Origin of the sequence: Sporichthya brevicatena, assembly GCF_039525035.1 — a bacterium.
Taxonomy (GTDB): domain Bacteria; phylum Actinomycetota; class Actinomycetes; order Sporichthyales; family Sporichthyaceae; genus Sporichthya; species Sporichthya brevicatena.
On record NZ_BAAAHE010000044.1, the window covers coordinates 1 to 110,817 of the forward strand.

107 protein-coding genes, 2 tRNA genes, 1 pseudogene and 1 riboswitch are annotated in these 110,817 nt (G+C 71.9%); of the genes and pseudogenes, 20 read left to right on the forward strand and 90 right to left on the reverse strand.

The genetic code is table 11. From position 1 onward, the window contains the following. From ABD401_RS19945 to rimP, 5 genes are all read right to left on the reverse strand, one after another. Positions 1-227 (reverse strand): translation initiation factor IF-2 N-terminal domain-containing protein (locus tag ABD401_RS19945; protein ID WP_344608010.1); only part of this gene is annotated, 227 nt, incomplete at its 3' end. 170 nt (positions 228-397) lie between these two features. Continuing rightward, the gene (locus tag ABD401_RS19950; RefSeq protein WP_344608012.1) at positions 398-682 is read right to left on the reverse strand and encodes a YlxR family protein; all 285 of its coding nucleotides are present in this window, start codon (positions 680-682) and stop codon (positions 398-400) included. Between the two features lie 106 nt (positions 683-788). Beyond that, positions 789-2,501, reverse strand: coding sequence for a hypothetical protein (locus ABD401_RS19955; protein WP_344608014.1), 1,713 nt, complete (start codon positions 2,499-2,501; stop codon positions 789-791). Positions 2,502-2,632: 131 nt separating this feature from the next. After that, positions 2,633-3,643 carry a transcription termination factor NusA gene (gene nusA / locus ABD401_RS19960; RefSeq protein ID WP_344608016.1) on the reverse strand — a complete coding sequence of 337 codons (1,011 nt, stop codon included), beginning with the start codon at positions 3,641-3,643 and terminating at the stop codon, positions 2,633-2,635. Then, entirely contained in the window at positions 3,643-4,164 is a 522-nt protein-coding gene (gene rimP / locus ABD401_RS19965; RefSeq protein ID WP_344608018.1) for a ribosome maturation factor RimP, read from the reverse strand. The genes nusA and rimP overlap by 1 nt, the downstream gene beginning before the upstream one ends. Positions 4,165-4,307: 143 nt before the next feature. On the opposite strand from rimP, the gene ABD401_RS19970 reads away from it, so the two are divergent. Together ABD401_RS19970 and ABD401_RS19975 are read left to right on the forward strand one after the other, a co-directional pair. After that, positions 4,308-4,820, forward strand: a complete 513-nt coding sequence (locus ABD401_RS19970) for a ferritin-like domain-containing protein (RefSeq protein WP_344608020.1) — start codon at positions 4,308-4,310, stop codon at positions 4,818-4,820. Then, positions 4,817-5,278, forward strand: a complete 462-nt coding sequence (locus ABD401_RS19975; RefSeq protein ID WP_344608022.1) for a ferritin-like domain-containing protein — start codon at positions 4,817-4,819, stop codon at positions 5,276-5,278. The genes ABD401_RS19970 and ABD401_RS19975 overlap by 4 nt, the downstream gene beginning before the upstream one ends. A gap of 108 nt (positions 5,279-5,386) precedes the next feature. Here the strand turns inward: ABD401_RS19975 and ABD401_RS19980 are convergent, their stop codons facing one another. The 16 genes from ABD401_RS19980 to ABD401_RS20055 form a co-directional block, all read right to left on the reverse strand. Next, on the reverse strand, positions 5,387-6,121 hold the full coding sequence (locus tag ABD401_RS19980; RefSeq protein WP_344608024.1) for an HAD family hydrolase: 735 nt from the start codon (positions 6,119-6,121) through the stop codon (positions 5,387-5,389). Between the two features lie 55 nt (positions 6,122-6,176). Then, the gene (locus ABD401_RS19985) at positions 6,177-7,817 is read right to left on the reverse strand and encodes a YbaK/EbsC family protein (RefSeq protein ID WP_344608026.1); all 1,641 of its coding nucleotides are present in this window, start codon (positions 7,815-7,817) and stop codon (positions 6,177-6,179) included. 35 nt (positions 7,818-7,852) lie between these two features. Beyond that, the gene (locus ABD401_RS19990) at positions 7,853-8,383 is read right to left on the reverse strand and encodes a hypothetical protein (protein WP_344608028.1); all 531 of its coding nucleotides are present in this window, start codon (positions 8,381-8,383) and stop codon (positions 7,853-7,855) included. 143 nt (positions 8,384-8,526) lie between these two features. Beyond that, positions 8,527-9,078 carry a GNAT family N-acetyltransferase gene (locus tag ABD401_RS19995; RefSeq protein WP_344608030.1) on the reverse strand — a complete coding sequence of 184 codons (552 nt, stop codon included), beginning with the start codon at positions 9,076-9,078 and terminating at the stop codon, positions 8,527-8,529. A 25-nt stretch (positions 9,079-9,103) separates the two neighbouring features. Continuing rightward, positions 9,104-9,976, reverse strand: a complete 873-nt coding sequence (locus ABD401_RS20000) for a GNAT family N-acetyltransferase (RefSeq protein ID WP_344608032.1) — start codon at positions 9,974-9,976, stop codon at positions 9,104-9,106. A gap of 50 nt (positions 9,977-10,026) precedes the next feature. Beyond that, entirely contained in the window at positions 10,027-11,163 is a 1,137-nt protein-coding gene (gene ispG / locus ABD401_RS20005; protein WP_344608417.1) for a flavodoxin-dependent (E)-4-hydroxy-3-methylbut-2-enyl-diphosphate synthase, read from the reverse strand. A 31-nt stretch (positions 11,164-11,194) separates the two neighbouring features. Beyond that, on the reverse strand, positions 11,195-12,412 hold the full coding sequence (locus ABD401_RS20010; protein ID WP_344608034.1) for a M50 family metallopeptidase: 1,218 nt from the start codon (positions 12,410-12,412) through the stop codon (positions 11,195-11,197). Beyond that, entirely contained in the window at positions 12,406-13,683 is a 1,278-nt protein-coding gene (dxr, locus tag ABD401_RS20015; protein ID WP_344608036.1) for a 1-deoxy-D-xylulose-5-phosphate reductoisomerase, read from the reverse strand. Before dxr ends, ABD401_RS20010 begins: the two co-directional genes overlap by 7 nt. Continuing rightward, a complete protein-coding gene (locus ABD401_RS20020; RefSeq protein WP_344608038.1) occupies positions 13,680-14,591 on the reverse strand; it encodes an META domain-containing protein in 912 nt (303 codons plus the stop codon). The genes dxr and ABD401_RS20020 overlap by 4 nt, the downstream gene beginning before the upstream one ends. Before the next feature lie 70 nt (positions 14,592-14,661). Continuing rightward, complete coding sequence (locus ABD401_RS20025) at positions 14,662-16,125, reverse strand: NAD-dependent succinate-semialdehyde dehydrogenase (protein WP_344608040.1); 1,464 nt, start codon at positions 16,123-16,125, stop codon at positions 14,662-14,664. A 24-nt stretch (positions 16,126-16,149) separates the two neighbouring features. Further along, entirely contained in the window at positions 16,150-17,598 is a 1,449-nt protein-coding gene (locus ABD401_RS20030; RefSeq protein WP_344608042.1) for a gamma-aminobutyraldehyde dehydrogenase, read from the reverse strand. Between the two features lie 58 nt (positions 17,599-17,656). Further along, positions 17,657-18,496, reverse strand: coding sequence for an ABC transporter permease (locus ABD401_RS20035; RefSeq protein WP_344608044.1), 840 nt, complete (start codon positions 18,494-18,496; stop codon positions 17,657-17,659). Between the two features lie 10 nt (positions 18,497-18,506). Then, positions 18,507-19,430 (reverse strand): ABC transporter permease, encoded by a 924-nt coding sequence (locus ABD401_RS20040; RefSeq protein WP_344608046.1) that lies wholly within the window; start codon positions 19,428-19,430, stop codon positions 18,507-18,509. Between the two features lie 41 nt (positions 19,431-19,471). Next, the gene (locus ABD401_RS20045) at positions 19,472-20,680 is read right to left on the reverse strand and encodes an ABC transporter substrate-binding protein (RefSeq protein WP_344608048.1); all 1,209 of its coding nucleotides are present in this window, start codon (positions 20,678-20,680) and stop codon (positions 19,472-19,474) included. A gap of 33 nt (positions 20,681-20,713) precedes the next feature. After that, the gene (locus ABD401_RS20050; RefSeq protein ID WP_344608050.1) at positions 20,714-21,742 is read right to left on the reverse strand and encodes an ABC transporter ATP-binding protein; all 1,029 of its coding nucleotides are present in this window, start codon (positions 21,740-21,742) and stop codon (positions 20,714-20,716) included. Beyond that, positions 21,742-23,016 carry an aspartate aminotransferase family protein gene (locus ABD401_RS20055; protein ID WP_344608052.1) on the reverse strand — a complete coding sequence of 425 codons (1,275 nt, stop codon included), beginning with the start codon at positions 23,014-23,016 and terminating at the stop codon, positions 21,742-21,744. The genes ABD401_RS20050 and ABD401_RS20055 overlap by 1 nt, the downstream gene beginning before the upstream one ends. 117 nt (positions 23,017-23,133) lie before the next feature. Between ABD401_RS20055 and ABD401_RS20060 the strand changes: the two genes are divergently transcribed. Both ABD401_RS20060 and ABD401_RS20065 read left to right on the forward strand, forming a co-directional pair. Continuing rightward, positions 23,134-23,874: a FadR/GntR family transcriptional regulator gene (locus ABD401_RS20060; RefSeq protein ID WP_344608054.1), complete on the forward strand. Its 741-nt coding sequence runs from the start codon at positions 23,134-23,136 to the stop codon at positions 23,872-23,874. Between the two features lie 56 nt (positions 23,875-23,930). Further along, on the forward strand, positions 23,931-24,698 hold the full coding sequence (locus tag ABD401_RS20065; protein ID WP_344608056.1) for a cache domain-containing protein: 768 nt from the start codon (positions 23,931-23,933) through the stop codon (positions 24,696-24,698). Positions 24,699-24,719: 21 nt separating this feature from the next. Here ABD401_RS20065 and ABD401_RS20070 read toward each other — a convergent pair whose 3' ends face one another. Continuing rightward, positions 24,720-26,600, reverse strand: a complete 1,881-nt coding sequence (locus tag ABD401_RS20070; protein WP_344608058.1) for a propionyl-CoA synthetase — start codon at positions 26,598-26,600, stop codon at positions 24,720-24,722. A gap of 131 nt (positions 26,601-26,731) precedes the next feature. Between ABD401_RS20070 and ABD401_RS20075 the strand changes: the two genes are divergently transcribed. Next, on the forward strand, positions 26,732-28,441 hold the full coding sequence (locus ABD401_RS20075) for an AMP-dependent synthetase/ligase (RefSeq protein WP_344608423.1): 1,710 nt from the start codon (positions 26,732-26,734) through the stop codon (positions 28,439-28,441). Positions 28,442-28,486: 45 nt separating this feature from the next. Here ABD401_RS20075 and ABD401_RS20080 read toward each other — a convergent pair whose 3' ends face one another. The 4 genes from ABD401_RS20080 to rlmN all read right to left on the reverse strand — a co-directional run bounded on the left by ABD401_RS20080 (position 28,487) and on the right by rlmN (position 33,089). Continuing rightward, a complete protein-coding gene (locus ABD401_RS20080; RefSeq protein ID WP_344608060.1) occupies positions 28,487-29,773 on the reverse strand; it encodes a DUF1501 domain-containing protein in 1,287 nt (428 codons plus the stop codon). Further along, entirely contained in the window at positions 29,770-31,305 is a 1,536-nt protein-coding gene (locus ABD401_RS20085) for a DUF1800 domain-containing protein (RefSeq protein ID WP_344608061.1), read from the reverse strand. The genes ABD401_RS20080 and ABD401_RS20085 overlap by 4 nt, the downstream gene beginning before the upstream one ends. A 63-nt stretch (positions 31,306-31,368) precedes the next feature. Continuing rightward, positions 31,369-31,950 (reverse strand): suppressor of fused domain protein, encoded by a 582-nt coding sequence (locus tag ABD401_RS20090; protein WP_344608063.1) that lies wholly within the window; start codon positions 31,948-31,950, stop codon positions 31,369-31,371. Further along, entirely contained in the window at positions 31,947-33,089 is a 1,143-nt protein-coding gene (rlmN, locus tag ABD401_RS20095; protein ID WP_344608065.1) for a dual-specificity RNA methyltransferase RlmN, read from the reverse strand. The genes ABD401_RS20090 and rlmN overlap by 4 nt, the downstream gene beginning before the upstream one ends. Positions 33,090-33,138: 49 nt before the next feature. Beyond that, positions 33,139-33,223, forward strand: a riboswitch (ZMP/ZTP riboswitch). A gap of 34 nt (positions 33,224-33,257) precedes the next feature. Here rlmN and ABD401_RS20100 point away from each other — a divergent pair. Together ABD401_RS20100 and ABD401_RS20105 are read left to right on the forward strand one after the other, a co-directional pair. Next, positions 33,258-34,514 (forward strand): serine hydroxymethyltransferase, encoded by a 1,257-nt coding sequence (locus ABD401_RS20100; protein ID WP_344608067.1) that lies wholly within the window; start codon positions 33,258-33,260, stop codon positions 34,512-34,514. Then, a complete protein-coding gene (locus ABD401_RS20105; protein ID WP_344608069.1) occupies positions 34,514-34,795 on the forward strand; it encodes a hypothetical protein in 282 nt (93 codons plus the stop codon). Before ABD401_RS20100 ends, ABD401_RS20105 begins: the two co-directional genes overlap by 1 nt. Positions 34,796-34,860: 65 nt before the next feature. On the opposite strand, the gene ABD401_RS20110 is transcribed toward ABD401_RS20105, so the two are convergent. The 5 genes from ABD401_RS20110 to rpsB form a co-directional block, all read right to left on the reverse strand. Beyond that, positions 34,861-35,706, reverse strand: coding sequence for a phosphatidate cytidylyltransferase (locus ABD401_RS20110; protein WP_344608070.1), 846 nt, complete (start codon positions 35,704-35,706; stop codon positions 34,861-34,863). Positions 35,707-35,715: 9 nt separating this feature from the next. After that, a complete protein-coding gene (gene frr / locus ABD401_RS20115; protein WP_344608072.1) occupies positions 35,716-36,273 on the reverse strand; it encodes a ribosome recycling factor in 558 nt (185 codons plus the stop codon). Between the two features lie 36 nt (positions 36,274-36,309). Continuing rightward, a complete protein-coding gene (gene pyrH / locus ABD401_RS20120; protein ID WP_344608425.1) occupies positions 36,310-37,008 on the reverse strand; it encodes a UMP kinase in 699 nt (232 codons plus the stop codon). 103 nt (positions 37,009-37,111) lie between these two features. Further along, complete coding sequence (tsf, locus tag ABD401_RS20125) at positions 37,112-37,933, reverse strand: translation elongation factor Ts (protein WP_344608074.1); 822 nt, start codon at positions 37,931-37,933, stop codon at positions 37,112-37,114. Between the two features lie 146 nt (positions 37,934-38,079). Then, positions 38,080-38,943, reverse strand: a complete 864-nt coding sequence (gene rpsB, locus ABD401_RS20130; protein ID WP_344608076.1) for a 30S ribosomal protein S2 — start codon at positions 38,941-38,943, stop codon at positions 38,080-38,082. Between the two features lie 486 nt (positions 38,944-39,429). Here rpsB and ABD401_RS25125 point away from each other — a divergent pair. Next, positions 39,430-39,735 (forward strand): annotated as a pseudogene (locus ABD401_RS25125) (peptidoglycan DD-metalloendopeptidase family protein); the annotation flags it as partial. A 91-nt stretch (positions 39,736-39,826) separates the two neighbouring features. Here ABD401_RS25125 and whiG read toward each other — a convergent pair. The 37 genes from whiG to recG form a co-directional block, all read right to left on the reverse strand. Further along, a complete protein-coding gene (gene whiG, locus ABD401_RS20140; RefSeq protein ID WP_425566212.1) occupies positions 39,827-40,654 on the reverse strand; it encodes an RNA polymerase sigma factor WhiG in 828 nt (275 codons plus the stop codon). 40 nt (positions 40,655-40,694) lie between these two features. Beyond that, complete coding sequence (locus ABD401_RS20145) at positions 40,695-41,669, reverse strand: tyrosine recombinase XerC (RefSeq protein ID WP_344608080.1); 975 nt, start codon at positions 41,667-41,669, stop codon at positions 40,695-40,697. A gap of 85 nt (positions 41,670-41,754) precedes the next feature. Next, complete coding sequence (dprA, locus tag ABD401_RS20150) at positions 41,755-42,888, reverse strand: DNA-processing protein DprA (RefSeq protein WP_344608082.1); 1,134 nt, start codon at positions 42,886-42,888, stop codon at positions 41,755-41,757. Beyond that, the gene (locus tag ABD401_RS20155) at positions 42,885-44,432 is read right to left on the reverse strand and encodes a YifB family Mg chelatase-like AAA ATPase (RefSeq protein WP_344608084.1); all 1,548 of its coding nucleotides are present in this window, start codon (positions 44,430-44,432) and stop codon (positions 42,885-42,887) included. The genes dprA and ABD401_RS20155 overlap by 4 nt, the downstream gene beginning before the upstream one ends. Beyond that, a complete protein-coding gene (locus tag ABD401_RS20160) occupies positions 44,429-44,785 on the reverse strand; it encodes a YraN family protein (RefSeq protein WP_344608086.1) in 357 nt (118 codons plus the stop codon). The genes ABD401_RS20155 and ABD401_RS20160 overlap by 4 nt, the downstream gene beginning before the upstream one ends. Positions 44,786-44,891: 106 nt before the next feature. Further along, positions 44,892-46,751, reverse strand: coding sequence for a heparinase II/III domain-containing protein (locus ABD401_RS20165; protein ID WP_344608088.1), 1,860 nt, complete (start codon positions 46,749-46,751; stop codon positions 44,892-44,894). A gap of 132 nt (positions 46,752-46,883) precedes the next feature. Then, positions 46,884-48,740 (reverse strand): heparinase II/III domain-containing protein, encoded by a 1,857-nt coding sequence (locus tag ABD401_RS20170; protein WP_344608090.1) that lies wholly within the window; start codon positions 48,738-48,740, stop codon positions 46,884-46,886. Between the two features lie 197 nt (positions 48,741-48,937). Continuing rightward, complete coding sequence (locus ABD401_RS20175) at positions 48,938-49,513, reverse strand: LURP-one-related family protein (protein ID WP_344608427.1); 576 nt, start codon at positions 49,511-49,513, stop codon at positions 48,938-48,940. 19 nt (positions 49,514-49,532) lie between these two features. Then, complete coding sequence (locus ABD401_RS20180; protein ID WP_019876440.1) at positions 49,533-49,841, reverse strand: DUF2469 domain-containing protein; 309 nt, start codon at positions 49,839-49,841, stop codon at positions 49,533-49,535. After that, a complete protein-coding gene (locus tag ABD401_RS20185) occupies positions 49,838-50,554 on the reverse strand; it encodes a ribonuclease HII (protein ID WP_425566207.1) in 717 nt (238 codons plus the stop codon). The genes ABD401_RS20180 and ABD401_RS20185 overlap by 4 nt, the downstream gene beginning before the upstream one ends. A 2-nt stretch (positions 50,555-50,556) precedes the next feature. Then, on the reverse strand, positions 50,557-51,798 hold the full coding sequence (lepB, locus tag ABD401_RS20190) for a signal peptidase I (protein ID WP_344608100.1): 1,242 nt from the start codon (positions 51,796-51,798) through the stop codon (positions 50,557-50,559). Then, positions 51,779-52,786 carry a signal peptidase I gene (gene lepB, locus ABD401_RS20195; protein ID WP_344608102.1) on the reverse strand — a complete coding sequence of 336 codons (1,008 nt, stop codon included), beginning with the start codon at positions 52,784-52,786 and terminating at the stop codon, positions 51,779-51,781. Before lepB (ABD401_RS20195) ends, lepB (ABD401_RS20190) begins: the two co-directional genes overlap by 20 nt. Then, positions 52,779-53,651, reverse strand: coding sequence for a signal peptidase I (gene lepB, locus ABD401_RS20200; RefSeq protein WP_344608104.1), 873 nt, complete (start codon positions 53,649-53,651; stop codon positions 52,779-52,781). Before lepB (ABD401_RS20200) ends, lepB (ABD401_RS20195) begins: the two co-directional genes overlap by 8 nt. 99 nt (positions 53,652-53,750) lie before the next feature. Further along, positions 53,751-54,110 (reverse strand): 50S ribosomal protein L19, encoded by a 360-nt coding sequence (gene rplS, locus ABD401_RS20205; RefSeq protein WP_344608106.1) that lies wholly within the window; start codon positions 54,108-54,110, stop codon positions 53,751-53,753. 66 nt (positions 54,111-54,176) lie between these two features. Continuing rightward, positions 54,177-54,989, reverse strand: coding sequence for a tRNA (guanosine(37)-N1)-methyltransferase TrmD (trmD, locus tag ABD401_RS20210; RefSeq protein WP_344608108.1), 813 nt, complete (start codon positions 54,987-54,989; stop codon positions 54,177-54,179). Then, complete coding sequence (gene rimM, locus ABD401_RS20215; RefSeq protein WP_344608110.1) at positions 54,989-55,510, reverse strand: ribosome maturation factor RimM; 522 nt, start codon at positions 55,508-55,510, stop codon at positions 54,989-54,991. Before rimM ends, trmD begins: the two co-directional genes overlap by 1 nt. Positions 55,511-55,513: 3 nt before the next feature. Continuing rightward, complete coding sequence (locus tag ABD401_RS20220) at positions 55,514-55,750, reverse strand: RNA-binding protein (RefSeq protein WP_019876431.1); 237 nt, start codon at positions 55,748-55,750, stop codon at positions 55,514-55,516. A gap of 2 nt (positions 55,751-55,752) precedes the next feature. Continuing rightward, positions 55,753-56,205, reverse strand: coding sequence for a 30S ribosomal protein S16 (rpsP, locus tag ABD401_RS20225; protein WP_344608112.1), 453 nt, complete (start codon positions 56,203-56,205; stop codon positions 55,753-55,755). A 102-nt stretch (positions 56,206-56,307) separates the two neighbouring features. Then, positions 56,308-57,384, reverse strand: coding sequence for an amidohydrolase family protein (locus ABD401_RS20230; RefSeq protein WP_344608114.1), 1,077 nt, complete (start codon positions 57,382-57,384; stop codon positions 56,308-56,310). 10 nt (positions 57,385-57,394) lie between these two features. Beyond that, the gene (ffh, locus tag ABD401_RS20235; RefSeq protein ID WP_344608116.1) at positions 57,395-58,969 is read right to left on the reverse strand and encodes a signal recognition particle protein; all 1,575 of its coding nucleotides are present in this window, start codon (positions 58,967-58,969) and stop codon (positions 57,395-57,397) included. Positions 58,970-59,104: 135 nt separating this feature from the next. After that, positions 59,105-61,381 carry a [protein-PII] uridylyltransferase gene (locus tag ABD401_RS20240; protein WP_425566213.1) on the reverse strand — a complete coding sequence of 759 codons (2,277 nt, stop codon included), beginning with the start codon at positions 61,379-61,381 and terminating at the stop codon, positions 59,105-59,107. A 70-nt stretch (positions 61,382-61,451) separates the two neighbouring features. Beyond that, positions 61,452-61,790: a P-II family nitrogen regulator gene (locus ABD401_RS20245; RefSeq protein ID WP_019876425.1), complete on the reverse strand. Its 339-nt coding sequence runs from the start codon at positions 61,788-61,790 to the stop codon at positions 61,452-61,454. Between the two features lie 55 nt (positions 61,791-61,845). Further along, positions 61,846-63,165, reverse strand: coding sequence for an ammonium transporter (locus ABD401_RS20250; RefSeq protein ID WP_344608121.1), 1,320 nt, complete (start codon positions 63,163-63,165; stop codon positions 61,846-61,848). A gap of 229 nt (positions 63,166-63,394) precedes the next feature. After that, a complete protein-coding gene (locus tag ABD401_RS20255) occupies positions 63,395-63,733 on the reverse strand; it encodes a P-II family nitrogen regulator (RefSeq protein ID WP_344608123.1) in 339 nt (112 codons plus the stop codon). After that, entirely contained in the window at positions 63,730-65,094 is a 1,365-nt protein-coding gene (locus ABD401_RS20260; RefSeq protein ID WP_344608125.1) for an ammonium transporter, read from the reverse strand. Before ABD401_RS20260 ends, ABD401_RS20255 begins: the two co-directional genes overlap by 4 nt. Positions 65,095-65,368: 274 nt before the next feature. Continuing rightward, positions 65,369-66,556: a signal recognition particle-docking protein FtsY gene (gene ftsY / locus ABD401_RS20265; protein ID WP_344608127.1), complete on the reverse strand. Its 1,188-nt coding sequence runs from the start codon at positions 66,554-66,556 to the stop codon at positions 65,369-65,371. Positions 66,557-66,643: 87 nt separating this feature from the next. Then, entirely contained in the window at positions 66,644-67,234 is a 591-nt protein-coding gene (locus tag ABD401_RS20270; protein ID WP_344608129.1) for an HAD family hydrolase, read from the reverse strand. After that, the gene (smc, locus tag ABD401_RS20275) at positions 67,234-70,806 is read right to left on the reverse strand and encodes a chromosome segregation protein SMC (RefSeq protein WP_344608131.1); all 3,573 of its coding nucleotides are present in this window, start codon (positions 70,804-70,806) and stop codon (positions 67,234-67,236) included. Before smc ends, ABD401_RS20270 begins: the two co-directional genes overlap by 1 nt. A gap of 813 nt (positions 70,807-71,619) precedes the next feature. Beyond that, on the reverse strand, positions 71,620-71,814 hold the full coding sequence (locus ABD401_RS20280; RefSeq protein ID WP_344608431.1) for a hypothetical protein: 195 nt from the start codon (positions 71,812-71,814) through the stop codon (positions 71,620-71,622). A 326-nt stretch (positions 71,815-72,140) separates the two neighbouring features. Beyond that, positions 72,141-73,010 carry a bifunctional DNA-formamidopyrimidine glycosylase/DNA-(apurinic or apyrimidinic site) lyase gene (mutM, locus tag ABD401_RS20285; RefSeq protein WP_344608133.1) on the reverse strand — a complete coding sequence of 290 codons (870 nt, stop codon included), beginning with the start codon at positions 73,008-73,010 and terminating at the stop codon, positions 72,141-72,143. Between the two features lie 25 nt (positions 73,011-73,035). Further along, on the reverse strand, positions 73,036-73,788 hold the full coding sequence (gene rnc, locus ABD401_RS20290; RefSeq protein ID WP_344608136.1) for a ribonuclease III: 753 nt from the start codon (positions 73,786-73,788) through the stop codon (positions 73,036-73,038). Positions 73,789-73,810: 22 nt separating this feature from the next. Next, positions 73,811-73,987, reverse strand: a complete 177-nt coding sequence (gene rpmF, locus ABD401_RS20295) for a 50S ribosomal protein L32 (protein ID WP_019876413.1) — start codon at positions 73,985-73,987, stop codon at positions 73,811-73,813. A 92-nt stretch (positions 73,988-74,079) separates the two neighbouring features. Next, the gene (locus ABD401_RS20300) at positions 74,080-74,655 is read right to left on the reverse strand and encodes a YceD family protein (protein ID WP_344608139.1); all 576 of its coding nucleotides are present in this window, start codon (positions 74,653-74,655) and stop codon (positions 74,080-74,082) included. Between the two features lie 96 nt (positions 74,656-74,751). Continuing rightward, positions 74,752-75,396 carry a hypothetical protein gene (locus ABD401_RS20305; RefSeq protein ID WP_344608141.1) on the reverse strand — a complete coding sequence of 215 codons (645 nt, stop codon included), beginning with the start codon at positions 75,394-75,396 and terminating at the stop codon, positions 74,752-74,754. 14 nt (positions 75,397-75,410) lie between these two features. Next, complete coding sequence (coaD, locus tag ABD401_RS20310) at positions 75,411-75,908, reverse strand: pantetheine-phosphate adenylyltransferase (RefSeq protein WP_344608143.1); 498 nt, start codon at positions 75,906-75,908, stop codon at positions 75,411-75,413. 25 nt (positions 75,909-75,933) lie between these two features. Beyond that, entirely contained in the window at positions 75,934-76,506 is a 573-nt protein-coding gene (gene rsmD / locus ABD401_RS20315) for a 16S rRNA (guanine(966)-N(2))-methyltransferase RsmD (protein WP_344608145.1), read from the reverse strand. Then, a complete protein-coding gene (gene recG / locus ABD401_RS20320) occupies positions 76,503-78,791 on the reverse strand; it encodes an ATP-dependent DNA helicase RecG (protein WP_344608147.1) in 2,289 nt (762 codons plus the stop codon). The genes rsmD and recG overlap by 4 nt, the downstream gene beginning before the upstream one ends. Before the next feature lie 165 nt (positions 78,792-78,956). Between recG and rpmB the strand changes: the two genes are divergently transcribed. Next, the gene (gene rpmB, locus ABD401_RS20325; RefSeq protein ID WP_028984888.1) at positions 78,957-79,142 is read left to right on the forward strand and encodes a 50S ribosomal protein L28; all 186 of its coding nucleotides are present in this window, start codon (positions 78,957-78,959) and stop codon (positions 79,140-79,142) included. Between the two features lie 280 nt (positions 79,143-79,422). Here the strand turns inward: rpmB and thiD are convergent, their stop codons facing one another. Together thiD and ABD401_RS20335 are read right to left on the reverse strand one after the other, a co-directional pair. Next, positions 79,423-80,232 carry a bifunctional hydroxymethylpyrimidine kinase/phosphomethylpyrimidine kinase gene (gene thiD / locus ABD401_RS20330; protein ID WP_344608148.1) on the reverse strand — a complete coding sequence of 270 codons (810 nt, stop codon included), beginning with the start codon at positions 80,230-80,232 and terminating at the stop codon, positions 79,423-79,425. Then, positions 80,229-81,203 (reverse strand): thiamine-phosphate kinase, encoded by a 975-nt coding sequence (locus ABD401_RS20335; protein WP_344608150.1) that lies wholly within the window; start codon positions 81,201-81,203, stop codon positions 80,229-80,231. The genes thiD and ABD401_RS20335 overlap by 4 nt, the downstream gene beginning before the upstream one ends. Before the next feature lie 38 nt (positions 81,204-81,241). Between ABD401_RS20335 and ABD401_RS20340 the strand changes: the two genes are divergently transcribed. Together ABD401_RS20340 and ABD401_RS20345 are read left to right on the forward strand one after the other, a co-directional pair. After that, positions 81,242-81,475, forward strand: a complete 234-nt coding sequence (locus ABD401_RS20340) for an Lrp/AsnC family transcriptional regulator (protein WP_344608152.1) — start codon at positions 81,242-81,244, stop codon at positions 81,473-81,475. Then, positions 81,454-82,047, forward strand: a complete 594-nt coding sequence (locus ABD401_RS20345) for a DUF3515 domain-containing protein (RefSeq protein ID WP_344608154.1) — start codon at positions 81,454-81,456, stop codon at positions 82,045-82,047. Before ABD401_RS20340 ends, ABD401_RS20345 begins: the two co-directional genes overlap by 22 nt. On the opposite strand, the gene ABD401_RS20350 is transcribed toward ABD401_RS20345, so the two are convergent. Together ABD401_RS20350 and ABD401_RS20355 are read right to left on the reverse strand one after the other, a co-directional pair. After that, positions 82,044-83,171 carry a D-alanine--D-alanine ligase family protein gene (locus tag ABD401_RS20350; RefSeq protein ID WP_344608156.1) on the reverse strand — a complete coding sequence of 376 codons (1,128 nt, stop codon included), beginning with the start codon at positions 83,169-83,171 and terminating at the stop codon, positions 82,044-82,046. The two genes, ABD401_RS20345 and ABD401_RS20350, sit on opposite strands and share 4 nt — an antisense overlap. A 45-nt stretch (positions 83,172-83,216) precedes the next feature. Beyond that, entirely contained in the window at positions 83,217-83,963 is a 747-nt protein-coding gene (locus tag ABD401_RS20355) for a lysophospholipid acyltransferase family protein (RefSeq protein WP_344608158.1), read from the reverse strand. Between the two features lie 63 nt (positions 83,964-84,026). Between ABD401_RS20355 and cofC the strand changes: the two genes are divergently transcribed. Next, on the forward strand, positions 84,027-84,683 hold the full coding sequence (cofC, locus tag ABD401_RS20360; RefSeq protein ID WP_344608160.1) for a 2-phospho-L-lactate guanylyltransferase: 657 nt from the start codon (positions 84,027-84,029) through the stop codon (positions 84,681-84,683). Positions 84,684-84,758: 75 nt separating this feature from the next. On the opposite strand, the gene ABD401_RS20365 is transcribed toward cofC, so the two are convergent. The 3 genes from ABD401_RS20365 to leuC all read right to left on the reverse strand — a co-directional run bounded on the left by ABD401_RS20365 (position 84,759) and on the right by leuC (position 87,749). Next, the gene (locus tag ABD401_RS20365) at positions 84,759-85,445 is read right to left on the reverse strand and encodes an HU family DNA-binding protein (protein WP_344608162.1); all 687 of its coding nucleotides are present in this window, start codon (positions 85,443-85,445) and stop codon (positions 84,759-84,761) included. Positions 85,446-85,715: 270 nt separating this feature from the next. Continuing rightward, positions 85,716-86,327: a 3-isopropylmalate dehydratase small subunit gene (leuD, locus tag ABD401_RS20370; RefSeq protein ID WP_344608164.1), complete on the reverse strand. Its 612-nt coding sequence runs from the start codon at positions 86,325-86,327 to the stop codon at positions 85,716-85,718. 12 nt (positions 86,328-86,339) lie between these two features. Beyond that, positions 86,340-87,749: a 3-isopropylmalate dehydratase large subunit gene (gene leuC / locus ABD401_RS20375; protein ID WP_344608166.1), complete on the reverse strand. Its 1,410-nt coding sequence runs from the start codon at positions 87,747-87,749 to the stop codon at positions 86,340-86,342. Positions 87,750-87,852: 103 nt separating this feature from the next. Between leuC and ABD401_RS20380 the strand changes: the two genes are divergently transcribed. Both ABD401_RS20380 and ABD401_RS20385 read left to right on the forward strand, forming a co-directional pair. Next, positions 87,853-88,680: an IclR family transcriptional regulator gene (locus ABD401_RS20380; RefSeq protein WP_425566208.1), complete on the forward strand. Its 828-nt coding sequence runs from the start codon at positions 87,853-87,855 to the stop codon at positions 88,678-88,680. Next, positions 88,680-89,810 (forward strand): trans-sulfuration enzyme family protein, encoded by a 1,131-nt coding sequence (locus ABD401_RS20385; RefSeq protein WP_344608168.1) that lies wholly within the window; start codon positions 88,680-88,682, stop codon positions 89,808-89,810. The genes ABD401_RS20380 and ABD401_RS20385 overlap by 1 nt, the downstream gene beginning before the upstream one ends. Positions 89,811-89,844: 34 nt before the next feature. Here ABD401_RS20385 and ABD401_RS20390 read toward each other — a convergent pair whose 3' ends face one another. Genes ABD401_RS20390 through ABD401_RS20400 form a run of 3 tightly spaced genes read right to left on the reverse strand, consistent with a single transcriptional unit; the run spans position 89,845 to position 91,779 of the window. Continuing rightward, complete coding sequence (locus ABD401_RS20390) at positions 89,845-90,273, reverse strand: ester cyclase (RefSeq protein ID WP_344608170.1); 429 nt, start codon at positions 90,271-90,273, stop codon at positions 89,845-89,847. Positions 90,274-90,298: 25 nt separating this feature from the next. Then, positions 90,299-91,171, reverse strand: coding sequence for an oxygenase MpaB family protein (locus ABD401_RS20395; RefSeq protein WP_344608172.1), 873 nt, complete (start codon positions 91,169-91,171; stop codon positions 90,299-90,301). Continuing rightward, a complete protein-coding gene (locus tag ABD401_RS20400; protein WP_344608174.1) occupies positions 91,168-91,779 on the reverse strand; it encodes a TetR/AcrR family transcriptional regulator in 612 nt (203 codons plus the stop codon). Before ABD401_RS20400 ends, ABD401_RS20395 begins: the two co-directional genes overlap by 4 nt. A gap of 106 nt (positions 91,780-91,885) precedes the next feature. Here ABD401_RS20400 and ABD401_RS20405 point away from each other — a divergent pair, with 106 nt between their 5' ends. After that, positions 91,886-92,794, forward strand: coding sequence for a haloalkane dehalogenase (locus ABD401_RS20405; RefSeq protein ID WP_344608176.1), 909 nt, complete (start codon positions 91,886-91,888; stop codon positions 92,792-92,794). Between the two features lie 109 nt (positions 92,795-92,903). Beyond that, positions 92,904-93,515, forward strand: a complete 612-nt coding sequence (locus tag ABD401_RS20410; protein WP_344608178.1) for a restriction endonuclease — start codon at positions 92,904-92,906, stop codon at positions 93,513-93,515. 152 nt (positions 93,516-93,667) lie between these two features. Here ABD401_RS20410 and ABD401_RS20415 read toward each other — a convergent pair. The 4 genes from ABD401_RS20415 to ABD401_RS20430 form a co-directional block, all read right to left on the reverse strand. Beyond that, positions 93,668-93,740 (reverse strand) — tRNA-Glu (locus ABD401_RS20415). Between the two features lie 81 nt (positions 93,741-93,821). Further along, a tRNA-Gln gene (locus tag ABD401_RS20420) sits at positions 93,822-93,893 on the reverse strand. Between the two features lie 65 nt (positions 93,894-93,958). Continuing rightward, the gene (gltX, locus tag ABD401_RS20425) at positions 93,959-95,434 is read right to left on the reverse strand and encodes a glutamate--tRNA ligase (RefSeq protein WP_344608180.1); all 1,476 of its coding nucleotides are present in this window, start codon (positions 95,432-95,434) and stop codon (positions 93,959-93,961) included. Beyond that, entirely contained in the window at positions 95,431-96,207 is a 777-nt protein-coding gene (locus tag ABD401_RS20430; RefSeq protein WP_344608182.1) for a fumarylacetoacetate hydrolase family protein, read from the reverse strand. Before ABD401_RS20430 ends, gltX begins: the two co-directional genes overlap by 4 nt. A 32-nt stretch (positions 96,208-96,239) precedes the next feature. Here ABD401_RS20430 and ABD401_RS20435 point away from each other — a divergent pair, with 32 nt between their 5' ends. Further along, the gene (locus tag ABD401_RS20435) at positions 96,240-97,139 is read left to right on the forward strand and encodes a 3-methyladenine DNA glycosylase (RefSeq protein ID WP_344608184.1); all 900 of its coding nucleotides are present in this window, start codon (positions 96,240-96,242) and stop codon (positions 97,137-97,139) included. An 87-nt stretch (positions 97,140-97,226) separates the two neighbouring features. Continuing rightward, a complete protein-coding gene (locus ABD401_RS20440) occupies positions 97,227-97,673 on the forward strand; it encodes a hypothetical protein (protein WP_344608186.1) in 447 nt (148 codons plus the stop codon). A 95-nt stretch (positions 97,674-97,768) separates the two neighbouring features. Here the strand turns inward: ABD401_RS20440 and cimA are convergent, their stop codons facing one another. From cimA to ABD401_RS20480, 8 genes are all read right to left on the reverse strand, one after another. After that, a complete protein-coding gene (gene cimA, locus ABD401_RS20445) occupies positions 97,769-99,376 on the reverse strand; it encodes a citramalate synthase (protein WP_344608188.1) in 1,608 nt (535 codons plus the stop codon). A gap of 183 nt (positions 99,377-99,559) precedes the next feature. After that, a complete protein-coding gene (locus ABD401_RS20450) occupies positions 99,560-100,945 on the reverse strand; it encodes a fibronectin type III domain-containing protein (RefSeq protein WP_344608190.1) in 1,386 nt (461 codons plus the stop codon). 162 nt (positions 100,946-101,107) lie between these two features. Next, positions 101,108-102,202, reverse strand: a complete 1,095-nt coding sequence (locus ABD401_RS20455) for a branched-chain amino acid aminotransferase (RefSeq protein WP_344608192.1) — start codon at positions 102,200-102,202, stop codon at positions 101,108-101,110. 170 nt (positions 102,203-102,372) lie between these two features. Then, complete coding sequence (locus tag ABD401_RS20460; RefSeq protein ID WP_344608194.1) at positions 102,373-103,407, reverse strand: 3-isopropylmalate dehydrogenase; 1,035 nt, start codon at positions 103,405-103,407, stop codon at positions 102,373-102,375. Between the two features lie 82 nt (positions 103,408-103,489). Next, a complete protein-coding gene (gene serA, locus ABD401_RS20465) occupies positions 103,490-105,082 on the reverse strand; it encodes a phosphoglycerate dehydrogenase (protein ID WP_344608196.1) in 1,593 nt (530 codons plus the stop codon). 128 nt (positions 105,083-105,210) lie between these two features. After that, on the reverse strand, positions 105,211-106,203 hold the full coding sequence (ilvC, locus tag ABD401_RS20470) for a ketol-acid reductoisomerase (RefSeq protein WP_344608198.1): 993 nt from the start codon (positions 106,201-106,203) through the stop codon (positions 105,211-105,213). Positions 106,204-106,282: 79 nt separating this feature from the next. Then, positions 106,283-106,807: an acetolactate synthase small subunit gene (gene ilvN / locus ABD401_RS20475; RefSeq protein ID WP_344608200.1), complete on the reverse strand. Its 525-nt coding sequence runs from the start codon at positions 106,805-106,807 to the stop codon at positions 106,283-106,285. Beyond that, on the reverse strand, positions 106,807-108,588 hold the full coding sequence (locus ABD401_RS20480; protein WP_344608202.1) for an acetolactate synthase large subunit: 1,782 nt from the start codon (positions 108,586-108,588) through the stop codon (positions 106,807-106,809). The genes ilvN and ABD401_RS20480 overlap by 1 nt, the downstream gene beginning before the upstream one ends. Positions 108,589-108,905: 317 nt before the next feature. Between ABD401_RS20480 and ABD401_RS20485 the strand changes: the two genes are divergently transcribed. Together ABD401_RS20485 and ABD401_RS20490 are read left to right on the forward strand one after the other, a co-directional pair. Beyond that, on the forward strand, positions 108,906-110,066 hold the full coding sequence (locus ABD401_RS20485) for a PQQ-dependent sugar dehydrogenase (protein ID WP_344608204.1): 1,161 nt from the start codon (positions 108,906-108,908) through the stop codon (positions 110,064-110,066). Between the two features lie 365 nt (positions 110,067-110,431). Next, positions 110,432-110,817: hypothetical protein (locus ABD401_RS20490; RefSeq protein ID WP_344608206.1), on the forward strand; the 386-nt coding region annotated here is incomplete at its 3' end.

Sequence of the window (110,817 nt, forward strand, 5' to 3'; positions counted from 1 at the left end):
GCCGGCGCGGGCGCCGGAGCCGGGGTAGCCTTCTTGGCCGGAGCCTTCTTGGCGGGGGCGGAGGACGCTCCCTGGGGGAACGCGTCCTTCAGCTTGCGGACGACTGGCGCCTCGATGGTGGACGACGCGGAGCGGACGAACTCGCCCATCTCCTGGAGCTTGGCCAGGACGACCTTGCTCTCGACGCCGAACTCTTTCGCGAGTTCGTAGACCCGGACCTTGGCCACTTTTCTCCTTCTGGTCCGAGCCTGGGCGGCGCGGACCGTTAACCGATGGAAGTGCTCATCGCTGCGTGCTCATCGAGCGCTCATCGCAATTCGACCTGCTTCCGACATGGCTGAAACGGTGCGTCACACGCTGTGACGTCCTGCAGAAACGTCCCTGCGGAGGGACGCTCTCACACACTGGTCTCACGCTGCGCGAGGAAAGCCGTCAGGTTCTCCGTGTCGAGCGGACCCGCAACCCGGAGGGCTCTCGGGAACGCCCGGCGGCGCAGGGCGAGGGTAAGACACTCGGGTCGTGGGTGCAGATGCGCTCCACGGCCCGGCAACCGGCCGCGAGGATCGGGGACACATGCGCCCTCGACCGCCACGACCCGCAGCAGGTCGGTCTTGGGAGCCCGTTCCCGACACCCCACGCACGTACGGAGGGGAACGGAAGGGGCATCCACGCGATCGACCACCGGACAGTCTAGTACCCCGGCGGACCCACCGTCGGTCACCGCCGTCACCCTGCGCGACGACGGCCCCGCTCAGCGGCGTTCGGGCAGGTCAGGGCGTTCGGGCAGCTCAGCAGGACCGCAGCGTGTCGCGCCCCGGCCCGCCGTTGCAGGTGTCGCGGCCGGGGCCGCCGTGGAGGGTGTCCCGGCCCTTGTTGCCGGCGAGCTTGTCGCGGCCGCCCTGACCGAAGATGCGGTCGTTCCCGGCGCCCCCGCTGATCCGGTCGTTGCCGCCCCGCCCGCAGATCACGTCGTTCCCGCCCTTGCCCCGGATGACGTCGGGTCCGGCGGTGCCCCGGATCACATCCCGGCCGGCGGTCCCGACGATCGTCGCGCCCTTGCTCCCCTTGCCCACGATCGTCACGGCCAGGCCCGCGCAGCGCAGGGTCTTCCCCGGCTTCGGGGTCGGCGTCGGCTTCGGGGTGGGCTTGGGCGTCGGGGTGGCCGGCGGGGTCACCGAGCCGATGCGCCACAACTCCAGGTTGCCGTCGTCGGCCTGCGCCCGCAGGATCAGCGCCGAGCCGAGCGTCGCGAGGTGGTGCGGAAGGGCGAAGGCCGCCCCGGGCGCGATGTCCGGCACGGGCTCGACGGTGGTGCCGTTCGTCCGCCACACCTCACTGCCGCGCGCGGCGGTGACCGCGACGAAGTACAGGTAGCCCCCGGCGGCGGTGAAGCTGTTCGCCTCCGACCCACCGGCGCCCGGGTTGACGTCGGCGAAGCGCAGCGTCGTCGACCCGTCGGTCCGCCACAGCTCCCCGCCGCTCGCCCCGTCGTCGGCGAGGAAGTAGACGTGCCCGCCGAAGGCGGTCAGGAACTCGGGGTAGCCGTTGGCCGACCCCGGGTTGATGTCCTTGACCAGCTCGGCGCCGGTCCCGGAGGTGCGCCAGAGCTCGCGACCCTTCTCCCCGGTGATGGCGCTGAAGTACAGGTACCCGCCCAGCGGGGTCAGGTACTCGGGGAGCGACCCGTCGGCACCGGGATCGATGTCCGCCACCAGTTGGGTCGTGGCACCGTCCGTGCGCCAGAGCTCGACGCCTTCCGGCCCCATGGCGGCGAGGTACAGGCGGCCGTTCCAGACGGTGAGATCGGCGGGGCCGGCGCTCCCCGAACCGGCGGCGATCTGCGTGACCCGGTCGGTCTGGCTCCCGTTGCTGCGCCACACCTCGCTGCCGTTGGTGCCGTCGTCGGCGACGAAGTAGACGTGGTCGCCCATCGTCACCAGGTCACGAACGGTCCCATCACCGGAGGGGTGGACGTCCTTCACCAGCTCCGTGGTCGTGCCGTCGGTCCGCCACAGCTCGGTGCCGATCGCGTTCGTCGTCGCCGCGAAGTAGACGTGGGCGCCGAGCGCCGCGAAGGAGGACGGGTGCCCGCTCACCGTCCCGGGGTTGATGTCCTTCACCAGCCGGGTCGTGGTGCCGTTGGTCCGCCACAGCTCCCAGCCGTGCTGCCCGGCGCCGTCGTTGCCCGCGAAGTACGTCCACCCGGCGAGGGTGACCATCCCGGGTTCGTCGGACCCGGTCTCGACGCCGCTGCCCGAGCCGGGGTTGATGTCCCGCACGAGCGTCGCGGTCGTCCCGTCGGTCCGCCACAACTCGAAGCCGTGCGTGCCGTCGTCGGCGGCGAAGTACGCGACCGTGCCCACGACGTGGAACGGTCCCGGCTCGGAGGACCCGCCCGGGTTGATGTCCTTCACCAGCACCGCCGCGGGCGCCGCGGCCTCGGCCGGACCGGCCTCGATCAGATGGGCGGCGGGCACCAGGAGGGCGGCTGCGAGAGCCAAGCCCCCCACCCGCCGGCGTGCACCTGCCGCCATCGTGGCCCCCCCGGGGCGCCGGCTCCGTTGTGTGCCGCGGACGCTACCGGTCGCGACCGGCCCTGCACAGGGCCCGACGGGTGAGAACTGACCGCGGCTCAGGGAGCGTCGGCCGTCGCCGGGTCGCCGGCCGCCGGGCTCTCACCCTCGGTGTCGGGGCGGATGTCGATGCGCCAGCCCGTCAGCCGGGCGGCGAGGCGGGCGTTCTGGCCCTCCTTGCCGATGGCCAGCGAGAGTTGGTAGTCGGGCACGATCACGCGCGCGGCGCGGCCCGCGAGGTCGACGATCTCCACGCGGCTGACCCGGGCCGGTGAGAGCGCGTGCCCGACGAGCTCCGCCGGGTCGTCGGACCAGTCGACGATGTCGATCTTCTCGCCGTGCAGCTCGTTCATGACGTTGCGCACCCGGGCGCCCATCGGCCCGATGCAGGCACCCTTGGCGTTCACGCCGGACTTCGTGGACCGGACCGCGATCTTCGTACGGTGCCCAGCCTCGCGGGCGATGCCGGCGATCTCGACGGTGCCGTCGGCGATCTCCGGGACCTCGAGCGCGAACAGGCGGCGCACGAGATTCGGGTGCGTCCGGGACAGCGTGACCGACGGGCCCTTCATGCCCTTCTTCACCCCGACCACGTAGCACTTGATCCGGGCGCCGTGCTCGTACTTCTCCCCCGGCACCTGCTCCTGCGGCGGCAGGATCGCCTCGACCTTGCCGAGGTCGACCAGGACCGCCTTCGGGTCCCGGCCCTGCTGGATGACGCCGGAGACGATGTCGCCCTCCCGGCCCAGGTACTCGCCGTAGGTCAGCTCGTCCTCGGCGTCCCGCAGACGCTGGAGGATGACCTGCTTCGCGGTCGTGGCCGCGATCCGGCCGAAGCCGGTGGGGGTGTCGTCGTACTCGCGCAGGACGTTGCCCTCGGGGCCGAGCTCCTGGGCGTGCACGACCACGTGACCGCTCTGCCGGTCCAGCGACACCCGCGCGTGCGGCTGCGAGCCCTCGGTCCGGTGGTAGGCGATCAGCAGGGCGGCCTCGATGGCCTCGACGAGCAGCGAGAACGAGATCTGCTTCTCCCGCTCCAGCGCGCGCAGGGCGCTCATGTCGATGTCCATCAGTCCTCCTCTCCCTGCAGGTCGGCAATCTCGGCGGCGATCTCGGCGTCCAGCCCGGGGTCCTCCCCGGCCTCGGGGCGGCCGAACTCCACTTCGACCCGCGCCCGCCGCACCTCGCTGTAGGCGATCGGGCCGTCCGCGAGGACGGCGCCGTCCTCACCGCCCTCCAACACCCGGGCGGTGCGGGTCGTCCCGTCGGTGAGTTCGGCCTTGACCAGCCGGCCGACCGCGCGCCGCCAGTGGCGTGGCGCGGTCAGGGGGCGGTCGGTGCCCGGGCTGGTGACCTCGAGCACATACGCCTGACCGCCCATCACATCGGAGGCATCCAGGGCGTCGGAGACCGCGCGGCTCACCTCGGCGACGCCGTCCAGATCGATCCCGCCGTCACGGTCCACCACGACCCGCAGGACGCGCCGACGGCCCGCCGGCGTCACCTCGACGCTTTCCAGGTCCAGCCCGGCAGCCGTCACGACGGGCGCGATCAGGCGCTCGATGCGCACGGGGAGCGTCTCCGCGGCCATTGCCCTGACCTCCCGTCACCAGCTGTCCTGTTGAAAAACGCGCCTCGCTGCGTCCGTGCGCGAACGACCGGTGTCCCACACGGCGGGGCGTGTCATGTGGGCCATCACCATAGCCGGACCCGGCGGCGAGGTAGCGTCGCCCGGTGCCACCCGTACCGCCTTCCCGCCGCCAGGTCCTCGCCGGCCTGTCCGCCGTGACCGCCGTGTGGCTGCTGCCCGGCTGCACCGGGGACGACGGCGACGACGGTCCGGACGCCGGCCGCGCGCCGGATCCCGACCTGGACCTGCTGGCCCGCACCATCGCGGACAAGCAGAACCTGCTCGCCGCCTACGCCGCGACCACCACGCGTCACCCGGGGCTCGCCGCGCGGCTGGACCCGATGCGCGCCGACCACGCGGCCCACCTGGCCGCGCTCACCAGCTTCCGCTCCGACGTCCCGGTCCCGGAGGCCTCCGCGAGCGCCGTCCCGACCGCCCCGGCGGTCCCGGCCGATCCGCAGCGGGCCGTGACGGCGTTGGCGTCCGCGGAGCACTCCGCGGCCGGGCGCCGCGTCGGCCAGTGCGAGGCCGCCCGCGACCGGCAGCTCGCCCGGCTGATCGCCTCGATCGGCGGCAGTGAGGCCGCCCACACCGCCGTCCTGCGAGCCGGCTCATGAGCGCCGACCCGGAGGTCCTCGGCGAGGTGCTCGCCGCCGAGCACGCCGCCGTCTACGGCTACGGCGCCGCCGCGGCTCAGCTGTCCGGCATCAACCGCGCCGCGGCCCTGCAGGCCCTCGACGTCCACCGCGACCGTCGCGACCAGCTCCGCCGCAAGATCCTCGACGGCGGCGGCACGCCGGTCGAGTCGCAGGCCGCGTACCAGCTCCCCCGCCCGTTCACCGGCCTCGCGACGGTCGTCGACGTCGTCGCCGGCATCGAGCGGGACGTCGCCCTCGCCTTCGGCGCCCTCGTCGCCGCCTCCGACGGCGACGACCGCGGCTTCGCCGCCCGGGCCCTGCAGGACGCCGCGGTCCGCGAGTCCGCCTGGCGCCGCGAGGCCGCCCGCTTCCCGGGCCTCGAGGACCCGGGCCTCGCCCCCGAGGCCCCGACCCCCGGCCCGTCCTCCCCGTCCTGACGCCTCGTCACCATCGCGACGTCAAAAAAGGGTGACACCCCTTACTGCGCAGTAAGGGGTGTCACCCTTTTTTGACAATGCGCGCCGGCGTCAGAGCCGGTGGTCGGGTCAGAGCCAGCGGTCGACGAGGTGGAGGACGTCGAGGAGACGGTCGAGGACCGCGTCGGCCTCGCCCTGGACCGGGCCGCGCTCGTGGTCGCCGATCACCGTGAACGGGACGAGGGCGGCCCGCATGCCGACCTGCTTGGCGCCGTGGATGTCCTCGAACGGGCGGTCGCCGACGAACAGGACGCGCTCGGGGTGGGCGTCGACCGCGTCGGCCGCGGCGAGGAAGGCCTCCGGGTGCGGCTTGGTGCGGGCGATCTCGGAGGAGTAGACCGCGCCGTCGATGAGCTCGAGCACGCCGTCGCGGGCGAACCAGGCCTCGTGCTGGGCCCGGGGCCAGATCGTGTTCGACAGCACCCCGACGCGCAGGCCGCGGTCCTTCAGCCCGGCGAGGACAGCCGGGGTGTCCGGGTCCAGCGTGGTGGCGGGCTCCCACTCCCCCAGGTGTGCGGCGAGCAGGTCCGGGTGGTCGTCGAGTCCGCACGCGGCGAGGACGTCCGCGAAGCGGGTGCTCTCGCAGTCGCCGTTGCGGCAGCGGGACCACAGCTGCTCGTCGACCTCGGCGAGCCGGACGGCGAGTTCGGCGACGTCGTGGGCCGGGTCGACCGCAGCGGCGGCGGCCGCGACCGCCTTCCAGGTGCCCGGGATGTCCATCGGACGCCAGCGCGTCAGCGTCCCGCCCCAGTCGAAGATGACGGCGTCGAGCCCGGCGGGCGCCCCGTTCGGCGCGGCGGTCATGCGGTCCCCTCCCCGGTGGCTCCGTGTGTGCGTCCCCCCACGATCATGCCCGTCGTCATGCGCTGACGATCGAGCGCACGGCGGCGACGGCCGCCGGCAGCGCGACCTCGCTGCGGGTCCCGGCCCGCCGGTCCCGGATCTCGACCAGGCCCGCGGCCAGGCCGCGCCCGACCACGACGATCACCGGCAGGCCGAGCAGTTCGGCGTCGGCGAACTTCACCCCCGCCGAGACCGCGGCCCGGTCGTCGATCAGGACGCGCAGCCCGGCCGCCCCGGCCTCGGCCGCGAGCCGCTCCGCCGCGGCGGCGACCCCCTCGGCGCGGCCCGCGGCCACCAGGTGGACGTCCGCCGGGGCCGCGGCCGGCGGCCAGCAGATCCCCGCCTCGTCGTGGTGCTGCTCGACGATCGCCCCGATCAACCGGGTGACGCCGAGGGCGTAGCTGCCGACGGCCACCCGCTCGTTGCGGCCGTCGCGGCCGAGCACGACCACCCCGGTCGGTCCGGCGCGGCGGCCCAGTCGGGCGATCCGCGCGACGGCGATGCCCTGGTGCAGCCGCAGCCGGCCACCGCAGGCCGGGCACGGGTCGTCGTCGCGGACGTGGACGAGGTCGACGTACCGCTCCGGGGCGAAGTCGCGCCCGGCGACGAGGTTGCGCACGTGCCGCCCCGGGGCGTTCGCGCCGGTCACCCAGGCCGTCCCGGGCGCGATGCGCGGGTCCGCGAGATACCGGAACGCCTTGCCGGCGAGGCCCTGCGGCCCGATGTAGCCGCGGACGAGGCCCGGGTGCTCGGCGAAGTCCGCGTCGGTGAACAACTCCACCCGCGCCGGGGCCAGCGCCGCCTCGACGCGGGCCAGGTCCACCTCCCGGTCACCCGGGACACCGACCGCGACCACCTCGCGCGTCCCGTCCGGGGCCGTCGCCGTCAGGAGCAGGTTCTTCAGCGTCGCCGACGTCGGGACGCCGAGCCGGTCGGCGAGGGACTCGATCGTCGGGGTGTCCGGGGTGTCGACCTCCTCGGGCGCGGGCGCCGGACCCCGGGACCGGATGGCCTCGATCGGCAACTCCCCCGCCCGCACCGCGGCCGACGCCGCGGCGTAGTCGCAGGCGCCGCAGGTGACGTAGACGTCCTCGCCGGTCTCGGTCGCCGCGAGGAAGTGCTCCGCGTGCTCCCCGGCCCCGGCGGGGGCGGCCACGATCCGGTAGTCGAGCCCGACCCGCTCGAGCAGACGCATGTAGAGCGCCCGGTGGCGGTTGTAGGCGGACTGCAGCCCGTCGGAGTCGATGTCGAACGACCAGGCGTGGTGGGCGACGTACTCCCGGGCGCGCAGCAGGCCACCGCGCGGCCGCGACTCCTCCCGCACCACGGGCTGGATCTGGAACAGCGTCACCGGCAGGTCGCGGTAGGACGAGATCTCGGCCCGCAGCAGCGCGAGAACGCCGGCGAGCCGGTCCGGGTCGGCAACCGGCAGCGCGACCTCCTGGCCGCCGATCGCGGCCAGCTCCGTGCGCAGCACGTGCTCGACCGCGTCGAGGACCCGGCGCCCGAGCGGCAGCCAGGCGTGGACGCCGGGCGCGGCGCGGCGCAGGTACCCGGCGCGGACGAGCAGCCGGTGGTTGGCGGCCTCGGAGTCCGAGGGGTCCTCACGCAGGGTGCGCAGGAAGAGCTGCGAGAGCCGCAGCGGCGGGGTGTTCACCGCGCCGGTCCGGGAGGCCGAGCAGGGCGACCCGGCTACGGGCGCAGGCCCGTGATGGAGGACGGCGGCGTCGGCGGCTCGTGCGAGCCGGTGTCGTGCCGCGCCTCCTCCTCGGCCCGTCGGCTCGCGCGGGTCCAGCGGCCCGGCATCGGCGGCGGGAGGTTGTCCTCCTCCAGCGCGGTGCCGTCGGCCGCGGCCGGGCCCGTCTGCGCCGGGCCGGAGTCCACGACGATCGGCTTCGGGTGCTTCTCGGCCCACCACGAGCCGATCCAGTCGCCGAGGTAGACGCCGACGATCGTGTAGCCGAGCAGCAGCACGGCGGACCAGCCGTCCTCCTGCGACAGCCGGATCACGACGGTCGGCCAGGCGAGGACGACCGCCCACAGGATCGGCACGGACGGCCGGATCAGGCCGAAGGGCAGGGACGCGGCGATCAGCAGCGTCCCGAGCAGGTAGGCGTTCGGGGTGTCGTCGATCAGCGGTACGGCCGCGACCAGCAGGCCGACCGACGCCGCCGCCAACCACAACAGGGCCAGCATCGTCTTGGGGTTCATGCCCTCGCGCACCGGAAACTCCCACCGCCGGTCGTCGAACCAGCCTCGAACTGCTGTACCGCCTCAGCCTAGGCGTGCGACGGGGGTTCCGCGGGGATCTGACCGAGTTCGGCGCAGAACGGGTGATCCGCCGAACGGGTGCCCGCAGAAGGGTGCTACGCCGAACGGGCCGGGTCGGCCTGTCGGACGGCGAGCGGCAGCGGGGCCGCCATCAGCGCGTAGCCCTGCGACGAGGTCCCGAACCGGAACCCGGTGATCAGGTCCACGAAGCCGAGCCCGCGGTAGAGCCGCCGGGCGCGGGTCTCCCCGTCGTAGGTCGACAGCAGCGCGGTCGGGTTGCCGACGCCGGAGAGCAGCGTCGTCAGCAGCGTCAGTCCGAGGCCCTGGCCGTGGTACTCGGGCCGGACGTGCAGTTCGGTGACCGCGTAGGCATCGGCGATCCACGGTCCGTAGCCGGCCGCCCGCAGCGACGGGCTGATCTGGTCGAACCACCACTGGCCGCTGCGGCAGGCGGCGCCGTACGCGAACCCGACCAGCTTGTCCTCGCCGTCGGAGGTGTCGAACGCCCCGAACGCGCGGAAGCCGGGGTGGACGGTGTGCCGTGCGTAGACCGCGACGCGGTCCGGCGACACCGGGCCGAGCGCCACGGATTGCACAGCCGCCGCGTCCGCCGCCCGGGCCCGCAGGTCCAGCGGCGCGATCGTCACCACCACACGGTCCTCCTGGCCGGCGTCAGAACAGCACCGAGGCGAAGGTACCGACCTGGCGGAACCCGACGCGCCGGTACGTGGCCAGCGCCGCGGTGTTGAAGTCGTTCACGTAGAGGCTGACGGTCGGGGCGATCCCGGCCCGGGCGAGCTCCACGACCGCCGCGACGCCCGGGGCCGCGAGGCCCTGCCGCCGGTGGGCGGGATCCACCCAGACCCCCTGCACCTGGCAGACCGCCGGGGTGGCCGCCCCCACCTCGGCCTTGAACAGGACCTGGTCGTTCTCGATCCGGGCGAACGCGCGGCCCGCGTCGACGAGCTCGGCAATCCGGCACCGGTAGAGCAGGCCGCCGTCGCCGCCGAGCGGCGAGACGCCGACCTCCTCGGTGAACATCGCGACGCAGGCCGGCATGACGATGTCGAGCTGCGCCCGCGTGACCGGCCGGACGCCGGGATCGGGGGTCAGGCTGCGGTCCGGTGCCTCGATCGCCATCAGCGGCTGGGCGGCCCGGACCTCACGGGCGGGGCCCCAGACCGGCGCGACCCGCTCCCAGAACGGGAGCACCGCGTCGGCCGGACCGACGATCGAGGAGCAGCGCCGCACCGTGCGGGCGGCCCGGTCGGCGAAGGCCGCGACCGCCTCGGCGTCGGCCTGGACCGGGACCACGTTGGCGCCGACGTAGAGCATCGAGCGCAGGACGCCGTCGACGGAGTAACCCCACACCTCCGCGGCCCCGCGCGTGGGACCGAGGCCCCCGCTGCGCAGGCGGGACAAGACGAAGACGTTCGCGATCGGGTTCTGCTCGGCCAGCTGCAGCGCGGCGGGCAGGTCGGCGAGGGTCAGGACGCGGAGCTCCGCGGCGCCGGCGGCCGTGTCGCGATCGACCGGGACTGCCACGCACGCTCCTCGGTTCGCCGGATCAGGGACGCCGGGTCAGGGACGCCGGGTCAGGACACCGAGACGACGGGTTCGCCGGGGCTCGCCCCCGCGGCCGACATCTCCTCCGCCAGACGCAGCGCCTCGTCGATCAGGGTCTCGACGATCTGGTGTTCGGGCACGGTCTTGATGACCTCGCCCTTGACGAAGATCTGCCCCTTGCCGTTGCCCGACGCCACTCCGAGGTCGGCCTCGCGGGCCTCGCCGGGTCCGTTCACCACACACCCCATCACGGCGACGCGCAGGGGGACGGTCAGCCCGTCGAGACCCGCCGTCACCTGATTCGCGAGTGTGTAGACGTCCACCTGGGCACGGCCGCAGGACGGGCAGGACACGATCTCCAGCCCGCGTTGGCGCAGGCCGAGCGACTCCAGGATCTGCGTGCCGACCTTCACCTCCTCGACCGGAGGCGCGGAGAGCGAGACGCGGATCGTGTCGCCGATGCCCTCGGAGAGCAGGGCGCCGAAGGCGACGGCCGACTTGATCGTCCCCTGGAAGGCCGGTCCGGCCTCGGTGACGCCGAGGTGCAGCGGGTAGTCGCACGCCGCGGCGAGCTGCCGGTAGGCGTTGATCATCACGACCGGGTCGTTGTGCTTCACCGAGATCTTGACGTCGTGGAAGTCGTGCTCAGCGAACAGCGACGCCTCCCACAGCGCCGACTCCACGAGCGCCTCGGGGGTGGCCCGGCCGTACTTCGCCAGCAGGCGCTTGTCGAGCGACCCGGCGTTGACGCCGATCCGGATCGAGACGCCGGCGTCCTTGGCCGCCCGGGCGATCTCGCCGACCTTGTCGTCGAACTGCTTGATGTTGCCCGGGTTCACCCGTACCGCGGCGCAGCCGGCGTCGATCGCGGCGAAGACGTACTTGGGCTGGAAGTGGATGTCCGCGATGACCGGGATCGGGGACTTCTTCGCGATGGCGGGCAGCGCGTCGGCGTCGTCCTGCGACGGGCAGGCGACGCGGACGATCTGGCAGCCGGCCGCGGTGAGCTCCGCGATCTGCTGCAGCGTCGCGTTCACGTCCGCGGTCAGCGTCGTGCACATCGACTGCACCGACACGGGTGCGTCGCCGCCGACGAGGACGTCGCCGACCCGGATCTGCCGGGAGCGGCGCCGTTCGGCCAGCCGGAGGGGTGGCGGAGCGGGCATCCCGAGCGAAACAGCGGTCACGGGATCGAAATTAGCTCACGGTGATGGGGTTGACGATGTCGGCAGCCAGCAGCAGCACCGTGAGTGCGATCAACACCACGACGAACGCGTACGTCGCGGGCAGCAACTTGGTGATGTCGACGCGCCCCGGGTCGGGCTTCCCGAAGAGCCGGAACAGGCGCCGTTTGCCCGACTCGTAGGCCGTCACGGCGACGTGGCCGCCGTCCAGCGGCAGCAGCGGCAGGGCGTTGAACAGCGCGAGGAAGATGTTCAGCCCGCCGACGTTGAGCAGCACCAGCGACAGCCGCTCGGTGGTCGAGCTGTTGTCCAGGCTGAAGAACTCGCCGGAGACGCGGGCGGCGCCGACCACGCCGGACAGGCCCTCCTGGTCGCGCTCGTCGCCCCCGAGCGCGTCGAAGAGCTCACCGATCTTGTCCGGGAAGTTCTTCACGAGCGTCCCGGAGGCCTTGACGACGTCCCACATCAGGCCGACGGAGCGGTCCGCGGCGGCGATCGGGCCGTCGTGCTGGGTCCGGAAGGACGGCCCGACCCCGAGGACGCCGACGGTGACGACCCGGTCCGGGTTGTCCAGGTCCGCCCGTTCCCGGGTGACGAGGTCCGCGGTGAGCGTCACGAGCTTGCCGTCGCGCAGGACGGTGACGGCCAGCGGCCCGGCGCCCGCCTCCCGGATCAGCCGCGAAGCGGTGTCCCAGTCGCCGCCGACGCGGTCGGCCCCGACGGCGAAGATCTCGTCGCCCTCGAGCAGACCGGCGGCCTTCGCCGGCGACGGCGCGTCCTGCGGCCCGCACTCCGACGTGGTCGCGGTCGCGGCGGGGATGCACTCGGACACCGACTGCACGACCGTCGTCGGCGTGTACCGGCCGATGCCCATGAAGGCGATGACGAAGAGGAGGAAGCCGATCACCAGGTGGAGGAAGACGCCGGCGAGCAGCACGACCGTCTTCTTCGGGGCGGAGTACCGGTAGAACGCCCGGTCGCGGTCCGCCTCGTCGACCTCCTCGAGGTCGGTCATCCCGATGATCTTGCAGTAGCCGCCGGCGGGGATGGCCTTGAGTCCGTACTCGGTCTCCCCCCGGCGGAACGACCAGATCTTCGGGCCGAATCCGACGAAGTACTCGGAGACCTTCATCCCGTACATCTTCGCGGTCACGCAGTGACCGAACTCGTGGATCGCCACCGACCCGAGCAGCAGCACCACGAACAGGACGATCCCGAACAAGGTCAGCATGCAGGCCCGTTCTTCCCCGTCGTGCGATCCCGCGCCACCGTGCCCCCCAGCAATTCCGCGACCCGTGTCCGGGCCCAGGACTCCGCGCCGAGCACGTCGTCCAGGGTGAGTGTGCCGTCCCGCCCGAGCACGCCGGAGTCGGTGTGGTCGGAGACGACGGCAGCGACCGTATCCACAATCCGGTTGAAGTGCAGGGATCCGGCCAGGAACGCCGACACGCACTCCTCGTTGGCGGCGTTGAACACGGCCGGGGCCGTGCCGCCGGTGCGCCCGCACTCGCGCGCGAGCTCCACCGCCGGGAAGGCGGTCGAGTCCAGCGGCGCGAACTCCCAGCTCGTGGCCGTGCTCCAGTCGCACGCCGGGGCGACGGCCGGCACCCGGTCGGGCCAGCCGAGCCCGAGCGCGATCGGCAGCCGCATGTCCGGCGGCGAGGCCTGGGCGATCGTCGAGCCGTCGACGAAGGTGACCATCGAATGGACGATCGACTGCGGGTGGACGACGACCTCGATCGCGTCGAAGTCGATCCCGAACAACAGGTGAGCCTCGATCAGTTCCAGGCCCTTGTTGACCAGGGTCGCGGAGTTCACGGTGATGACCGGCCCCATGTCCCAGGTGGGGTGCGCGAGCGCGTCGGCGACGGTGACCGACTCCAGCTCCTCGCGGGTCCGGCCGCGGAACGGGCCACCGCTGGCGGTGAGGACCAGCTTGGCGACCTCGGTCGGAGCGCCGGCGCGCAGGCACTGGGCGAGCGCGGAGTGCTCGGAGTCGACGGGGACGATCTGCCCCAGCGCGGCCGCCGCGGTGACCAGCGGCCCGCCGACGATCAGCGACTCCTTGTTGGCCAGCGCGAGCGTGCGCCCGGCCGCCAGGGCGGCCAGCGTCGGCGCCAGCCCGACCGAGCCCGTCATGCCGTTGAGGACGACGTCGGCCGACCAGGCGGCGAGCTCGGTCTGCGAGTCCGGGCCGGCGAGGATCTTCGGGAGCGCGAACTCCCCCGCGCTCCAGCCCCGTTTCTGGGCCTCGGCGTAGAAGGCCAGCTGGAGGTCCTGGGCGGCGCCCGCGCGCGCGACGCCGACGACCTCGACGCCGAACTCCAGCGCCTGCGCGGCCAGCAGGTCGACGTTCCCGCCCCCGGCCCCGAGGCCGACGACGCGGAACCGGTCCGGGTTCGCGCGGACGACGTCCAGGGCCTGGGTGCCGATGGATCCGGTCGACCCCAGGATCACCACGTTCCGAGGTGCGGCGTTCCGGGATGCGGCAGGCGGGCTCACTCCGCCATTGTCCCCTTGCCCGCCTTCAGCTGCAGACCGGAGCCGTCCGCGTTGGTCAGCGTGAGCACGTCGTGGTCGATCTTCCAGGTCACCTCGCCGGTGAGGACGGCCAGCACGCGCTCGGTCCCCTCGACGCCCTTGCAGGCCATCTTGGTCGTCGCGATCGGGCCGAAGGTGATCGTGTCGCCGCTGATCGTCGCGTCCCCGAAGAGGCGGTTGCAGCCGTCGTTGCCGGTGACCCGGCCGTCGGCGAACTCCAGGAACGCCTTCTTCGGGGCCATGCCGGCCGAGACCGCGGCGTTCGGGTCGTCCACGGCGTCGCGGGCCGGGCCGGAGGTCAGGTGGGTGACGTTCCAGCGGGTGCCCTCGAGCGGGAGGTCGGGCTGGACCTGCTCGCGCGGGCCGAACACCATCCGGACCGAATCCGTGCTCAGGTTCAGCGTTGTCCCGTCGTAGGTGTAGGCCGGGCGGGCGGTCAGGAACGCGGCGACGAACTGGTCCTGCTCGTGCCGGCCCTCCCCCGGGCAGCCCATCTCGGTCATCGCCAGGTCCGTGACGACGAGCTTGCCGTCGGCGAACCGGACCGGGCCGCTCATGGTGTTGCAGCCGGCCTGCGCGCTGACCGAGCCGTCGGCGAAGCGCAGCGAGACGCGGGTGCCCTTGACCAGCTTCTTCGGCTTCCCGTCCTCGGTGACCGAGCTGGACAGGAACTCCCCGCTCGGGGTGCCCGCCGACGGACCGGGACCGTTGCCTCCCGCGGCCGGGTCGGGCTCCGAGGACGCCGCGTCGCTCCCGCACGCCGCCAGGCCGGCCAGCAGCAGCACGGCCAGCGGCAGCATCAGCGTCCGCCCGACAGTCCCCCGCCCGAGCCGGCCCCGCCGGGCCCAGGTCGTCCCCGTCCGCGTCATGTCGTCCTCCCCGATCGCCCCGTTCTCACCAGCAGGACGTGCGAGCGGCCGAAAACGTTCACCCGGGCAGTCAGGTCGGCAGCGCGACGTACTTCGTCTCCACGTACTCCTCGATGCCGACCGCGCCGCCCTCCCGGCCGAGACCGGACTGCTTGACCCCACCGAACGGGGCGGCGGGGTTGGAGACGAGCCCGACGTTGAGACCGACCATCCCGGACTCCAGCCGCTCGGCGACCCGCAGCGCCCGGTCGAAGTCCGCGGTGAACGCGTAGGCGACCAGGCCGTACTCGGTGGCGTTGGCCTCGGCGATCGCGGTCTCGTCGTCGTCGAAGGTCCGGATCGCGGCCACCGGGCCGAAGATCTCCTCGCAGGTCAGGCGCACCCCGTCGGGGATGTCGGTGAGGACGGTGGGCTCGTAGAAGTAGCCCGGCCCGTCGCCGGCCTTGCCGCCGAGCAGCAGCTTCGCGCCCCGGGAGACGGCGTCGGAGACGAGTCCGTCGACCTTGTCGATCGCGGCCTGGTCGATCAGCGGGCCGAGCGTGACGCCCTCCTCGGTCCCGCGGCCGGGCACGAGCGCGGCCATCTTCTCGACGAGGCGTTCGGTGAACTCGCCCGCGACGTTGGAGTGCACCAGGAACCGGTTGGCCGAGGTGCAGGCCTGACCCATGTTCCGCATCTTGGCGATCATGGCGCCCTCCACCGCCCGGTCGAGGTCCGCGTCGGCGAACACCAGGAACGGTGCGTTGCCGCCCAGCTCCATCGACGTCCGCAGCACCTGGCCGGCCGACATCTCGATCAGCTTCTTCCCGACCCCGGTGGAGCCGGTGAACGAAAGCTTGCGCAGGCGGTCGTCGGCCAGCAACGGCTCACTCACGACGCTCGGGTCCTCCGCGGTGACCACGTTGAGCACGCCGTCCGGGAGCCCGGCCTCCCGGAGGATCTGAGCCAGCATCAGCATCGACAGCGGGGTCTGCTTGGCCGGCTTCATCACCATCGTGCAGCCGGCCGCGATCGCGGGGCCGATCTTGCGGGTGCCCATCGCGAGGGGGAAGTTCCACGGCGTGATCAACAGACACGGCCCGACCGGCTGCTTGAGGGTCAGCAGCCGGAGGTTGCCGGCCGGCGCGGTCGAGAACGACCCGGCGATGCGCGCGGTCTCCTCGGAGAACCAGCGGAAGAACTCGGCCCCGTACGCGACCTCGGCCTTCGACTCCGCAACCGGCTTGCCGTGCTCGAGTGTCATCAGCAGCGCGAGGTCGTCGGCCCGCTTCGTCATCGCCTCGAAGGCGCGGCGGAGGATCTCCGCGCGCTCCCGCGGTGCGGTCGCTGCCCACGCCGGCTGCGCCTCGACGGCGGCGTCGAGCGCGGCCCGGGAGTCCTCGGCGCTCGCGTCCGCGACCGTCCGCAACTGCGTCCGCGTGGCCGGGTCCTCGACGCCGAACTCCCGGCGGCCGGTGGCCGGGCGCCACTGGCCCCCGATCAGCAACCCGTCCGGTACTGCGTCCAGAACCCGCCGCTCCGCTGCTTCACCCATGGCTGTTCCTGTTCGTCGTGGTGACTACCACTTCACCATGACGTGCTTGAGCTCGGTGTAGTGCTCCACGGCGTACAGGGACATGTCCTTGCCGAAGCCCGACTGCTTGAACCCGCCGTGGGGCATCTCGGAGACCAGGGGGATGTGGTCGTTCACCCACACGGTCCCGAACCGCAGCGCGGCGGAGGCCCGCATCGCCTTCCCGACGTCGGTGGTGAACACGCTGGCCGCGAGCCCGTAGTCGACGGCGTTGGCCGCGGCGATCGCCGCCTCGTCGTCGGCGACACGCTGCACCGTCACGACCGGCCCGAACACCTCGCGCTGCACGATCTCGTCGTCCTGGCCGACGCCGACGATCACCGAGGGCTCGAAGTAGAAGCCCGGCCCCTCGGCGGGGCGGCCGCCAGCGGTTGCCTCCCCCGAGCCGGCCAGGGCCCGCTCCACGAACCCGGCGACCCGCTCGCGCTGCTTCGCCGACACCAGCGGCCCGAGTTCGGTCTCCGCCGCGGCGGGGTCGCCGGAGACCAGGGTCTTCGCCCCGTCGGTGACCCCGGCGACGGTCGCCTCGTACGCGCGGTCGGTCGCGATCACCCGGCACGCCGCCGTGCAGTCCTGGCCGGCGTTGAAGAACGCGCCGAGCCGGACCGCCGCCGCCACCGTCTCCGGGTCGGCGTCGTCGAGGACGACGACGGGAGCCTTGCCCCCGAGCTCGAGGTGGACACGTTTGAGGGTGGCCGACGCCGCGGCCATGATCGCCTTCCCGGTCCCCACCGACCCGGTGAGCGAGACCATGGCGACGTCGGGGTGCTCGACGAGGGCGGCCCCGGCCTCACCGGTCCCGGTGACGACGTTCAGCACGCCCGGCGGCAGGGCATCGGCGAGCAGCTCGGCCAGCCGCAGCGCCGACAACGGCGTCAGCTCACTCGGCTTGAGCACGACGGTGTTGCCCGCGGCCAGCGCCGGCCCGATCTTCCAGGCCGCCATCATCAGCGGGTAGTTCCACGGCGCGATGCTGCCGACCACGCCGAGGGGTTCCCGGCGCAGCATCGAGGTGTAGCCGCTCATGTACTCCCCCGCCGGCTTCGCCTCCATGGCGCGGGCGCCGCCGGCGAAGAAGCGGAAGTTGTCGATCGTCAGATCCATCTCGTCCGGCAGCGCGGACACCGGCTTGCCGACGTTCGCCGACTCGATCGCGGTGAACTCGTCGGCGTGGTCCTCGATGACCTGGGCAATCCGCAGCAGCGCCTCCGAGCGCTCGCGCGGCGTCGTGACCGACCACGACTCGAACGCCTTCGCGGCCGACCGCACCGCCCGGTCGACGTCCGCCGCCCCGGAGGAGGCAGCGCGGAACAGCACCTCACCCGTCGCGGGGGCGTACACGTCGTCGAGCCGGTCGGACTCGGGGTCGACCCAGGTCCCGTCGATCCAGTTCTTGGCCGGCAGGTCGACCGGGAGAGACGTCAGGTTCGGCACGTTCCACCTCGCTTGCAATCGGTTCGGGTGGGCGGGAGAGGTACGGAATGAGGGTGCGTCACTTCGCAGCGGCGGCCGCCGCCCCCGTCGACCCCCGGGCGACGGCCTCGCCCTCGGTCAGTCGCTGCGCGAGGTAGACGGGGATGATCGACAGGAGGATCGCGAACAGGCCCACCGCGTTGACGATCGGACCCTGGTTGGGTCGCGAGTAGTTCTGGAGGATCCAGATCGGCAGCGTCTGCGTCGATCCGGCGGTGAAGATGGTGACGATGATCTCGTCGAAGGAGAGCGCGAAGGCCAGCAGGCCACCGGCGAGCAGCGCGGACCGGATCGTCGGGAACGTGACGTAACGGAACGTCTGGAGCGGGTGTGCCCCGAGGTCCGCCGACGCCTCCTCCAGGTGGCCCGACATCCGCCGCAGCCGGGCGATGACGTTGTTGTAGACGAGCACGATGCAGAACGTCGCGTGGCTGATGACGATCGTCAGCAGGCCGAGATTGACGCCCCCGATCAGCGGCGCCTCCCGGAACGCGGAGTTCAGCGCCATGCCGGTGACGATGCCCGGCATCGCGATGGGGATGACCACCAGGAACGAGATGGTGTTCCGGCCGAAGAAGTTGTAGCGCGCGACCGCGAACGCGGCCAAGGATCCGAGGACCAGTGCGACGCCGGTGGCCATCAACGCCACCTTGATCGACGTGAGGAGGGCGTCGCGAGCGCCGGGGTTGTGGAGCGCCGCGTCGACCCACTTCGTCGACAGACCGTCGATCGGCCAGCGCTGGACCCGCGAGGAGTTGAAGGCGTAGAGCGCGATGATCGCGAGCGGGAAGTAGATGAACGCGAGGGTGACCGCTGTGCCCGACCAGTGCAGCGCGCGAGCGCGCCGGGAGAAGTTCATCGCGCCGCCCTCACAGGTTCTCGAACGCGCCGAGCCGGCGCGCGACCAACAGGTAGGCCGTCATGACGACCAACGGGAAGGAGGCGTAGGCGGCGGCGAACGGCAGGTTCCCGGCCACGCCGAGGTTGTCGTAGATGACGTTCCCGATGAACTGGCTCGAGGAGACGAGCCGCGGGGTGATGTAGTCCCCCATCGTCAGCGAGAACGTGAAGATCGAGCCGGCCACGACCGACGGGAACGCCATCGGCAGGATCACCTTGCGGAACGTCGTCACCGGTGACGCTCCCAGATCTGACGAGGCGTCGAACAGCGAGTCGGGAATCCGCTCCAGTCCCGCGTAGATCGGCAGGATCATGAACGGCAGCCAGAGGTAGGTGAAGGTCAGCCAGATCCCGATCAGACCGTTGCCCCCGGTGCCTGGGCCGGACATCCCGAACGGATCGAGCATCCAGTTGAGGACACCCTCCTCCGCGAGGATGGTCCGCCAGGCGTAGACCTTGACGACGTAGCTGGCCCACAGCGGCAGCAGGACCGCGACGAGCAGCAATCGGCGCTGCCGCGGCGTTGCGACCTTCGCCATCGTGAACGCGATGGGGAAGGCGAGCACCGCGCAGGTGACCGTGACCGCGAAGGCCATGCCCACCGTGCGCAGCGTGATCGTCCAGTAGGTGTCGCTGGTCAGCAGTTCACGGAAGTTCTCCGTGCTGATGTCCTCGATCACGACCTGGTTGCCCAGGTCGAAGCGCCACAGGCCGTTGAAGAGCATCACGGCCAGGGCGCCCAGGTACGCCACCACCAGCCACGCCACGGGCGCGGCCAGCAGCAGCGAGACCTGGAGCCACCGGCGCCCACGCAGCACCCGGGCGATCGGGTCGATGACCCGATCGGTCCGGGTGCGCGTGGCCGTCCCCGTGGAGGCGCCGGTGTCGATCACCGTTCAGTCCTGCTTCTCAGTCCTGCTTCTCGGTCCTGCGCTCAGCCCTTGATCTCGGTCCAGGCCTTGACCCATTCCGAGTAGTCCTTGCAGACCTCGCCGCGGTCGTCGCCGCAGTCACGGACCGGCGTCGTCCAGTACGCGACCTGGTCGAAGTACGCCTCGTCGGTGGCGTGGTAGACGTCGCAGTGCTTCTTGTCGGCGGTGAAGTTGCACGCCTTCGGGTTCGACGGAGCCTCGCCGAAGTACTCGGTCGCGGCCGCGTTCGCCTTGGGTGAGGCGATGTGGTCCATCCACATGTACATGCAGTTGGGGTTCTTCGCCTTGGACGAGAGCATCCAGGTGTCGGACCAGCCGGTCGAACCCTCCTTGGGCAGGATCGCCTTGATCGGCGCCTTGTCGGCCTTCAGGACGTTGGCGATGACCTGCCACGTCGTGCCGGCGACCGAGTTACCCTTGGCGAAGGCGTCGATCTCCTTGGTGTAGTCCGACCAGTACTCACCGATGATGCCGCGCTGCTTCTTGAGCAGGTCGACGGCGGCGGTGAACTGCTTGTCGTCGAGCTCGTAGACGTTGGTGATGCCGAGGTCGGGCTGCGTCGCCTTCAGGTACAGCGCGGCGTCCGCGATGTAGATCGGGCTGTCGTAGGCCGTGATCTTGCCCTTGTACGGCGAGCTGGTGTCCCAGACGACGCTCCAGCTGTCGGGCGCCGGCTTCACCTTCTCGGTGTTGAACATGAGCAGGTTCGCACCGCGGCCGTGCGGGATGCCGTAGTTGACGCCGTCGACGGTGTTGTGCGGCTTGTTCTTGAGGCCGTCGAAGATGTCCTTGTAGTTCGGGATCAGGTCGGTGTTGACCGGGGCGACGTCGCCGGCCCCGATCAGGCGCAGCGAGGCGTCGCCGGAGGCGGAGACACCGTCGTACTTGCCGCTCTTCATCAGCGTGACCATCTCGTCGGACGTGTTGCCCAACGTCACGTTGACCTTGCACCCGGTCTTCTTCTCGAAGTCGGACACCCAGTCGACCTTGGGGTCGGTGGAGCCGTCCTCGACGTAGCCGGCCCAGGCGACCAGGTTCAGCTGGCCCTCGCCCGCCCCGAGCGACGTGGCCATGCCTTCCGTGCCGCTGCCCGTGGTGGCGCCGGCGCCCGGCGTCGCCTGCGCGACGTCGTCGTCGTCATCTCCACCGCAGCCGGCGAGTACCAGGGCCAGGGTCGCGACCCCCGCCAACGCCGTTCGGCGATAACGCATCCGCATTGTGTGTCCTTCCAAGGGGTGGGGGTGTCAGCCGGGAAGCAGCCGGTTGTGCTGCTCCCCCCAGATGAGGCGCACCGGCCGGTCCCGGGCGGCCAGCGCGTCGGTGGACTTCGTTGCGAGGTTCTGCTCGGTGACCACCAGCTCGTCGCCGGCGTCGAGGGTCACGGTGTAACGGGTCTCCGCCCCCAGGTACGACACGTCGGTGACGACCCCGGTGGCGCTGCATTCCCCGTCACCGGCGCTCGGACCGTCGATGTCGACGAGGCGGATCTTCTCCGGGCGCACGGTGAAGGTGCCTTCGCGCCCGATGATCTTGCGGGCCGACTCCGGCCCGAGGAGGTTCGACGTGCCGACGAACCCGGCGACGAAGGCGTCCGCCGGGTTCTCGTAGAGCTCGGCCGGCGGCGCCACCTGGACGATCCGGCCCTCGTTGAACACCGCGATCCGGTCACTCATCGACAGGGCCTCGGCCTGGTCGTGGGTGACGAAGATGAACGTGATGCCCACCTCGGCCTGAATGGCCTTCAGTTCCTTCTGCATCTGCTCGCGGAGCTTGAGGTCCAGCGCACCGAGCGGCTCGTCCAGGAGCAGCACCCGGGGGCGTTTCACCAGCGCGCGGGCGAGGGCCACGCGCTGGCGCTGACCGCCCGACAACTGCGTCGGCCGGCGCTTCTCGTAGCCGTCCAGGCGCACCATCGCGAGGGCCTCGGACGCGCGCCGGCGGCGCTCCGCCTTCGGCACCTTCTCGACCATGAGGCCGTAGGCGACGTTGTCCCCGACCGACATGTGCGGGAACAGCGCGTAGTCCTGGAAGACGGTGTTGACGTCCCGCTGGTAGGGCGGCCGGCCGGTGACGTCCTCGCCGTGCAGGAGCACCCGGCCCCGGGTCGGTTCGACCAGGCCGGCGACGATCCGCAGGCAGGTCGTCTTGCCGGACCCCGACGGGCCCAGCATCGAGAAGAACTCACCCTCCTCGACCTCGAGGTCCACGCCGGTGAGCACCTCGACGTCGCCGTAGCGCTTGCCGAGTCCTTCGAGCCGGACCGCCACTCCCATCAGCCGCGTGTCTTTCGCAGGGCGGTGGCGAAGGCGTCGACCGCGCGGTCCACCTCGGCCTCGGAGACGATCAACGGTGGCATGAAGCGGACGATGTTCCCGTAACTGCCGGCCCCCATGAGGATCAGTCCGCCCTCCTCCAGACAGGAGCGCAGGACCGCGCTCACCCGCGTTGCGTCGGGCCGGCCGGTCGCCGGGTCGACGACTTCGACCGCCACCATCAGCCCGAGGCCACGGACCTCGGCGACCCCGGGGTCGTCGGCCGCGGCCTTCTCCAGTCCGGCGCGCAGCTGCTGTCCCCGCGCCTCCACGTGGCCGAGGAAGCCGGGCTCGGTGAGGACGTCGATCGTGGCGAGCGCCGCCGCACACCCGACGGGGTTGCCGCCGTAGGTCCCCCCGTGGGACCCACGCGGCCAGCGGCTCATGACCTCGGCCGAGGCGCCGATCGCCGAGATCGGGAAGCCGGAAGCGATGCCTTTGGCCATCAGCAGGATGTCGGGGCGGACCCCGGAGTGCTCGACGGCGAACATGCGGCCGGTGCGGGCGAAGCCGGTCTGGATCTCGTCGGCGACGAAGAGGATGCCGTGCTCCCGGCAGATCTCCTCGATCCCCCGGAGGAAGCGCGGCGGGGCCGCGTAGTAGCCGCCCTCGCCGAGGACGGGCTCGATCACGATCGCGGCGGTCTCCGCCGGCGCGGTCTGACTGACCAGCAGATGCCGCAGCGCGGCCAGGCAGTGGTCGGTGGCCGCCTCGATGTCGCCGCCGAACTTGAGGGCCGTCGGGAACGGCGCGACGAAGATGCCGGCGGGCAGCGGCTGGTAGCCCGCCCGGTAGCCGGCCTTGGAGGTGGTCATCGCCATCGCCAGCATCGAGCGGCCGTGGAAGCTGCCCTCGAAGACGATGACGTTCTGGCGCCCGGTCGCCTGCCGGGCCAGCTTCACCCCGCCCTCGGTCGCCTCGGCGCCGGAGTTGGCGAGGAAGAAGACCTCGATCGGGTCCGGGGTGATCTCGGCCAGCCGGTCCGCCAAGGGATTCAACAGGTTGTGGCGGTAGACGTTCGCCTGGGCGTGGAGAAACCGCCCCGCCTGCTCGGCGATGGCCGCGACCACCTTCGGGTGGCAGTGGCCGGTGCTGGTGACGGCGATGCCGCTGGAGAAGTCGAGGTACTGCGTGCCGTCCCGGGTGGTCACCACAGCGCCGGAGCCGGAGACCACCTCGAGGTCCGTCACGGAGAACCACACGTCCGACAGGTGCGAGGTCAGACCCGAGGTCATAGGCGCTCCCTGGTGGTCGAGACTCTTGTGCGGACCGGCCGGAATGAGAGATAACCTATGAGTTCAGATGTTTAAGGTCAACGATTGATGGACCTTTCTCCCGATGGGGCGGACGCGATGCATCGGTGGGCACCGGACGCCCGGGCCGCTGTGTTCGCGCCGCTGGACACCCTCAGCCGGACCGAGCTCGTCGCCGGCCGCCTGGCCGACGCCATCGTGCTCGGCCTGCTCGCCGACGAGGAGCAGCTGCCGAGCGAGGCCGACCTCGCGGCCCAGCTCGCGGTCTCCACCGTCACCGTGCGCGAGGCCCTCACCGTGCTGCGCGAGCGCGGCCTGGTCGAGACGCGTCGGGGACGGGGCGGCGGCAGTTTCGTCAAGGCACCGGCCGACCCGACCGCGGCCGAACTGCGCGAACGGCTTGCGCGGATCTCGTTGATCGAGCTGCGCGACCTGTTCGACCACTACGCGGCCGTCGGCGGCACCGCGGGCCGGCTCGCAGCTGAGCGTGCCTCAGCTGAGGACATCGAGCGGTTGGAACGCGCGGCCGACCAGCTGGCGGCCGCGACCGACCCCGGCGCGCGCCGGCGCGCGGAGGGCTACTTCCACCTCGAGATCGCGGCGGCGGCTCAGTCCGCCCGCCTGGCGCGCGAGGAGCTCGCGCTGCAGAGCGAGCTCGGGGCCCTGCTCTGGGCGCCCTTCGAGGGCGAGGCCGTGCAACGGCGCGCGGCCGCCCAGCACCGCGAGATTCTCGCCGCCATCGCCGACGGCGACGGGGCGTCAGCTCGCGACCTGGTCGAGGCGCACGTGCGCGCGGCGGCGGAAAGAGTGACCGAACTGCGACTGAATTTGCTGACCTGATCGAAATAGGGGCGTAGTACGTTGGGCGCCCCAACCGGGCAATCACGGGGGCTGCCGTGGCGCTGCACCAGATGATCGAGAGCTCCGAGTCGGTGGGCCAGCACGTCGCGACGGCCGCCGAAGCTGTGTTCGACCTGGTCTCGAATCTGCGCCGCACCACCGAGAGCCTCTTCGCCGAGGCGCACCACGAGGGTCGTCGGGTCGGGGTCGCGGACCTGGCCGCCATCGACGCCATCGCGATCGGCATGCTCGGCGAGGTCGACGGCATCATTCCCGGCGCGGGTTTCATCTCCGCCCCGAACACCCTGAGCGACGCCCCGCGCTGGCTGCAGTGGTGGCAGCAGGGCCGGAACGGCAGCGCGTCGCGCCTGGTCGTCGAGCTCGACCCGAGCCGGGACCGCTTCTACGACTACGTGCCCCTCCCCTGGTTCGCGGTACCCGCCGCGACCGGCCGCCGCCACGTCACCGGCCCCTACGTCGACTACGTGTGCAGCGACGAGTACGCGCTCACCTTCACCGAACCGATCTTCGTCAATGGCACGTTCGTCGGCGTCGCCGGCGCGGACGTCTTCGTCAACCGCTACGAGTCGCTGGTGCTCCCCCCGCTGCGGTCGCTCCCGAGCGCCGCCGCGCTGGTCAACACCCAGGGCCGGGTGATCGTGTCCAACACCGCGCGGCTCGTCACCGGCTCGCTGGTCCGCCGGCTCGACCTCGCCGGGTTCGTCGCCGGCGGCGAGGCGACCAGCCGCCAGCAGGGCCTGACCCTGCAGCGCTGCGGCGACGTCCCGATCGTCCTGCTCGTCGGGGACCGCCTCGTCGCCTGACTGGCGCTCAGGGCTGTCCGGTCACGACTCCTTGGTCAGGATCGGACGGAGCTTGTCGAGCACGCTCGCGTCCTCGATCGTCGAGGGCACCGGCTCGTCACGGCCGTCGGCGATCCCGCGCATGGTGCGGCGCAGGATCTTCCCGGACCGGGTCTTCGGCAGCGCCGGGACGATGTCGGCGCGCTTGAACGCCGCGACCGCGCCGATCTCGTTGCGCACCGCGGCGACCAGTTCGGCGGAGAGCGCCTCGGGGTCGACGTCCACGCCGGCCTTGAGCACGACGAACCCGCGCGGGACCTGGCCCTTGAGCGAGTCGTGGACGCCGATCACCGCACACTCGGCCACGGCCGGGTGGGCGGCGAGCACGGCCTCCATCGAGCCGGTCGAGAGCCGGTGCCCGGCGACGTTGATGACGTCGTCCGTCCGCCCGAGCACGTAGAGGTAGCCGTCCTCGTCGACGTACCCGCCGTCGCCGGAGAGGTAGTAGCCGTCGTAGGCCGACAGGTAGCTCGCGACGAAGCGGTCGTCGTCGTTCCACAGCGTCGGCAGCGCACCCGGCGGCAGCGGGAGCTTGATGCAGATGGCGCCCTCGGTGTTCGGGCCGACCCGGTTGCCCTCGGGATCGAGGACCTGGACGTCCCAGCCGGGCACCGGCACCGACGGCGATCCCGCCTTGATCGGCATCGGCTCCAGGCCGCGGAGGTTGGCGCAGATCGGCCAGCCGGTCTCGGTCTGCCACCAGTGGTCGATCACCGGGACGCCGGACTTCTCCGTCGCCCAGTGGTAGGTGTCGGGGTCGAGCCGCTCCCCCGCGAGGAACAGCGCACGCAGCTTGGAGATGTCGTACTGCTCCAGCAGCTTCGCGTCCGGGTCCTCCTTCTTGATCGCGCGGAAGACCGTCGGCGCGGTGAACAGCGTGACCGCGCCGTGCTCGGCGATGACCCGCCAGAACGCGCCCGCGTCCGGGGTGCCCACCGGCTTGCCCTCGTAGAGGATCGTCGTCGCGCCGAGCAGCAGCGGGGCGTAGACGATGTAGGAGTGGCCGACGACCCAGCCGACGTCGGACGCGGTCCACCACACCTCGCCCGGCTCGAGGCCGAAGACGTTGCGGATCGACCACAGCAGCGCGACGGCGTGACCGCCGTTGTCGCGGACGATGCCCTTCGGCTTCCCGGTCGTCCCGGACGTGTAGAGGATGTAGAGCGGGTCGTTCGCACCGACCGGGACGCACTCGACCGGCTCGGCGGAGGCCATCGCCTCGGTCCAGTCGACGTCGTCCGGGCCCATCTCGGCCCGCGCCTGCTCCCGCTGGAGGACGACGCACCTGTCCGGCTTGTGGTCGGCGATCTCGATCGCCGCGGCGATCATGGGCTTGTACTCGACGACACGCGTCGGCTCCAGCCCGCAGGAGGCGGCGACGACGACCTTGGGCTGGGCGTCGTCGATCCGGGCCGCGAGCTCACGCGGGGCGAAGCCGCCGAACACCACCGAGTGGACCGCCCCGATCCGCGCGCAGGCGAGCATCGCGACCACGGCCTCGGGGACCATCGGCATGTAGATGACGACCCGGTCGCCCTTCTCCACGCCGAGGCTGCGAAGCACCCCGCCGAAGCGGGCGACCTGGTCACGCAACTCGGCGTAGGTGAAGCGCGCCTGACGGCCGGTCATCGGGCTGTCGTAGATCAGCGCGGTCTGATCGCCCCGACCGCCGTCCACGTGCCGGTCCAACGCGTTGTGACAGGTGTTCAGCTCTCCGTCAGGGAACCAGCGCACGAACGGGGCCCGACTGTCGTCGAGCACCGTCGTCGGCGCCCGGGTCCAGTCCACGGCCTGTGCGGCCTCGGCCCAGAAGCCGGTCGGGTCTTCGATACTGCGGCGGAACGCGTCGGCGTAGGCACCCATGGGCTCATCCTGTCTTCCACTCGCGGGAACGGCCAGCCCCGCCCCAACCGTTGGAGGGCCTGACAAACCCGGTGCGACCTGGTTGGCTGCCCCGAAGTCCCGGCATGACGACCCTGACGATGGAGAACGGCATGGTTCAGCTCATCCCCAGCAGCGACCGTCCCATTCAGGAGGGCGTGCCCGCGTTGCACGCCGCGACGATCTGCGAGGCGTTTCAGCTGACCGCGGCCGAGCAGGCCGACCGCGTCGCCCTCCGTACCCCCGACGACTCGATCAGCCTGACCTTCGCCGAGTACGCCGACCGGGTGCGCCGGATCGCCGCCGGCCTCGCCGCCCTCGGGGTCGGGCACGGGGACACCGTCGCGCTGATGATGCGCAACCGGCCCGAGATGAATCTCGTCGACATGGCCGCGCTGCACCTGGGCGCGGTGCCGTTCTCGATCTACAACACCTCGTCGCCGGAACAGGTCGAGTACCTGTTCTCCAACGCCGGCAACCGCGTCGTGGTGTGCGAGCAGGCCTTCCTGGAGACCGTCCGCAAGGCGGGGACCGCGGTCGCGCACGTCGTCTGCATCGACGGCGGGGACGCGAGCACCTCCACCCTCGACGAGCTGATCGCCGGCGGTTCGGACGACTTCGACTTCGACGCCGCCTGGCGTGCCGTGCAGCCGGACGACGTGCTGACGCTGATCTACACCTCAGGGACCACCGGTCCGCCCAAGGGCGTCCAGCTCACGCACGCCGGCATGATGGCCCAGATCCGCGGCATGTCGGCGATGGCCCCGACGCCGGTCGGCGGGTCGATCGTGTCCTACCTGCCGTCGGCGCACATCGCCGACCGGTGGAGCCACCACTACCACTGCTCGGCGACCTTCGGGGCCACCGTCACGACGGTGGCGGACCAGACCCAGCTGATCCCGGCGCTGGTCAGCGCCCGCCCGACGTTCTGGGGCGGCGTGCCGCGCGTCTACGAGAAGATCATGGCCGCGCTGCAGGCCGGCGGTCTGACGGACCCGGCCGCGCTGCCCGAGGAGGTCCGCGCCGGGGCGCGGGCGAAGATCGGCCTCGACCAGGTTCAGTGGTCGATCGTCGGTGCCGCCCCGATCGCGGTCGAGACGCTGAAGTACTTCGGCGACCTCGGGCTGCCGGTCCAGGAGGTCTACGGCATGTCCGAGACCTCGTGCTGCATGACCTGCGTCCCGGCCGACGACATCCGCCCCGGCACGGTCGGCCAGCCGATCCCGGGCTCCGAGATGGCCCTCGCCGACGACGGCGAGATCCTCGTCCGCGGGCCGCTGCTGATGAAGGGGTACCGCAACGACCCCGAGCGCACCGCCGAGGCGATCGACGCGGACGGGTGGCTCCACACCGGCGACGTCGGCGTCGTCGAGGACGGATTCATCCGCATCGTCGACCGCAAGAAGGAACTGATCATCAACGCGGCCGGCAAGAACATGTCGCCGGCGAACATCGAGCAGCGGCTCAAGGCGTCCCACGCCCTGATCGGGCAGGCGGTCTGCATCGGCGACGGCCGGCGCTACAACGTCGCGCTGCTCGTCCTCGACCCCGACGCCGCCGCGGCCTACGCGAAGCAGGCGGGGCTGCCCGACTCCTCGGCGCGGACCGTCGCCGCCGACCCCCAGGTGCAGCAGATCGTCGGCGCCGCGGTCGCGTCCGCGAACGAGAAGCTCTCCCGCGTCGAGCAGATCAAGAAGTGGCACCTGCTCGACGTCGACTGGCTCCCCGGCGGCGACGAACTCACCCCGACGATGAAGCTCCGCCGCAAGCCGATCGCGGAGAAGTACGCCGACGTGATCGAGGCCCTCTACGCCGAGGACTGATGTGAAGAAAGGGTGACACCCTTTCGTCACGACCGAACGGTCGGTTCAGGCGGTCGGGCGACGGAAGGCGCCGACCGGGCGGGGCTTGTAGTTCGGGAAGACCACCGACACCGCGTTCTGGCCGAGGCCGGCGCGCCGGACGAGAAACTCGGCGAGCACGTCGCGGTAGTCGGTGGTCGCGGCGAGGTCGCCCTGATCGAGGTCGTCCTTGGCGAGGCCCGGCCAGCGGCCGTGGACCTTGCCGCCGACGAGCCCGCCGCCGGCGAGCAGCATCGCGTTGCCGTGCCCGTGGTCGACGCCGCCGCTGCCGTTCTGGCCGGCCCGGCGACCGAACTCGCTCATCGTCACGACGTTGACGCGGTCGAAGTCCTTGCCCAGGTCCGCGGCGAACGCGGCGATCGCGGCGGCGACCTGCCCGGCCAGGGCGGCGAACTGGCCCTCACCGGCGTTGCCGAGCGCGATGTGCATGTCCCAGCCGCCGATCTCGACCGCCAGCGCCGCGAGGCCGACGTCGGCGCGGATCAGGGCGGCGGCGTCGGCGAGCGCCGCACCCAGGGCGCTGTTCGCCGGGTAGGCGGTCGCGGGGGCACCCGCCTTGGCGCGCTGGGCGTTGATGGTGCCGACGGTGTCGAGCGCCGTCAGCGTCGCGACAGCGCTGGAGGTCTGCGGCGCCTTCGGGTCGCTGTGCAGTGCCCGCAGCGCCTTGGCCATGGCCGGGCAGAGGGTGTCCGGGCCGGCGAGGGTGAAGCTCGACAGCGAACGCATCGTCAGGACGTCGCTCTCGCCGACGAGGTGACCGGGCCGACCGCCGGTCCCGAGAGCGACCGCTTCGAACGTGGCGTTGCGCCCGTTGACGCGCAGCACGCGGTCCAGCCACCCCGAGTGCACGTTCGTGCCCGGGGCCGACCGCTCGAGCTCGGCGGTGGCGTTGAAGTGGCTGCGGGAGGTGTCCGCGGACGCGACGGCGTGGACGAAGGAGAGCCGCTTCGAGTCCCAGAGCGGACGCAGCGGCGCGAGCGCGGGGTGCAGGCCGAACCGCGGGTCATCCGTCGGGATCGCGGTGCGCTGCGGCACGGCGATCGACGGTCGCAGCTTGGCGTAGTTCGGGTCGCCGACCGGCGGGACGAGCGAGAGCCCGTCCATCCCGCCGCGCAGCGAGATCACGACCAGCACGGGGCCGCGGTGCGGGCCGGCCGCGAAGGCCGCCTGCGCCGAGAACATCGACGGCGCGGCGACGGCGGCTCCGGTCACGCCGATGGCCTGCAGGAAGCGGCGCCGGCTCACCGACCGGGCGCTCGTGCACTCCTGGCACTCGTCCGTGGGCTCGGTCATCGCACGCTCCAGTACGGGCTGTCGAGCACGAGCGCGACGAGGACCGGCAGCAGCGCCTTGAGGTCCTGCGGGCGCAACGCGCCGGGGTCCGCGGCGCCGGCGGCGTCCGCGAGGAACGCCAGGAAGGCCGCGCGGTGCGCCGGGCTCACCCGCTGCCCGGGCAGCAGACGGGCCGTCAGAGTGTCGACCAGACCGTCCCAGCTCGTCGGCACCGCCCCGTCGAGCAGGTGCGTCGCCAGGTCGGGCCACAGCACGCCGTTGTTGAGGCGATGGGTCGCCGCGGTCAGGTGCGCGTTCCACGCCGTCAACGTCAGACCGGCGCCCTTCCAGGCCGCCGCGACGTCCGGGTAGCCGTCGGGCAGGGGCCAACCCAGCGGGGCGTTCCCCATCTCCGACAGCGTCCAGCGCAGCTGCGCGACGGCGTTGTTGCGGTTCAGCCACCCCGGAATCGGCTGCGCGCCGAGCGCCCGCCAGCCGGCGATCACGACCTCCGCGGGCCGGCGGACCTTCGCCCCCACGGCGTTCGCGAACTCGTCGGACGTGAACAGGGCACGCAGCACGGGCACGATCTCGGTGTCCGAGTCCAGGTACACCCGGGCCAGACGGCGCACCAGCGCCGCGGACGGGTGGTCGCGGACGAAGCGCACGGCGAGCTTGCGGGCGATCCGCTCCGCCGTGGACGGGTGGCGGGCGAGGTACGCGATCAGGGACCGCGCGACCTCGACTCCGCCGGCGGCGTCACCGTTCGGGTGCGACCAGCCGAGGACCGAGACCGGGCCGACGTAGTGCCACTCCGCCCGGTAGCGGAAGGTGCCCAGCGAGAGCGCGGCGGCCTTGTCGCTGCGGTCCCACACCGACAGACCGCTCAGGGCACGGGCCGCGTTCACGATGTCGCGATGCTGATAGCCCGCGCCCAGGCCGACCGTGTGCAGCTCGAGCAGTTCGCGGGCGTAGTTCTCGTTCACGGCGTCGCCACGGGACTGCGCGTTGTTCAGGTACAGCAGCATCGCCGGCGAGGTGACCGACGCCTGCAGCATGTCCTCGAACCGGCCGAGCGCGTTCGCCCGGACGACGTGGATGTCGTCCCAGGCCTTGGTGGCCCAGACCGTCCCGCTCGGACACGTGATGTTGAGGTGGTTCGACCAGAAGTCGACCATCACCTCGAACAACTGACGCCGTGACCAGATCTGCCGGGCGAGCGTCGCCCGGACCAGATCCTCCATCGACGTCGCGTTGCCGGCGCCCATGGTGGCGTGGTTGACCTGCGGGTCGGTCGTCGCGAACGGCCAGGCAGCGAGCGCCCCGGAACAGGTCCCGTCGTCGATCGACTCGGGGTCGAACTGCTGCTCGAGCCACGCCAGCGCGCCGCCGGCGTCCGCGACGTCGGCGCGCAGGTCCGGCGTGATGCCGAACGTCGTCCGGCGCAAGAGGTGGAGGGCGAACTTCTCTGACGACCGGTCAGGTGCAGCCGCCCGCGCCTGCTTCGCCCCGCGCTCGAGGCGGTGCTGCTTCGTGGGCCGACTGCTCCGCATCCCCGCAGTGTCGGAGGAGGCGCCGCGCCGCGACGCGGCGCTTTACGCAATCATTCCGCTGGTTCAGACGGCGGAGGACCGAGCGGGGTCGGCGAAATTGACGCCAACCTCCTCAAATCGGGCTTCGAGAGCCTCGACCCCGTCGAGCGCCACCATCGCAGCCTCGGCCGCGGTGATGGGCATCAGCCACAGCACGCGCGCGGTGCAGTTCTGCCCGCGGAACTTCCAGCGGCAGTACTCGAGCTCGGGACCGTACGGGTAGGGCAGGGTCACGAGCAGCCGGTCGCACTCCGACCCGGGCAGCCACGGCCCGTCGAGCTGGACGACCGAGCCACGGTCGAGCCGGCTGTCCGGGGTGCCGCAGTGCGCGATCGCCGCGGCGGCGAGGGACTTCAGGTGCGCCTCGCTCGGCTCCCGGGCGGACAGGACGAACTCGCACCCGATGCCGAGGCTCTGCACGGCCTCCCAGCAGCCGAGGGTGAAGTAGCTGACGACGTCGACGCGCTTGCCCGCCGTCACCTCCAGCATCCGCAGCCCGGGCACGCGGTCGGTGGCCTCGGCCGGCGGGTCCATCTCGAAGATCGAGTGCCCACGGCCGAAGTAGTCGGTGTAGTGCTTGCCGATCAGTTCGCTCGGCGTCTTCACGCCCCCGCCTCCTCGTCGATCGCCTCCAGGTCGGCCGCGGCCAGCTGGCCGCAGGCCCCGTCGATCTCCCGGCCCCGAGTGTCCCGCACCGTGACCGGCACGCCCGCGGCCTCCAGCCGGCGGACGAAGGTCCGCTCGTCCTTGGGCCGCGAGGCCGTCCACTTCGAGCCCGGCGTCGGGTTGAGCGGGATGAGGTTCACGTGCGCCCACGCGCCGGGCCCCGCGAAGGCGAGCACCCGGGCGAGCTCGTCCGCCCGCCAGGCCTGGTCGTTGATGTCGCGGATCAGCGCGTACTCGATCGAGACCCGGCGTCCCGTCCGCACGAAGTAGTCATGCGCGGTGCCCACGACCTCCGCGACCGGGTACCGCGTGTTGATCGGCACCAGCGTGTCGCGCAACTCGTCGTCCGGGGCGTGCAGCGAGAGCGCGAGCGTCACGCCGAGCCCGGAGTCCGCCAGCTTCGCGATGCCCGGCACCAGCCCCACCGTCGAGACCGTCACCGAGCGCCGCGACAGGCCGAGCCCGTCCGGCGTGGGGTCGATCAGCCGTGCGACGGCGGCGGAGGTGGCGTTGTAGTTCGCGAGCGGCTCCCCCATGCCCATGAACACCACGTTGGAGACACGGCCGGGCCCGCCCGCCACCTCGCCGCGGTCGAGGGCCCGTGCCGCCGCCACGACCTGGTCGACGATCTCGGCCGTCGACATGTTCCGGGTCAGTCCGCCCTGGCCCGTCGCGCAGAACGGGCAATTCATGCCGCAGCCGGCCTGGGACGAGACGCAGACCGTCACCCGGTCGGGGTACCGCATGAGGACGCTCTCGACCAGCGCGCCGTCGAACAGCCGCCACAGGGTCTTGCGCGTGGTGCCCTCGTCGCAGGTGATGTCCCGGACGGGGGTGAGCAGCGGCGGGAACAGCGCGTTCGCGAGGGCCTCGCGGTCCTTCGCGGGGACGTCGGTCCAGGTGTCCGGGTCCGCGTTGTGGTGGGTGAAGTAGTGCGTCGCGAGCTGCTTGGCCCGGAAGCCCTTGTGCCCGAGCTCCTCGACGGCGGCCTTGCGCTCGCCGGGTGCGAGGTCGGCCAGGTGCCGCGGCGGCTTCGCGCGGCGCGGGGCGACGAGGGTGAGCTCACCGGGGGCAGGCATTGACCCCATTCTCGCAGCCGATCCGGGAGGCGTCGGCTCCAGGCGGTAGTTTGGGACCTGCGACTGGCGCGTTCACAGGCGGAGTTCACCGCCGGGGAGCTTGCAGTACGGGGCCGTGCGCCTGGGCTCCGTGACCACCGAGGTGTGCCGAACGGCACAGGAGGACCCGTGGCCAACGACCCCGCGCTGTCGGTTGCCGACCCCCAGATCGCCGAGCTCATCGCGGCGGAGGAACGGCGCCAGGCGGACACCATCAAGCTGATCCCGTCCGAGAACTACGTCTCGAAGGCCGTGCTCGAGGCCACCGGGACGGTCCTGACCAACAAGTACTCCGAGGGCTACGCCGGCAAGCGGTACTACGAGGGCCAGCAGGTCATCGACCAGATCGAGACGCTCGCGATCGAGCGCGCCAAGGCCGTCTTCGGCGTCGAGCACGCGAACGTCCAGCCGTACTCCGGCTCCCCCGCGAATCTCGCCATCTACATGGCGTTCCTCTCACCGGGCGAGAAGGTCATGGGCCTCGGTCTGCCGAGCGGCGGCCACCTCACCCACGGCTGGTCGGTCTCCGCGACCGGCGCCTGGTTCACCGCCGTGCGGTACGGCGTCCGGCAGGACACCGGCCGCATCGACATGGACCAGGTGCGCGACCTCGCGCTCGCCGAACGGCCGAAGCTGATCTTCTGCGGCGGCACCGCGGTCCCGCGCACCATCGACTTCCCCGCGTTCGCGGAGATCGCGAAGGAGATCGGCGCCGTCCTCGCCGCCGACATCGCGCACATCGCCGGCCTCGTCGCCGGTGGCGCCCACCCCTCGCCGGTCGGGTACGCCGACGTCATCTCGACCACGACGCACAAGACCCTGCGCGGTCCGCGTGGCGCGATGCTGATGAGCACCGAGGAGCACGCGAAGGCGCTCGACAAGGCCGTCTTCCCCGGTCTGCAGGGCGGCCCGCACAACCACACCACCGCGGGCATCGCGGTCGCGCTGAAGGAAGCCTCGACCGACGAGTTCAAGGCCTACGCGGCGCAGGTCGTCACCAACGCGAAGGCGCTGGCCGAGGGTCTCGCGTCCCGCGGCTTCGACCTCGTCTCGGGCGGCACGGACAACCACCTGGTGCTGATCGACCTCACCAACAAGGACATCGCCGGCAAGCCGGCGGCGCAGGCGCTCGACCGCGCGGGCCTGGAGACGAACTACAACAGCGTCCCCTTCGACACCCGCAAGCCGTTCGACCCCTCGGGTGTCCGGATCGGCACCCCGGCCGTCACCTCCCGCGGCATGGGCCCGGCGGAGATGGACGCCATCGCGGGCTGGTTCGACGAGGTCGTCGAGGCCGCGAAGAAGGGCGACGAGCAGACCATCGAGCGGGTGCGCAAGGAGGTCCTCGACCTCACCGCGCAGTTCCCCGCCCCGGGTCTGGGCTGATGACGGGCACGCCGGCTCCTCGCACCGCCGAGGAGCGGGAGGCGCTCGCCCTGCGGGCGGAGATCTTCGAGGCGCTGATCGCCCTCGGCGACCAGACCGACGCCGTCCTCGCCCTCGTCCGTGCCGGTGCCCCGGACCTGCGGACGCAGGTCCGCACCCTGCTCGACTGCAGCGACGCCGCCGCCGAGCAGGTCCTGTTCAACCTGCGGGTCCTGCACCCCGAGCAGCAGGCGAAGTACCGCGCCGAGGCCGCCGAGCTCCGCGAACTTCTCGACGCCTGACCTGTGCGAAAAAAGGGTGACACCCCTTACTCGTGAGTAAGGGGTGTCACCCTTTTTCGACGGCGCTACGGCGTCGGGTCGACGAAGAACGAGAGCAGCAGCCAGCAGATCGGGGCGGCGATCAGGAGCGAGTCGAGGCGGTCCATGATGCCGCCGTGGCCGGGGAGCAGCGTCCCCATGTCCTTGACGCCGATGTCGCGCTTGAGCACCGACTCCCCCAGGTCCCCGACCGTCGCGGCGACGGCCAGGGCGAGGCCGAGCAGGGCGCCCTTCCAGGCGGCGTCGTCCATCAGCGTCGCCATGCAGATCGCGCCGCCGGCGGCGCAGCCGATCAGCGAGCCCGCCATGCCCTCCCACGACTTCTTCGGGGAGATGCGCGGCGCCATCGGGTGTTTGCCGAACAGCACCCCGGCGGCGTAGCCACCGACGTCGTTGCAGACCACGACGAGGATGAACGTCGCCACCCGCTCGGCCCCGTCGTTCGGTGCCGCGACCATGAGGATCGCGAAGCCGGCGAGGAACGGCAGGTAGACGCTGGTGAAGACACCGGCGGTGACGTCGCGGACGAAGCCGTCAGGCCCCTCCGCGATCCGCCAGCCGATGACCCCGAGCACGGTCAGCAGCAGCCCGACCATGAGCGACTCGGTCCCGGCCTCGTAGGCAGCCGCGAGCATCGCGACCGTGCCGATGCCGAGCGGCACGACCGGGATCTTGACCCCCGTGGTGGCGAGGGCGTTGCCGAACTCCCAGAGCGCGATGAGGATCGCGACGGCCACGACGCCGACGAAGATCGCCGGCTCGAAGATCAGCGACGCCGTGGCGATCGAGCCCATGCCGACGCCCACGCCGATGGCAGCGGGCAGGTTGCGCCCGGCCCGGCTCTTCTTCGGCTCCTCGGTCGCCGCGGTCACCGGAAGTCCTCAGACCTCGAGGAGCTCCGCTTCCTTGTGTTTGAGCAGCTCGTCGACGGTGCCGACGTACTTGTGGGTGACGTCCTCGAGGTGCTTCTCCGCGCGACGGACGTCGTCCTCGCCGGCGTCGCCGTCCTTCTGCATCTTGTGCAGCGCCTCCATCGCGTGGCGACGGATGTTGCGGATCGAGATGCGCGCGTCCTCGGCCTTGCCCTTGGCGACCTTGATGTACTCCTTGCGCCGCTCCTCGGTGAGCTGCGGCAGGACGACGCGGATGATCGAGCCGTCGTTGCTCGGGTTCACGCCGAGGTCGGAGTCGCGGATCGCCTTCTCGATGGCGGCCAGCGAGCCCTTGTCGTACGGGCTCACGATGACCATGCGCGCCTCGGGCGTGGTGAAGGAGGCGAGCTGGTTCACCGGGGTGAGGGCGCCGTAGTAGTCGACCATGATCTTGGAGAACATCGCCGGGTTGGCACGGCCGGTGCGGATCGCCGCGAAGTCCTCCTTGGCGACCTCGACGGCCTTCTCCATCTTCTCCTCGGCCTCGAGCAGGGTGTCGTCGATCATGTGCGTGCTCCTATCCCGTTCTGCAGCGGGGGCCGATCAGATCTCGCCGCCGATGAGGGTGCCGATCTTCTCACCCCGGACCGCTCGGCCGATGTTGCCCTCAGCCAGCAGGTCGAAGACGACGATCGGCAGCGAGTTGTCGCGGCAGAGCGCGATCGCAGTGGCGTCGGCGACCTTCAGCCCTCGGGTGAGGAACTCCGAGTAGGTGAGGTGGTCGAACCGGACCGCCTCGGGGTGGAACTTGGGGTCGGCGTCGTAGACGCCGTCGACGCCCTGCTTGCCCATCAGGACCGCTTGGGCGCCCACCTCGAGCGCGCGCTGCGCGGCCGTGGTGTCGGTGGAGAAGAACGGCGCGCCGAGCCCGCCGCCGAAGATGACGATGCGGCCCTTCTCCATGTGCCGCACCGCGCGCCGCGGGATGTAGGGCTCCGCGACCTGCCCCATCGTGATCGCGGTCTGGACCCGCGTCTCGACGCCCTGCTTCTCGATGAAGTCCTGCAGGGCGAGGCAGTTCATGATCGTGCCGAGCATGCCCATGTAGTCGGCCCGACTGCGGTCCATCCCGGCGAGGGAGAGTTCCTTGCCGCGGAAGTAGTTCCCGCCGCCGACCACGACGGCGATCTGGACCCCGGACCGGGCCGCCTCAGCGATCTGACGAGCAATCAGGCGTACCACGAGCGGGTCGACGCCGATGCCCTTCTCGCCGGCGAGCACCTCGCCGGAGAGCTTGAGCATGACGCGGCGGAAAGCACCCGCGCTACCAGGATCCTGATCCACGCGGGTGCTTCCCTTCGCCGGTGTCGAACTCTTCTCGTCGTGCCGCGGTGAGCGGGAGCCGTCAGGCCCCGCCGACCGACAGGCGCGCGAACGCCTTGACGGTCACGCCGGCCTCGTCGAGGACGGCCTTCACGGTCTTCTTGCTGTCCTGGACCGACGCCTGCTCGAGCAGGACGACGTCCTTGAAGAAGCCGGTGACGCGACCCTCGGTGATCTTGGGCAGCGCCGCCTCCGGCTTGCCCTCCTCACGCGCGGTGGCCTCGGCGATGCGGCGCTCGTGCTCGACGACCTCGGCCGGGACGTCGTCCCGCGTCAGGTACTGCGGCTTCATCGCGGCGATCTGCATCGCCGCGCCACGGGCCGCGTCCTGCGAGGCACCCTCGTAGGAGACGAGCACGCCGACGGCCGGGGGCAGGTCCGCGCTCTTGCGGTGCAGGTAGATCGCGACGTCGCCGTCGTACCGGGCGACCTGACCCAGGTCGAGCTTCTCGCCGATGACCGCGCTGGCCGCGTCGATCGACTCACGGACCGTCTTGCCGTTCGGCAGGGCGGCCGCGAGGAGCTCGTCGCGGTCGGTGATCTTGCTGGAGTCGACGAAGTCGGCGATCTCCTGCGCGAGCTCTTGGAACTGCTCGTTCTTGGCGACGAAGTCGGTCTCGGAGTTCAGCTCGACCAGGGCGTTGCCCGAGGCCGCGATGAGACCCGAGTTCGCGCTGCGCTCGGCGCTGCGCTTCGCGGCCTTGGCGGCACCCTTGGTACGGAGCAGGTCGACGGCGGCGTCGAAGTCGCCACCGGTCTCCTCCAGCGCCTTCTTGCAGTCCATCATCCCGGCGCCGGTCAGGTCGCGGAGCTTCTTGACGTCCGCCGCGGTGAAGTCGGCCATCTCGTGTGCCGTCCGTTCCTTCGAAGTGGTGTGTTCGTCTGGGGGCGCACCCCCTGGGGGGTCAGCCCAACGCGCGCGGCGGCTGTCGAATTCCGCGGACTCCTCAGGGTTTCCGCGGGCTTCCGGCCGCCGCGCAGCGGCGGTTGCTACTCGGCCGGAGCCGCCGGGGCCGGGTCCGCAGCAGGCGCCTCGGCCGGAGCCTCGGCGGGAGCCTCGGCACCGGCCGCCTGGGTCGCGAGCAGCTCGCGCTCCCACTCGGCGAGCGGCTCGTCGGTGGCCAGCTGGCCGTCGGCGGGCTTGTCGTCACCGGCGCGCGCGCCGGACCGGGCCATCAGGCCCTCGGCGACGGCGTCGGCCACGACGCGGGTCAGCAGGCTGATCGAGCGGATCGCGTCGTCGTTGCCCGGGATCTTGTAGTCGACCTCGTCCGGGTCGCAGTTGGTGTCGAGGATCGCGACGACCGGGATGCCCAGCTTGCGGGCCTCGCCGACGGCGATGTGCTCCTTCTTGGTGTCGACGATCCACACCGCGCTCGGCACGCGGGACATGTCCCGGATACCGCCCAGTGTCTTCTCCAGCTTCTCCTTCTCGCGCTGCAGACCGAGCAGTTCCTTCTTGGTCATGCCCGAGCCGGCGACGTCGTCGAAGTCGAGCTCCTCGAGCTCCTTCAGCCGCTGCAGCCGCTTGTAGACGGTGGAGAAGTTGGTCAGCATGCCGCCGAGCCAACGCTGGTTGACGTACGGCATCCCGACGCGGGTCGCCTGCTCGGCGATGGCCTCCTGGGCCTGCTTCTTGGTGCCGATGAACATCACCGTGCCGCCGTGAGCGACGGTGGCCTTGACGAACTCGAACGCGCGGTCGATGTAGGACAGCGACTGCTGCAGATCGATGATGTAGATGCCGTTGCGCTCGGTGAAGATGTAGCGCTTCATCTTCGGGTTCCAGCGGCGCGTCTGGTGCCCGAAGTGGACACCGCTCTCGAGCAGCTGGCGCATCGTGACGACGGCCATGGGTGGTTCTCTCCTTCGCCCGGCCGCCGAACGCGGCCGTGCTTCACTCGGTTTGTTGCACCGGCCGGTCGGCCGACGCCCTGACGTCCTGGGCGCACCGCGCGGCTGTCTGGACTCGACGTTCTTCGAGACGGCCGACCGAGGGTGCGCGCACCGGGTTTCCGAGCGCTGACGCGCTGGAGTCGCCGGAGGACGTGCGAAGTACGACCCCGGGGGGTCGCCGCCGGGCAGTCTACCCCCCGCGCGGCGCGGGCTGGACGCCGGGATATCCACAGGCCAGACACCCCGCGCGCCGTCCACAGGCGGGCATCCGTCCCGCCCGCGCCCGGCGACGATGCCCGCGTGTCGATCTTCGCCGTTCTCCCGCTCCCGACCGCGCTCGCCCTGGTCGCGTCGCTCGCGGTCTCCCCGGGCCCGGACCCCGGCCCGAGGACCAGCCGGGCGACCGAATCCTGGACCGCTCCCCTGGCCGGGCCGGTGACGGTGGTGCGCCCGTTCGACGCCCCCGCCGGGCCCTACGCCCCGGGGCACCGCGGGGCGGATCTCGCCGCCGAGGTCGGCGCCGCGGTCCGCGCGGCCGGCGCGGGCGTCGTCACGTTCGCCGGCCCGGTGGCCGGGCGCGGGGTGGTGGTCGTCGGGCACGCCGGCGGCCGCCGGACGACCTACGAACCGGTGCGGGCGGACGTGCGGGCGGGCGACCCGGTCCCCCTCGGGGCGGACCTGGGCCGCCTGGAACGGTCCCGGCACTGCCCGCGGGCCTGCCTGCACTGGGGCCTGCGGGAGGGCGCCGCGTACCGGGACCCGATGAGCTTGCTGGCCCCGCCGACCGGGCCGGCCCGGCTGCTCCCGCTCGACGACCCGCTCGACGACCCGGCGGGGAGCGTCAGCGCCGGCCGGCCAGCTTGGTGCGCAGGGCGAGCATCGCCTTGGAGTGGATCTGGCACACCCGGCTCTCGGAGACGCCGACGTGCTCGCCGACCTCGGCCAGCGTCATGCCCTCGACGTAGTACAGGTGGATCACCCGGCGCTCGCGCTCGGTGAGCTCCGCGATCGCGTTCAGCAGCAGCGCGCGCGTCTCCTGGTCCTCGAACACGGCGACGGGGTCGTCGGCGGTGAGGTCGGCGAGGGTGTCGCCGAAGTTCATCTCGCCCGGCTCGTCGGTGGCCGCGAGCAGCTCGTCGAGCGCGAGGACGTTGACGACGGAGATCTGGCTGAACGTCTGCTGCAGGTCCTCGACGCTGATGCCGAGTTCGGCCGCGAGCTCGGCCTCGGTGGGGCTGCGGTGCAGCCGCGCCTCGAGCGCCTGGTAGCCGCGCTCCACCGAGCGGGCCTTCGCGCGCACCGAACGCGGGATCCAGTCCAGAGCCCGCAGCTCGTCGAGGATCGCCCCGCGGATCCGGCTCATCGCGTACGGCTCGAACCGCACGCCGCGGTCGGGGTCGTACTTCTCGATCGCGTCGATCAGGCCGAACATGCCGTACGAGGCGCAGTCACCCATGTCCACGTTGGGCGGCAGGCCCACCGCCACCCGGCCGGCCACGTGCTTGACCAGCGGCGAGTAGTGCAGGATCAGCCGCTCGCGGGTCGCCTCGTCCCGGGCCTCCCGGTACCGCCGCCACAGCGCGGGCAGCTCGTCCGTCGCGCCCGCGTGGGCGTCCCGGCCCTGGACCGGGACGTGCGCGACCGTGCCCGCCGTCGGGTGCTCCACCACGGACGGCGCCGGCCCGAGCGTGTCCGCCGCCGCGGCGGCGTCAGGCCCGCGGGTGCGCTCGCTCATAGGAGGCCCTGAGTCTCTCGACGGATACGTGCGTGTAGATCTGGGTCGTGGTGAGCGTTGCGTGACCGAGCAACTCCTGCACGCTACGCAAATCTGCCCCGCCCGCAAGTAGGTGGGTGGCGGCACTGTGCCGAAGACCGTGCGGACCGAGGGCCGCCGCGCCGGCGACCTCCCCCAGGTACCGGGTCACCATCGTGCGGACCGCGCGCTGGTCGAGCCGACCGCCGCGCGCGCCGAGGAACAGCGCGGGACCCGAGGTCGAGGTCGCGAGCGCGGGCCGACCGCGGGTCAACCAGGCGTCCACGGCGTCCATCGCCGGACGCCCGAGCGGGACGCTGCGTTCCTTGTTGCCCTTGCCGACGGCGCGGACGAGGTGCCGGCTGCGGTCCAGGTCGTCGATGTCGAGGCCGACCAGCTCCCCCACCCGCAGGCCGGTCGCGTAGAGGACCTCGAGGACGGCGCGGTCGCGCAGGCCGACCGGACCGGACTCCGGGTCGGGGACGGCCATCAGCGTCGCGGCCTGGTCCTCGGTGAGCACGCCGGGCAGGGCGCGGCGGACCTTGGGGCTGGCCAGGCCGGCTCCCGGGTCGGTGCTCGCCCGGCCCGTGCGCAGGGCATGGGCGGTGAAGGCCCGGGCGGCCGCCGCGCGGCGCGCGAGCGTGGAGTCGGCATGGCGCGTGGTCCGTTCCAGCGCCAGCCAGCTGCGCAGGATCGGCAGTGTGATGCCGTCGGGATCCCGGACCCCGGAGCGGGCCGCGTGCCGCAGCAGGCGCGTCACGTCGCCGAGGTAGGCCCGGACGGTGTGGGCGGAGAACGCCCGTTCGTCCCGCAGGTAGGACTCGAAGCCCGCCAGCGCGTCGTCGAGCGCGGGCGGCAGCTGCTCAGGCGCAGGCGAGGGCGCGGGCGAGGGCGCATGCGCCGCGGCCGCAGCCACCCCCCGATCGCCCATACGGCCACGGTTCCGCCCCCGCGGGCGTGGTGCAAGCACCGGCGCGCCGAACGGGTGTGGAAGTCCCCACGCGCGGGTATGCCAGTCAGCCCCCTCGGCCCCGGCGCGTGGGCCGCCACCCGCCGTCGATGCGCTCGACCATTCCCAGGAGGGCGAGCTGCCCGAGCTCCGCGCTCGCGGCCGCCGGATCGAGCCCGCAACGCCGCGCCACCTCGTCGACCGCGACGGGCCGACGGGCGGGCAGGGCGCCGATGACCTCCGCCTGGCGGCGGGAGAGCGCGTCGTGCGGACGCTCCTCGGCGGTCCGGGCGGGCGCGAGGTCCGCCCCGATCCGGCCGAGGTCCTCGATCACCTCTCCCGCGCAGGTCACCGGGATCGCCCCGCGGGTGCGCAGCAGGTCGTTCGACCCGGCGGAGACGGTCGAGGTGACCGGCCCCGGCACCGCCAGCAGCGGCCGGTTCAGATCGGCGGCGTAGCGGGCGGTGCTCAGGGCCCCGCTGCGCATCGCGGCCTCCACGACCACCGTGCCCCGCGTCAGCGCGGCGATCAGCCGGTTGCGCGTGAGGAACCGGTGCCGCATCGGCACGGTCCCGAACCCGGACTCGCTGATCACGATCCCCTCCTCCGCGATCTGGTCGAGCAGCCGGGCGTGCGCGACGGGGTACGGCACGTCGAGGCCGCTCGCCAGGACGGCGACGGTCGGGCCGCCACCCGCGAGCGCCCCGCGATGAGCCGCGCCGTCGATGCCGAGCGCCGCGCCGGACACCACCGTCCAGCCGCGCTCGGAGAGCTCCGAGCCGAGGTCGGCGGCGACCCGGAGTCCGTAGGCCGATGCGGTGCGCGAGCCCACCACCGCCGCGGAGCGCAACAGCGCGGGACGCAACGCGACCGACCCCCGCAACCAGAGCGCGAGCGGGCGGCTGTCCCCCAGGTCGTCGAGCTGCGTCGGCCAGTCCGGGTCGCCGCGCGCGACGAGGACGGCGTCCAGCGCCGCCGCCCGACCCAACTGCTCGGCGCCGTCGACGGTCTCCAGACGCCGCCGCAGCGCCGCGGCGCCGGGGAATCCCCCGCACCCGGTGCGGACGCGGCGCACGAGTTCGACCGGCCCCCACCGGTCCAGCTCGGTCCCCAACCGGGCGTCGCCGGGTTCGGCGGCGGCGAGCAACGCGGCCAGCGCCTCCTGCCCCGGGCCCAGCGGCAGGTTCAACTGCGCGCTCACGCCCACCCTCCGCCCGCTCCGGCCCGCAGGGCGAGCGCCTGGCCGACCTCGTCGAGGCCGGGCCGCTCCCGGCCCGCCAGATCGGTCAGCGTCCACGCGAGACGCAGAACCTTCGCCAGGCCGCGGGCCGACAGCGCACCGCGGTCGAGCGCCGTCTCCACCAGCGCCATGGCGTCGGTCGCGGGCGCGAACCGCGTCCGCAGCGCGCGGGCCGACACCTGGGTGTTGAGCTCCCACGGGGTGTTCCGCAGCCGGTGGGCGGCTCGTTCCCGGGCCAGGGCCACGCGGTCGGCCACCACCTCCGTGCCCTCCCCGTCCGGGGCGTTCACGAGCTCGTGCCGGCTCGGCCGGTCGACCATCACCTGGATGTCGATGCGGTCGAGCAGCGGACCGGACAGCCGCGCCGCGTACCGGCGGCGGGCCTCCGACGAGCAGGTGCAGCTGCGCGGCCCCGACGGCGAGCCGCACGGGCACGGGTTGGCCGCCATCACGAGCAGGAAGTGGGCCGGGAAACGCGCCGTCACCCCGGACCGCGACAGGACCACCTCCCCGCTCTCCAGCGGCTGCCGGAGCGCGTCGAGGACCGACGGTTTGAACTCGGCCACCTCGTCGAGGAAGAGCACCCCGTGGTGCGCGACCGACGCCGCCCCGGGCCGCAGGTCCTTGGCCGCGCCACCGCCGACCATCGCCGCGAGCGAGGCGGAGTGGTGCGGCTGGCAGTACGGCGGCCGCTCGACGAGCGGCGCACCCGGGTGGAGCAGGCCCGCGACCGAGTGGATCTCGCTGACCTCGAGCGCCCGCCGCCCCTCCAACCGCGGCAGCAGCCCGGGCAAGCGGCTCGCGAGCATGGTCTTGCCCGAGCCGGGAGCGCCGTGCAGCAGCAGGTGATGACCGCCGGCCGCGGCGACCTCGAGCGCCCGCCGGGCCTCGGCCTGGCCACGGACGTCGATCAGGTCCAGCACCTCGGCCGGACCGGGAACCGCCGTCGGCTCGACTCCCGGGACCGGTGGCGCGTCCGGGATCTCCTCCCCCCGCAGGAACGCCAGCAGCTGCGCCAACGAACGGATCCCGATCACCTCGACGTCGTCGACCAGCGCGGCCTCCTCGGCGTTCGGCTCGGGCACCACCACCCGTTTGATGCCGCCCCGCACCGCGGCGGAGACCGCCGGCAACACCCCGCGCAGCGGGCGCAGCCCGCCGTCGAGACCCAGCTCCCCCAGCAGCACCCGGTCGGCCAGCCCCTCCGCCGGCACCTCGCCGAACGCCGCGAGCACGACGGCGGCCAGCGCGAGGTCGAAGCGCGATCCGCGCTTGGGCAGATCGGCCGGGGACATCGAGACCGTCACCTTGTGGTCCGGCCACGCCTCACCGCTGTTGAGCACCGCCGCCCGGACCCGGTCGCGGCTCTCGTTCAGGGCCGCGTCCGGCAGCCCGAGCAACGAGAACTTCGGCAACCCCGGCCCGATGTCGGCCTCGATGCTCACCAGCTGCCCGGTGACCCCGACCAGGGCGACCGACCACCCGCGGGCGAGCCCGCGCCTCACTGGACGCCCCGCAGGTGCTCGACGCGGGCGGCCCCGCGCCCCGACGCCCAGACCGCGACGACGTCCACGCGGATCTCCGGGACGTGCACCCCGGCCGCACGGACGTAGGTCGCCGCCAGCCGACGCAGCCGTTGCAGCTTCACCGGGGTGATTCCGGCGTAGGGCCCGCCGAACAGGTCGTCCCGCCGCGTCTTCACCTCGCACACGACGAGCGCCCCGCCGTCCCGCGCGACGATGTCGATCTCCCCCGCCGGGCAGCGCCAGTTCCGTTCCAGCACCACCAACCCGGCCTCGGTCAGGTACCGGGAGGCCACGTCCTCCCCGTACCGCCCCAACGCGTCCTTCGCCCGCACCGCGACCACCTCCGCCCGGCAGCTTCTGCCATGACGGAGCGTCAGATCTTGGGAGTGCCCGAATCTGTGGACAACGTGCGCCGTGTGCGGCCTGTGGACAACCGGGTCAGACCCGGGTGAGGACCCCACCGGCGGCGACGCGGAACTTGTAGGCCTTGCCGTCGATGCGGACCGTCAGGAGCTTCGCGCCCTTGCCGAGGTTCTTCACCGACGTCGTCACCTTCGCCGACTTCGCCGCCGGGACGATCACCGTCAGCATGCGCGCGGAGCGGCCCGTCGACGTCATCTCCACGACCGGGGCCTTGCGGGCCTGGAGGACCTGCTCCGAGACCCAGCCCTGGCGCGGCCGGGTGCGGCCGGTGACGACCTGGGTCTTGCCGCCGCCCCCGAGCCGGACCGGGATCAGCCAGAGTCGCGCGTCCACGCCGCCGCGCGGGGTCGCCTTGGCGACGCCCTTCGCCCCGCGCGAGACGTCCATGGTCGGGGCCAGGTGCCAGAGCTGCCGGAACGTGCGTGTCCGGTCCGCCGACCCGGTGCTGTCGTGGACGATCGCGATGTCCGGGCCCTGGGCGACCAGCACGTTGCGCGTACGGGAGAACCCGAAGGCCTGGTCGGTCATCGTGTACGACTGCCAGCGCTTGCGGAGGACCTGACGGGTGAGCGTCGTCGCGACGTCCCGGGCCTTCACCCCGGCAACCTCGAGCACGTTGTGTGCCGCGGGCGAGCGCAGGAACGAGCGCTGGGCGCCCGCCTTGTAGCCGTTGTGCCCGGAGTCGACGAGCATCGGAACACCACGCGCGAAGTAGGTCATCGACGTGTGGTCGAGGTGGCCGTGCACCTGCCGGGCCGGTCCGAACCGCAGGCTGTAGAACGACTCCTCCGCGAACGGACGCGCTGTGCCCCACCCGCTGCGCCCGAAGACGTAGCCCCGCTTGAACACCGAGACGAGCTTGGTCGGACGCGGGCCCTTGGCGCCCTTCGTCGCGGCGTACTGGATCGTCGTCCCCGGTTCGACCTCCGCCGGCCGCGCGAAGGTGTCACCGAGCTGGACGAGGTTGCCGTCCGGCTGGATGGCGGCGGTGACGAACGCCTCCGCCTTCGCGACGCGGTTCCGGATGACCTGGGGGACGGTGTCGCCGCAGGTGCGGAACGTCCGCATCACCTCGTGCCAGAGCTGATAGGTGAACTCGGCGTACCCGACCGCCTGCTCGTTGGTCGCGCCCTGGTTGTCGAGCGCCGGACCGAAGCGGTTGTCCTTGCTCTCGAAGGAGCCGACCAGGCGCGAGCGCCCGACGCGCCGTGCCTCGCGGTCCGACTCCAGGCAGCCGATGCGGTAGAGCGCGAGCGCCTCCATGGTTCCGTGGTTCCAGGCCCCGGACCAGTGCTTGCGCAGGAAGGCGGCGTGGTCGTCGATCGTCCGGTGCAGCCAGGCCGAGCCGCCCAGCGAGCGCTTCGCGCACAGCAGGAACGCGCTGCGCAGTGCCACCGCGGTCGGGTCGTCCCAGATGAAGCGCAGCTTGTTCTTCGCGTTCGGCGGGTTGTCCTTCACCCAGTCCTGAATGATCGCCTGCGCGTGCTCGCGGAAGCGCGACCGCTCGGCCGGGGTTCGTTCCGGGTTCAGCGACTCGTCGATCAGCGGCTCCACCCAGCGCAGGCTGCGGTAGCGCGACGCCCAGGACGGGTGGTCGAACGGGTCGATGGCCCAGTTGAAGTTGCCGTCCTTGCGCACGGCCACCGGACCGAACGGGGAGAGCTGCAGCGTCCCGCTCAGGATCCGGTCGGCGGCCCCGGGCTTGCTGTCGACGTCGTCCTCGCAGCCGAGCACGTCGGCGCCGAAGACGGTGACGGGGTCCTCCGCGAGGATGTTGACGGGCTTGTCGTCCGCCCTCGCCGGCTCGGTGACCGCGAGGCCTCCGAGCAGCGCGAGCGCCACCGTGCCGGCCACCGCTCCGCGCCGAAACCTCACTCCGTGCCCCCGTGCGTACCCCGAACGCCCCGTACGGGCGATATGCCCGTGGGGTCGGACGGCCCCGCCTCCAGCGTGGTTCCGTTCCGCGACGGTCTCCACCGGGAATCAGCCGAACGGGTGAGGCGCCGCTCAGAGCCGGGTCAGGGTCCCCTGCGCCCCGATCCGGAACCGGCGCGCGGTCCCGTCGACGGTGACGGTCAGGACCTTCGCACCCTTGCCGACGTTGCGGACCGCGGTCCGCACGACCGCGGTCGAGGACGTCGGGACGAAGACCGTGAGCATCCGCGCCGCGGTGGCCCGGCGGGTCATCGTGACGACCGGAGCCGGACGCCGCGTCAGTTCGTGGTCGGAGACCCAACCCTGGCGGGGGGAGGTCCGCCCGGTCACGACGGCGGTCCTCGGGCGGGCGCCGCCCAGGGCGACGGGGATCATCCAGAGCCGCGCGTCGGCGCCGCCCTTCGGCGTGGCGACCGCGACGCCCTTCGCCTTGCGGGTCACGGTCATGTCGGCACCGAGGTGCCAGAGCTGACGGAACGTCCGCTTCTTGCCGCGGGCGGCGGTCCGGTCGTACACCAGGGCGATGTCGGGCCCCTGCGCGACGAGCACGTTGCGCGTGCGGGGGAAGCCGTACGAACGGTCCGTCAGACCGAAGGTCTGCCAGTTGCCGCGTACGACCTTGCGCGTGAGCTTCGTGGTGACGTCGCGCTGCTTCACCCCGACGACCTCGAGCACGTTGTGCGCAGCCGCGGACTGCAGGAAGGCCCGCTGTGCGTCGGCCTTGTAGCCGGTGTGGCCGGAGTCGACGAGCATCGGGATGCCGCGGGCGAAGTAGGTGAAGGCGGTGTGGTCGACGTGCCCGTGCACCTGGCGCGGCGCCCCGAACCGCAGGCTGTAGAAGCTCTCCTGCTCGAACGGTCGCCGCTCGCCCCAGCCGCTGTGCCCGAACACGTAGCCGCGCTGGTACACCCACACGCGCTTGGTCGGCCGCGGCCCGGACTGCCCGCGGGACACCGCGTACTCGAGCGTCGTGCCGGCGGCGCTCTCCGCCGGGTCGGCGTAGGTGTCCCCGAGCTGCACCAGCGTCCCGTCCGGCTGCGTCGCCGCCGTCAGGAACTCGGGCAGCTTGGCCACCCGCTTCCGCAGGACGGCGGGGACCGGGTCCCCGCCGTCCTTCAGCAGCCGGATCGCCTCGTTCCAGAGCTGGTGCTGGTAGTCGGCGTAGCCGACGGACTGCTCGTTGGTGGCGCCCTGCGCGTCGAGGACCGGGCCGAGCGGCTGGTCGGCCGAGAACGAGCGGACCAGCCGCGCGCGACCTTCGCGACGGAACGCGCTGTCCTTCGTCCGGCAGCCGATGCGGTAGAGGGTGATCGCCTCCATGGTCCCGTGGTTCCAGGCCCCGGCCCACCGGCCGTGAAGGAAGCGTCCGTGCTCGGTGATCGCGCGGTCCAGCCACGCCGTGCCACCCAGGGCGTCCCGGGCGCAGAGCAGGAACGAGGCGCGCAGCGAGACGGCGGTCCCGGCGTCCCAGGTGAACCGGAGCGGCTTCTTACCGGTGCGCGGGTTGTCGCGCAGGAAGTCCCGGACCACGTTCTCCACGAACGCGCGGTAGCGGGCGCGGGTGACCGCGTCGACGGTCGGGTCCGCGACCCCGAGGATCAGCGGCCGCAACCAGCGCAGCGTCCGGTACCGGACCTCCCAGGACGGGTGCCGGTACGGGTTGATCGCCCAGTTGAGGTTGCCGTCGGTGGGGATCCGCACAGCGGGGTACGGCCCGATCGAGACGCTGCCCGCCACCAGCCGGTCGGCGGCGGCGCGGTTGAACGAGTCGCCTTTCTCGCAGCCCATGACGTCGTCCTCGACCGCGGCGACCCGGACCGGGTCGTCCTCGGCCTGCGCGGGTGCCCCCACGGCGATCCCACTCAGCAGCGCGGCCGTCACGGCAGCGGCCACCACCGCCACGGCTGTGCGCTTGACGAGCACGGACATCCCCCGGATCGCGCCCGGGCGTCCTTCCACCCCGCGCCTGTTGTCGGCGCGGGTTTGGACGCACGAGCGGGGTCCCGTGTTCCGGCGCGACGTCCCGCCGGACGAACTGTGGCCGGGCGGAGGACCACCGGGATCGGCCGAACGGATCAGCGCTGGTAAGAACTCAGCGCCGTTGCCGACTCAGCGCTGCTGCCGACTCAGCGCTGCTGCAACGCGTCGAGGGCGACACCCATCGCGATCGCGAGCCGGCGGTCGAGGCCGGGGACGTGGATCAGGACCAGATACCGGTCCCGGAGGGTGCGCTGGCGCTCGACGGTGAGGATCGGCTGCCCGTTCGCGTCGAAGTCGAAGTGGAACGGCAGCGGGATCAGGTCCTGCGCGCGGCGCAGGAGGGCGATCGGCATGCTGCGCTCCTGGCCGATCACGTCGGGCTGGCCGGGCTGCGAGAGCCGCCAGGTCGAGCGCAGGAGGGACTTCATCCCCTCCTTCTTGAACGTCCCGATCGGCGTCCCGTCCGCAGCGGTGACGTCGTAGGTCGCACCGAGGTCGACGACCGAACGGGCTTTGAAGCGGAACAGCGAGGTCTGTCCGTCGGGCAGCCGGAAGTCGACCTGCTCCTTGAACGCGAGCCGCTTCTGCTCGACGAAGCAGACCGGCTCCCCCGGGCTGAGCCCGTCGGACGCCGGCAACGAGACGTCGTAGCGGTTCACCAGCGCGGTGAAGCGCTGGGCGATGACGAAGCGCTCGGCAGCGGCGACGCGGTTGGGGTCCACGGGCGGGGTCACGGACGCGCTAGTCCTTCGGCAGTTCGAGCTCGGCCTTGGCGAGCTCCTCCACGTTGACGTCCTTGAAGGTGACCACCTTGACGTTCTTCACGAACCGGGCCGGGCGGTACATGTCCCAGACCCACGCGTCGGTCATCGACACCTCGAAGTAGGTCTCCCCGGCATCCGCGCGGACCTGCAGGTCGACGTGGTTGGTCAGGTAGAACCGGCGCTCGGTCTCGACGACGTAGGCGAAGAGCCCGACGACGTCGCGGTACTCCTTGTAGAGCTGGAGTTCCATCTCGGTCTCGTACTTCTCGAGATCCTCAGCGCTCATCGGTACTCCCCCTCCCCCATCTCCTCGGCGATCAGCGCATTGTCGTCGACGGCCCCGGCGCTCACCCGCAGGCCCGCCGCGGTCCGGACGTTCACGTACGAGAAGCGGTGGTGCGCGCAGGGGCCGTGGGCCGCGAGCGCCGCGTTGTGCTCGGCCGTGCAGTAGCCCTTGTGCTCGTCGAACCCGTACTGCGGGTACTGCTCGTGCAGCTCCGCCATCATCCGGTCGCGCGTCACCTTCGCGACCACGGACGCCGCGGCGATGCACGCCGCGACCCGGTCGCCCTTCCAGACCGCGAGACCGGGCACGCCGAGCCCGGCGACGGGGAACCCGTCGGTGAGCACGTAGCCGGCCGGCAGCGTCAGCTTGGCGAGGGCACGGCGCAGCGCCGCGACGTTGGACCGGTGCAGCCCGACGCGGTCGATCTCGTCCGGCGTAATGACGACGACGCTCACCGCGGCCGCCCGCCGCAGGACCTGGTCGTAGACCTTCTCGCGCGTCGCCGGCCGCAGCAGCTTCGAGTCGGCCAGGCCCGGCACCTCGCCGCGCTTGCCCTCGGGCAGGATCACGGCCGCCGCGACCAGCGGGCCCGCGCAGGCACCCCGGCCGGCCTCGTCGGCACCGGCGACCGGCGCGAGGCCGCACCGGGCCAGCGCGCGTTCGTAGCCGTAGAGCCCGGAGTCCCTCCGGACCGCGGTTCCTCGCGGGAGCACGATCAGCTCCCGCCCCGGCTTCCGTCCGCCACCTCCGGCACGGACGCCACCGGCACGAGCACCGCCGGGCGGCGGCGCCGGGCCAGCGCCAGCGGGCCGAGCACCGCGAGGCCGACGGCCGAGGTGGCGAGGCCGGCGTCGTCGATCTCGGGTCGCTTGAACGTCGCGGGAACGGTCAGCACGTCCCACCGGGAGATCGGCCAGACCAGGACGAAGGCGCGACCGACGACGTTCTCGCTCGGGATCGTGCCGTTGCCGGGGCCGTCCATGTGCGAGCGCGAATCGGCGGAGTCCGAGCGGTGGTCGCCCATCACCCACAGGCGGTTCGGCGGCACCGTCACCGAGAACTCCCGGTCCGACGGCCGGTCGCCCGGATACAGGTACGGCTCGTCGAGCGGCACGCCGTTGACGGTGACCCGGCCCTCGGAGTCGCAGCAGGCGACCTTGTCGCCCGGGACGCCGATGACGCGCTTGATGAGGTCCTTCTCGCTCTGCGAGGGCAGGAGCCCGACGAACGAGAACACGTCCTTGAGCCCGCGCACGATCGGGTTGCCCGTGGTGTCGTCCTGGTCCGAGTCCAGCCAGCCACCCGGGTCCTTGAAGACGACGACCTGGCCGCGCTTCACGTCCCCGCCGAAGCGGTCGGCGAACTTGTTCACCAGGACGCGGTCGCCGGTGAGCAGCGTGTTCTCCATCGACTCCGACGGGATGAAGAACGCCTGCACCAGGAACGTCTTCACCAGCAGCGCGATGCCGAGCGCGACGGCGACGAGGATCGGGATCTCCCGCAGCCACGCGGACGCGCTGCCCACCTCGGGGCCGTGCTCGACCGGCTCCGGCAGGGGCTCCTCCGGGGTGCGGCGCACCGTCCGGCGTTGCGTGGGCCGACGCGGCATGTCGTCGCCCGGCTGCGGCGCCGGGAGAGGCGGCGGCGGCACCGCGTAGCGCGAGGCCGGCGGCGGGTCCGGCGGCGCCGTGTACTCCGGCGGCGAGTACTGCGCGGGCGGTGCGACCGGGGGCGGTGCGGCCGGGGGCGTCATCGGAGCCGGGACCACCGGCGGCAGGGCCGTCGGGGGAACGTTCGGCGGGGGCAGGTTCGGCACCGGCGGGATCGGGACGTACTCGGTGTTCGGGTCACCGGCTCCGAAGATGCTGGGCGCGGGCGTACCGCGCTCCGGCCCCGGAGTGGTGGGGTCGGTGCCAGGGTTCGGGTGCTCGCCCCCGTCAGGCGGCGTCGACGTCATGGATCAATCGCCCCACCCGGCGCCGGCGGACGAACGCCAGCGGGACCAGCGTGACGAGCCCGAGCGAGGAGACCGCCACCGCGGCGTCGTCGAGCTCCTTGCGCTTGAACGTGTCCGGCACCCCGAGGGTCGACCAGCGGTCGAGCGGCCAGACCAGGACGAACGCGCGGCCGACCACGTTGTCCGCGGGGATCGTGCCGTTGCCCGGGTCGGACATGTGGACGCGCGAGTCGGCGGACAGCGAGCGGTGGTCGCCCATCACCCAGAGCCGGTTCGGCGGGACCGTCACGCTGAACTGACGGTCCGACGGTTTGTCGCCCGGATAGACGTACGGTTCGTCGATCGGGATGCCGTTGACGGTGATCTTTCCGTTCGTGCAACAGGCGACCTTGTCGCCGGGCACGCCGATCACCCGTTTGATCAGGTCCTTCTCGCTGCTGGAGGGCAGCAGGCCGACGAAGACGAAGACGTCCTTGATGCCCTTGACGATCGGGTTGCCGCCCTCGTCGTCCGCGCCGGCGGGCAGCCAGCCGCCCGGGTCGCGGAACACGACGACCTCGCCCCGCTTCACGTCGCCGAAGTGCGACGCGAACTTGTTCACGAGGACCCGGTCCCCCTGCAGCAGCGTGTTCTCCATCGAGTCCGACGGGATGAAGAACGCCTGGACGAGGAACGTCTTGATGAGCAGGGCGAGCGCCAGCGCCACGAAGACCAGGATCGGCAGCTCGCGCATCAGGCTGGAGGACTGCCCGACGCGGCGGCCGGCGGTCGGCTCCGTGCCGTCGTCGGCGGCGTCCCCGGCGCGGCGCGCGACCCGGCTCGGCGGCGGCGGGAGCGCGTCGGCGTCGTTCGCCGCAGCGCCGTCGACCCCCTCGGCCGTACCGTCGGTCGGCGCGGCGCTCGTGGGCTCCACGCCCTCGACCGGCTCGTTCCCGCCCGGACGGCCGGTCGGGTCGCCGGGCCTGCCCGGATCGACCGGCTCAGTCACCGGCGGCCCCTCCATTCGTCAGCCTTTCGAAGCTCTCGGGGATGGGTAACCACCCCGCCCGGCCGAGAGGCCAGACGATCGCCACGGCGCGTCCCACGATCTTGTCGATGGGAACAGTACCGCCGCCGGGGTCCGCAAGGTGGGCACGTGAGTCAGCGGAGCGGCTCCGATGGTCACCCATCACCCAGACGCGCCCGGGAGGAACCAGGACATCGAACTTGTCCCGGGACGGAAGGTCCATCGGGAACAGGTAGGGCTCGTCGAGCGAAATGCCGTTGATCGTGAGCCGGCCCTGCGGGTCGCAGCAGGCGACGCGGTCCCCCGGAAGGCCGATCACTCGCTTGACGTAGTCGTCCTGGCCGTTGTTCAGGCCCAGCGCGCCGAGGACGCGGCCGACGAGGCCCGGTTCGTCGCGGGCGGGGACGAAGCTGCCCGCGCCGTCGAACACGATCACCTGGCCGCGCTGCACCGACCCGACGTCGTAGGACAGCTTGTTGACCAGGACCCGGTCGCCGACGTGCAGCGTGGGCTCCATCGACACCGACGGGATCGAGAAGGCCTGGAACAGGAAGCCCCGGACCGTCGTCATCAGCACCAGCAGGCCGACCACGACCGCGGCCTGGACACGGCGGAGGTGCCGCCGGCGGGCCGCCCGCAGCTCGGCGCGCCCGAGCGCGGACTCCGCCTCGGGCACCCGGGCTCGCCGGGACGACCGTCCCGAGGCCGGAGCACGGCGCGGCGGAGCGGCCCGGCGGTGCGAGGTGGGACGGCGGCGGACCGCGGTCAGCGTCGCGTCCACGTCGGAGTCCACAGCTGCGTCCACGTCAGCGTCCGCCGGTCGGACGTCGTCGCGGTCGGTGTCCATGTCCGGTCGAGGGTATCCGCGCGACCTTGGCACCCCGGCCGATCCGACGCCGATCGGCCGGTGGTGCCGGAGCTGCGGGGCCGGAGCTGCGGGGCCGGACTACTTGGCCGGAACGGCGTCGCGCTTCTCCTTGATCTTCGCGGCCTTGCCACGCAGATCGCGGAGGTAGTACAGCTTCGCGCGCCGGACGTCACCGCGGGTGACGACCTCGATCTTGTCGATCGACGGGGTGTTGACCGGGAACGTGCGCTCGACACCGACGCCGAAGCTGACCTTGCGGACGGTGAAGGTCTCGCGCAGGCCACTGCCCTGGCGGCGGATCACGACGCCCTGGAACACCTGGATGCGGGACCGGTTGCCCTCGACGACCCGGACGGACACCTTCAGGGTGTCACCGGGACGGAAGTCGGGGATGTCGGAGCGCAGGTAGGCGGCATCAACGGCATCGAGCGTGTGCATGATCGGTCGCTTCCTTCGGCCAGCAGGCGTACAGATCGCCCGCGGCGGGGCGTGAAAATCCAGCGGTCAGTCTGACACACCCGGGGGCGTCGGACGAAACCGGCCGTCCTCCCCCGGTTCCCAGCCCGTCTCCGCGAGCGTGGCGAGGTCGGTGCGGTCGAGGGTGGCCGGGTCCAGCGCCCGGATCAGATCGGGCCGGACCGCGGCCGTCCGGCGCAACGCCTGGTCGCGGCGCCACCGCGCGATGCGCCCGTGGTCGCCCGAGCGCAGGATCTCCGGGACGTCCAGGCCGCGCCACGCCGGCGGCTTGGTGAACACGGGGTACTCCAGCAGCCCGCCCGTGTGGGACTCCTCGGTCAGCGACGCCGGATTGCCCAGCACGCCGGGCAGGAGCCGGGCCACCGCCTCCACGATCACCAGGACGGCGACCTCACCGCCCGCGAGGACGTAGTCCCCGAGCGAGACCTCGTCGACGGCGTCGATCTCGGCCCGGGCCGCCGCGTGCGCCGCCACGCGGGCGTCGATGCCCTCGTACCGGCCGCAGGCGAACACCAGCCACGGCAGGGCGGCGTAGGACTCGGCCAACTCCTGCGTGAACGGCCGGCCCCCCGGGGTCGGGACCACCAGCCGCGCCCGGGCGCCGGGCGGGCCGCCCGCCAGCACCGCGTCGAGGGCCTCCCCCCACGGCTCGGGCTTCATCACCATGCCGGCGCCGCCGCCGTACGGCGTGTCGTCGACGGTGCGGTGCACGTCGTGCGTCCAGTCCCGCAGGTCGTGGGCGACGACGTCGAGCAGGCCGCTCGTGCGCGCCCGCCCGACGATCGAGAGGTCCAGCGGGGCCAGGTACTCGGGGAAGATCCCGATCACGTCGACGCGCATCAGCCCTCCGGCGCGTCGGCGAACAGCCCGGGGGGCGGGGTCACGCGGACGCGCTTCGCCGCGAGATCGACCTCGGGGACGATCTCGTGGACGAACGGGACCAGCACCTCGCGGCCGTCCGGGGTGCGGACGGCCAGGAGCTCCTGCGACGGCAGGTGGAGCACGTCGGTGACGGTGCCCAGGTCGGTCCCGGCAGCGTCGACGACACCCAGCCCGACGAGCTGGTGGTCGTAGAAGTCCTCGGGGTCCTCGGGCGTCTCGTCGTCCGGGATCTCCACGACGAGCCGGACGTTCCGCAGCGCCTCGGCCGCGGTGCGGTCCGCAACGCCGGCGAAGGTGAGCAGCAGGCGACCACTGTGCCAGCGGGCGCCGGTGATCTCGAGCGGACCCGCGGACTCCGGGTCGGTCAACAGCGAACTCCCCGGTGCGAAACGCAGTTCCGGGGAGTCGGTGCGGACCTCGACGGTGAGCTCACCGCGCACGCCGTGCGGGCGCCCGATGCGCCCGACGACGAGCTGCATCGCTTACCGACCGCGCTGATCGACCAGATCGACGCGGATGTTGCGGCCGCCGAGGGCGGAGATGACGGTGCGCAGCGCGGTCGCGGTGCGACCGGAGCGGCCGATCACCTTGCCGAGGTCGTCGGGGTGGACCCGGACCTCGAGGACCTTGCCGTTGCGCTGGTTGCGCTCGCGGACGCGGACGTCGTCGGGGTGCTCGACGATGCCGCGCACGAGGTGGTCGAGGGCGTCCTCGAGCACCGTCAGCTCTCCTCGGTGGCCGGTGCCTCGGCGGCGGGCGCCTCGGCCGCGGGCGCCTCGGCGGCGGCCTCGGCCGGGGCCGACTCGGCCTTCTCGGCCTTCGCGCCGGCGTTCGCGTCCAGGCCGGTGGCGACGAACTCGTTGCCCGCCTGCTTGTCGACCTTCTCGGCGACCTTCAGCGTGCCCTCGGCGCCCGGCAGGCCCTTGAACTTCTGCCAGTCGCCGGTGATCTTGAACAGCGCGAGGACGGCCTCGGTGGGCTGCGCGCCGACCTTCAGCCAGTGCTGCGCACGCTCGGAGTCGATCTCGATGACCGAGGGCTCGTAGGTCGGGTGGTACTTCCCGATCTCCTCGATGGCGCGACCGTCCCGCTTGGTCCGGGAGTCCGCGACGACGACGCGGTAGTGCGGGGAGCGGATCTTGCCCATCCGCTTGAGCTTGATCTTGACGGCCACGAGCCTGGTCTCTCCTGAGGTCATCGAATGCAGCGGCCGATTATGCCACCTGAGGCACGTTCGGCCGAATCGGGCGGTCCCCCGACCGGAATCGGGGTGGGGTCAGGCGATCACACGGCCCCGGAGGACGATCCGGGAGGGGGCGGCGAGCGTGGCCAGGTCGGCCCGCGGGTCCGCGGCGAAGATCACCAGGTCGGCGGGGTCGCCCTCGGCCAGTCCGGGGCGCCCGAGGAACTCCCGGGCGCGCCAGGAGGCACCCCCGAGCACGTAGTCCAGCGGCAGCCCGGCCCGCGTGAGCGTGGCGATCTCGTCGACGATCCGGCCGTGGGCGATCACGCCGCCGGCGTCGGTCCCGACGAAGATCGGCACGCCCGCCTCGTAGGCGGCGGCGATCCGGGCGGGCGCGGTCTCCCACAGCCGGCGCATGTGGTCGGCGTAGGCCGGGAACTTCGCCTGCCCGGAGTCGGCGATGCCCGGGAAGTTCTCGACGACGTTGAGCAGCGTCGGGACCAGCGCCGTCCCGGCGGCGGCCATGCGCGCAGTGAGCTCGTCGTCGAGGCCGGTGCCGTGCTCGATGCAGTCGAAGCCGGCCTCCAGCGCCTCGGCGAGCGCCGCCCGACCGAACACGTGGGTGGTCGCGCGCGCCCCGGCGGCGTGGGCGGCAGCGACGGCGTCGGTCAGCGCCGCCACGGGCCAGAGCGGGGTGAGGTCGCCGGCGTCGCGGTCGATCCAGTCCCCCACGATCTTCACCCAGCCGTCGCCCCGCGTCGCCTGCTCGGCGACGGCGGCGGGCAGCTCGGGCGGCTCGACGTCGACGCTGACGTCCCGCATGTAGCGCTTGGGACGGGCGACATGGCGCCCGGCGCGGACGATCCGCGGCAAATCCTCGCGGTCGTCGATCCACCGCGTGTCCGCGGGCGTCCCGCAGTCGCGGGCGAGCAGGACGCCCGAGTCGCGGTCCCGGACCGCCTGGGCCTCGGTGGCCTCGCGGTCGGTCTCGCCGCTCGCGGCCAGGCCGATGTGGCAGTGCATGTCGACCAGGCCGGGCGTGATCCAGCCCGTCCCGATCGTGACCGCGTCCGGCACCGGTTCGTAGGTGACGACGCCGTCGACGATCCAGAGGTCGACGTCGGTCTCGTCGGGCAGGCGGACGCCCCGGACGTGCAGCGCTTCACTCACGACCGCGCGCTCACTTCGCGTCGGGCGGCAGCAGGCCCTTGAGCTCGGCCGGCAGCTCGAAGTTCGCCGGGTCGAACGCGGCCTCCGCGCCGGCGGCGGCGCGCGCCTCGGCCGCGGCCTCCTCCTGCGCCCGCTTCGCGGGGTTGCCGGAGCGCTGCTTGCCCTTGGACTTGCCGGGCCGCGTCTGCTGCGCCTTGCCGCGGGACTTCTTGCCGCCGCCCCCGAGACCGGGGAAGCCGCCCATGCCGGGCATGCCGCCCTTCATCCCGCCGAGGCCGCCGGCCATCTGCTTCATGACCTTGCGGGCCTCGAAGAAACGGTCGACCAGTTGGTTGATCTCGCCGACCTCGACGCCGGAGCCCTTCGCGATGCGGGCGCGGCGCGAGCCGTTGATGATCTTCGGGTCCTCGCGCTCCGCGGGCGTCATGCCGTTGATGATCGCGACGACGCGGTCGAGTTCCTTGTCGTCGATCGAGTCGATCTGGTCCTTCATCTCCCCCATGCCGGGGAGCATCTTCAGGATCTTGCCGAGCGAGCCCATCTTCCGGACCTGCAGCATCTGCTGCTTGAAGTCCTCGAGCGTGAACTCGTTGCCCTTCCCGCCCTTGAGCAGCTTCTCGGCCATCTTGGCCGTCTGCTCGGCCTCGAAGTGCTGCTCGGCCTGCTCGATGAGGGTGAGGACGTCACCCATGCCGAGGATGCGCGACGCCATCCGGTCGGGGTGGAAGGCGTCGAAGTCGTCGAGCTTCTCGCCGTTGCTGGCGAACATGATCTGACGACCGGTCACCTTCGCGACCGAGAGCGCCGCACCACCGCGGGCGTCACCGTCGAGCTTGGTGAGGACGACGCCGTCGAACCCGACGCCGTCGAGGAAGGCCTGGGCGGTCGTGACCGCGTCCTGACCGATCATCGCGTCGACGACGAAGAGGATCTCGTCGGGCGAGACCGCGTCGCGGATGTCCGCGGCCTGCTGCATCATCTCGGCGTCGACACCGAGGCGGCCGGCGGTGTCGACGATGACGATGTCGTGCTGGCGGCGGCGGGCCTCCTCGATGGAGTCCTTCGCGACCTTGACCGGGTCACCCACGCCGCTGCCCGGCTCGGGGGCGTAGACGACGACGCCGGCACGCTCGCCGACGACCTGCAGCTGCTGGACCGCGTTCGGGCGCTGGAGGTCCGCGGCGACGAGCATCGGCTGGTGGCCGTTCTTCGCCAGCCACTTCGCGAGCTTGCCCGCGAGCGTCGTCTTACCGGCGCCCTGCAGACCGCAGAGCATGATCACGGTCGGCGCGGTCTTCGCGAACCGCAGTCGGCGGGTCTCCCCGCCGAGGATCGTGACCAGTTCCTCGTTGACGATCTTGATGACCTGCTGCGCCGGGTTCAGCGCCTGGCTGACCTCCGCCCCGCGGGCCCGCTCACGGACCGAGGCGATGAAGTCCTTGACCACGGGCAGCGCGACGTCCGCCTCGAGCAGGGCGATCCGGATCTCGCGCGCGGTGGCGTCGATGTCGGCGTCGGAGAGCCGGCCCTTGCCGCGCAGGTTCTTGAACGTCGCTGCGAGGCGGTCGGAAAGAGTGTCGAACACGAGAAACGGATCCTCTTCTGAGCTGGCTCGGGGCTCCCCCCAGCCTATGTCCTGCGGGATGACGTCCCTGGTGGACGCGTGTCAGCCCGTCTGCGGGCTGACACCGGGGGCCTGCGGGACGTCATCCCGCAGAGCTCAGTCGAGGGCGTCGAGGACGGACTTGCGGACGGCCTCGGCGCGGGCCTCGTCGAGGGCGCGGCCGGTCACCGGGTCGACGACGTAGAAGACGTCGACGGCCTCGGCACCCCAGGTGCTCACCTTCGCGGACCGGATGTCGACCTCGGCCGCGGACAGCGCGCGGCCGACGCGGTGGAGCAGACCGGGCCGGTCGTGGGCCCGGACCTCGAGCACGGTCGCGGTGTCGGAGGCGTCCGCCACGACGTGCACGCTCGGCGGCGGGACGGCGATGCCCGGCTTCTGCACCTGGGCCTGCTCCCGGCGGGCGAGCCGCGCGCTGACGTCGAGCGAGCCGTCGAGGGCGCGGACGATGTCGCCGCGCAGGACGGCGGCGTCCGGCGGCGCGCCGAAGTCGGGCTGCACGGTCCAGACGGTCACCGCGGCGGAGTCGATGGTCTCCGTCACGGCCGACCGGACCCCGAGGCGGTGCACGCCGAAGACCCCGGCCACGGTGGCGAGCAGACCGAGCCGGTCCGGCGAGACCACGGTGACGATCGTCCCGGAGTCCCCGGACTCCGCTCCCCCGATGTGGACGTCGATCGCGCCGTCGCGGGCGAGCGCGCGCTGGTCGTCGGTCAGGGGCGAGGAGATCGGCACCGGCGTGCCGGACAGCGCCGCGCGGGCCCGCTCGACGAGGGTGTCGATCAGGTTGACGCGCCACGGCGTCCACGCGGCCTCGCCGGTCGCGAGCGCGTCGGCCTCGGTGAGCGCGTGCAACAGGTCGAGGTTCTCCACGGTCCCGACAGCGTTCGCGACCGCCTCGATCGTCTTCGGGTCGTCGAGGTCGCGCCGGGTGGCGACGTCCGGCAGCAGCAGGTGGTGCGTCACGAGCATGGCGAGCACCTCGACGTCCGCCTCGGAGAACCCGAGGCGGGGCGCCAGGTCGCGGACGATGGTCGCGCCGACGACGCTGTGGTCGCCGGGCCAGCCCTTGCCGATGTCGTGGAGCAGGCAGCCCACCAGCAGCAGGTCGGGTCGCGCGACCCGGCGGGTCAGCGCCGCGGCGTTGGCGGCGGCCTCGACCAGGTGCCGGTCGACGGTGAACCGGTGCACGGCGTTGCGCTGCGGGCGGCAGCTGACGCGCGCCCAGTCCGGGATCAACGTCGTCATCACGCCGGCGAGGTCGAGCGCCTCCCACACGGCGACCGCAGGGCGGCCGGCGCCGAGCAGGCGCACCAGTTCCTCCCGGGCCGCGTCCGGCCACGGCTCGGGTAGGCGCTTCGCCGACGCGGCCAGTCGGTCGACGGTGCCGGGCGAGAGCGGGATGCCCGCCTGCGCCGCCGCGGCGGCGGCGCGGAGCACCAGGATCGGGTCGCGCGCGGGATCGGCGTCCCGGGCGAGGACCGCCTCCCCCTCGGACTGGACGACACCGTCCGCGAGCGGCGTACGCGGCGCGGGTTTGCCCGCGGTGCCGCGGATCCGGAAGCGCCGGGTCCGCGTCTCCAGCACCTGGTCGACCCGGCGCCAGGTGATGTCCGAGGCGTAGGCGATCGTGCGCCCGACCTCGGCGAGCGACCGCATCAGGGCGATCGCGTCGAGCAGGCCGAGCGCGCTCGCGACGTTCTCCTGCTCCTGCAGCACCAGTCGGTCGGTGCTCCGGCCGGTGACCGTGTGCAGGGCGTCGCGGACGTCGAGCAGCCGGTCGTGGGCGGGGCCGATGCGGGAGTGCGGCACGTCCGCCACCCACGAGGCCTGCACCGCGCGGAGCGTGACCAGGTCGCGCAGACCCCCGCGGCTCTCCTTCAGGTCGGGCTCGAGGAGGAACGCCAGTTCCCCGTTGCTCCGGTCGCGCTCCTGCGCGGACTCCCGCAGTTCGGGCAGGCGCTTGGTCGCGGCCGAGCGCCAGTCGGCGAGGACGGTGCTGCGCAGCTGCTCGGTCAGCCCGACGTCCCCGGCGACGTGCCGCATGTCGAGCATCCCGAGCAGCGCCTTGAGGTCCTCCCCCGCCACCGCGCGCGCCTCGGCGACCGTGCGGACGGAGTGGTCGAGCTTCACGCCGGCGTCCCAGATCGGGTACCAGACGGCGTCGGCGACCTCCGCCAGGCCGCGCTTGCGGGCGTGCAGGAGCAGGACGTCCAGATCGCTGCCCGCGACCATCTCGCGCCGGCCGTAGCCGCCGATGGCGACAAGGGCGAGCCCGCTGTCGTCACCGCCGGAGGCGGCCCGGAGCAGCTCGATGAGCCAGCCGTCGGCGGCGTCGGAGAGCGCCGCCCGGCGGTCCGGCCCGAAGGGCATGTTCCGGGCCAGCAGCGCGGCCCGCTCCTGCGCGTACGTCACGTGCGGTCGACCGGGGACACCACGCGGATCAGAGCGCCTCGGCGTCGCGCTCGCCGGTGCGGACGCGGACGACGGACTCGACCGGGGTGACCCAGACCTTGCCGTCGCCGATCTTGCCGGTCTGCGCGGCGGAGATGATCGCGCCGATGACCGCCTCGGTGTCCGCGGCGTCGACCAGCACCTCGAGGCGCACCTTGGGCACGAGGTCCACGACGTACTCGGCGCCGCGGTAGACCTCGGTGTGACCGCGCTGGCGGCCGTAGCCGCTGGCCTCGGTCACGGTCATGCCGTGCACCCCCAACTGCTCCAGCGCCGTGCGGACGTCGTCGAGCTTGAACGGCTTGATCACCGCGGTCACGAGCTTCATGTCGCCTCCTGGTGGGTGGGGGTGTGACGCCTGCTCAGTCTGTTCCGTCGCCCGGTCAGGCGCCGTCGGCGCTGGACGACCCGGCCATGCGGCCGGTCGAGGAGACCGTCGCGCCGAGTTCGTACGCGGTCTCGGCGTGCATCGCCTGATCGAGGCCACTCAGCTCGGCCTCGGGGTCGGCCCGGAAGCCCATCGTCTTGTGGATCACCCAGCCAATGATGAAGGTGACCGCGAACGCGTACAGCGTCGCCGCGCCCGCACCGACCAACTGCTTGCCCAACTGGTCGAGGCCGCCGCCGTAGAACAGGCCGTCGATCCCGTCGTTCGGGTCGTCCGCGGTGAGGATGCCGGTCGCCTGCGCACTGGCGAACAGGCCGATGCCGATCATGCCGACCACGCCACCGACGAAGTGGACGCCGACCACGTCGAGCGAGTCGTCGTAGCCCATCTTGTACTTCCACGCGATCGCGATCGCACAGATCGCGCCGGCCAGGAAGCCGATCGCCGCCGCACCGATCGGGGTGACCGCCGCACAGGACGGGGTGATCGCGACCAGACCGGAGACGGCGCCGGACGCCGCACCGAAAGAGGTGAAGCTCTTGTCGCGGATGCGCTCGACGACCATCCAGCCGCAGATCGCGACGGCGCCGGCGATCATCGTGTTGCACAGGACGAGCGCGGCCTGCGCGTTGGCCGACAGCGCCGACCCCGCGTTGAAGCCGAACCAGCCGAACCAGAGCAGACCGGCGCCGAGCATCACCATCGTGAGGTTGTGCGGGCGCATGGGGTCGCGCTTCCACCCCATCCGGGCGCCGATGACCAGGGCGAGCGCCAGGCCGGACGCCCCGGAGTTGATCTCGACGACCGTGCCCCCGGCGAAGTCCAGGACGCCGAAGTCGACCATCCAGCCCGGGCCGTCGGTGTCCGAGCCGAAGAAGAAGATCCAGTGCGCCATCGGGGCGTAGACGAACGTCGCCCAGGCGACGATGAACACGCACCAGGCGCTGAACCGGGCCCGGTCGACGATCGAGCCGCACACCAGGCCGCACGTGATGAGCGCGAAGGTGAGCTGGAAGGTCGCGAACAGCAGCGTCGGGACGGTGCCGGAGACCTCGTCCATCGCGTCGGTCATGCCGACGTAGGAGAAGTTCCCGATGATGCCGCCGTTGTCGCCGCCGAAGATCAGGCTGTAGCCCCAGCCGAACCAGACCACCGTGAGCACGGCGATGGTCGCGACGATCATCATCATCGTGTTCATGACGTTCTTCGCCCGGACCATGCCGCCGTAGAAGGTGGCGAGCCCGAACGTCATCACCACCACCATCGCGGTGCTGGCGAGCAGCCAGGCGGTGTCCGCCCCGTTGATCTCCGTCATCGTCGACCCTTCGCGTCCGCGGTCCTGCGCCGACCGTGGGGACACGGTCGGCGCGACGGTTTCGGGACGCGGTTTCGACCGCGTGACACGAGTGTTTCCGGATCATCACCAATGTTGCGTCCGTGTTACGTCTGTGTTGCGCACCTCTCTCGCCGATGCCGGTCAGGACGTGCGAAAGGGGCCCGATCCGCCGAGCGGATCGGGCCCCTTCCATGCCGTGCCGATGCCCTTAGAGGGCGTCGGTGTCGCGTTCGCCGGTGCGGACCCGGACCACGGTGTCGACGGAGGTCACCCAGACCTTGCCGTCACCGATCTTCCCGGTCTGCGCCGACTTGAGGACGACCTCCACGACGTCGGCGATGTCCGCGTCGTCGACCAGCACCTCCAGCCGCACCTTCGGCACCAGGTCCACGGTGTACTCCGCGCCCCGGTAGACCTCGGTGTGACCGCGCTGGCGGCCATACCCGCTGGCCTCGCTGACCGTCATGCCCTGCACCCCGAACTTCTCCAGGGCGCCGCGCACGTCGTCGAGCTTGAACGGCTTGATGACCGCAGTCAGGAGCTTCATGCGTCCACCCTCGGGGTCGTGCCGGGAGCCATGCCCCCGACCGTGTGGGTGAGGCCGGCGCCACCACCGGTCGGACGGGCCAGCGGCGACCCGACCGCACCGAGCTCGTACGCGGTCTCACCGTGCTCGTTGACGTCGATGCCCTCGACCTCGGCGTCCTCGTCGATCCGGAAGCCGATCGTCTTGTGGAGGATCAGACCCAGGATGAGCGTGACCACGAACGAGTAGCCCATGACCGCGAACGCACCCACGGCCTGCTTGCCGAGCTGCTCGCCGCCGCCACCGAAGAGCAGACCGTCGACCCCGGCCGGGGCGTCGGCGGTGGCGAAGACACCGATGAGCAGGGTGCCGGCGAGGCCACCGACCATGTGGACGGCGACGACGTCGAGCGAGTCGTCGAACCCGAACTTGAACTTCAGCGACAGGGCCGCGCAGCAGATCGCGCCGGTGATGGCACCGATGCCGATCGCACCCATCGGGTTGACGGTGTTGCAGGAGGGCGTGATGGCGACCAGACCGGCCACCATGCCCGAGGCGCCACCGAGGAGGGTGAAGTGCCCGTCCCGGATGCGCTCGACGATCAGCCAGCCGATGACCGCAGCCGCGGTGGCGACCTGGGTGTTGAGGAAGGTGACGCCGGCGGTGTTGTCCGCCGCCGCGGCCGAACCGGCGTTGAAGCCGAACCAGCCGAACCACAGCAGGGCCGCACCGAGCATCACGAACGGCACGTTGTGGGGGCGCATGGGGTCCTTGCGCCAGCCGCGACGCTTGCCGAGAACGAGGCAGAGCGCGAGAGCCGCCGCACCGGAGTTGATGTGCACCGCCGTGCCACCGGCGAAGTCGAGGACACCCATGTCCACGATCCAGCCCGGGTCGACCAGGTTGCCGTCGCCGTTGCGGTCGTCACCGAAGTGGAAGACCCAGTGGGCGACAGGGAAGTAGACGATGCTCGCCCAGAGCACGACGAAGACGCACCAGGTGCTGAACTTCGCGCGGTCGGCGATGGCGCCCGAGATGAGCGCGACCGTGATGATCGCGAACATCAGCTGGAAGGCCACGAACACCGTCTCGGGCAGCGCTGCCCCGGTGTCCGCGATCGTGTCGTCGAGACCGGCGGCGTCCAGGCCACCGATGAGGCCCCCGCCCTCGTCCTTCGTGAGCGCGATGCTGTAGCCGTAGAGCACCCAGAGGATGCTCACGATGCCCAGCGCGGCCACCGACATCATCATCATGTTGAGGACGCTCTTCATACGGACCATGCCGCCGTAGAAGAACGCGAGTCCCGGAGTCATGAGCAGCACGAGCGCGCAGCTCATCAACATCCAGGCGGTGTTGCCCGAGTCAAGGGCTGATTCCGGCATCTGGGTGGTGCCTCCCTTCCTGTACCGCGGCGGGACCGCCACGGTCCGCGTCCTGGACGGAAGGGTTCCGAGAGCGCGTTTCGCCCGGGGGCAGCACGTGTTTCCCTCAGATCACCGATGGCGCACCGGTGTTACGTCTCGGTGAACTCGATCTACCCGATCGGGCGGATTCGGACGTCGGGCGCAAGACGCCGTCAACTCCCCCGACAGCGACCAAGATCAACGAACGAGAGCCCCCGCCGGTTCCCGGCGGGGGCTTCGCGGACGGGTCGGGTCAGTCGGCGAGCAGCGCGTCGACGAACGCGGCGGGGTCGAACGGCGCCAGGTCGTCGGGCCCCTCACCGAGGCCGACGAGCTTGACCGGCACGCCGAGCTCGCGCTGGACGGCCACGACGATGCCGCCCTTGGCGGTCCCGTCGAGCTTGCTCAGCACGATGCCCGTGACGTCCACGACCTCGGCGAAGACGCGGGCCTGCATGAGCCCGTTCTGGCCGGTCGTGGCGTCGAGGACGAGCAGGACCTCGTGCACCGGGCTCTGCTTCTCGATGACGCGCTTGACCTTGCCGAGCTCGTCCATGAGGCCGGTCTTCGTGTGCAGGCGGCCGGCCGTGTCGATGAGGACGGCGTCGACGTCGTCACCGGCGGCCTGCTTGACCGCGTCGAACGCCACACTCGCGGGGTCCCCGCCCTCGGGGCCGCGAACCGTGCGGGCGCCGACGCGCTCGCCCCAGGTCTGCAGCTGGTCGGCCGCCGCGGCGCGGAAGGTGTCCGCCGCGCCGAGCAGCACGGAGCGGCCGTCGGCGACGAGCACACGCGCGAGCTTGCCGGTGGTCGTGGTCTTGCCGGTGCCGTTCACGCCCACGACGAGCGTGACCGAGGGCCGCTCGTCGGGCTGGCGGACCGCGTGCAGGCTGCGGTCGGTGTCGGCGCCGATGAGGTTGATCAGCTCGGTCCGGAGCAGGTTCCGGACCTCCTCGGGCGTGCGGGAGCCCTTCACCCGGACCTCGGTGCGCAGGCGCTCGACGAGCTCCTGCGTCGGCCCGACGCCGAGGTCGGCGCCGAGGAGGGTCTCCTCGATCTCCTCCCACGTCTCCTCGTCGAGGGTGTCGCGGGACAGCAGCGTGAGCAGGCCCTTGCCCAGGCCGGACTGCGACCGGGCCAGCCGCGCGCGCAGGCGCGTCAGGCGGCCGGCGGTCGGCTCCGGGACCTCCAGCTCCGGCGCCTCGATCGGCTCCTCGACGGGAGCCTCGGCGGGCTGCTCGGGAGCCGCCACCGGTGGGGCCTGCGAGGTCGGTTCCGGCGCCTCGACGGTGTCCGGCGGCGCGGGGGTCGCGATCGTGCCGGGCGGCGGCACCTCGGGCTTGCGCGGCGGGGCCTGGCGCTTGAGCGCCGGGACCACCAGACCGGCGATGGCCGCACAGACGAGCAGCACGACCACGGTCGTGACGATCAGGACTTCCACTTCACACCCCGGCATCGGCGGACGACGGCACTGGCGGCACCGCTCCGCGTAGTTTCTCCTGTCCGGCCGCTGTGCGGTGGAGCGGGTCTAACCCGCGGACCACTCCGCGACCACGGAGCGCAACCCCGCCACCGAGTCGAACACGTGCCCGGTCATGCCGATCCGCTCCGCGCCCGCGACGAGCTCGGGACGTCGGCTGACGTACGCGCACTCCGGGACGGGCACGGCGAGGATCCCGGCGGCGATCTCGTACATCGCGGCGTCCGGCAGCGCGACCCCCGTCCGCGCGGAGTTCACGATCGTGTCGAAGGACTCGTCGAGCCCGAGCGCGACGAGTTCGCGCTCCAGCCGGTCGGTGGCGTTGACGACGAGCGCGACCGGGCGACCGGCCGCCCGGATCTCCTCGACCACCGCGAGGACCTCACGGTCGACCCGGCCCATCGGCTCGCTCCAGTCGAGCACCGCCTGCACGGCCGCGTCGGAGGCGAGGCCCTCCGCGATCAGCGCACCGGCGACCGAGAACCGCCACTGGTCGTCGGAGATCTCCCCGAGCAGCGCCGGGCCGTACCGGTCGAGGTCGTAGGCGAGCTCGCTCAGCCGCGCCGGCGGTTCGTGCTCCCGGACCCGGAGCACGCCGTCGAGGTCGAACAGGTACGCCGCGGTGGGCTCCCCCGGCATCAGGCGGGCTGCTCCTCGCGCAGCCGCTGACTGATCACCGTCGTCACGCCGTCGCCCCGCATGGAGACGCCGTACAGCGCGTCGGCGACCTCCATCGTCCGCTTCTGGTGGGTGATGACGATCAGCTGACTGTTGTCGCGCAGCTCCTCCATGATCTGGATGAGTCGCCCGAGGTTGGTGTCGTCGAGCGCGGCCTCGACCTCGTCGAGCACGTAGAACGGGCTCGGGCGGGCCTTGAAGATCGACACCAGCAGCGCCACGGCGACCAGCGACCGCTCACCGCCGGAGAGCAGCGAGAGGCGCTTGACCTTCTTGCCGGGCGGCCGGGCCTCGACCTCGACGCCGGTCGTGAGCATGTCGTCGGGGTCGGTGAGCAGCAGCCGGCCCTCCCCGCCCGGGAACAGGCGGGAGAAGACGCCCTCGAACTCGCGGGCGACGTCCGCGTAGGCCTCGGCGAAGACCTGCTGGACGCGGTCGTCGACCTCCTTGATCACCGTGAGGAGGTCGCGGCGGCTGTTCTTGAGGTCCTCGAGCTGCTCGGAGAGGAACTGGTGGCGCTCCTCGAGCGCGGCGAACTCCTCCAGCGCGAGCGGATTGACCTTGCCGAGCAGCGCCAGCGCACGCTCGGCGGCGCGCAGCCGCTTCTCCTGCTCCTCGCGGACGTACGGGATCGTCTGCAGCGGGGTGTTCTCGTCCATCGGCGGGAGCTGACCGTCGGGGCCCGGCTCCGGGAACACCGGGACGGACTGGTCCGGCCCGTACTCGGCCACGAGGATGTCGGGCGCGACGCCCAGCTCCTCCAGCGCGCGGTTCTCCAGCGCCTCGATGCGCATGCGGTGCTCGGCCCGGGCGACCTCGTCGCGGTGCACGGAGTCGGTCAGGCGCTCCAGCTCGGTCGCGAGCTCGCGGATCGACCCGCGCTGCGCGGCGAGTGCGGTCTCGGCGGCGGTGCGACGGCGGTCCGCGGCGTCCCGCTCGGCGCCGGCCGCGGCCAGCGAGGTCTCCAGCATCGCCAGGCTGTGCTCGGCGGCGATCATGACGGCGCGGGCGACGCGGGCCCCGCGCTCCCGCTCGATGCGCCGGCGCTCCGCGCGTTCCCGCGCCGCACGGGCCTGCTGGGCCGCGCGGGTCAGCGAGTCGGCCCGGCCGGACAGGGCGCGCTGACGCTCCTCGCCGGTCCGGAGCGCCAGGCGGGCATCCATCTCGGCCTGGCGGGCCGCGGTACAGGCCTCGGCGAGCCGCTCGCGCTCGGTCGGGTCGTCGTCGTCCTCCTCGGGCTCCCGCTCGGCCTCGGCCAGGCGGGCCTCGAGCTCGGCGAGACCGGCCAGGTCGGCGTCGCGGGACTCCTCGGCCTTGCGGATCGAGGTGGCGAGGCGCTCGGCCTCGGCCTCGGCACTGCGCACGGCGGCGCCGAGCTGCCCGAGCTGCTCGGCCACGGCCGCCATGCTCGCGTCGGACTCGTGCAGGCGGGCCAGCGCGGCCTGCTCGGCCGCGGCGGCGGACTGCTTCGCCTCCCGCGCGGCCGCCAGGTCGGCGCCGAGCTGCGTGGCGGTGCGGTCCAGTTCCTCGATCTGCTGCGCCAGCCCGTCGACGGCGGCCTGGATCTCCAGCAGGCTCGGCGCGCTCGCGGAGCCACCGCGGGCGCGGTCGGCCCCGAGGGTGTCACCGGAACGCGTGACGGCGCGCAGGCGCGGGTGGGCCGCGACCAGGGCGCGGGCGTCGTCGAGGGTCTCGACGGCCACGCAGGTCCCGACCATCCCGGCCAGGGCGCCCGCGAGGGCCTCGGGGGCGCGGATCACGTCGAGGACGAAGCGCGCACCCGCCGGCAGGGCGGGCCGCTCGAGCGAGGCGACCGGCGCTCCCCCGACGACGAAGTCGGCCTGGCCGCCGTCGGCCTCCTTCAGGTACTGCAGCGCCGCGACCGCGGCGTCGACCGACTCGACGGCGACGGCGTCGGCGACGCCCGCCAGCGCGGCGGCGACGGCGGTCTCGTACCCGGTCTCGACCGTCAGCAGGGCGGCCACCGAGCCGAGGACGCCGGGCAGGGCGTCCGCGCCGAGGACGACTGCGGCACCGTCGCGGCGGGCCAGGCCCAGTTCCAGGGTCTCCTTGCGGGCGACCAGGCCGGTCCGCTCCCGCTCGACCTCGCGCTCGCGCGCCTGGAGCGCGGTGACCTGCTCCTCGGCGGCGGCCAGCGCGGCCGCGGCCGCCTCGTAAGCCTCGTCGAGCCCGACCTCGCCCTCGTCGAGCCCGGCCGCGGCCTGCTCCAGCGCGGTCAGCTCACCGCGGGCCGTCTCGGCGCGCACCCGGGCGCCCTCGAGCGCCTCGGCGAGCCGGCCCAGCTCGGCCTCCGCGGCGCTCGCGCGGCTGCGGATCGCGTTGACCTTGCCCTGCAGGCGGGCCAGGCCCTCGCGGCGGTCGGCGGCGGCGCGCACGACGGCGGCGAGCCGCTTCTCCTCGGTGGCGAGCGCCTGCTCGTGCTCCTGCCGGGTCGCCACGGCCTGCGCGAGGGTCTGCCGCGCGGCCTCGACGTGGTCCCGGAGCTCGGCCTCCTGCGCCCGGACCTGCGCGGCCTCGCGCTCGAGGTCCTCGGGGTCGCGGCCGCCGCGGGCCTCCTCGGGTTCGGCGGCGAGGTGCCGGGCCCGCTCGGCGGCGAGGCCGGCGGTGCCGCGCAGCCGCTCGCGGAGCGCGGAGAGGCGGTACCAGGTCTCCTGGGCGCGGGTGAACGCCGGCGCGGCCTCGGCGAGCGCCGCCTCCAGCCGGGTCTCCTCGGCGCGGCCGGTGGTCAGAGCCTCCTCGACCTCGGCCTGGCGCGCGCGCAGCGCGGTCTCGTCCGCGACCTCGGCCTCCAGCGAGCTGCGGAGCGTGATCAGGTCGTCGGCGAGCAGCCGCAGCCGGGCGTCACGCAGGTCGGCCTGGACGACCGCGGCCCGGCGCGCGACCTCGGCCTGCTTGCCCAGCGGCTTGAGCTGGCGGCGCAGCTCGGTGATCAGGTCGGAGACGCGGGTCAAGTTGGACTGCATCGCCTCCAGCTTCCGCAGCGCCTTCTCCTTGCGCTTGCGGTGCTTGAGGACGCCCGCGGCCTCCTCGATGAAGCCGCGGCGGGCCTCGGCGTCGGCGCTGAGGACGGCGTCGAGCTGACCCTGCCCGACGATGACGTGCATCTCGCGGCCGATGCCGGAGTCGGAGAGCAGTTCCTGGATGTCGAGGAGCCGGCAGGAGTCGCCGTTGATGGCGTACTCGGAACCGCCGTTGCGGAACAGCGTCCGCGAGATCGTCACCTCGGTGTAGTCGATGGGCAGGGCGCCGTCGCTGTTGTCGATCGTCAGCGCGACCTCGGCGCGGCCGAGCGGCGGACGCCCCGCCGTCCCGGCGAAGATGACGTCCTCCATCTTGCCGCCGCGCAGCGACTTCGCGCCCTGCTCCCCCATGACCCAGGACAGCGCGTCGACGACGTTCGACTTGCCCGATCCGTTCGGCCCGACGACGCACGTGATGCCCGGCTCGAGTCGGAGCGTCGTGGCCGACGCAAAGGACTTGAAGCCTTTGATCGTCAGGGTCTTCAGGTACAACGCTCGTCCCCCAGGGCTACGGATTCCCCGCGACGATAGCGCCGATCTCCCCCCGTTTCGCACGCCGCGCGCCCCCGGTACTGATGGGGCGAATGAGGTCTGAGACCCCCGCCTGGGGACACCCGGTGGACAGCCTGTGGAGCGCCACGGAACCCACGCGCATCCCCTGTAGACAACCCCCGGCGTCGCCCGGCCGGCCCTGTGGACAGGCGCCAGAACGCGGTCGCGAGGCCCGGAAAATTTTGCCGACCACGCCCCGCCCCGCGCCCCGTGCACTGGAGATGACATCTCTAGTGCACATGCACTGGAGATGACATCTCCACTGAGCGCAGGCGGCGACGCCCGCGGGCCGGCGGCGTCCGCGACGGCCGCCGCCCCGCGCGCGGAGCGCGACGCGGCCGGAGGCCGCCGTTAAACAATGAGCGACGGGGTGCTCGCGCCCGCCTGCGAGCACCCCGTCGCGCTTTGGGGGTGGTCAGGCCCGCCGACCGACCACCCGAGGCGACCCCCGTCCGGAGACGGGTGCCGCGTGAGGGGTTCGCGGTGGTGTTCTGTTCCCCGCGCGCCCGCCAGCGCGATTGGGGGCAGAACCAGAACCGAGGTCCTCCACCGTGAGCAGTCGATGCCGTGGTGGCCATCAACTCCCCTCTGCTGCTCTCAACGAGTGACCGCCGAATAGGTCACGCGAGATTTCGGAGCGGAGTCGAAGTCGTCCGAATTTGTTGTGCCGGACAAAAAAACAGGCCCCGGCACAGGGCCGGGGCCAAAAAGATGGGGACGCCTCGCGGCGTCCCCGACGTGAAACGAAGGAGCTCAGGTGAGAGCCGGCTCCTGCAGCGAGACGGTGAGCAGCTCGTCCCGGTTCAGTTCCGCCGCAAGGGCGTCGTTCTCGGCACGCACGCGCAGCAGCTCTGCCTCGAGTTCGTCGATGCGTCGCTGCATCCGTCGCATCTCGTTAAGCATGCGCGGGTCCGGACCGCCAACGTGTCCGAAGAGCGCTTTTGCCATCGTGGGGTCCTCCACGCTGAGAAACCAGCTAGTAACCGACAGAGACATCCGCCGACATCTGAGCACCATGGTGTAGGGCCAGCAGGCGGGATGTCTCTAGGGTCGCACCAGAGAGTCTTGAGGTCAAGCCATCGGTGCCGGTCGACCCGAGCGGCGCGTCACTGCAGGTCAGAAGACCTGAGCCTCCGGGACTGAAGTCCCGTGCATCGCGCCGGGGGACGGCTTGATGCGGTGATCATGGCCGAGCCGCGCAGGGGGCGCAAGAGGAAAACGACGTCTGGGGCGTAACAACCACGTTTCCCCCACCGAATGGTTGGGGAGCCCGCTCACCAGTGCGCCCGGCGGGGCCGGGGCTGGCACCGGGGACAGGAGAACGAGGAGCGGTTCATGAACGCATCACGCCGGATCGCGGAGCCGCACCGGCCGCACTCGCGCCCCTCCCGGCCGTAGACGTCGAGCGAGCGGTCGAAGTACCCGCTCTCGCCGTTGACGTTCACATAGAGGCTGTCGAAGGAGGTCCCGCCGGCGGCGAGCGCGGCGGTCATCACCGCGGTGGCCGCGGCCAGGACGCGGTCGATCTCGGTCGCGCGGAGCGTCTCGGTCGGCCGCGCGTAGTGCAGCTGAGCCCGCCAGAGCGCCTCGTCGGCGTAGATATTCCCGATGCCGCTGACCAGCGTCTGGTCCAGCAGGGCCCGCTTGAGCCCGGTGCGCTTGGCGCGCATCGCCGTGCGCACGGCAGCGGCGTCGAACTCCGGCTCCAGCGGGTCGAGCGCGATGTGGGCGACGGAGGCCGGCACCGTCCGGTCCCCCCGCCCGAGCACGAGCGGCTCCACGGACAGGCCGCCGAACGTGCGCTGGTCGACGAAGCGCAGGTCCGGGCCGTGGTCGGCGAACGCGAGGCGCACCCGGAGGTGCTTCTCCGGCGGGGCCGTCGGCGGCTGCACGCGCAGCTGGCCGCTCATGCCGAGGTGGACGAGCAGCGCCTCGCCGGAGTCCAGCGGCAGCCAGAGGAACTTGCCGCGACGTTCGGCGCCGGTGACGGTGACGCTGGTCAGGCGCGCGGCGAGGTCCGCTCCCCCGGCGGCGTGACGGCGCACGGCGCGCGGGTGCAGCACCTCGACGGCCACGATCGTGCGGCCGACGGCGAAGTTCGCGGTGCCGCGGCGGACGACCTCGACCTCGGGAAGTTCGGGCACGCGGGCAGGGGGGGGTCGCGGCGGGTCAGGCGGAGGCGGCGGACTGGTCGCCGGCGAGCTGCTCGGCGTAGGCCTCGCTCAGGTAGGTCCAGGCGGCCTCGGCGGCCTGCTGCTCGGCCTCCTTCTTGCTGCGGCCGGACCCGGTGCCGTAGTCGGCCCCGCCGACGCGGGCGGTGGCCTCGAAGGTCTTCTCGTGGTCCGGGCCGCTCTCGGTGACGACGTACTCGGGGACGCCAAGTCCGATGGTGGCGGTCAGCTCCTGGAGGCTGGTCTTCCAGTCCAGGCCCGCGCCGAGGTGCGAGGAGGTCTCGATGAGCGGGTCGAACAGCCGGCGGACCAGCACGGACGCCTCGTCGAGGCCGCGGTCCAGGTAGACGGCGCCGATCAGCGCCTCGAGCGTGTCGGCGAGGATCGAGGACTTGTCGCGCCCCCCGGTCCCCTCCTCGCCCCGGCCCAGGCGGAGGAACTCCCCGAGCTGGAGGCTGCGGCCGACGTCCGCGAGGGCACGCATGTTGACCACCGCCGCGCGCAGCTTCGCGAGCTGGCCCTCGGGCAGGTCCGGGTGGCGGTGGTACAGCGCGTCGGTGACGACGAGACCGAGCACGGAGTCCCCGAGGAACTCCAGCCGCTCGTTCGTGGGCAGCCCACCGTTCTCGTAGGCGTACGAGCGGTGCGTGAGCGCCCGCGTGAGGAGGTCCTCCGAGAGCGGGACCCCGAGTCGCTCCGGCAGCGCCTGCGCGGACGCACCGGGGTCCGGAGCCGTCGGGGCTGCGCTCATCGCTCGGGGGCTCCTGAGGGTGTCAGTCGGCGAACCGGACCTGGCGGCGGTTGTAGGTGCCGCACGCGTGGCACGCGGTGTGCGGGAGCTTCGGCTCGCGGCAACGCTCGCAGGAGACCAGCGTCGGAGCCGTGGCCTTCCAGTTCGCGCGCCGGCTGCGCGTGTTGCTGCGCGACATCTTGCGCTTGGGAACCGCCACTGTCCTGCTCCTGTCCAGTCCTGCTTACCGGGCCGTGCTCTTTCGGTCCTGCGTGTTCGGTACTGCGTGTTTCGGGTGCTGCGTGCCGGTCCTCAGTCGTCCGGCTGCTCGTCCGTGCTGACGAGCCCTTCCAGCGCGGCCCACCGGGGGTCGACCTCGCTGTGGTCGTGGTCGGGATCGTCCCGCAGCACGGCGCCGCACTGGGCGCACAAGCCGGGGCAGTCCTCCTCGCACAACGGCTGGAGCGGCAGCGTGAGCACCACCGCGTCCCGTACCACCGGCTCCAGGTCGATCAGATCGTCCTGCAGCCAGAGGGTCTCGTCATCGCCGTCGTTGCCGGGTGCCACGAACAGCTCCGCGAAGTCCACCTCCACCTCGTCGGTGAGGGGGTCCAGGCAGCGCACGCATTCACCCGCCAGCGGCGCCCGTGCCGTTCCCGACACGAGCACGCCCTCGACCACCGCTTCGAGCTTCAGGTTCAGCTCGACGTCGGCACCCTCGGGCACGCCGATGACCTCTAGACCGAGATCCGCCGGTGCCGGAACAGTTCGGACGACCTTGAGCATCGACCCCGGCCGCCGGGCGAGCCGGTGGGCGTCGAGCACGAACGGATCGTGCGGGTCGAGGCGCTGATTCTTCAGCTCAGTCTTCTGATTCTCTTCGGGCATGGCGCATCGTGGTCGTCAAGACCGTCCGGAAGGTTACCCGAGCGCAGGGTGTGACCCCAAACCGCCACCGGCACGGACGGGCCGACTGCCTCTCGGTCAGCGCTCGGGGAGCGTCTCGGTCAGGGGGTCCGGGTCGGCGAACGGGTCGTCTTCGAGGGCGCGCAGGTGATCGCCAAGCTCCTCCATGTGGTGCTTGCCGGCCAGGCGGTCCCGGCCGCGGCGCACCGCCGTCAGCGTGCGATCCAGCGACGTGGTGAGCTCGGTGAGGTGCGCGACCGGGTCGGCGGTGGCGTCCTCGGGGGCCCGCCGGGCCAGCTCCAGCGTCTTCTCCAGGATCACCTCGAAATGGGCGAGGCGGGAGTCGACGTACTCGTCGGCCTCGGTGATCCGGGCCGTGGCGTCGGCCTCGGCCTCGGCGCGGACCTGCGCGGCCCAGGCGACGGCCTCGGAACCCTCGGGGGTCATCTCCAGCCGACGGTCACGCTCGACGGCGGCCTCGGCCAGCACAGCGACGGCCTGCTCCTGCGCCTCGGCGATCACCGCGTCGGCGTCCGCGAGAACGCTCTCGGCCTCGGAGAGCTGCCGCGGCAGGGCACCCTCGATCTCGGCGATCCGGGCGAGCACGTCCGCCCGGTTGACCAGGCACGACGCCGACAGCGGCATGGCGCGCGCGTCCGACACCAGCGTCTTGAGCTCGGCGAGCTTGGCGTGCACGTCGATCGGTTTGCCCCGCGAGGCCATGGCGCTCCGGTCCCCTAGCGACCCTGCTCGGCCCGGCGCTCGGCCAGACGCTGCAGGAGCGGGTCGACAACCACGTCGGGGACGAACCCGGTGATGTCGGCGCCGTTGTTCGCGACCTCCTTGACCAGCGAGGAGGACAGGAAGCTGAACGACGGGTTGGTCGCCACCAGGAGCGTCTCGACGTCGGTGAGCGAGTGGTTCATCTGCGCCATCTGGATCTCGTAGTCGAAGTCGCCGACCACGCGCAGACCCTTCACGATCGCCGGGATGTTGTGGTTCTTGCAGTAGTCGACGAGCAGGCCGTCGAAACTGTCGATCCGGACGTTCGGGTAGTCCTTGAGCGCCAGACGCAGCAGCTCCATGCGCTCCTCGAGCGTGAAGAGGCCCTGCTTGTTGCGGTTGACGAGGACGCCGACGACGACCTCGTCAGCGAGCTTCGCGGCTCGCTTGATGACGTCGAGGTGGCCGTTGGTCACCGGGTCGAAGGACCCCGGGCAGATGCAGCTGCGCACGGCCTCAGTCTGCCCCTCTTTGGCCTCACCGCCGAATCGGGGTCGCCCGGCCGTACCAGAGAGTGGCCTCGCCGTACTTCCGATCGCGGTCCGCCGCGAGGCCCGCGGGCCACTCCCAGGCGGGGTCGCGGGTCGCCCGTTCGACCACCACGACGGCGTCCTCGGCGACCCAGCCGCGCTCGATCGCGCCCGCCAGCAGGGCGGCCAGCTCCGGGCCCGGCAGCACGTAGGGCGGGTCCGCGAACACGACGTCGAACGGCTCCGGGGCCGGCTCGGCGAGCACCGCGGCGACGGACCGGCCGAGGACGGTCGCCCCGGGCAGCCGCAGCGCCGCGACGTTCTCCCGCAGCACCCGCAGAGCACCGGGGTCGGACTCGACGAGCACCGCGGCGGCCGCGCCCCGCGAGAGCGCTTCGAGGCCGACCGCCCCGCTGCCGGCGTACAGGTCGAGAACCCGACACCCCGTCAGACCCCCCGTGCGGGCCTCCAGCGCGGAGAACAGCGCCTCCCGGGCCCGGTCGGAGGTCGGCCGGGTTCCGCGACCGGGTGGGACCGCCAGGCGTCGCCCGCCGGCGGTGCCACCGACGATCCGCGTCACGCCTTCTCCAGGTACCGGGCGCGCTCGTCGTCGAGGAAGTCCGCCAGCGCGGCTGCGAGGGCGGGATGGCGGGTGAGCTCCGGGTCCTCCTCGACGACCGCGGTCGCCGCGAGACGGGCGTCGGCGATGACGTCGGCGTCCTTCACCACGCGCAGCATCCGCAGGCTGGAGCGCTTGCCGGACTGGGACGTGCCGAGGACGTCACCCTCGCGACGGGCCTCGAGGTCGAGCTGCGAGAGCTCGAAGCCGTCGTTGGTCGAGGCGACCGCGGCCAGGCGCTCCCGGGCGGGACTGCCCTCCGGCGCGAACGTGACGAGCAGGCACAGACCGGGTGCGCTCCCCCGGCCGACGCGACCGCGGAGCTGGTGCAGCTGGGAGACCCCGAAGCGGTCGGCGTCGAGGATCGCCATCACCGTCGCGTTCGGGACGTCGACGCCGACCTCGATGACCGTGGTCGCCACAAGGACGTCGAGGTCGCCCTTGGCGAAGGCCGACATCACCGCGTCCTTCTCGTCCGGCGGCATCCGGCCGTGCAGCTGCGCGACCTTCAGCCCGGCCAGCGGCCCCTCCGCGAGCAGCGGGGTGACCAGCGCGACCGCCGCGGACGGGCGGCGGTCCCCGTTCCCCTCGGGGGGCGGCGGTGGCAGGTCGTCGAAGTCCAGGTCCGCGGCGTCGTCCGGCTCCGCTCCGGGGTCGCGGGTCCGGGGCGCGAGCAGGCCGAGGTCGGCGGCCTCCCCGGGGTCGTCGCCGCCGATCCGGGGGCAGACGACGTACGCCTGGTGGCCGTTCGCGACCTCCTCGCGAATCCGCTCCCACGTCCGCTTGAGGTACTTCTCGTTGTCGGCCGGCACCAGGTGCGTCGTGATCGGCGAACGGCCGGCCGGGAGCTCGGAGAGCGTGGAGACGTCGAGGTCCCCGAACACCGTCATCGCCACCGTGCGCGGGATGGGGGTCGCGGTCATGACGAGCACGTGCGGCGGCGTCGCGCCCTTCGCGCGCAGGGCGTCGCGCTGCTCCACACCGAAGCGGTGCTGCTCGTCGACGACGACCAGGCCGAGGTCGAAGAAGTCGACCTTGTCCTCGAGCAGGGCGTGGGTGCCGACGACGATGCCCGCGGTGCCGGAGGCGGCGTCGAGCAGAGCCCGCTTGCGGGCTGCCGCCGGCAGGGAGCCGGTGAGCAGGGCGACCTGCGTCCCGTGGTCGGCCCCGCCGAGTTGGCCGGCCTCGGCGAGCGGACCGAGCATCGCGGTGAGCGAGCGGTAGTGCTGCTGGGCGAGGACCTCGGTCGGGGCGAGCAGCGCCGCCTGGCCGCCGGCGTCGACGACCGCGAGCATGGCGCGCAGCGCGACCAGCGTCTTGCCGGAACCGACCTCGCCCTGGAGCAGCCGGTGCATCGGGTGCTCGCGGGCGAGGTCCATGAAGATCTCGTTCCCGATCTCGCGCTGCCCGTCGGTCAGGGTGAACGGCAGTGCGGCGTCGAACTCGGCGAGCAGCCCGTCCTTGCGGGCGACCCGGCGCACCGCCGGCAGCGCCCTCGCGGCGGCCCGGCGCTGCGCGAGCGCGACCTGCAGGACGAACGCCTCGTCCCACGTGAGCCGGGTGCGGGCGATCTGCACCTGCTCGTAGCTGCGCGGCCGGTGGATCAGGCGCAGGGCCTCCCCCAGCGGCAGCAGGCGGTTCAGCTCCCGGACCCGCTCGGGCAACGGGTCGGGCACCGGGCCGGGCAGGTCGTCGAGCGCCTTGAGCGCCGCGTGGACGACCTTCACGATCTGCCAACTCGGCACCGCGCCCGTCGCCGGGTACATCGGGATCAGCTCGTCGGTGAACGCCGACGCCGCGTCCTCGTCGTCCGGGTCCGCGTCGAGCAGGACGTAGGCGGGCTGGGTGAGCTGCCGCTTGCGCTGGAACGTGCTGACCGTCCCGGAGAACAGCCCACGCATCCCGGGCAGCAGCTTGTCGCCGGTGGTCCAGGATCCCTTGCCGAAGAACGTCAGCTTGAGGTCGTCCCGGCCGTCGGTGACCGTGACCTCGCGGATGACCCCGGGCCGGTTCTTCATCCGCCGCGTCGACGCGGCCTTCACCTCGGCCTGGACCGTGACGTTCGCGCCCTCGTCCAGGTCGCGCAGCCGCGTCAGCTCACCCCGCTTCTCGTACCGGCGGGGGTAGTGCCGCAGCAGGTCCCCGACGGTGTGGAGGTCGAGGTGCTTGGCCAGCTTCTTCGCGGTGCCGTCGGCCACCACCCGGTGCAGGGACTCCGAGAGCGGGGAGTGAGCGTTCAGCGCCACGCCTCAAACCGTAGTGCGACCCTCCGACGACGCTCCGGCGACGCCCGCCGGCACGCGCGGACGGGCCGATTGGCGTCCGCCGTGGGCGCTCGACTACCCTGTCTCCTCGGCCCGGGTCTCCGGGTCCGACTTCGATCGTCCGCACCAGCTGTCAGGAGCATGACCGTGGCTGCCAACTGTGACGTCTGCGGCAAGGGCCCGGGCTTCGGGAACAGCATCTCCCACTCGCACCGCCGCACCTCGCGCCGCTGGAACCCGAACATCCAGCCGGTCCGCGCCATGATCGGCAACACCCGCAAGCGGATCAACGCCTGCACGTCCTGCATCAAGGCCGGCAAGGTCGTCCGCTAACCGCGACCCGTACTTCCCGAGACCGCCCGGCGCTCCCGCCGGGCGGTTTTCGTTCGTCCGGCCCCGCGCCCAATTCACCCGAGTGCGCAGATCAGCCCCGCCCGGCGCGGCCGAACCGGGGCTCACCTGCACACCCGGCGCAGCCGAGCCCGCCCGGGGCCCGACCGCACTAGAGATGTCATCTCCACCCGACTGCACTAGAGATGTCATCTCCACCCGACTGCACTAGCGATGTCATCTCCACCGGGCTGCACTAAAGATGTCATCTTCAGTGCGGAGCTCAGGGGCGGAGGGGCCAGGCGTGGTCGACGGGGCCGATGCCGGCGCCGAGGGCGAAGCCGCGGGCGAGGGCCTCGGTGACGTAGGTCTTCGCGGCGCCGACGGCGGCGACGGGGTCCTGGCCGGAGGCGAGGCCGGCGGCGATGGCGCTGGCGAGGGTGCAGCCGGTCCCGTGGGTGTGGCGGTTGTCCAGGCGCGGGGCGCGGAAGCGGTGCTCGGTGTGGCCGTCGTAGAGCAGGTCGACGGCGTCGCCGGGCAGGTGACCACCCTTCACGAGCACCCAGGCCGGGCCGAGGGCGTGGACGGCCTCGGCGGCGGGACGCAGGTCCGCCTCCTCGGCGTACTTCTGGCCCGTCAGGGCGGCCGCCTCGTCCAGGTTGGGCGTGAGGACGGTGGCGAGCGGAATCAGCCGGGTCCGGACCGTCTCGACGGCCTCGGGGGCGAGCAGGGCGTCGCCGTGCTTCGAGACCGCGACGGGGTCGACGACGATCGGCACGCCCGCCTCGGCCAGCGGCCGCAGCAGGCCGGCGACGGTCTCGACAAGGGCGGGCGAGGAGAGCATCCCCGTCTTCACCGCATCGACGCCGATGTCGTCGACGACCGCACGGAACTGCGCGACGACGGCCTCGCTCGGGAGGTCCCACACGCCCTGGACGCCGACGGAGTTCTGCGCGGTGATGGCGGTCAGAACGCTCATGCCGTGCGTCCCGAGGGCGAGCATCGTCTTCAGGTCCGCCTGGATCCCGGCGCCGCCGCCGGAGTCCGAGCCGGCGATGGTGAGGACGCGCGGCGGTGCGGTGCGTGCGCTCACCGGAAGTGGTCCCAACCCGCGACACCGGTCGGCACGGAGCCGTCGACGGTGACACCGCTCCCGGCGTGGACGCGCCCGACGCGCACCCACCCGTCCGGCAACTCGACGTCAGGCGCGAAGCATCCGGCCAAGGCGTGGTCCTCTCCCCCGGTCAGCATCCACTGGGTCGCGGACGCGCCGAGTTCGGCAGCGGCGGCCCGCAGCTCCTCCGAGGGTACGAAGGCGCTCGAGTCGAGGTCGACGGCGACGCCGCTGCGCTCGGCGACGTGGCCGAGGTCGGCGAGCAGTCCGTCGCTGACGTCGATCAAGGCGTGCACGCCGAGACGCGCCGCGGCCGGCCCGGCGGCGTAGGGCGGGGTCGGCGTGCGGTGGGCCTGCACGAGACTCTGATGGCCCCTCACACCGGCGGAGAGCACCGCGAGGCCGGCCGCCGAGGCGCCGAGCGTCCCGCACACCGCGACGACGTCGCCGGGCCGCGCCCCGTCGCGGGTGACGGCCGGCACTCCCCCGAGGTCGCCGAGGGCCGTGATTGCCACCAGCAACTGCTCGGCGCGCACGACGTCGCCGCCGACGACCGAGGCACCGACCGGCGCGCACTCCGCCGCGAGCCCCGCCGCGAACTCCTCGGCCCACGCGGCGGGCAGGTCGGCGGGTGCCGCGAACCCGACGAGCAACGCCGTCGGCGTCGCTCCCATCGCGGCGACGTCGGCGAGGTTGGCCGCGGCCGCCTTGCGGCCGACGTCGTGCGGTGTCGACCAGTCCCGCCGGAAGTGACGGTCGGCCACGAGCAGGTCGGTGGTCGCAACGACGCGACCGTCGGGTGCCGCGACGACGGCGGCGTCGTCGCCGGGACCGAGGAGCACCCCGGGCCCCTGGGGCAGGCGTGCGGTGAGGGCGGCGATGAGTCCGAACTCCCCGAGGTCGCCGACCGACGGCGTGCCCAAGCCTGGTCCTTCCGATAAGTTCGCCATCACGGCACAGCCCCCGCCATCCCGCACGGAGGTCGACCATGATTCACGCCTACATCCTCATCCAGACCGAGGTGGGCAAGGCCGCCGTGGTGGCGCAACAGATCTCCGGCATTCCTGGGGTCACCTCGTCCGAGGACGTCACCGGACCCTACGACGTGATCGTCCGCGCCGAGGCGACGTCGGTCGACGAGCTCGGCAAGCTGGTCGTCGCCAAGGTGCAGTCGGTCGCCGGCATCACCCGCACGCTGACGTGCCCCGTCGTCAATCTCTGACGCGGCCGGCGCCGTCCCGAACTCGCTCCGCAGGCACTGCGGCGCTGCTGACCGCTGCGCTCGCGCTGACGACCGCGTGCGGCGAGGACGGGCTCAGCGCCGTCGACGTGTCCGTTCCCGTCTCCAGCGGTGACGTCGGCGCGATCTGCTCCCGTCTGCAGCAGGCGCTGCCGTCGACGGTCGACAACGGCGAGCGCCGGAACACCAGCCCGAAGACCGACCGCACCGCGGCGTGGGGTGAGCCGCCGGTCGTCCTGCGGTGCGGCGTCGAGCGCCCGAAGGCCCTGACCTCGACGTCGTTGCTCAACACCGTCAACGGCATCGACTGGCTCGCGGAGACCCGCGACGACGCGAATGTGTTCACCTCCGTCGGCCGCGCGGCCTACATCGAGGTCGTCGTGCCCGCGTCCCTGCAGCCGCCGGTCGGTCCGCTCGCCGACCTCGCCCAAGCGTTGCAGTTCGTCCCCGCCCGACCCGAGTTCTTCCCGACCCCGACGGCGGACCCGACCGGGCCGACGAAGAAGCCGACGAAGAAGCCGAAGCCGACCCCGCAGCCGACGCCGGCGCGCTAGCGCAGGCCGGAGCGCCGCTGGAGCGCGGTGGAGAGCAGCCGGTCGATCAGCGTCGGGTAGTCGACGCCGGTCGCCGCCCACATCCGGGGGAACATCGAGACCGGGGTGAACCCGGGCATCGTGTTGACCTCGTTGACGAGGACCGACCCGTCGGGGCAGACGAAGAAGTCGACGCGCGCGAGGCTCTCGCACGAGAGCGCCTCGAAGGCCTTGACCGACAGGGCGCGCACCTTCGCGGCGACCTCCTCGTCGAGGTCGGCCGGCACGGTGAGCTCGGTGGAGTCGTCGAGGTACTTGGCCTCGAAGTCGTAGAACTCGCGGTCACCGAGCACGCGGATCTCGGCGGTGACGCTGGCCTCGGGCGCGCCCTGCACACCCTCGGGACCGACCACGCCCTCGAGGACACCGCACTCGATCTCACGGCCGATCACGGTGGCCTCGACGATGACCTTCGGGTCCCATTCCTGCGCGGCCGCCATCGCCGCGTCGAGGTCCTCCGGACGCTTCACCTTGGTGATGCCGACGCTGGACCCGGCGCGGGCCGGCTTCACGAACACCGGCCACCCCAGGGCGGCGATCTCGTCGCGGACGGCGGCGTTCTCCGTCTTCCACCGCCGCGCGGTGACGACGACGTAGTCGCACACCGGCAGACCGGCGCCGGCCAGCGCGACCTTCATGTGTGCCTTGTCCATGCTGACGGCGCTGGAGAGCACGCCCGAGCCGACGTAGGGCAGGTCGGCCATCTCGAGCAGGCCCTGGATGGTGCCGTCCTCGCCGTACGGGCCGTGGAGGACCGGGAACACGACGTCGATCTCGCCGAGCGCACCCGAGGGCTGGCTCTCGTCGAAGACGGTCAGAGCCCGCGCGGTCGGGTCACCCGGCAGGACGACGGCCGGCCGGGTGGCGTCCACCTGCGGCAGCTTGCCGTCGCGGATGACCAACTGGTCGGGGTCGTCCACGGCGAGCACCCACCCGCCCTCGGTCGAGATGCCGATCGGCACGACCTCGTAGGCGGTGCGGTCGATGGCGCGCAGCACGCTGCCCGCTGACACGCACGACACGGCGTGCTCGGAGGACCGGCCACCGAAGATCACAGCGACCCGGGTCTTGGTGTTCGCGCTCATCGATCATGACGGTACAGCGGAAAGCGGGGCCGGACGGGCAGAAACTCACGCTCGTGGATCGGTGTGCGGATTGCCGTACTCGGCGACGCCCGCCTTGCGTGGGTCGAAACGTTCCTTCGGGGCACGTTCTCCGCGAATCGTCTCGAGCTCGGCGGTGATCGCCGCCATCACCCGCTCGGTCGCCTCCGCGAGAACCTCCGGGGTCGGCTCGCGGTCGGCGAGGTCGTCGAGCTGGATCGGTGCACCGGCGCGCACGTGGACGGTCTTGCGGGGCAACAGCGACAGGCGGCGCGAGTACGGCGGCAGGATCCGGTGCGGCCCCCACTGCGCGACCGGGATCAACGGAGCCCCGCTCTTCAACGCGATGCGCGCCGCACCCGTCTTGCCCACCATCGGCCACAGGTCCGGGTCCCGGGTGATGGTCGCCTCGGCGTACACGACGATGCAGAAACCGTCCTGGACGGCCCGCACGGCCGCGTCCACGGACGCGTTGGCACTCTGCCCACCGCGGTAGACCGGGATCATGTCCGTCCCGCGCAGCACTCGGCCGAGCAGCGGGTGCCGGAACAGTTCGACCTTCGCGAGGAAGTGCGGCACTCTCCCGGCGCCGTGGACGAAGTGCCCGAAGGTGATCGGGTCGATCTTCGAGATGTGATTGGCCACCAGGATCGCGCCGCCCGTGCGCGGGATGTGTTCCTGGCCGGACCAGCGACGACGGACCAGCAGAAGCAGCGGCGGCAGCAACGTGGCTTCCGCGGCGCGGAACCACGGACGCTTGCGATCGCGGGGCACGTCACCATCCTCCCGCGCGGACCTGCCCGTCGCGCACTCTCCCCGCCTTGACAGGATCGGCCGGTGAGCACGACGGGACAGCAGGGGCGGGACGGCGAGAGCGACGCCGGGTGGTGCCTGGTCGTCCCGGTGAAGCTGCTGCACCTCGCGAAGTCGCGACTGAGCACGGAGGCGTCGCACCGGTCGGCGCTCGCTCTCGCGTTCGCGGCCGACACCGTCGCCGCGGCCCTGCGCACCTCGTCGGTCGTCGAGGTCGTCGTCGTCACCGACGACCCCACCGCGGCCGCACTGGTCACCGAACTCGGTGCCGCGGTGGTTTCCGACGCCCCCGACGCGGGCCTCAATCCGGCATTGCGCCACGGCGCGGCGGAGGCGTCGAGTCGGCATCCCGGATGTGCGATCGGCGCGCTCTCGGCGGACCTGCCGGCACTGAAATCGACGGAACTCGCGACCGCTTTGCAACGAGCCGGGAAAGTCGGCCGGGGCGTTGTCGCGGATGCCGTGGGAACGGGAACGACGGCCTATCTCGTCGCCGCCGGGGAATTCACGCCGCTATTCGGAGCGGACTCGCTGCGCGCCCATATCGCCGCCGGCGCGGTGGCGATCAGGGCCGACGACCTGCCCTCGGTCCGACGCGACGTCGACACTCCGGCCGATCTCACCGAGGCGCTCGGACTCGGGGTCGGCGAGTACACGCGGCGCGCGCTCGACCGCCTCTGACCTGCGAACCGGCCTGCGAACACAGCACGACGCCGCCCGGTCGAGCGACCGGGCGGCGTCGTGGACGTGCTGGTGTCAGGCCTTCTTCGCAGCGCGCTTGGCCGGAGCCTTCTTCGCCGCAGCCTTCTTGGCCGCAGCCTTCTTGGCCGGAGCCTTCTTGGCCGGAGCCTTCTTGGCGACGGCCTTCTTGGCCGGAGCCTTCTTGGCCGCAGCCTTCTTGGCGGGAGTAGCCTTCTTCGCCGCCGCCTTCTTGGCCGGAGCCTTCTTGGCGGGAGCAGCCTTCTTCGCCGCCGCCTTCTTGGCGGGAGCAGCCTTCTTCGCCGCCGCCTTCTTGGCCGGGGCAGCCTTCTTCGCCGCGGCCTTCTTCGTCACGGTCTTCTTGGCGGGCGACTTCTTCGCAACCGCAGCCGCAACGCGCTTCACGGTCGGCTTGGCGGTCTCACCCACCGACTCGATCGCGGTCACGGTGACAGCAGGAAGCTTCTTCGCCCCACTGACGACGTCCTTGAAGCCGGTGCCCGCCTTGAAGCGCGGAACACTGGTCTTCTTCACCTTCACCTGAGCACCGGTGGCTGGGTTACGAGCAATTCGAGCGGGACGCTCGACCTTCTCGAACACACCGAACCCGGTGATGCCGACCTTCTCGCCACGGGCAACCGCGCGGGTGATGGTGTCGACGACGGCGTCGAGAGCCTGCGAAGCCGCCTTCTTGTTGCCACTGAATCTGGTAGCCAGCTCATCGATCAGCTGCGTCTTGTTCATTGCGTCCCTCCGACGCCGGATACGGGCACCACTAGGCCCGGCTCAACGGGAAAGTTAGAGCTATAGGGCGATGTAAACAATCACCTGGCGTTTGAAACATCGTTGTGTCGCAAGGAGTTTTCCCTCGGCGTGAGGTAGTGCAGAGACGCCTTTGCATCGCGGTCGCGCCCTTTCGCCCCGGTCGACGTGGAAGACCGTCTCAACGACGAAGCCCTCAATTCCCTTGTTTTTCAAGGGAATTGAGGGCTTCGATCGGTGTTGCGGCCAGGCCTACGACGTCAGCGAGGACGGGATCGGCAACGTCTTGGGGAGGTACGAAGGCCGTTTCGCCTCGAATGCGGCGACATCCCCCTCGTGGCGCAACGTGAGACCAATGTCATCCAGTCCCTCGAGCAGACGCCACCTCGTGTAGTCGTCGATGTCGAACCCGACCGACACCTCGCCGCACGTCACGGTGCGGGTCTGGAGGTCGACGGTGACGGTGGTCGAGGCGTCAGTTTCGGTCGCTTCCCAGAGCCGGTCGACGACGTCCTGCGGCAGCTGGACGGTGAGCAGACCACCCTTGAGCGAGTTGCCGCGGAAGATGTCGGCGAAGCGCGACGAGATGACGACCTTGAACCCGTAGTTCTGCAGGGCCCAGACCGCATGCTCGCGGGAGGAACCGGTGCCGAAGTCCGGGCCGGCGACGAGCACCGTCGCGCCGGCGCGCTCGGGAGCGTTGAGGACGAACTCGGCGTCCTTGCGCCACTCGGCGAAGAGCCCGTCCTCGAATCCGTCGCGCGTGATCCGCTTGAGGTAGACGGCGGGGATGATCTGGTCGGTGTCGACGTTGCTGCGGCGCAGCGGAACCATCCGGCCGGTGTGCGTGGTGAAGGCTTCCATCGGACGTTCTCCCTACTTCGCAGCGGCCAGGTCGGCCGGGGACGACAGGTGGCCGGTGACCGCGGTGGCCGCGGCCACGAGCGGCGAGACCAGGTGCGTACGACCGCCCTTGCCCTGCCGGCCCTCGAAGTTCCGGTTGGAGGTGGACGCGCTCCGCTCCCCCGGCGACAACGTGTCGGGGTTCATGCCCAGGCACATCGAGCAACCGGCGAAGCGCCACTCGGCGCCGGCCTCCTTGAAGATCGTGTCGAGGCCCTCGGACTCGGCCTGCAGCCGCACGCGCGCCGAGCCGGGCACGACGAGCATCCGGACACCGTCGGCGACCTTGTGACCCTTGATCACGTCGGCGGCGGCGCGCAGGTCCTCGATCCGGCCGTTGGTGCACGACCCGAGGAAGACGGTGTCGACCCGGATGTCGCGCAGCGGCTGACCCGCGGTGAGTCCCATGTACTCCAGCGCGCGCTCGGCGGCGGTGCGCTCGCTCGGGTCGGCGAAGCTCGCCGGGTCGGGCACCTGCGAGCCGAGCGGTGCGCCCTGACCCGGGTTGGTGCCCCAGGTCACGAACGGGGTGAGCGTCGAGGCGTCGAGCACGACCTCCTTGTCGAAGACCGCGTCGTCGTCGGTGTAGAGCTCGCGCCAGGCGGCGACGGCGGCGTCCCACTCGGCACCGGTCGGGGCGTGCGGGCGGCCCTTCACGTACTCGAAGGTGACGTCGTCGGGGGCGACGAGACCGGCCCGCGCGCCCGCCTCGATCGACATGTTGCAGACCGTCAGGCGGCCTTCCATCGACAGGTTGCGGATCGCCTCGCCGCGGTACTCGATGACGTAGCCCTGACCGCCGCCGGTCCCGATCTCGGCGATGACCGCGAGGATGATGTCCTTCGCCGTCACGCCGACCGGCAGTGTCCCGTTCACGGTGACCGACATCGTCTTCGGCCGGTCGAGCGGGAGGGTCTGCGTCGCGAGCACGTGCTCGACCTGGCTGGTGCCGATGCCGAAGGCGAGGGCACCGAACGCGCCGTGGGTCGAGGTGTGCGAGTCGCCACACACGATCGTCATGCCGGGCTGGGTGATGCCCAGCTGCGGACCGACGACGTGGACGATGCCCTGGTCGATGTCACCGAGCGAGTGGATGCGCACACCGAACTCCGCGGCGTTGCGACGCAGCGCCTCGATCTGCGCGCGCGACACCGGGTCGGCGATCGGCTTGTCGATGTCAAGGGTCGGGGTGTTGTGGTCCTCGGTGGCCAGGGTGAGGTCCGGGCGGCGGACCGGGCGGCCGGCGGCCCGGAGACCGTCGAAGGCCTGCGGGCTGGTCACCTCGTGCACCAGGTGCAGATCGATGTACAACAGATCGGGCTCGTTCTCCGCACGACGTACGACGTGCGCGTCCCAGATCTTCTCGGCGAGGGTTCGCCCCATCCGGTCCTCCTCCGCAGCGGGCCGATCCGGCCCGGTGAACTCATCCCCCCGCCGAGTCGGCGGGGAATTTGCATCTCAGAATGCGAGACGGCAATATCAATCCATGGACAACGATAGCTCACCCGGTTTGGTCGATGCCAGCGGAGTTGGCGTGCTGGACAAGGCCGCCGCCGTCCTGAACGCCTTGGAGGCGGGACCGGCCACCCTCGCGTCCCTGGTGGCCGCGACCGGCCTCGCCCGCCCGACCGCGCACCGGCTGGCCGTCGCGCTCGAGCACCACCGGCTGCTCTCACGCGACATGCAGGGCCGGTTCGTCCTCGGCCCGCGCCTGGGTGAGCTCGCCGCCGCCGCGGGTGAGGACCGACTGCTCGCCGCGGCGCCCGCCGTGCTCGCGCACCTGCGCGACATCACCGGGGAGAGCGCGCAGCTCTACCGGCGTCAGGGTGATCACCGCATCTGCGTCGCGGCCGCGGAGCGTCTGTCCGGTCTGCGCGACACCGTGCCCGTCGGGGAGTCGCTGCCGATGACGGCCGGCTCCGCCGCGCAGGTGCTGCTCGCGTGGGAGGAGCCCGAGCGACTGCACCGCGGACTGCAGGGCGCGCGCTTCGAGGCAACGACGCTCGCCGCGGTGCGCCGCCGCGGGTGGGCGCAGAGCGTCTCCGAGCGCGAGGCCGGCGTCGCGTCGGTGTCCGCGCCCGTGCGCGGTCCGAGCAACCGCGTCGTCGCCGCCGTCTCCGTGTCGGGACCAATCGACCGGTTGAGCCGGCAGCCCGGGCGGCTGCACGCCGCCGCCGTCACCGCCGCGGCCGAGAAGCTCACCGAGGTGCTGCGCCGCGCGGCGGGCGGCGACCTCTCCCCCGCCCCGGAACGCACACCCACCCGTCCGGTCGGCCGTCGACCCGCGCGACCGGGTCGGGCTGGGGGCCGCTGATGCCGGGGCCGCAGGAGCCGACCGGGCAGGCACTGTCACGCGAGACGCTCGCGGTCGTCGCGGGCCGGCCGGACCGCACCCCGGACGCCCCGCTCAACCAGCCGCTGGTGCAGGCGTCGGTCTTCCACGCCGGCGGCGACATCGAGTACGGCCGGCACGGGAACCCGACGTGGTCGGCGTTCGAGACCGCGATCGGCGCACTCGAGGGTGGGCACGGACTCGTCTTCCCGTCGGGGTTGGCCGCCGTCGGCGCGATCGTGAGCCTGGTGCCGGCCGATGCGGTCGTCGTCGTGCCGCGCCACGCGTACCTCGGGACGCTGGGGCAGCTTGGCGTCGCCGCGGGCCGCACCGGGCTGACGCTGCGCCAGGTCGACGTCGCCGACACCGACCAGGTCGTCGCGGCCTGCGACGGTGCGGACCTGGTGTTGATCGAGTCGCCGACCAACCCGGCTCTCGAGGTCGCCGACCTGCCCGCGGTGTGCGCGGCCGGTCGCGCCGCCGGCGCGTTGGTCGCCGTCGACAACACGTTCGCGACGCCGTTCGGGCAGAACCCGCTCGCGCTCGGCGCCGACGTGGTCATGCACTCCGCGACGAAGTTCCTCGCCGGGCACAGCGACGCCGTCCTCGGTGCGGTCGTGTGCACCGATGAGGACCTGCGCGACCGGATGAAGGAGCACCGCCGGCTCTCCGGCACCGCGGCCGGGGTCCTCGAGACGTGGCTCGCGCTGCGTGGCATGCGCACGCTGCACCTGCGGCTGGAACGCGCAGCCGCCAACGCGGCCGTTCTCGCACCGCGGCTCGCGGCCCACCCGGCCTGCAAGCGCGTCCGCTACCCCGGGCTGCCCGACGACCCCGGCCGCGCCCGCGCCGCCGCGCAGATGCGCACCTTCGGCGCGATCCTGTCCGTCGAGTTCGCCGACGGCCCGACCGCCGAGGCGTTCTGCGCGGCGACGAAGCTCTGGGTCAACGCGACCAGCCTCGGCGCGGTGGAGTCGACGCTCGAACGCCGCCGGCGCTGGGCCGGGGAGTCACCGTCGATCCCGGAAGGGCTGGTCCGCCTCTCCACCGGCGTCGAGGAAGCCGAGGACCTGTGGGCCGATCTGGACCAGGCGCTGAACTCGCTGGGCTGAGCGCTCCGCCCGACCCGCGCGGCCTGACTGAGGATCAGCCGGTGCTGGTCGCGCCCGGGGTCGGGATGATCCCGATCTGGTTCAGGAACGACAGCTCGTCGATGCGGTTCACGCGGTGCATGACCTTGCCGTCGACGAAGTACAGGATCGTCAGGCCCTCGATCGAAACGCCGTGCTTGGTCGGCTCCGCACCGAGGAGCTCCTCGTCGTGGAAGCCGGAGAGAGTGAACCGGGCGACGACGCGCTCACCGGCGCCGAAGAGATCGATGGTTTCGACCTCGAAGCGGCCGAGCGCGCGGAGGAGGTCGGCGTAGAACGCCTTGACGCCCTCGTAGGTCGGCGGGACCTGGGCGGGATAGCCGACGAACTGCGCGTCGGGGCTGTACATCGACATGTAGCCCTCGAGATCGCCGTTGTTGAGGCACTCGATCGCGTGCTCGACGATGGCCACGTTGCCGCTCATGCGTCTGTCCTGCCTTCCGGTGCGATCAGGCCGCCTCGGCCCGCTTGATCGCATCGTATGCGCGGGGGTTCAGGCGAACCCTCGCCGGGAGCAGCGGCCACGTCCGCCGGACCACCTCGCCCATCACCCGCAGCGCCACCTGGTCGCGGGTCCGCCACTCGAGGCCGAGGATCTCGCGGGCCTTCGGCGGCATCAGGCCGGCGCCGAGCCACCGGTTGAAGCGGGACGTCGGCCGCTCCAGCACCTTCCAGACCGGGCCGGGGATGCCGGGCGGCGCCGGGATCGCCTGCTCGTCGGCGGACACCGCCCAGCGCGTGGTCGCGTTGTGCTCGAGCTCGTGGTCGAGCATGTGGTTGAAGTAGGCCTCGAAGTCGGCCCAGTTGTCGATCACGGGCCGCTCGGAGAGCCCGTAGCGGCGCCACCACGTGACGCCCTCCTTGACGAGTTGGTCCTTCTCCTCGTCGGTCAGCGGCGTCCCGAAGAACTCGTTGATCGCGATGATCGTCTCGACGAAGGTGACGTGGGTCCACCAGAACGTGTCGGGGTTCAGCGCCGACCAGCGGCGACCGTGGCCGTCGTCGTCGCCCTTGATCTCGCGGTGGAAGTCGCGCACCTGGGCGCCGGTGTCGTCGGGCTGGTCGTCGTAGACGACGCCGAGGATCGGCGGGATCGACCGGAACAGCCGGTCCCACGGGTTGTCGAAGAAGTTCGACTTCTGCTGCAGGGCCGAGTTCACCGCGGGGTGCATGTTCTGCAGCGTGCCGGTGCGCCACATGAACAGCAGACCGCGGCGGTCGCCGTGGTACTTCCACGTCAGCGAACCGGGGCCGAGCGGGGCGCCGGCCTTCGCATCGGAATTGACGGCGGACTTCGTCTCGCGGGGTTCGGTCGTGGTCATCGGCGGGCCCTCCTCGTGTGCGCCGCGAGGGTGCCGGTGGCGCTCTCGCGGATCTGACGGAGCATTCGGGTCAGGGGGTAGCGCTCGGGATCCCGCACGTGGAGGCGGACCAGTTCCTCGCCGAGCATCTGATGGATGTGCGCGGCGAGTTCGGGGTCGGCGATCTCGTCCGGCAGTCGGCTGATCAGCAGCGCCTGCACGTGGGCGCGCGCCAGGGCGCGGCCGGCGGCGATGCGCTCGTGGAGCTCAGGTGGCCCGCCCTCGGGCGGGTTGAGCAGGATCGCCCAGCTCCGCGGGGCGCGCTGGACGGCGGCCACGGTCGCGCGCAGCAGCGCCTCAGCGACCTCGACGAAGTCGGCGTCGTCGGGCATCGGCGCGAGCGCCTCGGCCAGGCCGAGCATCGCGGTCGCGGTCTCGCGGTCGACGAGGGCGGACACGAGGCCGGGCAGGTCGCCGAACTGGGAGTAGATCAGCGTCCGGGTCACGCCGGCCTCGCGAGCGACGCGGTCGATGGTGGCGGCGTAGAACCCCTCGGCGATGACGACGTCCAACGTCACGTCGAGCAGCTGCTCCCGACGGGCCGCGGCGGACATCCGACGACGGGTCACGGGCCCCCTTCCATAACTTACAATTTGTAACTTACTCGACGTTACGAACCGCGGACGGCCCCGTCAAGGGCTGGTTCCCGCCGCGCCGCGCTGAAACGATTCCCGCATGGAGTTGCTGCGCACGCCGGACGGGTGCTTCGCCGGACTGGTCGGGTTCGACCACGAACCGCGCTACGCGGAGGTCCCCGCCGGGGACGGGCAGGCGTTGCGGATGGCCTGGGTCGAGGCCGGTCCGGCCTTCGGTCCCCCGGTCCTGCTCCTGCACGGCGAGCCGACGTGGTCCTACCTCTACCGCGGGTTGTTCGCGCCGCTGGTCGACGCGGGCCTGCGGGTGATCGCCGTCGACCTCGTCGGGTTCGGCCGGTCGGACAAGCCCGCCGAGGTGTCCGACCACACCTACGCCCGTCACGTCGAGTGGACGCGCGCGCTGCTGTTCGACTGTCTCGACCTGCGCGACGTGACGCTGGTCGGGCAGGACTGGGGCGGGCTGATCGGGCTGCGCCTCGTCGCCGAGCACCCCGATCGCTTCGCCCGGGTTGTCGCGTCCAACACCGGGCTGCCGACCGGCGACCAGGACATGCCGGCGGTCTGGCACCGGTTCCGCGAGTCGGTGCAGTCGGCGCCGTCGCTCGACATCGGGCGCTTCGTCGCGGCCGGGTGCGTCCGCGGCCTCTCCCCCGAGGCGCGCGCCGCCTACGACGCGCCGTTCCCGGAGGAGCGCTTCAAGGCCGGTCCGCGGGCGATGCCGAGCCTCGTGCCCTACCGTCCCGACGACCCGGCGTCGGAGGCCAACCGCGCCGCGTGGAAGGTCCTGACGGCGTGGGAGCGCCCGTTCCTGACCGCGTTCTCCGACAGCGACCCGATCACCGGCGCGATGGGCCCGATCCTGCGCCGCGCGATTCCCGGCGCCGCCGGCCTCGACCACCCGACGATCGCCAACGCCGGCCACTTCGTCCAGGAGGACGCCCCCGCCGACCTCGCCGCCGCGGTGCTGTCGGTCATCAGGACGGAGTAACGCGCGGGAACCTAACCGGATAGCGAGTACGCAACGCGCCCCCGCGTCGGCCACGATCGAGGCCTGCGGCTTTCCGGGGGGAAAAGTGACGCAGCACAACGATCCAGTGGTGTCCGCCGACGTCCTGATCCGATTCGCGGACTGGATGGTGCGCGCGGTCGTCGTCGTGGTCCTGCTGTTCGCCTATCTGGCGTGGGTGGAGCGCGACCCGGTCGCGGCCCTGCCGGCGGGCGGGGCTGTCCTGGTCGCGGTCAGCGCCTGGCACCGCGTGACCCAGGCGCCGGAACCCAAGGCGGCCCGCGCGGCCGGGCCGGCGCCGGTCTCGATCGCCGACGTCGACAGGATGACGTGCCGGGAGCTGCAACTGCTCGTCGCGTCGCTGCTGCGCCGCGACGACGTCGGCGGTGTCCACGCGCCGACCTCGCGGGTCGACCTGAGCAGCGAGGTCCTCGGGCACACCCCGACGGGCCGGACGGTCCTCGTCCGGTGCCACCGCGACGCCCCGCGGCGCCGGCTCGGCGCCGCCGCCGTGCAGCGGTTTCTCGACGACACCCTCGGCGTCCGTGCCACCGACCTGCCGGTGCTCGTGACCACGGGCCGGTTCACCCGCTCCGCCCTCGCCCTCGGCGAGTCCCGCGGCCTCGTCCTGCTCGACCGCACCCAGCTCGCCACCTGGCTCACCGGCCGGCCGACCCGGCTCACCCCGCACCTCGGGGCCTGATCCCCGCGCCGGTCGGCGGCGGCCGTCCCACCCGTACCACTGGGGGTGACACCCTTTTTCTGCGCCAGAAAGGGTGTCACCCCTTTTTGGCGGCAGAACGGGTCCCGCAAACAGACGAACCCCCTGCCGAGAAGCAGGGGGTTCGCTCTCTGTAGCCCCGACGGGATTCGAACCCGCGCTACCGCCTTGAGAGGGCGGCGTGCTAGGCCGCTACACAACGGGGCCAGGTGGTGCTCACGGCTTGCGCCGTGTGGTGCGCACGGGACCTTACCGGAGGGTTGTTCCGGATCGGAAATCCGCACTGCGCTGGGGTACCAGGACTCGAACCTAGACTAGCTGAACCAGAATCAGCCGGGCTGCCAATTACCCCATACCCCATGGGTGGTGGCTCGCCGATCGGGCTCGCGCACCGGGGATCGATGATACCGGGTCGCCGGACGTGGTCAGGACAGGGCGGCCAGTCCGGCGCGCAGGCGCGCCAGGGTCGCGTCCCGGCCGAGGAGCTCCATCGACTCGAACAGCGGCGGGGAGACCTTCCGGCCGGTCAGGGCGACGCGCAGGGCCCCGAACGCGACCTTGGGCTTGAGGCCCAGGCCCTCGATCAGCGCCGCACGCAGGGCGGACTCGATGTCGGCGGCGGCGAAGGCGCTCAGCCCCTCCAGCGCGTCGATGCCGGCCTTGAGGACGGCCTCGGACTCCGGTCCCCGCATCGACGCGGCGGCGTCCGGGTCGATCGTGACGTCCGCCACGAACAGGTACCGCAGCATGTCGACGGCCTGCCCCAGCGTGACCAGCCGCTCCTGGATCAGCGGCACCGCGGCGGCGAGCGTCTCCAGCTCCGCGGGCGTCGCCGGGTCCGCGATCACCCCGGCCTCGGCGAGGAACGGGGCGACGCGGTTCGCCAACTCGGCGGAGTCGAGGCGGCGGATCCAGGCGGCGTTGATCGAGTCGAGCTTCTTGGGGTCGAAGCGCGCCGGGCTGGTGTTGACCCGGTCGAGGGTGAACGCCTGCGCGAGCTCCTCCAGCGAGAACTCCTCGCGGTCGTCGCCCATCGACCAGCCGAGCAGCGCGAGGTAGTTGCACATCGCCTCGGGCAGATAGCCGTCCGCGCGGAACTGACCGATCGTCACGGCACCGTGCCGCTTCGAGAGCTTCGAGTTGTCGTTGCCCATGACGAACGGCAGGTGCGCGAACGTCGGGATGTCCTCGTCGGCGACGCCCATCGCGCGGTACACGGCGATCTGACGCGGGGTCGAGGAGAGCAGGTCCTCGCCGCGGACCACGTGCGTGATCTTCATCAGCACGTCGTCGACCGCGACCGCGAGCGTGTACAGCGGCGACCCGTCGGCCCGCACCAGGACGAAGTCCGGGACGGTGCTGTTCTCGAAGGTGACCTCGCCGCGGATCAGGTCCGTGAAGGTCGTGGTGCCCGCCGGCATCCGGAAGCGGATGACCGGCTTGCGGCCCTCCGCCTCGTAGGCGGCGCGCTGCTCCGGGGCGAGGTCGCGGCTGTGCCCGTCGTAGCCGATCGGTGAGTTGGCGGCCTTCTGCCGCGCGACCCGCGCCTCGGCCTCCTCGGGGCTCTCGTAGCAGTAGTAGGCGTGCCCGGAGTCGAGGAAGCGCTGCGCCCACTCGCGGTAGATCTCCAGGCGTTGCGACTGCTGGTACGGCGCGTGGGGGCCGCCGACCTCGGGGCCCTCGTCCCAGCTCAGGCCGAGCCACCGCATCGACTCCACCGCCGCGGCGATGTACTCCGGCGTGACGCGGGACTGATCCGTGTCCTCGATGCGGAACACGAACGTCCCGCCGGTGTGCCGGGCGTACGCCCAGTCGTAGAGCGCCGTGCGGATGTTGCCGACGTGCAGGTCGCCGCTCGGGGACGGGGCGAACCGGACACGCACGTTGCTGTTCGCGCTCATCGCGCCACCACCGAGTTCGTCAGGGTGCCGATGCCCTCCACCGTCACCGCCACCGCGTCACCAGGCTTCATCGGGCCCACGCCGGCGGGGGTCCCGGTCAGGATCACGTCGCCCGGAAGCAGCGTCATCACGGACGTGATGTACGCGACCAGGTCCGGGACCTTGTGCACCATCTGCGAAGTCCGCCCGGCCTGCTTGGTCTCACCGTTGAGCGTCGTCGTCACCGCGAGATCGCTGACGTCGAGGTCGGTCTCGATCCACGGACCCAGCGGGCAGAAGGTGTCGAAGCCCTTCGCCCGCGTCCACTGGTCGTCGCTTCGCTGCAGGTCCCGCGCCGTGACGTCGTTGCCGACGGTGTAGCCGAATATCACCTCGGGCACCCGCTCGACCGGGACGTCCCGGCACAGGCGGCCGATCACGACCGCGAGCTCGCCCTCGTAGTGCACCTCGGTCGACTGCGCCGGGTACCCGATCGCGTCGCCGGGCGAGATCACCGTCGTGTTCGGTTTGAGGAACAACAGCGGCTCGGCCGGCACGTCGTTGCCGAGCTCGGCCGCGTGGTCGGCGTAGTTCCGCCCGATGCCGACGACCTTGCTCCGCGGGATGACCGGCGCCAGCAGCTTCACGTCCCCGAGCGGAACGTGCTGCCCCGTTGGCTTGACCGGCGTGTACATCGGGTCGCCCTCGACGACGGCGACGACCTCGGAGCCGGGGTCGCCCTCGATCACGCCGAAGTACTGGGAATTCTCGTAGGTGAACCGCGCAATTCGCACCCACGGAGGCTACCCGGCGGCCGGAACGCAGAATGGAGCCCGTGCAGGCGATCGTGCTCGGCCCCGCGGAGTGGGCCGCCCGCCGCGACGCGCACGACGTGCGGGTCGCAGGCTGGGTGGAGCCGCACCTCGAGCGCGCGGTCCGCCGCGAGAAGCATCCCGTGCTCGACTTCCTCTTCACCTACTACAACCACTCCCCCGGCGCGCTGCGCCGCTGGCACCCCGGCGCGGGCGTCGTCCTGGCCGGGGACCCGCCCCACCGGCGCTGGAGCGGCTACGTCGAGGTCGAGGACGGGGTGACGGCCGACCCGGCGCTGTCCGGCACGCGCGCCCGGATCGCTCGGGACACGCTCGCCCTGTTGGAGGCCACCGCCGCCCGGCGGCCGGTGTTCGGCTGCCACGGGATGCACGAGTGGGCGATGGTCTACCGGCTCTCGCCGGAGCAGGTCCGCCACTCGGCGGTGCCGTTGCGGCTGCCCTCGGCCGAGGTCGACGCCGTCGTGGAGTCGGCGCCGCTGCGCTGCACCCACTTCGACGCGTTCCGGTTCTTCACCGACCCGGCCCGGCCGCTGAACCTGCTCACCCCCACCCGGGGCGCGATGCCGGACCTGGAGCAGGGCGGCTGCCTGCACACCAACATGGACCTCTACAAGCACGCGTACCGGCTCAGCCCGCTGGTGCCGTCCGAGCTGGTCGCCGACTGCTTCGCCCTCGCCCGCGAGATCCGCGCGGTCGACATGCGCGCCTCCCCCTACGACCTCGCCGACCTCGGGTACCCGCCGATCCCGATCGAGACCGTCGAGGGGCGCCGCGAGTACGTCGAGCACCAGCGCGACTTCGCCGACCGGGCAGCCGTCCTCCGGGGCCGTCTGATCGGGACGATTCGCCCGGTCGTGGATGCGCTCCGGCCCGCCGGGACCGCGGCCCGATAGGATCACCCCACCCGCCGCACCAGCCACGCCGCACACCCGCACGCGACCCTTCGGTGGCGCGTGAAACACCGAACGGATCTCGCGTAGATGGCCAAGGAAGTCGTCCCCTTCACCGTCACGTGTTCGGGTGGCGAGGAGGCCAACGGCATCGCCAACATCATGCAGGCGCTGCTCGCGCAGAACTTCGCGAACAAACCGCACCTGGTCAAGACGGCCCGGAAGATGCGGAACCCGGTGACGATCGTGAACACCGACACCGAGACCGAGTGCACGCTCGACTTCGCGAGCAACGGGATCACGATCTACAACGGCATCGTCGGCGAGCCCAACATCGCCATCTACGCCAGCTCGGACCAGCTGCTCCAGCTGTCCCAGATGAAGGTGAAGGCCGGCGGCAAGCTCCCCGTCGGGCTGCTCTCCCCCCGCAGTCCCGTCCTGCGCCAGCTGATCGCGCGCCAGATCATCATCAAGGGCCTGTTCTCGCACTGGTTCGCATCGATGCGGACCCTCGCGCTGATCTCCCTCGCGGACTGACGGGAGACTCCCGAAAGCGCAGAACAGCACCCGCATTTTGCTTTCGCGGGTGCTGTAGTGCGCTTTCGGGAGAAGGCGCTCGCGGGGGCCGAGGCTCAGCCGAGCGGGAGCCCGGCGGTGCGGAGCAGGCCGTAGGTGACGCCGTCGGCGAGGGCCTGCCAGGAGGCCTCGATGATGTTCTCGTGGACGCCGACGGTGTCCCACTCGGTCTCGCCGTCGCTGGTCTCGACGAGGACGCGGACGACCGCGCCGGTGCCGTGGGCGCCTTCGAGGATGCGGACCTTGAAGTCGACGAGCTCGAGGCGGGCGAGGTCCGGGTAGACCTGCTCGAGGCCCTGCCGGAGCGCCATGTCGAGGGCGTTGACCGGGCCGTTGCCCTCGCCGGTGGCGACGAAGCGCTTGCCGGAGGCGTGCAGCTTCACGGTCGCCTCGGTGCGGACCTCGCCGGCGGCGTCGCGGTCGACGATGACCCGCCAGGACTCCAGCTCGAAGACGCGGCTGTTCTCCGGCTCCAGCTCCTCGCGGATGAGCAGGTCGAACGAACCGTCGGCGGCCTCGAACGAGTAGCCGCGGGCCTCGAGGTTCTTCACCTTCTCGACCACGTTGGCCAGCGCGGTCGGGTTGGCGGCGAGGTCGTGCCCGAGCTCCTTGCCCTTGAGCTCGACGCTCGCGCGGCCGGCCATCTCCGAGATCAGCATGCGCATGTCGTTGCCGACCAGGGTCGGGTCGATGTGCTGGTACAGGTCGGGGTCGACCTTGATCGCCGAGGCGTGCAGACCGGCCTTGTGCGCGAACGCGCTCATGCCGACGTACGGCAGGTGGTGACGCGGCGTCATGTTCGCGATCTCGGCGATCGCGTGGCTGACGCGCGAGAGCTCCTTGAGCTTGCCGGGCGGCAGGCACTGGATCCCGAGCTTGAGCTCGAGGTTCGCGACGACCGTCGCGAGGTTCGCGTTGCCGGTGCGCTCGCCGTAGCCGTTGGCGACGCACTGCACGTGCGTCACGCCGGCCTCGACGGCGGCGATGGTGTTGGCGACCGCGCAGCCGGTGTCGTCCTGGCAGTGGATGCCCAGACGCGCGCCGGTCGCCGCGAGGACCTCGCTGACGACGCGGTTCACCTGCGACGGCAGCATGCCGCCGTTGGTGTCGCAGAGCACGACGACGTCGGCCCCGGCGGCCGCCGCGGTGCGGACGACCTCGACGGCGTAGATCGGGTCGAGGTGGTAGCCGTCGAAGAAGTGCTCGCAGTCCACGAACACGCGGCGGCCTTCTGCACGGAGGAAGGTGACGGTGTCCGTGATCATCTCCAGGTTCTCCGCGAGGGTGGTGCGGAGTGCCCTTTCGACGTGGCCGACGTGGCTCTTGGCGACCAGGCAGATCGTGCCGGCCCCGGAGTCACGGAGCGCGAGGACCTGTGGGTCCTCGGACGCCCTGCTCTCGGCCTTGCGGGTGGACCCGAAGGCCACCAGCTGGGCGTGACGCAGATTCAGTTCGGTCTGTGCGCGGGCGAAGAACTCGGTGTCCTTCGGCAGCGCACCCGGCCACCCGCCCTCGATGAAGCCGACGCCGAGGTCGTCGAGGTGCTTGGCGATGGCGAGCTTGTCCGCCACCGTCAGCGCCATGCCCTCGCCCTGCGCGCCGTCGCGCAGAGTCGTGTCGTAGACGTGGAACGCGTCCGAGAGACCGTTCTGCTGGGTCGTCACGAGGTGCCGTCCTTCTTCGAATGCCGTGCTGCGGGTGGTGCCGGACAAACAAAAAACCCCTCGTCAGCAGACGAGAGGTTTGCGCATCGACGTGGTGCTCGGTCGATGCGCCTATCCAATAATCAGGGCCTGTGCCACGGGGTCAGTGTGACACAGGCCCTGGATCGGAGCCAAACTCGCACGTCAGGCGGTGTTTGCGCGGCCCTTCGAGGTCACCTTGGCGCTGCCCGACTTCGACACCGTCACCTTGGTCGTCTTCTTCCCGGCCTTCGTGTACTTGTGCTTGCCGGTGACCTTGTAGGTGCCCTTGCCGGTGCGGACGACCTTGCCCGTGCTGCTGGTGCCGTCGCCCCAGTTGATCGTGACCTTGTAGCTCGACGCCGGCAGGTCCGCCTTGTCGGTGAAGGTCGCCACCGCGTAGGTCTTCGACTTCCCCTTCTTGGCGTTGAACGTCTTCGCCTTGATGGAGATCGCGGTCGAGGTCGTCGGCGGCTTGGGCGCCCCGTTGGTGACGAACGAGACCGGCCCGGCGCTGGTCGTGGTGCCCGCGGTGTTGGTCGCCTGGATCGCGCAGACGTACTTCGTGCCCGCGCTCAGCCCGGTCAGCGGGACCGAGACGGTCACCGGCGCCGTCCCGGAACCGGCGAACGCCCCGCCGGCCGTCCACGCGCCCCCGGTGCAGGTGGCCGTCGCCGCGGTCGCGATGCCGTTCGGCGTGACCGACCCGGTCAGCGTCGCGGAGTCACTGGTGACCCCGGCGGCGGCCGTCGGGCCGACGGTCGGTGCGCCCGCGTCCGGAGCGGGGGTCGGGTCCGGCGTCGGGGTCGGCGTGACGGTCGGGGTCGGCGTTGGCTCCCCCGCGCCCGTGGTCGTGAAGACCGCGGGCGCGCTGCTCTGCGTCGTGCCCGCGCTGTTGGTGGCCTTGAGCGAGCACGTGTACTCCGTGCCCGGCTCCAGCTCGGTCAGGTCCGCGCTCGCCAGCGCGGGGGTGTCTCCCGACGCCGGGCCGGTCGCGGTCCACTTGTAGGTGCCGCCGGTGCAGGTGACGCCGAGGGTCGTCGCTCCACCACCCGGGTTCACCGGGGCGCTCAACGTCGCCGTGGTGTCGGTGACGTCGGTCGCAGTCGTGTCACCGACGGTCGGGGCCGTGACCTCCGGGCCGGGCTCGGAGGACTCCGGGGTGGTGAACCCGATGGCCGAGCTCTCCGTCGAGCCCGCGCTGTTCGTCGCGGTCAGCGTGCAGGAGTAGCCGGTCTCCGGCGTGAGCGAGGTCAGCGAGGCGGTGACCGTGCTCGGGGTACCGCCGGCCGCCAGGCCGTTCGCCGACCAGGCGTAGGACCCGCCGGTGCACGCCACCGAGATCGACGTCTTCGCGCCGTTCGGGTTGACCTTCGCCGTCAGCTTCGCCGTGGTCGCGGTGACGTCCTTGGCCGCCGCCTCGGCGACCGCGGGCTTGGACGCCGTCGCGGTCGCGCCCGCCCCGGTCGCGCCCAGCACGCCCGTCGTCCCCGCCACCAGGGCAGCCGCCCCGGTCCACACCAGCGCGCGCCGTACTCGCCCGAACTCCATGCCCACGTCCCCGTCCTGCTCCACCGACACCGGCGCGGGGGCCGGTGTTCTCCGGCCCCCGCGACACTCGGTGGTTATTACTTCACAATCCGCGGATTTTGGGCACCCCGCCACGCGGCCGTTCAGGGGACCGCCAGGAGAGTGAGGCGCGCTGGGTCGAGGTCAGACGACCTTGTGCAGCCAGCCGTGCTTGTCCTCGGCGTGGCCGTGCTGGATCGCGAGGAGGGCGTTGCGGATCTTGCTCGTCACCGGGCCGGGCTCGCCGTCGCCCATCGCCAGCTCGCCGCCGCGCCACGCCAGCTTCCCGACGGGGGTGACGACCGCCGCGGTCCCGCAGGCGAAGACCTCGACGATCTCGCCGGAGCTGACGCCGGCGCGCCAGTCGTCGATGGCGATGCGGTTCTCGACGACCTCGTGGCCGAGGTCGGCGGCGAGGGTGAGGATCGAGTCGCGGGTGACGCCCTCGAGGATCGACCCGGTCAGCGTCGGGGTCTCGATGCGCCCGTCGGCGTGGACGAAGTACAGGTTCATCCCGCCGAGCTCCTCGACCCACTTGCGCTCGACGGCGTCGAGGAAGACGACCTGGTCGCAGCCGTTCTCGATCGCCTCCTGCTGCGCGACGAGGCTGGCCGCGTAGTTGCCGGCGCACTTGGCCGCACCGGTCCCACCGAGGGCGGCGCGGGTGTACTCCTCGGAGATCCAGATCGAGACAGGCTTGAGGCCCTTCGCGAAGTACGCGCCCGCCGGGGACGCGATCACGTAGAAGCTGACGTGCGAGGCCGGCTTCACCCCGAGGAACACCTCGGAGGCGAACATGAACGGCCGCAGGTACAGGCTCTGCTCGGCCCGGGTCGGCACCCACGCGGCGTCGGTGCGGACGAGCAGGTCGATCGCGTCGACGAAGATCTGCGTCGGCAGCTCCGGCAGCGCGAGGCGCTTGGCCGAGCGCTGGAAGCGGGCCGCGTTCTGCTCCGGCCGGAACGTGACGATCGAGCCGTCGTCGTGCCGGTAGGCCTTCAGGCCCTCGAAGATCGACTGCGCGTAGTGGATGACGGCGGTCGCCGGGTCCATCGAGATCGGCCCGTACGGGCGCAGGCTCGCGTCGTGCCAGCCCTGCTGGGGCGTCCAGGTCACCGAGACCATGTGGTCGGTGAAGTACTTGCCGAAGCCCGGGTCAGCCAGGATGTCGGCCCGCCGCGCCTCGGGGGCGGGAGCGGGGTTCGGCGTGATGTGAAAGTCGAGTCCCACCGTCGTCATGGGCGGAACGCTACCTGCCGTCCCGGAGGCGGGGGCAGAGTCGACCTCAGTTCCGGGGGCCGTGCGCAAAGTCCTTGCGGTGGACGTGGGAGTGGGCGTCGCAGAAGACATGTCGGCCTCCTTCGGCCGTCGTCGGAGTAGGGGGCTGCGCGACGGCCTCGGAGGGCCGCCTAGCCGGCTACTCGGGCGGCGATCGCGTCGCCGATCTGCGAGGTGCTGCGCGCGGCGGTGCCCCGCTCGGCCAGGTCGGCCTCGACGGCGGCGGTGATCTTCGCGGCGGCGTCGTTGTGCCCGAGGTGCTCGAGCATCAGCGCGACGGACAGGATCGTCGCGGTCGGGTCCGCCTTGCCCTGGCCGGCGATGTCCGGCGCCGAGCCGTGCACCGGCTCGAACATCGACGGGTTGGTGCGCGAGACGTCGAGGTTGCCGCTCGCGGCCAGCCCGATGCCACCGGTGATCGCCGCGGCGAGGTCGGTGAGGATGTCGCCGAACAGGTTGTCGGTGACGATGACGTCGAAGCGGCCGGGGTTGGTGACCAGAAAGATGGTCGCGGCGTCGACGTGCAGGTAGTCCTGCTCGACGTCGGGGAACTCGGGCGCGACCTCCCGCACGATGCGCTGCCACAGACCACCCGCGTGGACCAGGACGTTGTCCTTGTGCACCAGCGTGAGCTTCTTGCGCGGACGGGCCTGGGCGCGGGCGAAGGCGTCGCGGACGACGCGCTCGATGCCGAACGCCGTGTTCAGGCTGACCTCGGTCGCGACCTCGTGGGGCGTGCCGGTCCGCAGCGAGCCGCCGTTGCCGACGTACGGGCCCTCGGTGCCCTCACGGACGACGACGAAGTCGATGCTCGGGTCGCCGGCCAGCGGGCTGGCGTAGCCCGGGTAGAGCTTCGACGGGCGCAGGTTCACGTGATGGTCGAGCGCGAAGCGCATCTTGAGCAGCAGGCCCCGCTCGAGGACGCCGGACGGGACCGAGGGGTCACCGACCGCGCCGAGCAGGATCGCGTCGGCGCCGCGGATCTCCTCCAGCACCGAGTCCGGCAGCGTCTCCCCCGTCGCGTGCCAACGCCGGGCGCCGAGGTCGTACTCGTGGGCCTCGATCTTCACGTCGCTCAGCGCCGCGTCGAGAACCTTCCGACCCTCGGTCACCACCTCGGTGCCGATGCCGTCGCCGGGGATGACTGCGAGTTTCAGGCTGCTCATGCCGCCAGTTTAAGCCGCCGTCTCACACCTCGGCCCACCGATATCACTATGTGGACATCGGTGGGCCGTAGGCGTGCTGAGCTCAGGTCAGGTCGACGGCGCGGGCCCAGTCGGCTTCGATCGCCGTCTGGAGCTCGCTGAGAGCGTCCGCGGGGATCGCGGAGTCGACGGTCAGCGCGACGAGAGCCTGACCGCCCTTGGCGTCGCGGGCGACCTGCATGCCGGCGATGTTGACGCCGGCCTCGCCGAGGATCCGGCCGACGGTGCCTACGACACCCGGGCGGTCGACGTAGCGGAAGAACGCGAGGTGGTCGGCGAGCTCGACGTCGACCTCGTAGCCGTCGATCTCGACGATCTTCTCGACCATGCGGCGGGCGCCGGACAGGGTGCCGGAGACCGAGACGACCTCACCGGTCGCCATCGTGCCGCGGGCGGTGACGAGGTTGCGGTAGCGCGGGCTCTCGGGGCTCGTCGTCAGGTGCACCTCGACGTTGCGCTCCTGCGCGAACAGCGGGGCGTTGACGTAGGAGACCGAGGCCTCCTCGGCGATGTCGGTGAACACGCCCTTGAGGGTCGCGAGCTCCATCACCTTCACGTCGTGCTTGGTGATCTCGCCGCGGACCTCGACGTCGAGCCGGTCCGCGACCCCGCCCGCGAGGGCGGTGAAGATGCGGCCGAGCTTCTCGCACAGCGGCAGACCCGGCTTGACGTCCTCGGCGATGGTGCCGCCCTGGACGTTGACCGCGTCCGGCACGAGCTCGCCGGCCAGCGCGAGGCGGACGGACTTGGCGACGGCGATGCCGGCCTTCTCCTGGGCCTCGTCGGTGCTGGCGCCGAGGTGCGGGAGCGCCACGACGTTGTCCAGCTCGAACATCGGCGAGTCGGTGCACGGCTCCTTGGCGTAGACGTCGAGCCCGGCGCCGGCGACCCGGCCCTCCTTGAGGGCCGCGTACAGCGCGGCCTCGTCGACGATTCCGCCGCGGGCGGCGTTGATGATGTGCACGCTCGGCTTCACCAGGCGCAGCTGCTCCTCGCCGATCAGACCCGCGGTCTCCGGGGTCTTGGGCAGGTGCACGGTGATGAAGTCGGACTCGCGCAGCAGCTCGTCCAGGCTGACCAGACGGACACCGAGCTGCGTGGCGCGGGCGGCCGGGACGTAGGGGTCGTAGGCGATCAGCTCGACCTCGAACGCGGCGAGACGCTGCGCGACCAGGGCACCGATGCGGCCGAGGCCGACGACGCCGACGGTCTTCTCGGCGAGCTCGACGCCGGTGAACTTCGAGCGCTTCCACTGCCCCTGCTTGAGGGAGGCGTGCGCCTGCGAGACGTGGCGGGCGCTGGCCAGCAGCAGGGCCACCGCGAGCTCGGCGGCGGAGGTGATGTTGGAGGTCGGGGCGTTGACCACCATGACGCCGGCCTTGGTGGCCGCGGCGACGTCGACGTTGTCGAGGCCGACACCGGCGCGGGCGACGACGCGAAGCTTCTTCGCGGCGGCGAGCGCCTCGGCGTCCACCTTGGTGGCGGAGCGGATCAGGATGGCGTCGACGTCGGCGATCGCGGGGAGCAGCTCCTCGCGGTTCGCGCCGTCGCACTGCCGGATCTCGAAGTCGGGGCCGAGCGCCTCCACGGTGGCGGGCGACAGTTCCTCGGCAATCAGGACCACAGGCTTGGTCACAGGAGGATCCTCACGGAGTCAGAGGGCGGGGACGGGAGAGAACACCACACTGTGCCCGCAACATGAGTGTAACGAACGCGAACGGCCCCCCGGACCAGGCCGGGGGGCCGTTCGCGTGAAAGGTGAGGTCAGCCGGAGATCCAGCTCATCAGCGGACGCAGCTTCGCGCCGGTCTGCTCGATGGGGTGGTTCTGGCCCTCCTCGACGTACTTCTTGTAGTTCGGGAGGCCGGCGTCGTACTCGGCCATCCAGTTCTTCGCGAAGGTGCCGTCCTGGATCTCGCCGAGGATCTTCTTCATCTCGGCCTTGGTCTGCTCGGTGATGATCCGCGGGCCGGAGACGTAGTCGCCCCACTCCGCGGTCTCCGAGATCGACCAGCGCATCTTCGAGATGCCGCCCTCGTACATGAGGTCGACGATGAGCTTGACCTCGTGGAGGCACTCGAAGTACGCGACCTCGGGCTGGTAGCCCGCCTCGATCAGGGTCTCGAAGCCGGCCATGATCAGGTGGCTCAGACCGCCGCAGAGGACGACCTGCTCGCCGAACAGGTCGGTCTCGGTCTCCTCGGTGAAGGTGGTCTTGATGATGCCGGCGCGGGTGCCGCCGATGCCCTTGGCGTAGGACTTCACGAGGTCCCAGGCCTTGCCGGTCGCGTCCTGCTCGACCGCGATGATGCAGGGAACGCCCTTGCCCTCCTGGAACTGACGACGCACCAGGTGACCCGGGCCCTTCGGCGCGACCATGCAGACGTCGACGCCGGCCGGCGGGGTGATGAGGCCGTAGCGGATGTTGAGGCCGTGGCCGAAGAACAGCGCGTCGCCGTCCTTGAGGTTCGCCTCGACGGACTCGCTGTACAGCTTCCGCTGCACGGGGTCCGGCGCGAGGATCATGATCACGTCCGCCTCGGCGGCCGCCTCGGCCGGAGTGACGACCCGCAGGCCCTCCTCCTCCGCCTTGGCGCGGCTCTTCGAGCCCTCGGGCAGGCCGACGCGGACGTCGACCCCCGAGTCACGCAGCGACAGCGCGTGCGCGTGGCCCTGGCTGCCGTACCCGAGCACCGCGACCTTGCGGCCCTGGATCACCGACAGGTCGGCGTCGTCGTCGTAGAACATCTCCGCCACGGCGGAACTCCTTCTCTTGTCACGTTGCGTCCGGCCAACTGTGGCCTATGGGCCACAGTCCGCCGGACACATGGGGTGTCTAGGCCGAGCGCTCGACGGGGCGGAGGCTGCGGTCGGTGATGGATCGGGGGCCGCGACCGATCGCGACCATGCCGGACTGCACGAGCTCCTTGACCCCGAAGGGTTCGAGCATCCGCAACAGGGCGGCGAGCTTGTCGGAGCTGCCGGTCGCCTCGATCGTCACGGCGTCGCTGGAGACGTCGATGACCTTGGCGCGGAACAGCTGCACGACCTCCAGGACGTGCGAGCGGCTCTCCAGGTCGGCCTTGACCTTGACCAGCACCAGCTCACGCTGGACGGAGCTCGACGGCTCGAGCTCCACGATCTTGATGACGTTGACCAGCTTGTTCAGCTGCTTCGTCACCTGCTCCAGCGGGCTGTCCTCGACGTTGACCGCGATCGTCATCCGGGAGATCTCCGGGTGCTCGGTCGGGCCGACGGCCAGGGAGTCGATGTTGAAGCCCCGGCGCGAGAACAGGGACGCGATGCGCGCGAGCACACCGGGCTTGTTCTCGACCAGGACCGAGAGGGTGTGAACGCTCATCAGCTTTCCTCTTCCTCGCTGCGGTCCCAGGACGGGGCCAGGTCACGCGCGTACTTGATGTCGTCGTTGGAGGTACCGGCAGCGACCATCGGCCACACCATGGCGTCGGCGTGGACGACGAAGTCGATCACGACGGGGACGTCGTTGATCTCCATCGCCTTGCGGATCGTGGCGTCGACGTCCTCCGCCTTCTCGCACCGCAGACCCACGCAGCCGTAGGCGTCGGCGAGCTTGACGAAGTCCGGGATCCGCTTGGACTGCAGGTCGGTGTTCGAGTAGCGGCCCTCGTAGAACAGGGTCTGCCACTGGCGCACCATGCCGAGGTTCCCGTTGTTGATGACGGCGACCTTGATCGGGATGCCGTTGATGGCGCAGGTGGCCAGCTCCTGGTTGGTCATCTGGAAGCAGCCGTCGCCGTCGATCGCCCACACGACCTTGTCCGGCGCGCCGGCCTTGGCACCCATCGCGGCCGGGACCGAGTAACCCATCGTCCCGAGGCCACCGGAGTTCAGCCACGTCCCCGGCTTCTCGTACTTCACGAACTGCGCCGCCCACATCTGGTGCTGGCCGACGCCCGCGACGTACAGCGCGTCCGGGCCGGCGATCTCGCCGATCCGCTCGGTGACGTACTGCGGCGAGAGGCCACCGTCCTCCGGGACGTCGTAGCCCAGCGGGTAGCGGGTACGCAGGTCGAAGGTGGTCTCGCGCCAGGCGGCGTAGTCGCCCTTGCGACCGGCGTCGTGCTCGGCCTGGATCGCCACGATGAGGTCGGCGATCACCTCGCGCGCGTCGCCCACGATCGGGACGTCCGCGTGCCGGTTCTTGCCGATCTCGGCCGGGTCGATGTCGGCGTGGATGACCTTGGCCTCGGGGGCGAAGCTCGGCAGGTGACCGGTGACGCGGTCGTCGAAGCGCGAGCCGAGCGCGATCAGCAGGTCCGACTTCTGCAGCGCACCGACGGCGGCCACGGTGCCGTGCATGCCCGGCATGCCCAGGTGCAGCTCGTGGCTGTCCGGGAACGCGCCGCGCGCCATCAGGGTGGTCACGACCGGGATGCCGGTCAGCTCGGCGAGCACCTTGAGCTCGGCCGCGGCGCCGGCCTTGATGACACCGCCGCCGACGTAGAGCACCGGCTTGCGGGACTCGACGATCAGCTTCGCCGCCTCGCGCACCTGCTTGGCGTGCGGGCGGGTCACCGGCCGGTAGCCCGGCAGGTCGAGGGTCTCGGGCCAGGTGAAGGAGGTCATCGCCTGCAGCGCGTCCTTGGACACGTCGACGAGGACCGGGCCCGGCCGGCCGGTCGAGGCGATGTGGAAGGCCTCGGCGATCGCCCGCGGGATCTCCGCGGGGTCGGTCACGAGGTAGTTGTGCTTGGTGATCGGCATCGTGATGCCGCGGATGTCCGCCTCCTGGAAGGCGTCGCTGCCGATGGCGCTCGAGGGCACCTGGCCGGTCACGGCCACGATCGGCACCGAGTCCATGTAGGCGTCCGCGATCGCGGTGACGAGGTTCGTCGCGCCCGGGCCCGAGGTCGCCATGCAGACGCCGACCTTGCCGGTCGCCATCGCGTAGCCCTGGGCCGCGTGGCCCGCACCCTGCTCGTGGCGCACGAGCACGTGCTTGACGTACTGCGAGTCGAAGAGCGGGTCGTACGCGGGCAGGATCGCCCCGCCCGGGATGCCGAAGATGATCTCGACCCCGACGGCCTCCAGGGAGCGGACGAGCGACTGCGCTCCGGTCAGCTGCGCGACGGGCGCTTGGGAGGGGTGCGGATCTGCCATCGGGATTCTCTTTCCGGGAACGTGCGCGGGGTGGTGCGAGGACTCAAGTGCGGTGGCCCAGGGCCGGGAGGCAACAAAAAACCCCCCGCGCCCTTAGCGGGCGGAACGAGGGGTGGCGTGCCTGACCGAGTCGGCGCTCAGACGGCACGCTCGACGAGTACTACGGTCAGACGAAGACACATGCACGAACCGTCGCCGATCGGTGACCACCGTGTCAAGTTCGAGACGCCCCCCGTCCACGATCCGAGACGGGCACGCCAAGGATCGAGACAACGTTGTCCGGGCAGACGAGAGACGACGAACCGGGGAGGACGCGCATGCGGATCGGACGGCTGGGGACCGGCACCCTCGCGGTGGCGCTGGGGCTGGGGCTCGCGGCGTGCGGGGACGACGACGATCCCACCGCGATGCCGCCGGTGTACACGGACTCCCCCACCTCGTCGGCCACCGGGCCGGCTGCGGTCGCGAGCCCGAACGCGAGCGCGTCTCCGGGCCGCTCCCCCGCCACCGGGAGGCCGACCGTCGCCGGCGACGTGGTGACCGGGCTGACCTCGCCCTGGGGACTGGCGTTCCTCCCCGACGGCTCGGCGCTGGTCTCCGAGCGGGACACGGCGAGGGTGAAGCGCATCTCCCCCGGCGGGAAGGTCAGCACCGTCGGCACCGTCCCGGGCGTCGACCACGGGGGTGAGGGCGGGTTGCTCGGCATCGCCGTCGGACCGGACTTCGACGAGAACCCGCGTCTGTACGCCTACCTCACCGCGAGCGACGGCAACCGGATCGTCCGGATGCCCTACACGGCGAGCGGCCTCGGCCGGCCCGAGGTGGTCCTCGACGGCATCGACGCCTCCGGGATCCACAACGGAGGGCGCCTGGCCTTCGGCCCGGACGGAATGCTCTACGCCTCGACCGGCGACGCGTCCGACCGGCCGACCTCGCAGGACCGGGACGACCTCAACGGCAAGATCCTGCGGATGACGCCGGACGGGAAGCCCGCCCCCGGCAACCCGGACGCGGACTCGGTCGTGTGGTCCTACGGGCACCGGAACGTTCAAGGCCTCGCCTGGGACGACGCGGGCAACCTGTGGGCGTCCGAGTTCGGGCAGAACACCTGGGACGAGCTCAACCGTATCGAGGCGGGCCGCAACTACGGCTGGCCGGAGGTCGAGGGCGACGAGGGCGGGTCCGAGTTCACCCGTCCGGCCCGCGTGTGGCCGACGTCCGAGGCGTCCCCGAGCGGGCTCGCGTTCGCCCGCGGGTCGTTGTGGATGGCCGGCCTGCGCGGCCAGCGCCTGTGGCAGATCCCGCTGAGCGGGACCGGGACCGGCAAGCCCGTCGCCCACTTCAGCGGCGAGTACGGCCGGCTCCGGACCGTGGCCCTCGCCCCGGACGGGTCGCTGTGGCTGATCACCAACAACACCGACGGGCGGGGTCGTCCCCAGGCCGGCGACGACCGGATCCTGCGGATCACGCTCGGCTGAGGCGCGGCGCGCGGGTGCAGGCGCTTTAAACGCAGAGGGCGAGCACGGGACCCGGACCGACCGCCAAGCGGGGCGTCCCGATCGGATCCCCTCCGATCCCGACCGGAACTCGGTACCTGTTCCTCGTGCTCGCACCTCGACGAGCAGCCCGTCCCGTCGTCCCCTCCACGACGGGGCGAACCTTCACGCTCGCTGGGGCCTTGGACGCAGCCGAGTACGACGCGGTTCCCCCGGCTCCGACGATTTCGTCCCCAATTTCCGCCGAATTTCGGGAGATGGGGCCCCTGGGGCGAACGTTTCGCGGCGCCACCCCGTCCTCCACCCGAGACGTGCCCCCCACGGGGCCCGGGTCGGAGGAGGCACAGATGGACGTCACCGGTGACGGTCAGCCCGGCACGACGAGCACCGGACGGCGGCGCCGCACCTGGCCCGCGGCGCTGATCGGCACGGGCGTGCTGGGGGCTGCGACGCTGACGTTCACGCTGGTCAGCCCGCTGGGGGCCTCCTCCGCCGACGCCAGTGAGCTCCCGGCGTTCCGCGACTGCGACGCCCTCGCCGAGCACATGAGCGACCTCGCCCTCGACCGCCTCGCCGACTCGCGGCGCCGGGCGTACGACGAGTACACAGCCACCGACGACGTCGCCGCCGAGCGCGCGGTGCCGCCTCCGGTGCCCGTGCTGCCCGTCCCGGGCGGGCCGATGACCGGCAACGCGCAGCAGGCCGACGCCCCGACCGCCGGGGCGGCGGGCGC

Excerpts from the sequence above, each read along its gene's own strand:
- ABD401_RS20085 (WP_344608061.1), bottom strand. The coding sequence starts at position 31,305 with ATGCGGAGCAGTCGGCCCACGAAGCAGCACCGCCTCGAGCGCGGGGCG.
- pyrH (WP_344608425.1), bottom strand. The coding sequence starts at position 37,008 with ATGCTCAAGCTCTCCGGCGAGGTGCTCGCCGGCGAGAAGGGCATCGGC.
- ABD401_RS20385 (WP_344608168.1), top strand. The coding sequence starts at position 88,680 with ATGCCGGGGCCGCAGGAGCCGACCGGGCAGGCACTGTCACGCGAGACG.
- ABD401_RS20260 (WP_344608125.1), bottom strand. The coding sequence starts at position 65,094 with ATGCCGGAATCAGCCCTTGACTCGGGCAACACCGCCTGGATGTTGATG.
- rpsB (WP_344608076.1), bottom strand. The coding sequence starts at position 38,943 with ATGGCCGTCGTCACGATGCGCCAGCTGCTCGAGAGCGGTGTCCACTTC.
- ABD401_RS20270 (WP_344608129.1), bottom strand. The coding sequence starts at position 67,234 with ATGCCGGGGGAGCCCACCGCGGCGTACCTGTTCGACCTCGACGGCGTG.
- rimM (WP_344608110.1), bottom strand. The coding sequence starts at position 55,510 with ATGCAGCTCGTCGTCGGGCGCATCGGGCGCCCGCACGGCGTGCGCGGT.
- ABD401_RS19975 (WP_344608022.1), top strand. The coding sequence starts at position 4,817 with ATGAGCGCCGACCCGGAGGTCCTCGGCGAGGTGCTCGCCGCCGAGCAC.
- ABD401_RS20080 (WP_344608060.1), bottom strand. The coding sequence starts at position 29,773 with ATGACCGAGCCCACGGACGAGTGCCAGGAGTGCACGAGCGCCCGGTCG.
- ABD401_RS20405 (WP_344608176.1), top strand. The coding sequence starts at position 91,886 with ATGGAGTTGCTGCGCACGCCGGACGGGTGCTTCGCCGGACTGGTCGGG.
- ilvN (WP_344608200.1), bottom strand. The coding sequence starts at position 106,807 with ATGAGCGTTCACACCCTCTCGGTCCTGGTCGAGAACAAGCCCGGTGTG.
- ABD401_RS20365 (WP_344608162.1), bottom strand. The coding sequence starts at position 85,445 with ATGAACAAGACGCAGCTGATCGATGAGCTGGCTACCAGATTCAGTGGC.
- ABD401_RS20170 (WP_344608090.1), bottom strand. The coding sequence starts at position 48,740 with ATGTCCGTGCTCGTCAAGCGCACAGCCGTGGCGGTGGTGGCCGCTGCC.
- lepB (WP_344608100.1), bottom strand. The coding sequence starts at position 51,798 with ATGACGTCGACGCCGCCTGACGGGGGCGAGCACCCGAACCCTGGCACC.
- nusA (WP_344608016.1), bottom strand. The coding sequence starts at position 3,643 with ATGGACATCGACATGAGCGCCCTGCGCGCGCTGGAGCGGGAGAAGCAG.
- ABD401_RS20050 (WP_344608050.1), bottom strand. The coding sequence starts at position 21,742 with ATGGGAGTGGCGGTCCGGCTCGAAGGACTCGGCAAGCGCTACGGCGAC.
- leuC (WP_344608166.1), bottom strand. The coding sequence starts at position 87,749 with ATGGGGCGAACCCTCGCCGAGAAGATCTGGGACGCGCACGTCGTACGT.
- ABD401_RS20350 (WP_344608156.1), bottom strand. The coding sequence starts at position 83,171 with ATGAGCGCGAACACCAAGACCCGGGTCGCTGTGATCTTCGGTGGCCGG.
- ABD401_RS20145 (WP_344608080.1), bottom strand. The coding sequence starts at position 41,669 with ATGGGCGATCGGGGGGTGGCTGCGGCCGCGGCGCATGCGCCCTCGCCC.
- rimP (WP_344608018.1), bottom strand. The coding sequence starts at position 4,164 with ATGGCCGCGGAGACGCTCCCCGTGCGCATCGAGCGCCTGATCGCGCCC.
- rplS (WP_344608106.1), bottom strand. The coding sequence starts at position 54,110 with ATGCACACGCTCGATGCCGTTGATGCCGCCTACCTGCGCTCCGACATC.
- ABD401_RS20055 (WP_344608052.1), bottom strand. The coding sequence starts at position 23,016 with ATGACCTCGGGTCTGACCTCGCACCTGTCGGACGTGTGGTTCTCCGTG.
- ABD401_RS20390 (WP_344608170.1), bottom strand. The coding sequence starts at position 90,273 with ATGAGCGGCAACGTGGCCATCGTCGAGCACGCGATCGAGTGCCTCAAC.
- ABD401_RS20255 (WP_344608123.1), bottom strand. The coding sequence starts at position 63,733 with ATGAAGCTCCTGACTGCGGTCATCAAGCCGTTCAAGCTCGACGACGTG.
- ABD401_RS20250 (WP_344608121.1), bottom strand. The coding sequence starts at position 63,165 with ATGACGGAGATCAACGGGGCGGACACCGCCTGGCTGCTCGCCAGCACC.
- ABD401_RS20105 (WP_344608069.1), top strand. The coding sequence starts at position 34,514 with ATGACGGGCACGCCGGCTCCTCGCACCGCCGAGGAGCGGGAGGCGCTC.
- trmD (WP_344608108.1), bottom strand. The coding sequence starts at position 54,989 with ATGCGCGTCGACGTGATCGGGATCTTCCCCGAGTACCTGGCCCCGCTG.
- rlmN (WP_344608065.1), bottom strand. The coding sequence starts at position 33,089 with ATGCCTGCCCCCGGTGAGCTCACCCTCGTCGCCCCGCGCCGCGCGAAG.
- rnc (WP_344608136.1), bottom strand. The coding sequence starts at position 73,788 with ATGAGCGCAGCCCCGACGGCTCCGGACCCCGGTGCGTCCGCGCAGGCG.
- ABD401_RS20455 (WP_344608192.1), bottom strand. The coding sequence starts at position 102,202 with ATGACGACGGTGGGACTCGACTTTCACATCACGCCGAACCCCGCTCCC.
- ABD401_RS20300 (WP_344608139.1), bottom strand. The coding sequence starts at position 74,655 with ATGCCCGAAGAGAATCAGAAGACTGAGCTGAAGAATCAGCGCCTCGAC.
- ABD401_RS20075 (WP_344608423.1), top strand. The coding sequence starts at position 26,732 with ATGGTTCAGCTCATCCCCAGCAGCGACCGTCCCATTCAGGAGGGCGTG.
- ABD401_RS20025 (WP_344608040.1), bottom strand. The coding sequence starts at position 16,125 with ATGGGTGAAGCAGCGGAGCGGCGGGTTCTGGACGCAGTACCGGACGGG.
- ABD401_RS20240 (WP_425566213.1), bottom strand. The coding sequence starts at position 61,381 with ATGCCCTTCGGGCCGGACCGCCGGGCGGCGCTCTCCGACGCCGCCGAC.
- ABD401_RS20245 (WP_019876425.1), bottom strand. The coding sequence starts at position 61,790 with ATGAAGCTCGTGACCGCGGTGATCAAGCCGTTCAAGCTCGACGACGTC.
- gltX (WP_344608180.1), bottom strand. The coding sequence starts at position 95,434 with ATGAGCGCGAACAGCAACGTGCGTGTCCGGTTCGCCCCGTCCCCGAGC.
- tsf (WP_344608074.1), bottom strand. The coding sequence starts at position 37,933 with ATGGCCGACTTCACCGCGGCGGACGTCAAGAAGCTCCGCGACCTGACC.
- ABD401_RS20435 (WP_344608184.1), top strand. The coding sequence starts at position 96,240 with ATGGAGCCCGTGCAGGCGATCGTGCTCGGCCCCGCGGAGTGGGCCGCC.
- ABD401_RS20180 (WP_019876440.1), bottom strand. The coding sequence starts at position 49,841 with ATGAGCGCTGAGGATCTCGAGAAGTACGAGACCGAGATGGAACTCCAG.
- ABD401_RS20340 (WP_344608152.1), top strand. The coding sequence starts at position 81,242 with ATGATTCACGCCTACATCCTCATCCAGACCGAGGTGGGCAAGGCCGCC.
- ABD401_RS20480 (WP_344608202.1), bottom strand. The coding sequence starts at position 108,588 with ATGGCAGATCCGCACCCCTCCCAAGCGCCCGTCGCGCAGCTGACCGGA.
- ABD401_RS20070 (WP_344608058.1), bottom strand. The coding sequence starts at position 26,600 with ATGGGTGCCTACGCCGACGCGTTCCGCCGCAGTATCGAAGACCCGACC.
- ABD401_RS20305 (WP_344608141.1), bottom strand. The coding sequence starts at position 75,396 with ATGGCCTCGCGGGGCAAACCGATCGACGTGCACGCCAAGCTCGCCGAG.
- ABD401_RS20450 (WP_344608190.1), bottom strand. The coding sequence starts at position 100,945 with ATGGAGTTCGGGCGAGTACGGCGCGCGCTGGTGTGGACCGGGGCGGCT.
- ABD401_RS19980 (WP_344608024.1), bottom strand. The coding sequence starts at position 6,121 with ATGACCGCCGCGCCGAACGGGGCGCCCGCCGGGCTCGACGCCGTCATC.
- ABD401_RS20440 (WP_344608186.1), top strand. The coding sequence starts at position 97,227 with ATGGCCAAGGAAGTCGTCCCCTTCACCGTCACGTGTTCGGGTGGCGAG.
- ABD401_RS20460 (WP_344608194.1), bottom strand. The coding sequence starts at position 103,407 with ATGAGCAGCCTGAAACTCGCAGTCATCCCCGGCGACGGCATCGGCACC.
- ABD401_RS20035 (WP_344608044.1), bottom strand. The coding sequence starts at position 18,496 with ATGAACTTCTCCCGGCGCGCTCGCGCGCTGCACTGGTCGGGCACAGCG.
- ABD401_RS20280 (WP_344608431.1), bottom strand. The coding sequence starts at position 71,814 with ATGGCAAAAGCGCTCTTCGGACACGTTGGCGGTCCGGACCCGCGCATG.
- frr (WP_344608072.1), bottom strand. The coding sequence starts at position 36,273 with ATGATCGACGACACCCTGCTCGAGGCCGAGGAGAAGATGGAGAAGGCC.
- ispG (WP_344608417.1), bottom strand. The coding sequence starts at position 11,163 with ATGCCCGCTCCGCCACCCCTCCGGCTGGCCGAACGGCGCCGCTCCCGG.
- ABD401_RS20020 (WP_344608038.1), bottom strand. The coding sequence starts at position 14,591 with ATGACGCGGACGGGGACGACCTGGGCCCGGCGGGGCCGGCTCGGGCGG.
- lepB (WP_344608104.1), bottom strand. The coding sequence starts at position 53,651 with ATGGACACCGACCGCGACGACGTCCGACCGGCGGACGCTGACGTGGAC.
- ABD401_RS20335 (WP_344608150.1), bottom strand. The coding sequence starts at position 81,203 with ATGGCGAACTTATCGGAAGGACCAGGCTTGGGCACGCCGTCGGTCGGC.
- ABD401_RS20045 (WP_344608048.1), bottom strand. The coding sequence starts at position 20,680 with ATGCGTTATCGCCGAACGGCGTTGGCGGGGGTCGCGACCCTGGCCCTG.
- ABD401_RS20380 (WP_425566208.1), top strand. The coding sequence starts at position 87,853 with ATGGACAACGATAGCTCACCCGGTTTGGTCGATGCCAGCGGAGTTGGC.
- ABD401_RS20485 (WP_344608204.1), top strand. The coding sequence starts at position 108,906 with ATGCGGATCGGACGGCTGGGGACCGGCACCCTCGCGGTGGCGCTGGGG.
- ABD401_RS20010 (WP_344608034.1), bottom strand. The coding sequence starts at position 12,412 with ATGCTGACCTTGTTCGGGATCGTCCTGTTCGTGGTGCTGCTGCTCGGG.
- ABD401_RS20395 (WP_344608172.1), bottom strand. The coding sequence starts at position 91,171 with ATGACCACGACCGAACCCCGCGAGACGAAGTCCGCCGTCAATTCCGAT.
- leuD (WP_344608164.1), bottom strand. The coding sequence starts at position 86,327 with ATGGAAGCCTTCACCACGCACACCGGCCGGATGGTTCCGCTGCGCCGC.
- ABD401_RS20060 (WP_344608054.1), top strand. The coding sequence starts at position 23,134 with ATGCATCGGTGGGCACCGGACGCCCGGGCCGCTGTGTTCGCGCCGCTG.